The following is a 115,343-nucleotide window of genomic DNA, read 5'->3' as shown; positions in this document are numbered from 1 at the left end:
CGATGTACTGCAGCATGAGATTCCGGAAGATCCTGCAGGCGTGTGGGTCGAAAGTTGGGAAAAACAGATCTAATTCGGACGGGATCGGCAAGCGATCGTCGATCCGATCCGCAAAAAAATGCTTTTCTGGCTCTGAGTTTTGTAAATATTGCTCTTTTTAGCCTGGTTTTAACGCATCCAACTGTGGATAACATAGCTCAATACCCGGTAATAACCGGTGTTTATCCCAATAACAACTTTGGTACTTGCCGGTACCTGTGGATAACATGCCATTTAGATCCCAGCTTATACGGCGCAGGATCACCGATCATTCACAGCTAATGATCCTCTCTAATTAGTTGATCCTTATCAGCAAAAAAGGCTTATCCACAGAGATCGTCGATCCTAATAGAAGATCTAATAAAGAGATCTCTAAATAAAAAAGATCTTCTTTTTAATACACGAAGATCCCGGCGCTTTCGCCATCGTCTAAAGTTGAGTAGAATCCACGCCCTCAGCAACACTCCCTTAATTCGCACAAACCGCGAGGTGCAGTACCATGTTTTATCCAGATCCTTTTGACGTCATCGTAATCGGTGGTGGTCATGCGGGAACGGAAGCCGCGATGGCCGCTGCCCGTATGGGTCAACAAACCCTGTTATTAACCCATAACATCGACACGCTGGGACAAATGTCCTGCAATCCGGCGATCGGCGGCATCGGGAAAGGACATCTGGTAAAAGAAGTGGATGCACTGGGTGGGCTGATGGCCCATGCCATTGACCAGGCCGGTATTCAGTTTAGGATACTAAACGCCAGCAAAGGACCTGCGGTACGGGCGACCCGTGCTCAGGCCGATCGCGTGTTGTACCGGCAGGCTGTTCGCACCGCACTGGAGAATCAGCCTAACCTGATGATCTTCCAGCAGGCGGTCGAGGATCTTATTGTCGAAAACGATCGTGTCGTGGGTGCTGTCACCCAGATGGGTCTGAAGTTCCGTGCCAAAGCCGTTGTACTGACTGTCGGCACGTTCCTCGATGGTAAAATTCATATCGGAATGGATAACTACAGCGGTGGCCGTGCAGGCGATCCGCCGTCGATCTCGTTATCACAGCGTCTGCGTGAGCTGCCTCTGCGTGTCGGACGTCTGAAGACCGGTACACCGCCACGCATTGATGCCCGCACCATTGATTTCAGCGTACTGGCTCCGCAACATGGCGATACGCCAATGCCGGTATTCTCGTTTATGGGCAATGTCAGCCAGCATCCTCAGCAGGTGCCGTGCTACATCACCTACACCAACGAGAAAACCCATGATGTGATCCGCAATAACCTCGATCGCAGCCCGATGTATGCCGGTGTGATCGAAGGCATTGGACCACGTTACTGCCCGTCGATCGAAGACAAGGTGATGCGCTTTGCCGATCGTAACGCACACCAGATCTTCCTTGAGCCGGAAGGCCTGACCAGCAACGAAATCTATCCTAACGGCATTTCTACCAGTCTGCCGTTTGATGTTCAGATGCAGATCGTTCGCTCAATGCAGGGAATGGAAAACGCCAAAATTGTGCGCCCTGGCTATGCCATTGAGTATGATTTCTTCGATCCCCGCGATCTGAAGCCCACGCTGGAAAGCAAATTTATCGAGGGTCTGTTCTTTGCCGGACAGATCAACGGCACCACCGGTTACGAGGAAGCGGCCGCTCAGGGCCTGCTGGCGGGCCTGAACGCCGGTCGTCTCTCTGCGGACAAAGAAACCTGGGCACCGCGTCGTGACCAGGCCTATCTCGGCGTGCTGGTTGATGATCTCTGCACCCTTGGCACCAAAGAGCCGTACCGCATGTTTACCTCACGGGCTGAATATCGTCTGATGCTGCGTGAAGACAATGCCGATCTTCGTCTGACCGCGGCAGGCCGTGAGCTGGGTCTGGTGGACGATGCCCGCTGGGCACGCTTTAACGAGAAGCTGGAAAGTATTGAGCTTGAACGTCAGCGCCTGCGCGATATCTGGGTGCACCCGAAGTCAGAGTGCGTGACAGAGGTCAATACGCTACTGAGCGCCGGCCTGACGAAAGAAGCCAGCGGCGAAGATCTGCTGCGCCGTCCGGAGATGACCTATCAGAATCTGATGACACTTAGCAGCTTTGGTCCGGCGCTGGCCGATCCACAGGCAGCAGAACAGGTTGAGATTCAGGTCAAATACGAAGGGTACATCGTCCGGCAGCAGGAAGAGATCGATCGCCAGTTGCGTAACGAAAACACCCTCCTGCCTGTGGATCTCGATTACCGTCAGGTGAGTGGCCTGTCTAACGAAGTGATCGCCAAACTGAACGATCACAAACCGGGATCGATTGGTCAGGCATCACGGATTTCCGGTATTACGCCGGCCGCCATCTCAATTTTACTTATTTACCTCAAAAAACAGGGCCTGCTGCGCAAAAGCGCCTGACCTGACATTCGGGTCGGGCTTGCCCGACCCTACAGGACCTCTTCGTGATTAATAAACTCTCCGCCCTGCTGAAAAGCGCGCAAATATCCCTGTCCGATCAGCAGAAAGAGCAGCTGGTTGGGTACGTTTCCATGCTGCATAAGTGGAACAAAGCCTACAACCTGACGTCAGTACGCGATCCGGAGCAGATGCTCATCCGCCATATTCTTGACAGCATTGTAGTGGAGCCGCATCTGGTGGGGGAGCGGTTTATCGATGTCGGCACAGGGCCTGGTCTGCCAGGTATCCCGCTGGCCATTGTCCGCCCTCAGGCGCACTTTACGCTGCTAGACAGCCTGGGCAAGCGTGTCCGCTTCCTGAAGCAGGTGCAGCATGAGTTGAAGCTGAGCAATGTTGAGCCGGTACAAAGCCGGGTAGAGGACTTTCCCGCCGAGCCCCCCTTTGATGGCGTGATCAGCCGGGCTTTTGCCTCGCTGACCGATATGGTGAACTGGTGCCACCATCTGCCGGGCAGCCAGGGACGTTTTTATGCCTTGAAAGGCGTTATGCCAGCAGATGAAATCGCCACCTTACCTGCCGGTTTTCGGGTGGAAAATGTCAGTCCGCTACGCGTTCCACAGCTGGAAGGTGAGCGGCATCTGGTGGTAATTGTCCCCAGTCGATGAGTCAGGGTCGTAATGTCTGTGCCCGTCAGCCTGTTTTTTCACCGCTGGCGGGTTTATTTTACGGTAAAACCCCAATTACAGTGGGCCTATGTGCAGATTTAATTCATAGTTAACCACTGAAATTATATGGTTTTTTTGTGTGGAAGAACCCTGAGATTAGTACGAGTATTCCTAATGTGCGGTCCTGGGGATGTTTTTTGTGAAAATTTGCCTGGACGGAGCTGTTACCATCAGGTTAAATCACGGGTCAGTCATTCTCTGACAATCTCTGTTACATTTAACGTTATTTTCACATTTAGTTATCACTTGAGTCATATTTCTTCCGATATTTTAGGGTGAAAATAGTCACCGACGAAAATATCTCTTCCTGATAAATTGGCGTAAGTAACGGCCTGCTTGATGTTAAATATTTGCTACAGATGTCAACAAGACCTTTTAATCAAGATAAGCGTCTGTTTTTACAAATAACGCGACTATCCTTATGAATTTATAGAATTTTTAAATTAGATGTCACTCAGATTCATCCAGATGTCTGTTTAATTGTTCTCCATTACATTACTAATTTGTGATCTTCCGCACGCTTTGCAAGCAAGGAATGTCGCGCATTGCAGGAAAAAGTCGATAAGCTTCCTTTGTCATTGGTTTTGGAAAATAGGTTGCTGGAAAGAAATTTAAATAATTGTTCACCTTTTCTCTACTTATCGATTGAAATCACAGGTGCGCACCGTATAATTTGCACGGTTTTTGCTGCTTGACTCAAAAGAGCAAAGGCAGTTTTATACGACACGCGACATACCCCCATCGGGGCAGGAGAGTTTCAGCGTCATGTCAGTGTCCCTTTACAGAGTGAAATTTGCCCGAACCATCCTGTTGTTACAGTTGGTGACCTTCGTCGTAATCGGTGCGCTGTTTGCCCTTAAAGATCTGACCTGGGGCGTGTCCGCCCTTGCGGGTGGACTGGCAGCCTGGCTGCCAAACGTGTTGTTTATGATTTTTGCCTGGCGTCACCAGGCGGGGCACGAAGTGACGGGGCGGCTTGCCTGGACTTTTGCGTTAGGTGAAGCGCTAAAGGTTCTCGTTACGATTCTCGTGATTATTGTGGCGCTGGGAGTGTTTAAGGCGGCGTTTACGCCGCTGGGACTGGCCTGGTTATCGGTGCTGATTGTGCAAATCGTCGCACCGGCTGTAATTAACAACAAAGGGTAAGAGGCATCATGGCTGCAGGAGAAATCTCTACGCCGCAAGAATACATAGGTCATCATCTGAAAAACCTTCAGCTTGACCTGCGTACCTTCGAGCTAGTGAATCCGCACGACGCTCCGTCGTTCTGGGTATTAAATATCGACTCCATGTTTTTCTCTGTGGTGCTGGGACTGGTGTTCCTGGTGCTGTTTCGCAAAGTGGCGAAATCAGCGACCAGTGGCGTACCAGGTAAATTACAGGCCGCTGTTGAGTTAGTTGTTGGTTTCGTTGACGACAACGTGCGCGACATGTACCACGGTAAAAGCAAACTTATCGCTCCGCTGGCTCTGACGATTTTTGTCTGGGTGTTCCTGATGAACTTCATGGACTTGCTGCCTATCGATTTGCTGCCGTATATCGGTGAGCATTATCTGGGTCTGCCAGCGTTGCGTGTGGTGCCTTCTGCTGACGTGAATGTCACGTTGTCGATGGCCCTTGGCGTATTTATTTTGATTCTGTTCTACAGCATCAAGATGAAAGGCATTGGCGGCTTTACGAAAGAGCTGACTCTGCAACCCTTCAACCACCCTGTGTTTATTCCGATCAACCTGATTCTGGAAGGTGTGAGCCTGCTGTCCAAACCGGTATCCCTGGGTCTGCGACTGTTCGGAAACATGTATGCGGGGGAATTGATTTTTATCCTGATTGCCGGTCTGTTGCCGTGGTGGTCACAGTGGATTCTGAATGTGCCTTGGGCCATTTTCCACATACTGATCATCTCGTTGCAGGCTTTCATTTTCATGGTCTTAACGATTGTCTATCTGTCGATGGCATCTGAAGAACATTGATTTTTTTCTCAACACTACTGCGTTTTAACTGAAACAAACTGGAGACTGTCATGGAAAACCTGAATATGGATCTGCTGTACATGGCTGCCGCTGTGATGATGGGCCTGGCGGCAATCGGTGCTGCGATCGGTATCGGCATCCTCGGAGGCAAATTCCTGGAAGGCGCCGCACGCCAACCGGATCTGATTCCTCTGCTGCGTACGCAGTTCTTTGTTGTAATGGGTCTGGTGGATGCAATCCCGATGATCGCTGTTGGTCTGGGTCTGTACGTGATGTTTGCTGTCGCGTAAAACCGTTTGTTCATCGCTGTGTCAGTATGGCGATGAACGGCTTCTGCCGCTGTTAGTGACAGCGGCAGAAAACGTTAACTTAACAAGAGGCATTGTGCTGTGAACATTAACGCAACAATCCTCGGCCAGGCTATCGCGTTCATCCTGTTTGTAGCGTTCTGCATGAAGTACGTATGGCCGCCGCTTATGGCCGCTATCGAAAAGCGCCAGAAAGAAGTTGCCGAAGGCCTTGCTTCCGCTGAACGTGCCAAGAAAGATTTGGATCTCGCGCAGGCTAATGCGACCGATCAGCTGAAGAAAGCGAAAGAAGACGCTCAGGTCATCATCGAGCAGGCGAACAAACGCCGTGCGCAGATCCTGGACGAAGCGAAAGCTGAGGCTGAGCAGGAACGTAGCAAGATCGTCACTCAGGCGCAGGCAGAAATTGATGCCGAACGCAAACGTGCACGTGAAGAGCTGCGCAAGCAGGTCGCGATGCTGGCTGTTGCCGGCGCCGAGAAAATCATTGAACGTTCCGTGGATGAAGCTGCTAACAGCGACATCGTTGATAAACTGGTCGCTGAACTGTAAGGGAGGGGCTGATGTCTGAATTTACTACCGTAGCTCGCCCCTACGCTAAAGCCGCTTTTGACTTTGCGGTTGAACATCAAAGTATCGATCGCTGGCAGCAAATGCTGGCGTTTGCCGCCGAAGTGGCTGGCAATGAACAGGTATCCGAACTTCTTTCCGGCGCTCTGGCGCCGGAAGCGTTGTCTGGAGCGTTCATCGCAATCTGTGGTGACCAACTCGACGAAGCCGGTCAGAACCTGATTAAGGTGATGGCTGAAAACAAACGTTTGCCGGCGCTTGCCGATGTTTTGGAACAGTTCATCCAACTGCGTGCCGCACATGATGCGACCGCTGAGGTTGAAGTTATCTCTTCCACAGCATTGAGCGACGAACAGCTGACCAAAATCAGCAGCGCGATGGAGAAACGTCTGTCACGCAAAGTTAAGCTGAATTGCAAAATTGATAAGTCTGTAATGGCGGGCGTAATCATCCGAGCGGGTGATATGGTCATTGACGGCAGCGTACGCGGTCGTCTTGAACGCCTCGCAGACGTCTTGCAGTCTTAAGGGGACTGGAGCATATGCAACTGAATTCCACCGAAATCAGCGAACTGATCAAGCAGCGCATTGCTCAGTTCAATGTAGTGAGCGAAGCTCACAACGAAGGTACTATCGTTTCTGTAAGTGACGGTATCATCCGCGTCAACGGCCTGGCCGATGTGATGCAGGGTGAGATGATTGCCCTGCCGGGCAGCCGTTACGCAATCGCACTGAACCTGGAGCGTGACTCTGTAGGTGCAGTGGTGATGGGCCCATACGCTGACCTCGCCGAAGGTATGAAGGTGAAGTGTACTGGCCGTATCCTGGAAGTACCGGTTGGCCGTGGCCTGTTAGGTCGCGTGGTGAACACCCTGGGTGCACCTATCGATGGTAAAGGCGCAATCGACAACGACGGTTTCTCACCGATCGAAGTGATTGCACCTGGCGTTATCGATCGTCAGTCAGTCGACCAGCCTGTACAGACCGGCTACAAATCTGTCGATGCAATGATTCCAATCGGCCGTGGCCAGCGTGAGCTGATCATCGGTGACCGTCAGACCGGTAAAACCGCGATGGCGATCGATGCGATCATCAACCAGCGCGACTCAGGCATCAAATGTGTGTACGTCGCTATCGGTCAGAAAGCCTCTACTATCGCTAACGTGGTACGTAAGCTGGAAGAACACAACGCGCTGGCTAACACCATCGTTGTGGTTGCGACCGCATCAGAGTCTGCTGCACTGCAATACCTGGCACCGTATGCCGGTTGCGCGATGGGCGAATATTTCCGTGACCGTGGTGAAGACGCACTGATCGTATACGATGACCTGTCTAAACAGGCTGTTGCTTACCGTCAGGTTTCTCTGCTGCTGCGTCGTCCACCAGGCCGTGAAGCCTTCCCTGGCGACGTGTTCTACCTCCACTCCCGTCTGCTGGAGCGTGCTTCTCGTGTGAGCGCCGACTATGTTGAGCGTTTCACTAACGGTGAAGTTAAAGGTAAAACCGGTTCACTGACTGCGCTGCCTATCATTGAAACCCAGGCGGGTGACGTTTCTGCGTTTGTTCCAACCAACGTAATTTCGATTACTGATGGTCAGATCTTCCTGGAAACCAACCTGTTTAACTCCGGTATTCGTCCGGCGGTTAACCCGGGTATTTCGGTATCTCGTGTTGGTGGTGCTGCTCAGACCAAGATCATCAAGAAACTGTCCGGTGGTATTCGTACCGCGCTGGCACAGTATCGTGAACTGGCTGCGTTCTCTCAGTTCGCATCCGATCTGGATGAAGCCACCCGCAAACAGTTAAGCCATGGTCAGAAAGTGACCGAGTTGCTGAAACAGAAACAGTATGCGCCGATGTCTGTCGCACAGCAGGGTCTGGTACTGTTTGCTGCTGAACGCGGCTTCCTGAATGACGTCGAACTGGCGAAAATCGGTAGCTTCGAAGCGGCACTGCTGGCATTTGCCGATCGCGATCACGCAGAGCTGATGGCTGATATCAACCAGTCTGGTAACTATAACGGCGAAATCGAAGAGAAGCTGAAAGGCCTCCTCGAAACGTTTAAAGCAACCCAGTCCTGGTAATGTCTGGCGGCCTGTCCTTTCGGGGGCAGGCCGCAAGGCTTTGAGGAGAAGCTTATGGCCGGCGCAAAAGAGATACGTAGTAAGATCGGCAGCGTGCAAAATACGCAGAAGATCACCAAAGCGATGGAAATGGTCGCCGCCTCCAAAATGCGTAAATCGCAAGAACGCATGGCGGCCAGCCGTCCTTATGCAGAGACCATGCGCAAAGTGATTGGTCACATTGCGTTAGGTAATCTGGAATACAAGCACCCATACCTGGAAGAGCGTGACGTTAAACGCGTTGGCTATCTGGTCGTATCTACCGACCGCGGGCTGTGTGGTGGTTTGAACATTAACCTGTTCAAAAAAGTGCTGGCGGATATGAAAGCCTGGGCTGATAAAGGCGTCGAGAGCGATCTGGCGATTATTGGCTCTAAAGGTCTGTCATTCTTCAGTTCTGTCGGTGGCAACATTGTTGCTCAGGTAAACGGTATGGGCGATAAACCTGCCCTGTCTGACCTGATTGGCCCGGTCAAAGTGATGCTGCAAGCTTACGATGAAGGCCGTCTCGACAAGCTGTTCATTGTCAGCAACAAATTTATCAACACCATGTCTCAGTCTCCACAGATCGTACAGCTGCTGCCGTTACCGCCAGCAGATGATGCGGAAGGCGTTGTGAAGAAGAGTACCTGGGATTATCTGTATGAACCCGATCCGAAAGCGCTGCTGGACACATTACTGCGTCGCTACGTCGAGTCTCAGGTTTACCAGGGTGTTGTTGAAAACCTGGCCAGCGAGCAGGCCGCGCGAATGGTGGCGATGAAAGCCGCGACCGATAACGGCGGAAACCTGATCAAAGAGCTGCAGTTGGTATACAACAAGGCTCGTCAGGCCAGCATCACCCAGGAACTTACCGAGATTGTCGGTGGGGCCTCCGCGGTTTAACCAGGTATACCCTGCTGCGTTTCATGCGGGCGGGGTATAAACGAATTAGGTAGAGGATTCAAGATGGCTACTGGAAAGATTGTCCAGGTAATCGGCGCCGTAGTTGACGTCGAATTCCCTCAGGACGCAGTACCACAAGTGTACAGCGCCCTTGAGGTTAAAAATGGTGATGTTCGTCTGGTGCTGGAAGTTCAGCAGCAGCTGGGCGGCGGCGTGGTTCGTACCATCGCCATGGGTTCTTCCGATGGCCTGAAGCGTGGCCTGGAAACGGTTGACCTGAAGCACCCGATCGAAGTACCTGTTGGTGTGGCAACACTGGGCCGTATCATGAACGTGCTGGGTGAGCCAATCGATATGAAAGGCGACATCGGCGAAGAAGAGCGTTGGGCAATTCACCGCGCAGCACCTTCATACGAAGATCAGTCTAACTCTCAGGAACTGCTGGAAACCGGCATCAAGGTTATCGACCTGATGTGTCCGTTTGCCAAAGGCGGTAAAGTGGGACTGTTCGGTGGTGCCGGTGTGGGTAAAACCGTAAACATGATGGAGCTGATCCGTAACATCGCGGCAGAGCACTCAGGTTTCTCGGTATTTGCGGGCGTAGGTGAGCGTACTCGTGAGGGTAACGACTTCTACCACGAAATGACCGACTCCAACGTTATCGATAAAGTGTCCCTGGTCTATGGCCAGATGAATGAGCCACCAGGAAACCGTCTGCGCGTTGCGCTGACCGGCCTGACTATGGCTGAGAAGTTCCGTGACGAAGGTCGTGACGTACTTCTGTTCATCGATAACATCTATCGTTATACCCTGGCTGGTACGGAAGTCTCCGCTCTGCTGGGTCGTATGCCTTCTGCGGTAGGTTATCAGCCAACGCTGGCGGAAGAGATGGGCGTTCTGCAGGAACGTATCACCTCAACCAAAACCGGTTCAATCACTTCTGTACAGGCCGTTTACGTCCCTGCGGATGACTTGACTGACCCGTCACCAGCCACCACCTTTGCGCACCTTGATGCAACCGTGGTACTGAGCCGTCAGATCGCTTCCCTGGGTATCTACCCGGCGGTTGACCCACTGGATTCTACCAGCCGTCAGCTGGATCCACTGGTTGTTGGTCAGGAACACTATGACACTGCACGTGGCGTTCAGTCACTGCTGCAGCGTTATCAGGAACTGAAAGACATCATCGCCATCCTGGGTATGGACGAACTGTCAGAAGAAGACAAACTGGTGGTAGCACGCTCTCGTAAGATGCAGCGCTTCCTGTCCCAGCCGTTCTTCGTGGCAGAAGTCTTCACTGGTTCACCGGGCAAATACGTGTCGCTGAAAGATACCATCCGTGGCTTTAAAGGCATCATGGAAGGTGAATTCGACCATATGCCAGAGCAGGCTTTCTACATGGTGGGTTCTATCGAAGAAGCCGTGGAAAAAGCGAAGAAACTGTAATTCTGGTTTCTCAGGAGGTTAACAATGGCTATGACTTTTCACCTGGACGTTGTCAGCGCAGAACTGCAAATGTTCACAGGCACTGTGCAGAGCATCCAGGTTTCAGGTAGCGAAGGTGAGTTGGGTATTCGCCCAAATCATGCCCCGCTTCTGACCGCCATTAAGCCTGGTATGATTCGCATCGTTAAGCAGCACGGCGACGAAGAGGTGATTTATCTCTCTGGCGGCGTACTGGAAGTGCAGCCTGGTGCGGTCACCGTACTGGCTGACACAGCGATCCGCGGCAGCGATCTTGATGAAGCTCGCGCGCTGGAAGCGAAACGCAAAGCCGAAGAGCATATGAACAGCTCTCACGGTGACGTTGACTTCGCTATGGCGTCTGCGGAACTGGCTAAAGCGATCGCCAAACTGCGTGTGATCGAGTTAACCCGTAAAGCGATGTAATTCAGGTTTAAACAGTAAAATGCCAGTCAGGAAACTGACTGGCATTTTTTTATGCTTCACCTCAGTCACCCGTGGTTGTCAGCTTCCCTGCGATAGACCCGTCGCACACGCCACCATCGCCAGATCCCCTCACCTCCTGAACAGCACCAGACCATGAGGCTACCCATGCAGGAATCTCTCCCCCCCCTTTTTTTTACGCTGCGCATATTCGGTTTAATACTGCAGAACCGGAGCGATGAACTTAAAACGCCCGCTTTTAAACGGCGAAAAAACTGCACTGAGAGGGGCGGTTGAAGATGTTTTTTGCCGAAAAATATGTAGTAATTACACCCTTAAACCGCTTAACTTCGTTTAACTCAGAATTAGTCAGGATGTCTATGTCAAACCGCCCGATGAGCGTGGTGATCCTTGCCGCCGGTAAAGGAACCCGAATGTATTCCGAACTGCCAAAAGTGCTGCACGAGCTGGCAGGCAAACCGATGGTTCAGCACGTGATTGATGCGGCAAAAGCGCTTAATGCGCAGCGCATTAATCTGGTTTATGGCCACGGAGGCGATCTTCTTAAAAGTACACTCAATGATGACTCGCTTAACTGGGTGCTTCAGTCCGAGCAGCTGGGTACCGGTCATGCAATGCAGCAGGCAGCGCCCTGTTTTGCCGATGACGAAGACATTCTGATGCTGTACGGCGATGTGCCGCTGATCTCTGTAGAGACACTGAGCCGTTTACAGATGGCGAAGCCGGAGGGCGGCATTGGCCTGCTGACGGTCATCCTCGATAACCCAACCGGTTACGGGCGCATCATTCGTGAACAGGGTCAGGTCGTGGGCATCGTTGAACATAAGGATGCTACGCCAGAACAGATGCTCATCACTGAGATTAATTCTGGCATCCTGGTGGCCAATGGTGCCGATCTTAAACGCTGGCTCAGTAAGCTGAACAACAATAATGCCCAAGGTGAATATTATATCACCGATATTATTGCCCTTGCCCATCAGGAAGGCCGCCAGATCAATGCGGTGCATCCTTCACGCGTGACGGAAACTGACGGCGTGAACAACCGCCTACAGCTGGCGACGCTGGAGCGTGTTTACCAGGCCGCGCAGGCAGAAAAGTTGCTGCTGGCCGGGGTGATGCTGCGGGATCCGGCACGCTTCGACCTGCGGGGGGAGCTGGTGCATGGCCGTGATGTGATTATCGACACCAATGTCATTATTGAAGGCAACGTGACGCTGGGCGATCGCGTCAGGATCGGCAGCGGTTGCGTGATTAAAAACAGCGTGATTGCTGATGACAGCGTGATCAGCCCTTACAGCGTCATTGAAGATGCGCAGCTGGCTCCGGGCTGTACTGTCGGGCCATTTGCCCGCCTGCGTCCGGGCAGTGAACTGGCCGAAGGGGCGCACGTCGGTAACTTTGTCGAGATGAAAAAGGCCCGACTGGGTAAAGGCTCGAAAGCAGGCCACCTGAGCTATCTCGGTGATGCGGAGATTGGGGCAAACGTCAATATTGGTGCCGGTACCATTACCTGTAATTATGACGGCATCAATAAATCGAAAACGATCATCGGTGATGACGTATTTGTCGGCTCGGATACCCAGCTGATTGCTCCGGTGACCGTGGCGGCGGGAGCCACCATTGCGGCCGGGACGACCATTATGAAAGATGTCCCGTCGGCAGGTCTGGCGTATAACCGTAAAGAGCAGCAACTGAATACCGGCTGGCAGCGCCCGGTTAAGAAAAAGTAAGTTTTCATCAGGTTGAACACGATTTCAGCCGGTAAAAAGGCAGTAAACATAAAAATAATCCCCACTCTACAAGGCTCGGGGAACCGGAATAACGCATTATCTTTCAGGCGGACAGGCGCTGACTGCACCCGTTTATCCAGGCACAGGATTTTCTGTGCTGCAGGGACGTCACGGACGTGCCGCCTGAATGAATGAGCGTATTACCGGAATATTCAGGTCAGAAGACAACGCTGATGCCGCTGAACGGCATCATGTCAGGAAATTAACTATGTGTGGAATTGTTGGTGCTGTAGCGCAGCGTGATATTGCGGAAATCCTGCTTGAAGGGTTGCGTCGTCTGGAGTATCGGGGCTATGACTCTGCGGGGCTTGCCGTGGTTGATCATCAGGGTCATGCCACCCGCCTTCGCCGCCTTGGTAAGGTACAAAACCTTGCTGAAGCAGCAGAGACTACCGCTCTGGTCGGGGGCACGGGTATTGCCCATACCCGCTGGGCTACCCACGGAGAGCCGTCGGAAGCGAATGCGCATCCGCATATCTCTGAGCAGATCATTATCGTGCATAACGGGATTATTGAGAATCACGAACCGCTGCGTGAGCAGCTTGTCAGCCGTGGCTATACCTTTGCCTCTGAAACCGACACCGAAGTGGTGGCGCATCTGGTCCACTGGGAGCAAAAGCAGGGCGGTTCACTGCGTGAGGTTGTGCAGCGCGTGATCCCTGCACTGCGCGGCGCATACGGTATGGTCATTATGGACAGCCGCGATCCGTCGACGGTTGTTGCGGCCCGCTCCGGCAGCCCGCTGGTGATTGGCCGTGGTGTGGGTGAAAACTTTATTGCTTCTGACCAGCTGGCGTTACTGCCGGTTACCCGCCGCTTTGTCTACCTGGAAGAGGGCGACATTGCGGAAATTACCCGCCGTGATGTGAGTATCTTCGACCGCAGCGGTGCGCAGGTGAAGCGGGCAGAGATCGAATCTACTGCTCAGTATGACGCCGGCGATAAAGGCGTTTACCGTCACTACATGCAGAAAGAAATCTACGAGCAGCCGGTCGCCATTAAAAATACCCTGAGCGGTCGCTTCAGCCACGGCGAAGTTGACCTTTCCGAGCTGGGGCCGCAGGCAGATACCCTGCTGGCAAACGTGGAACATATTCAGATCGTTGCCTGTGGCACTTCCTACAATTCCGGTATGGTTTCGCGTTACTGGTTTGAGTCACTGGCCAATGTACCCTGCGATGTCGAGATTGCTTCTGAATTCCGTTATCGCAAATCTGCGGTGCGTAAAAACAGCCTGCTGATCACCCTTTCTCAGTCGGGAGAAACGGCGGACACGCTGGCGGCACTGCGCCTGTCAAAAGAGCTGGGATATCTCGGCTCGCTGGCCATCTGTAACGTCGCTGGTTCCTCACTGGTGCGTGAGTCAGACCTGGCGCTGATGACCAAAGCGGGTACTGAGATTGGCGTCGCCTCCACGAAAGCGTTCACCACCCAGCTGACGGTACTGCTGATGCTGGTGGCCAAAATAGGCCGCCTGAAAGGCGTCGATCCGCAGGTGGAGCATGACATCGTGCACTCCCTGCAGGCGCTGCCAAGCCGCATCGAACAAATGCTGTCGCAGGATGAGCTGATTGCCTCGCTGGCGGAAGATTTCTCTGACAAGCATCATGCGCTGTTCCTGGGCCGTGGCGATCAGTATCCGATCGCGATGGAAGGGGCGCTGAAGCTGAAAGAGATCTCCTACATTCATGCGGAAGCTTACGCAGCCGGTGAACTGAAGCACGGGCCGCTGGCACTGATCGATGCGGATATGCCGGTGATTGTGGTGGCACCGAACAATGAGCTACTGGAAAAACTGAAGTCGAATATTGAAGAAGTGCGTGCCCGTGGCGGCCTGCTGTATGTCTTCGCCGATATTGATGCCGGTTTTACCAACAGCGAAGGCATGCGCATTATCCCTCTGCCGCACGTGGAAGACGTGATAGCACCGATTTTCTACACCGTGCCGTTACAGCTGCTGTCCTATCACGTTGCCCTGATCAAAGGCACCGACGTGGATCAGCCGCGTAACCTGGCGAAATCTGTTACGGTAGAATAATCCGGCATTCCGTACCGCTACCCCGCACAACAGTCCGGCATTACTGTAACAAACAGTATGCCGGACTTTTTTTGTCCAAATATCCCTATTCGCTTTCTTTAAGATGAACACCCACATCTGATTTTAAGGGAAGAGGATGAAAAAGAGTAAAGCCGGAGGGGTTCTGATGGTGCTGTGCGCGGTGACGGCGGGTATCGCTGCTACCGCCAGCGCGGCCTGCCCGGTTCCCCTGACCACCTGCCCGACCCCGCTGGATAAAACCCTGCCCGACGTAAAAAATATGCTCACCTGGACGCCTGACCAGCGTGTTATTGGTTTCCGTAACGACTATCGATCCTATCCGGGGGATATCTTCAGAGCAGGTAAACCCGCACCGTTACCGGTTGCCCGTCAGGATCTCTCCCGCGTCACCTTTACCTTTCGGGGACATCAGTACAGGCTGACGAACTACCTTAAGCGTAACAACGTGACCGGTTTTATGGTGATTAAAAACGGTAAAATCGTCTGGGACTATTATGGCAAAGGCAATACAAAAACCACGCTCTGGACGTCACGCTCTGTCGGTAAATCGGTGGTGTCAACGCTGGTGGGGGTAGCCCTGAAGCAGGGTAAAATTGCCTCGCTGGATGATGAAGCCGGTAAATACAATCCTGCCCTGCGCGGTACGGCCTGGGAGCATGTACCGTTGCGCAGCCTGTTACAGCACACATCAGGGGTGACGTGGAATGAGGACTACACAGACCCGAGCTCTGATTTTGCCCGGCTGACGCAGTGTGAAGCGGGCAAGGACACCTATGCGTGCGTCAGCAAGCTGATATTGGATCCTCAGCGCAAAGCCTGTGCCAGACCTGGCCAGATCTGGTCTTACTCGTCTGGCGGAGCCTGGGTATTAGGTGACACGCTGGAAAAAGCCACTGGTGAAACGCTGGCCCGCTATCTGCAGGACACTATCTGGCAGCCTTACGGCATGGTGAATGATGGTGTCTGGCACAGCTACTTGCCCGGCAAACACGACGTCGGTGCTCACGGGTTTAATGCCACCCTTGAAGACTGGGGCAAGTTTGGGCTGTTCGTCATGAACAAGGGTGTTCTGCCTGATGGTACTAAAACCCTGCCCGATGGCTGGATAAAAGAGGCCACACGCTGGACCCGTGCGCAAAACTCAGTGACGGCCGATTATCCTCACGGCCAGTTCGGTTATCAGTGGTGGAACAGCAGCGTACCGCTGAGCACCAAAAAAGCGAGCCCTGTTGACGGGTTAACCCGCGATAAAGCACTGTCGGCTGAGGGTATTTTTGGTCAGATGATCGCCATCGATCAGCAGCAGAAACTGGTGATTGTTCAGTGGTCGACCTGGCCTCAGGCCGAGCCGGCGGCAAATAAGCAGCCGCTTGAAGCCTCCCTGATGTTTAACGCGATTGCGAATGCGCTGGCAGAAAAGAAGGTTAAGTAGCCTGACGGGAAAAAGAGGTCAGGCATCGGTAAGGCGAAGCCCCGGGCGGGGTGGCCCTTGAGTGTGGCGATGGTCAGGCAGACGGAGATGCTGCCTGACCATCGCTACCCTGTTTTTTTACGCGTAGTGACTTCGGATGCGTAAAAGCCTGGTAAGAAAACTCCCCGTGATAACAGCCCATCCCGGAGCCACCCACGCCGCCAAAAGGCAGATAAGGGGAAGCGGCATGAAGCAGCAGCGCGTTGATCCCGGCATCTCCCGATGGAATGGCGTCAATGATGGCGCGTGCGCGGTCAGTGTCGCGCGAAAAAACATACGCCGCCAGTGGCTGCGGATGGTGCGTATTGATATGCGTCGCAATGTCCTGTTCGCTGTCGAACGTCAGCACAGGGAAGATTGGGCCGAATAGCTCATCCTGCATGGTGCTGTCATCAAAGCTGACGTTATCCACGACCGCAGGGCCAAAAAAGCGCTGTGCTTTATCCGACCTTCCGCGCCAGACGATCTCCCCCTCGCTACGGGCGAGGATGTTTTCCAGGCGCGCATATGCTGCATCAGAGACAATCCTGCCGTTACTGCCCGCTATCCCAAACTGGCCGTTCAGCACCCTGCACAGATGACTGACAATCTGCGGTTTAATCTGCCTGTCGATATACAGATAATCCGGTGCCACACAGGTTTGACCGCTGTTAATCAGCTTGCTGGCGATCAGCTCAGACACCACTAATTCCGGGTTGGCATCTTCCAGCACAATCGCCGGGCATTTACCGCCCAGCTCCAGCAGTACCGGGGTGAGATGCCTGGCGGCGGCGGCCATCACCACTTTCCCCACCGCTGGGCTGCCGGTGAAGAAAATCAGATTAAACGGCAGTGTCAGCAGGAATTCATTTTCCTCTTTTGCCCCCTGGCAGACATGGATGTAGTTCGATGCAAAGGTGCGACTGATGATCTTTTCAATCACGGTGGCGGTGGCCGGTGTGGCTTCAGAGGGCTTAATGATGGCAGTGTTGCCGCCGGCAATGGCACCAATCAGCGGGCAACAGCTGAGCAGTAGCGGGTAGTTAAACGGCCCGATGATATAGTTAACACCATAGCCCTCCCGTGTAATAAAGCTTTCACTGTTGCCCAGAGACGGCGGTGTCGGTACCTTTTTCTCAAGGGCCCATTCATCAAGATGGTCGAGGGCGCAGCTGATTTCATTCATTAGCGGCACGATCTCTGCCTGTTCCACGCCCGTTTCACTGCGGCCGAGATCGGCCCACATCGCCTGGCAGATTGCCTCTTTGTGGGCCAGCAGCGCGCTTTTCAGTTTTCGCAGCTGGTTTTTTTTAAACACATTGTCCCGGGTGATACCGGATAAAAAGAGAGCTTTCTGCTGGTGGAAAATCTCGAGTAATTCCCCTTTTGCTTTCGCATCCATGGCGCCTGCTCCTTTATATCCGGTAGCCTTTATCGACGATCAGCACGGGCTTGATGGTGACGCCGCTGGCGGAGTCCGCTCTTGCCTGATTGATGTCGGCAAAGTCATAGTATTTCACTAACTTCTCAAACGGGAACCACCCACGCTGATGCCACTCAATCAGCTTCGGCACGGAGACCTGAGGAATGGCGTTCCCCATCAGTATCCCGGCCACTCGCCTGCTGGACGCCACCAGGCTGCGCATCGGATTAAAGGTTAGATCGTGACGTGTGACGGCAAGTGGGACCAGCGTGCCGCCCGTCGCCAGCGCATCCAGCGCACTTTTCATCACCGCTGACAGGCCGGTGGTGTCGATGGCGTAATTGACCCCCTTGCCCTGGGTGAGGCTGGCAATAGCGCTGACCACCTCCTCTTTGCTGCTGTTGAGGATATCGGTCGCACCCAGTTCGCGCGCCAGCGACAGGCGGGTATCATGGATATCAATCGCGATGATGTGCCGGCATCCGGCAATTTTCGCCGCCATGATCGCCGCCATGCCAACCGCACCGGTGCCAAAAATCGCAATGTCTGAACCGGGCTGTGGCTTCAGTCCGTTGAATACCGTCGCTGAACCCGTTAACAACCCACAGCCCAGCGGGGCCACCAGACGCAGGTCTGCTGATTTATCCACGACGATCAGGTTATTGAGGCGGGTGTGGGTGTGAGTGGCGAAAGAGGACTGTGAAAACATCGTAGACACCTTGCCGCCGTCGGGCTTCAGCAACACGGCGCTGCCATCGGTACGGAACCCTCCGGCGTTAAGCATTCCCCAGTGCTGGCAGTGAGAGGGCTGGCCCTGACGGCACCGATCGCAGCAACCGCAGTAAGCGTAAGACATCACAACGTGATCGCCCGTCGTTACCCCTTTCACCGAGCGGCCCACCTCCTCAACGATACCGGATCCTTCGTGGCCCAGTACGCCCGGAAAAAAATGTTCTTCATCACCCACGCGTAGCGCTTCGTCGGAATGACAGATCCCGGAGGCGACGACTTTTACCCGCACCTCATCGTCGCGTAAGGCCGTCAGCTCCAGTGGCTCCAGCTGATAGGGGGCATTGACGTGGTTGATGACCGCAGCCGTTATTTTCATGGTGGTTATCTCCTGTCCTGTGGAAGGGCAAAAGTAGCACCGTGGAAAATCAGCGCAGCGGCAGGAAGTGTGATCGCATTAAAAGCCTGTCGCGGGAGCAGGCAGACAATCTTACGATGATGAATATTTCGCTGGGGTGTGTCACAAAAGTGTCATATTTCGTACATTTTACTGTCACCAAACTGTCCTATTTTGCCTCCAGCAGCAATCATAATTATATCCTTCATACTTCAAGCTGCAGGTGCGTTGGCTACATTCGCTCACCCGAATCACTTACAACGGTAAGCGCATCGGGATTCGATCATTTGCCGCCTTCCTGCAACCCGAATTATTTTGGCTATAGACAAACACGGCAACTGGCCTGACTTTTTAATCCCGTGGAGGGAACATGACACTGATGCACAAAACCCTGGCTCAATTCGTCGCAGTAACCCTGTCTCTCAGCGCCGTTTCTGCCATGGCCGCGACCAACCTGACCGGCGCAGGCGGGACCTTCCCGGCACCGGTATACAACAAGTGGGCTGCAGAGTACAACACCGCAACGGGCAGCCAGGTTAACTATCAGGGTATCGGTTCATCCGGCGGCGTTAAGCAAATTATTGCTAAAACTGTAGACTTCGGTGCTTCAGATGCGCCGATGAAAGACGAAGATTTAGAAAAAAATGGCCTGTTCCAGTTTCCGACAGTTATTGGCGGGGTGGTACTGGCGGTTAATATTCCTGGTATCAAATCTGGACAGCTGACCCTGGACGGCAAGACCGTGGGCGATATCTATCTGGGCACCATCAAAAAGTGGAATGACCCGGCGATCGTCAAGCTGAACCCGGGCGTGAAACTGCCGGATTCCAACATCAACGTGGTGCGCCGCGCTGACGGCTCCGGGACGTCATTCGTGTTTACCAGCTACCTGTCCAAAGTGAACAGCGACTGGAGCAGCAAAGTTGGTAAAGGCAGCACCGTGAACTGGCCAACCGGTCTGGGCGGCAAGGGTAACGACGGCGTGGCCGCTTTCGTTCAGCGTCTGCCGGGTTCCATCGGTTACGTTGAGTATGCTTACGCTAAACAGAACAGCCTGGCGTACACCAAGCTGGTGGATGCGGACGGCAAAGCCATTGAGCCTGGCGAGCAGAGCTTTAGCGATGCGGCGAAAGGGGCTGACTGGAGCAAGTCATTTGCTCAGGACCTGACTTTCCAGAAAGGCGACAACGCGTGGCCAATCACCTCCACCACCTATATCCTGGTACACAAAGAGCAGGCTAACGCTGAGAAAGGTGCAGCTGTCCTGAAGTTCTTTGACTGGGCTTACAAAAACGGCGGCAAAACCACCGCGAGCCTGGATTATGCTTCTCTGCCCGATTCAGTGGTCGAGCAGATCCGTAGCGCCTGGAAAAAAGACGTAAAAGACAGCTCTGGCAAAGCCCTGTACTAAGCGATGGCAGTAACGCACCACCGCAGGTGGTGCGTATGACCCCCATGGGCAGGCAAGCCTTGCCCGATACGTATCTGCAGTAACAGACTCGAGAATTCTATGGCTGAAACCAAGCCGGCATTCAAGGCCCCCGGAAAACAGGGTGACATCATCTTCGGCGCACTGGTCAAACTGGCTGCGCTGATTGTGCTGTTGCTGCTCGGCGGCATCATTGTCTCCCTGATCATCTCCTCATGGCCGAGTATCCAGAAATTTGGCTTCTCGTTCCTGTGGAACAAAGAGTGGGATGCCCCTAACGAACAGTTTGGTGCGCTGGTGCCGATTTACGGTACCGTCGTGACCTCCATTATTGCCCTGCTTATCGCAGTCCCGGTGAGCTTCGGTATCGCCCTGTTCCTGACGGAACTGGCCCCGAACTGGCTGCGTCGTCCGCTGGGCGTGGCGATTGAACTGCTGGCTGCGATCCCCAGCATCGTTTACGGCATGTGGGGCCTGTTTATCTTTGCCCCGCTGTTCGCTACCTACTTCCAGCAGCCGGTCGGTGACGTACTGGCTAACGTACCGATTGTCGGCACGCTGTTCTCCGGCCCGGCCTTTGGTATCGGGATTCTGGCCGCCGGGATTATCCTCGCGATCATGATTATCCCTTACATCGCCTCGGTGATGCGCGACGTGTTTGAGCAGACACCGGTCATGATGAAAGAGTCCGCTTACGGCATCGGCTGCACCACCTGGGAAGTGATGTGGCGCGTGGTACTGCCTTTCACCAAGAATGGGGTGATTGGCGGCGTGATGCTGGGCCTGGGCCGTGCGCTGGGTGAAACCATGGCGGTGACCTTTATTATCGGTAACACCTACCAGCTCGACAGCGCATCGCTGTTTATGCCGGGCAACAGTATTACCTCTGCACTGGCCAACGAATTTGCTGAAGCTGAGTCCGGGGTGCATACCGCTGCGCTGATGGAGCTGGGGCTGATCCTGTTTGTGATCACCTTTATTGTGCTGGCCTGTTCGAAACTGATGATCCTGCGCCTGGCGAAAAGTGAAGGAGCACGTTCATGACCACGATGGAATTACAGTCGCGTGATGCGCTGTTAGCCTCACGCCGCAAAATGCAGGCGTGGCGCCGGATGAAAAACCGCATTGCGCTCACCCTGTCATTACTGACAATGGCATTTGGCCTGTTCTGGCTGGTGTGGATCCTGTTTTCAACCGTCACGCGCGGTATTGATGGCATGACGATGTCGCTGTTTACCGAAAATACCCCGCCACCGAATACGGCAGGCGGTGGGCTGGCGAATGCTCTGGCGGGCAGCGGGCTGTTGATCTTCTGGTCAACGGCCGTTGGTACGCCGCTGGGTATTATGGCGGGCATCTATCTGGCCGAATACGGCCGTAAATCCTGGCTGGCTGAAGTCACCCGCTTTATTAACGATATCCTGCTGTCTGCGCCGTCGATTGTGGTGGGGCTGTTTGTTTACACCATCGTGGTAGCACAGATGAAGCACTTCTCCGGCTGGGCCGGGGTGGTTGCTCTTGCACTGTTGCAGATCCCGATAGTCATCCGTACTACAGAAAACATGCTGAGACTGGTTCCGGACAGTCTGCGTGAAGCGGCCTATGCGCTGGGAACGCCGAAGTGGAAGATGATTTCAGCGATCACCCTGAAAGCATCCGTATCGGGCATCCTGACCGGGGTACTGCTGGCGATTGCCCGCATTGCCGGAGAGACCGCTCCCCTGCTGTTTACCTCGCTGTCGAACCAGTTCTGGAGCACCGATATGATGCAGCCGCTGGCGAACCTGCCGGTGACCATCTTTAAATTCGCCATGAGTCCGTTTGCCGAATGGCAGAGTCTGGCCTGGGCGGGCGTGCTGATTATTACGCTGTGCGTACTGTTACTGAACATCCTGGCACGCGTGATCTTCGCCAAGAGCAAACATTAATTGAGCAGCGCGGCGGTAGCGGCGCGGACTGAGTGAGAGAAAAATGATTAATACTTCCGCTAAGATGATTCAGGTTCGTGATTTGAACTTCTATTACGGAAAATTCCATGCGCTGAAAAACATCAATCTGGATATTGCGAAAAACCAGGTGACGGCGTTTATCGGCCCATCAGGCTGCGGTAAATCCACCCTGCTGCGCACCTTTAACAAGATGTTTTCACTTTACCCTGAGCAGCGTGCTGAAGGTGAGATCCTGCTGGATGGTGAAAATATTCTGACCGCCAGCCAGGACATTGCCCTGCTGCGTGCCCGCGTCGGGATGGTTTTCCAGAAGCCGACGCCGTTCCCGATGTCGATTTATGACAATATCGCCTTCGGCGTACGTCTGTTTGAAAAGCTGTCCCGTGCCGATATGGACGAACGCGTCCAGTGGGCGCTGACCAAAGCGGCGCTGTGGACCGAAACCAAAGACAAGCTGCACCAGAGTGGCTACAGTCTTTCCGGTGGTCAGCAGCAGCGTTTGTGCATTGCCCGTGGTATTGCCATTCGCCCTGAGGTGTTGCTGCTGGACGAGCCCTGCTCTGCGCTGGATCCGATTTCAACCGGGCGTATTGAAGAGCTGATTACGGAGCTGAAACAGGATTACACCGTGGTGATCGTGACGCACAATATGCAGCAGGCCGCACGCTGTTCCGATCACACCGCGTTTATGTACCTTGGCGAACTGATAGAATTTAGCGATACCGACACGCTGTTCACCAAGCCGCATCAGAAGCAAACTGAAGATTACATCACCGGCCGCTACGGTTGAGTTGACTGGAGAATACAATGGATAGCTTAAACCTGAATAAACATATCTCCGGCCAGTTTAACGCCGAGCTGGAGCACATCCGCACCCAGGTGATGACCATGGGCGGCATGGTTGAGCAGCAGCTGACGGATGCTATCACTGCGATGCACAACCAGGATGGCGAGCTGGCGAACAAGGTGATCGAAGGTGACCACAAGGTCAATATGATGGAAGTGGAGATTGATGAAGCCTGCGTGCGCATCATCGCCAAGCGTCAGCCGACCGCCAGCGACCTGCGTCTGGTGATGGCGATCATCAAAACCATTTCCGAGCTGGAACGCATTGGCGATGTGGCCGAGAAAATCTGTCGTACCGCGCTGGAAAAATTTACCCAGCAGCACCAGCCGCTGCTGGTGAGCCTGGAGTCTATGGGCCATCACACGATCCAGATGCTGCACGACGTGCTGGACGCGTTCGCCCGTATGGATCTCAATGCAGCAGTGGAAATCTATCGTGAAGATAAGAAGGTTGACCAGGAATATGAGGGCATCGTCCGCCAGCTGATGACCTATATGATGGAAGATCCGCGCACCATCCCCAGCGTGCTGACGGCGCTGTTCTGTGCCCGAGCTATCGAGCGCATCGGCGACCGCTGCCAGAACATCTGCGAGATTATCTTCTACTTCGTCAAAGGCCAGGATTTCCGTCATGTGGGCGGCGACCAGCTGGATAAACTGCTGACCGGGGACGACAGCGGCGAAAATAATCCGGGTTAAGCTCTGCCGAGGCGTGCCGGCTTGCGGCATGCCTTTCCTTCCCTCCTGCCCTGACCCATGAGTTTTTCGTCTGGATACCACGCGCCGTCATACTTATACTTGCGGCCAAATTCTTATGAAAAGGTCAGAAAACCATGTCAGTTTCCCCCCCGGATAAGCGCAGCGTCACGCCAGGAAAGGCGATGGTTGCGGCGGTCAGTGGCTATGCAATGGACGGCTTTGATCTGCTGATACTCGGCTTTATGCTGCCGGCGATCAGCCTGTCTCTGGCGTTAAACCCTTCACAGGCTGGCTCTCTGGTGACCTGGACCTTAATAGGGGCCGTGCTGGGCGGCATCATTTTTGGCCATATCAGCGACCGTTTTGGCCGTATCCGCGTCCTGACCTTCACTATTTTGATGTTTTCCGTCTTTACCGGGCTGTGCGCGGTGGCGCAGGGATACTGGGATCTGCTGGCATACCGTACTCTGGCCGGAATGGGGCTGGGCGGTGAATTCGGTATTGGTATGGCGCTGATTGCCGAGGTCTGGCCTGCTAACAAGCGCAACCGTGCTTCAGCGTGGGTCGGTATGGGCTGGCAGCTGGGCGTGCTGATGGCGGCGTTTATCACCCCACTCCTGCTGGATATTATCGGCTGGCGCGGTATGTTTCTGGTCGGACTGCTGCCTGCGCTGGCATCGTTTGCTATCCGGCGGGGTATGGGGGAGCCGGATACCTTCACCGAACACGTGGACGTCAATCAGGGGCTGTCATTCTCCGCCCGTATTAAGCTGCTGTTTGCGGATGCTGCCACCACAAAAGCCAGCATCGGTATCTTTATCCTCTGTTCCGTGCAGAATTTTGGTTACTACGGCCTGATGATCTGGATGCCCAGTTACCTCTCAACCACGTTTGGCTTCTCCCTGACAAAGTCAGGATTGTGGACGGCGGTGACGGTGGTGGGTATGACCTTCGGTATCTGGCTGTTTGGTCTGCTGGCTGATCGCTTTGCGCGCTGGAAAATCTTCCTGATCTATCAGATGGGGGCGGTCGTCATGGTGGTGGTGTACGCACAGCTGCGTGACCCGACCATCATGCTGTTTACCGGTGCGCTGATGGGGATGTTTGTTAACGGAATGATTGGCGGCTATGGCGCGCTAATCTCTGACACTTATCCGGTGAAAGTCCGCGCTACGGCGCAGAACGTCCTGTTTAACCTGGGGCGTGGCGTGGGTGGCTTTGGTCCGCTGGTGATTGGCCTGCTGGTGAGCCAGTGGTCGTTTGCTGCGGCGATCACCCTGCTGGCGCTGATCTATCTGCTGGATATCGTTGCCACGCTGTTTCTGCTGCCGAAAAAGCAGGGTAACGAAGACGCTCTGGGTGCGATAGGCTGACTGACCGTCGTCCTGTGTGGGAGGACACCGCGCAGGACGACACGGGCAGTATTCACACTTTCCTCCCTTTCTCTGCGAACGCGTTATTTAATGCACCCACCTGTCCTGATGGGGGGGTCTTCCTCCTGCCTGTTTATTTTTTACAAAAAAAAACATGGCAACAAATATGGCGCGTAATTAATTTTTGCGACTCATTATTTTACTTATTACTATTCGTGTGGGTGATCAGGTCGCTTTTATTGATGCTATATCGATAAAATATCGAAAAGTTGTTACCACTTACGCTTTTTAGCCATTTATTGTTGTTTACAGCTTAAAAAAAACTGGTTAACTTTACCCCGCAAGGTGGCGAACTGTTTTTAGCGGAGGCGGATCTGTGCCCGCATCCATACTCAAGTATCGCCATTATTCACCATCACTATTTAAAATATTTTTGTACTCTGTCTTGCCATGATAATGGTCAGGTTGTGGCGGAGCCTGCCTGCTGATATTGATGGGGCAGGATAATGAAGGAACAGGCTGCATGACAGTAAGTGGTTGGTATTTAATTTTTTGTAAGTATGGGCGTATGGAGCAGGCAGAGGATTCGCTGGAAAAAATCGGGATAACCACCTTTTGTCCGATGATGACGCGCGAAAAAAAACGCGCCGGTTCGCAGCGAATCAAAGTCAGTGTTGAGCCGATGTTTCCTCCTTATCTGTTCGTTAAAATTGATGCTGACCTCATCAATACTGCCAGGATAAATGCCTTACCCGGGGTCAGTTATATTGTTAAGTTTGGCCGTGAACCCCGGCCCTTACCGCAAAGCCTGATTGAAGCATTGATGAGAAGAGCCTGTAACCACTCCTTGACTGACGATCAGGTCAACAATGACCATAATCTGATGAAAATGGAAGAAAGGCTGGAAAAAATAAAGGACGGCAACAGCTATGGTTTACTGTCTTTTCTGCATGAAATGATCATGTCAGAAATAAGGCTAAACCGTGTCGAATAATTAAATTTAGCTTTATATTATATCGGTTTGTTAACGCTGCTGATTACTTGTTTTTTTATTCATCTCTTGATGCTTTTATGACGCCGGGTAATAGGGGGTTGATTGATATGAAAATAAAGAAAACACCTGTAGAGCAAAAAAAATGCGAAATGCTACATCAGTTAGCGTTAATTTGTGGCGAGATTGAATCCAGTCGGGGAGAGGGGGGCGGCTTACAGCAGCCTGAGGTCTGGCCTAAAACCCGGGATTTAGCGGACAGCTGCGGAGAGAGTATTTATATTACACGCACCCTGCTTCTCCAGTTGGTTGCCGAGGGGAAAGTGATCAAACACTCTTCCCTGTTGTTGAAGTCACTGCGCTGGTATATCAATAAAAATGACGGGATTGAGTCTTAATCCCGTCCGTGTGCCCTGAAAATACAGGTAAAGGCGTTACGGCCTATACTATTGCCGTCAGCGGGTCAGCTGCCAGCCGCGTGCCTGCCAGAGCCCGGGTAGATCGGCCATATCCTTAAATACCGTTACCAGCGGGTGATCGATATGGGGGTTATGGGCATCCACGCAATAATAGAATACCGGGATCCCGGCCGCGATGCCGGCCTTCGCCCCGGCTTCCGAGTCATCCACCAGTATGCAGTGCTCAATTGCAACGCCCATCTGCCGGGCAGCGTGGTACATCAGCTCCGGCTCCGGCTTCCAGTGTCCGATGTCGTAACCGCTGTAGAGACGATCGCCAAAGTACGCACGCATTCCGGTCAGGCCAAGCGAATGCTCCATTTTGGGGACCGTGCCGTTGGAGACAACACACATCGCTACACCGATCTTGTCCAGTAGCGCTTTAGCTCCGGTGATCGGTTTAAGCTCTAACTCGAACAACCGGGCCACTTCCCGGCGATAGGCTGGCTCAAGGACCTCCACGGGCGTTGTGAGCTGATGCTGCCGGCAGACGTCGGCGATGATGTCATACAGCTTCACGCCTTTATATTTCTCGAACATCTCCTGCAACGACAGCGAAGCGCCAAACTCTGCGAAGGTGTTAACGTACGCCTGCGTACAGAGCATTTCGCTGTCGACCAGTGTGCCGTCACAATCGAAAAAAATACATTCCACTGACATCCTGCTTCCTTATGCGTCCTGATGGGCTGATACCGAATAGTAGCGTGAAGCAGGGGGGCATTTCGATTATTGATCGTACAAACCCTGTTTTTTGCCGTGTGAAGTGTCTTTTCCAGTTAACGGCAGAGATAAGACGGTAAAAACAGCGCAATCGGTTGCGAAAAAACCGGGTGATCAATATCCCAAAATCTGAATTTTGGGGTAGGATAACGGCCGACAACTTTTCTCCGTTCTGGAAACACATAATGACGAATCCCGGTCTGTTACAACGGATTTTTAAATTGCAGGAGCATGGCACCACCGTACGTACTGAGGTGATTGCTGGTTTCACCACTTTCCTGACGATGGTCTATATCGTTTTTGTTAACCCGCAGATCCTGGGCGTGGCTGGCATGGATACCCAGGCCGTCTTTGTGACGACCTGCCTGATTGCCGCCTTTGGCAGTATTTTGATGGGGCTGGTAGCCAATCTGCCGGTTGCCCTGGCGCCGGCGATGGGCCTGAACGCTTTCTTTGCCTTTGTGGTAGTTGGCGCGATGGGCATTTCCTGGCAGATCGGTATGGGTGCTATCTTCTGGGGAGCGGTAGGGCTGCTGCTGCTGACAATTTTCCGCGTGCGCTACTGGATGATCGCCAATATCCCGCTGAGCCTGCGGGTGGGGATCACCGCCGGTATTGGCTTGTTTATCGCCATGATGGGGCTGAAAAATGCAGGCATCATTGTCGCCAATGAAGCGACGCTGGTGTCGGTGGGCAACCTCACCTCTCACAGCGTGCTGCTGGGCGCACTGGGCTTCTTTATTATCGCGATTCTCGCCTCACGCAATATCCATGCTGCGGTGCTGGTGTCGATCGTGGTGACCACCGGTATTGGCTTGGCCATCGGTGACGTGAAGTACACGGGGATCTTTTCTGCGCCTCCGGCGGTGACCTCGGTGCTGGGGCAGGTTAATCTCAAGGATTCACTGAATATTGGCATGGCGGGGATTATCTTCTCCTTTATGCTGGTGAACCTGTTTGACTCCTCCGGGACGCTGATTGGCGTAACGGATAAAGCAGGCCTGACCGATGAGAACGGCAAGTTCCCCCGCATGAAGCAGGCGCTGTACGTCGACAGCATCAGCTCTGTCGCCGGTTCCTTTATCGGCACCTCTTCCGTCACCGCCTATATCGAAAGCTCATCCGGTGTGTCTGTCGGTGGCCGTACGGGATTAATGGCGGTCGTGACGGGCGTACTGTTCCTGCTGGTGATGTTCCTGTCACCGCTGGCAGGCATGGTGCCAGCCTACGCGGCAGCGGGTGCGCTGATTTATGTGGGCGTGCTGATGACCTCCAGCCTGTCGCGCGTGAAATGGGACGACCTGACCGAAGCCGTTCCGGCGTTTGTTACTGCGGCAATGATGCCGTTTAGTTTCTCGATTACGGAAGGGATTGCGCTGGGCTTTATCTCTTACTGTGTGATGAAACTGGGAACCGGCCGCTGGCGTGAAATCAGCCCGTGCGTGGTGGTGGTGGCGTTGCTGTTCGTGCTGAAAATCGCCTTCGTCGACGCGCACTGATGTAACAGGCGGGTGGCAGAAAGGCCACCCGCATCCTCTTCAGGAATAGTTAAGCTGTTTTTCGGTTGGCAGGCTGGTCAGTCGCAGCGTGCGCGGCCCCAGATTTTGGGCGCAGACATTAAAATCGCGCAGCGATTCCCATCCATTATCATGATTATATTCCCACAGCCGCAGCCGGTCGGTGCCTGGCGACAGTGCGCAGGACCAGACCAGTAACGGCTCAACGTCACACAGCGCCTGTATGTCAGGCCAGGTAACCGAACGCAGGCGTCCCGATGCGGGATGTAATCGCAGCGAGTTGATCCCGTCTTCGCCTTCCCCGGTCAGCTTGAGAATGCTCTGGCGCAGCGTCCAGAGTTGAGTGGAGGCTTCAATGGCGTCGTTCTGCGCATTGATCCAGGCCTTTTCCCCTGACGACAGGCATTCAAAATGATGCTCCATCGTCTGGCGACTGTGCGCGCGAATAATTTCCATGTCCAGCCCGGCACGCCCTCCTTCCTCTGCTAACGCTACGCCGACCATATTTCCGGCGTAGGCAAAACTGAAGTCCGGAAGATCCTGATCGGCAAAGCAGGGGCGTCCGCTGGCGCTGGTGATCAGCTCTGGCAGAACAGGCATCCCGTATACACGCTGCATCAGCTCGGCCAGCAGGATACGGGCGGCCAGATAGCGGGCACGACGCTTCTCTGTGAATCTGCTGGCGTACTCTACAATCGGATGTGGAAGTCGGTGTACCCGGGGTCTGGTCTGGGCGAGAGCCCAACGTGCAAAATGACTTGCCATCTGTCGCTCCGTGAAAATGGTCGGATAATCATCACTGCTATTGTAAGAATATTCTTACCTGATTTCACCTGAGATTCCATTCTCAGGGTCATTTTCGGACTATTGTCACTGTTTATGGACAGATTGCTGGTGGATAAGAGCGATCCTGCCGGCGGATTACTTCCCTATACAGAAACTGGAGAAGATACGGCCTAACAGGTCATCGGAACTGAACTCACCGGTGATCTCACTCAGCGACTGCTGTGCCAGACGCAGTTCTTCAGCCAGTAATTCCCCCGCCCACGCACCCAGCAACTGGTCTTTCCCCTGTTGTAAGTGAGTGGCTGCTAACTCCAGCGCCTGCAGATGACGACGACGTGCCAGGAAGCCCCCCTCCATATTACCGGAGAAGCCCATGCTCTGCTTCAGGTGGTCCCGCAGCACATCAATGCCGTCACCGGTCCGGGCTGACAGACGAATAAGTGAGTGACCATTCACTTCCTCAAGACCCAGCACTTCGCCGGTCATATCCGCCTTGTTGCGTACGACGGTAACCGGTAACGCCGCCGGTAAACGGGCCATAAAGTCCGGCCAGATTGCCGCAGGCGCTGTTTCACCGGTGGTGGTACCGTCTACCATAAACAGTACGCGGTCGGCCTGTTCGATCTCATTCCATGCCCGTTCGATGCCGATGCGTTCAACTTCGTCACCGGCTTCCCGTAGCCCTGCTGTATCAATTATATGCAGCGGCATGCCGTCTATATGAATATGCTCACGCAGCACGTCGCGGGTGGTCCCGGCAATATCGGTGACAATCGCTGCTTCACGTCCGGCCAGCGCGTTCAGCAGGCTGGATTTGCCGGCATTAGGGCGTCCGGCAATGACCACTTTCATCCCTTCGCGCAGCAGGCTACCCTGGCGTGCTTCAGCGCGTACGCTATCCAGGTCAGCTATCACCTGATGCAGCAGTGCTTCGATTTTGCCGTCAGAAAGGAAGTCAATCTCCTCGTCCGGGAAGTCGATGGCAGCCTCAACGAAGATCCGCAGGTGAGTAAGTGCTTCCACCAGATGATTAACGCGGGCGGAGAAAACGCCCTGCAGCGAATTGACCGCCGAGCGTGCCGCCTGCTCTGAACTGGCATCGATCAGATCGGCAATGGCCTCTGCCTGGGCCAGGTCCAGCTTGTCATTGAGGAAGGCGCGTTCGGAGAACTCGCCCGGGTTAGCGATACGCAGGCCAGGCAGCGCGACAATACGCTTCAGCAGCAGATCGAGGATCACCGGGCCGCCGTGACCCTGCAGTTCCAGCACGTCTTCACCGGTGAATGAGTTCGGGCCAGGGAACCACAGCGCGATACCCTGGTCGAGCGTGCTGCCGTCAGCGTCGCGGAAAGGCAGGTAGTCGGCGTAGCGTGGCTTTGGCAGTTTGCCCAGTAGCAGCTGTGCGACGTCGGCAGCTTTACTGCCGGAAACACGCAGAATGCCAACGCCGCCGCGGCCCGGAGGCGTCGCCTGTGCGACGATAGTATCGCTATGGCTCATATTGAATTCTCTTTTTGGAATAAAAAAGGCGGTCATGATGACCGCCTTAGTGTAAGCATTGTTCGTTCCGTTAGCACGGGGCGACCCCGACATTGTAGGGGCTGACCTTCTGTTTCGGTCAGCCCGCAACATCAAACGCGTTACGCTTTTTTCTTGTCGCGGCTGTGCAGGCCACGCTTTTCCAGGCCGCGATAAATCAGCTGCTGCTGGAGAATGGTCACCAGGTTACTGACGATGTAGTACAGCACCAGACCTGAAGGGAACCACAGGAAGAACACGGTGAAGATGACCGGCATGAAGGTCATGATCTTCTGCTGCATCGGGTCGGTCACTGTGGTCGGCGACATCTTCTGAATGAAGAACATCGTGATACCCATCAGGATCGGCAGGATGTAATACGGGTCCTGTGCGGCCAGGTCATGGATCCACAGTGCGAACGGCGCATGACGCAGTTCAACGGAGCCCATCAGCATGTAGTACAGGGCCAGGAAGATTGGCATCTGGATAACCAGCGGCAGACAGCCACCCAGCGGATTCACTTTCTCCGCCTTATACAGCGCCATCATCTCCTGACTCATCTTCTGCTTATCGTCGCCTAAACGCTCACGCATCGCCTGGATCTTCGGCTGCAGCATGCGCATTTTCGCCATGGAGGTGTACTGCGCCTTGGTCAGCGGGTACATGATGCCACGAACGATGAAGGTGATAACGATAATCGAGAAGCCCCAGTTACCGATAAAGGTATGCAGGAATTTCAGCAGTTTGAACAGCGGCTGAGAAATAAACCACAGCCAGCCGTAATCCACGGTCAGATCCAGGTGTGGGGCCACGGCCGCCATCTTGTCCTGAATTTCCGGGCCAACCCACAGGGTGGCAGCCAGCTGCTGCTGGGAACCCGGCGCGATGGTCACTGGCGCAGACTTGTAGCCAATGGCGGCAATACCGTTACCCAGATTGCTGGTGTACAGCGTGTTGATGCCTGCTGTCTGTGGTACCCATGCGGTCGCGAAATACTGCTGCAGCATCGCCACCCAACCGTTGTTGGTGGTGGTGCTCAGGTTTTCGTTGTCGCTGATTTTGTCGAATTTGTACTTCTCGTAGTTGGTCTCACTGCTGGAGTAAGCCGCACCACGGAAAGTGTGCAGGGCAAAGTTGCTGCTGCCGGTATCGCGATGCTTCGGCAGGTCAATGGACTGCTTCAGCTGACCGAACATCGACACTTCCAGCGGCTGCTGAGAGGCGTTGTTGATCTGATAATCGACATTAATGGCGTATTCACCGCGCTTCAGCACGAAGGTCTTGGTGTAGGTCGCGCCATTCTCAGCGGTAAAGGTCAGCGGGATACGCAGTTCGCTCTGGCCTTCAGCCAGTTCGAAGTGATCCTGAGCTGCGGTATACAGCGGACGTGCGCCGTTCGCCGGGTTATCCGGGCCATTACGACCGGTCAGGCCGCTCTGCGCCTGATACAGGAAGCCTGGCGTGGTTTCCAACAGCTGGAAAGGCTTGTCAGAACCCAGTGAGTCCGGGTAAGTCAGCAATAACGCCTGGTCAATATCGCCACCGCGAGTATTGATGTTCAAAGACAGGACATCAGTCTTAACGGTGATCGTTTTGCCCTGTCCGCTGGCAGGGACACCCTGATTGGCGGCATCACCGACTGCGCTGTTGGTGTTCTGTGTGGTCTGGGTCTGCAATGGCTGCGGAGCGTGGTCCGTCTGCCAGGCTTGCCAGATCATAAAGGACACGAACAGAAAAGCGATGAGGAAAAGATTGCGTTGCGAATCCATCGTTAATGTTCTCTGGGATCAATGGTTATGTGGCGGCACCGGATCGTCGCCACCCGGGTTTAAGGGGTGGCATTTTAATATGCGTTTCATCGTCAACCAACTCCCTTTTACCACCCCAAACCTGCGCAATGCCTCAATACCGTATTGCGAGCAGGTGGGGTGAAAACGGCAGTGGGGCCCTAACAGCGGACTGATTACGCGTTGATAGACGCGAATCAGCGCGATCAGGACCCGCGAGCCAGGCGACAATGGCGACGCCATAATTTCTCCAACGCTTCCGTCAGTGCCTTATTATCCAGATCGGCAACACCCTTTTTCGCTACGATCACAAAATCCATCGCGGGCAATTCATGCTGACGCAGACGAAAGCTTTCGCGGGTCAATCGCTTGATCCGGTTACGTTCGTGAGCACGTTTAACATGTTTTTTGGCGACGGTAAGACCGATGCGGGGATGCCCCAGCGCGTTCAGGCGGCCGAGAATAGTAATTTGCGGCGTGCCAGCCCGTTGTGGCTGCTGGAAGACGAAAGTGAAATGAGTGGGAGTTAACAAACGTAACTCCCTGGGAAATGCGAGCTTAACCACTCAGCGGTTAGCTTTTATTACTTAGAAACGGTCAGACGAGAACGGCCTTTAGCACGACGACGTGCCAGAACCTGACGACCATTTTTATTTGCCATACGAGCACGGAAACCATGTGAACGGTTGCGCTTCAGTACGGACGGTTGAAAAGTGCGTTTCATGGCGATTTCTACCTAAACTTGGAAAATTTCACTTGGTGACGCGTTATCTGGCCCGAAAAAACGACCGACGCCTCAGTGTGTCTTTAATAAAGAGGCGGGATTGTAATAATTGTACAGTCCAGAGTCAATTTACTTCGCGTGAAAAGCGCGCCTTGATTGCCCGTAGTGACTCACTGTTTCAGCCAAAAGGGCTATGGCGCCACACGCCGGGGCAAGAATTATACGGTGTCCATTAAAAATCGCAAGGATCGCGCAGGATCTTCTTGCGATCCCGTTACATTGAGTTTGCGGCAATAACGTGACGCCGCCATTAAATTTCAACGAATGCAGACGATCCTGAATGCCTTTTGCTCAGGGTGGCGTAAACTTATCCCCGCTGTGGATGCCTGTGGATAAATTGGATCAAAACTGTGTAGAAAGTGAAGATCTCTGCTGCGCTTTACGCTATGATCCGCCCTTCCGCTGACGATCCTCCGGGTCGGATCCTACCCCGCAAGCATGAAAAATGTCGGGGACGGGCGGAGTAACCGCGGATAGCGGTTCGCATGTGTCTCATCGGCATGCGTCAACAATGATGAAATTATCGCTTCAGCGCCTTTTATATCTTATCGAATTTTTTCGAGTGGAGTCCGCCGTGTCACTTACGCTTTGGCAACAGTGTCTTGCCCGCCTGCAGGATGAGCTACCTGCCACAGAATTTAGCATGTGGATACGTCCCTTACAGGCCGAACTGAATGACAATACGCTGGCCTTGTATGCACCAAACCGTTTTGTACTCGATTGGGTTCGGGATAAATACCTGAATAATATCAATGCCCTGCTAAATGATTTTTGCGGGGCAAATGTGCCATTGCTGCGTTTTGAGGTTGGCAGTAAGCCGGTCGCGCAGACCATCAGCCAGCCGGTAATGGCCAGTGCTCATGCCAGCGCACCGGGTATCATCAGCCGTCCTGCCCCGATGCGGCCAAGCTGGGACAACATGCCGGCACCGGCAGAGCTGTCTTATCGCTCGAATGTGAATACCAAGCACAATTTTGACAACTTTGTTGAGGGTAAATCGAACCAGCTGGCGCGTGCGGCGGCACGTCAGGTTGCAGATAACCCCGGCGGCGCTTATAACCCCTTGTTCCTGTATGGCGGTACAGGCCTGGGTAAAACGCACCTGCTGCATGCGGTGGGTAACGGCATTATGGCGCGCAAGCCAAACGCGAAAGTGGTTTATATGCACTCAGAGCGTTTTGTGCAGGACATGGTCAAAGCACTGCAGAATAACGCCATTGAAGAGTTCAAGCGTTACTACCGCTCGGTCGATGCGCTGCTGATCGATGATATTCAGTTCTTTGCCAATAAAGAGCGTTCACAGGAAGAGTTTTTCCACACCTTTAATGCGCTGCTGGAAGGCAATCAGCAGATCATTTTGACCTCGGATCGTTATCCGAAAGAGATCAACGGGGTGGAGGATCGTCTGAAATCACGCTTTGGCTGGGGCCTGACGGTGGCGATCGAGCCGCCGGAGCTGGAAACCCGCGTAGCGATCCTGATGAAGAAAGCCGACGAAAATGACATTCGCCTGCCCGGTGAGGTCGCGTTCTTTATTGCCAAACGACTGCGTTCAAACGTTCGTGAGCTGGAAGGTGCGCTGAATCGCGTGATCGCCAACGCCAACTTTACCGGTCGTGCCATCACCATCGATTTTGTGCGCGAAGCGCTGCGCGATCTGCTGGCATTGCAGGAGAAGCTGGTCACCATTGATAATATCCAGAAGACAGTCGCTGAATATTATAAAATCAAAGTGGCCGATCTGCTGTCGAAGCGACGTTCCCGTTCGGTTGCCCGTCCACGCCAGATGGCGATGGCGATGGCCAAAGAACTGACCAACCACAGTCTGCCGGAAATCGGTGATGCTTTCGGGGGTCGTGACCACACCACGGTGTTACATGCCTGCCGTAAAATCGAGCAGTTGCGTGAAGAGAGTCACGACATTAAAGAAGATTTCTCAAATCTAATCAGAACATTATCTTCCTGACTATGAAATTTATTGTAGAACGTGAGCATTTACTCAAACCCTTACAGCAAGTTAGCAGCCCGTTAGGCGGGCGTCCGACGCTGCCCATTCTTGGTAATCTGCTGCTGCAGGTCACTGAGGGTACGCTGCTGCTGACCGGTACCGATTTAGAAATGGAAATGGTCGCCCGCGTAGCGCTGACCCAGGACCATGAGCCGGGGGCCACCACCGTACCGGCGCGAAAATTCTTTGATATCTGTCGTGGTCTGCCGGAAGGCGCAGAGATCACGGTGATCCTGGACGGTGAGAGGATGCTGGTGCGCTCCGGCCGCAGCCGTTTCTCACTTTCCACGCTGCCCGCCAGCGACTTCCCGAACCTGGACGACTGGCAGAGCGAGGTGGAGTTTACGCTGCCGCAGGCCACGATGAAGCGCCTGATCGAAGCCACGCAGTTCTCGATGGCTCATCAGGACGTGCGCTACTACCTGAACGGTATGCTATTTGAAACCGAAGGCGAAGAGCTGCGTACGGTGGCCACCGACGGCCACCGTCTGGCGGTGTGTTCCATGCCGGTCGGGCAGTCGCTGCCAAGCCATTCGGTGATCGTGCCGCGTAAAGGGGTGATTGAACTGGTACGTCTGCTGGACGGCGGCGATACGCCACTGCAGGTGCAGATTGGCAGCAACAATATCCGTGCCCACGTGGGAGATTTTATCTTCACCTCCAAGCTGGTGGATGGTCGCTTCCCTGATTATCGCCGCGTGTTGCCGAAAAACCCCGACAAAACTCTTGATGCGGGCTGCGACCTGCTGAAGCAGGCCTTTGCCCGTGCAGCGATCCTCTCTAACGAGAAATTCCGTGGTGTTCGCCTTTATATCAGCGAAAATCAGCTGAAGATTACGGCGAATAACCCGGAGCAGGAAGAGGCCGAAGAGATTCTGGATGTCACTTACGGCGGCACCGACCTCGAAATCGGCTTTAACGTCAGCTACGTGCTGGATGTGCTGAACGCGCTGAAGTGCGAGAATGTGCGCCTGCTGCTGACGGACTCGGTATCCAGTGTGCAGATCGAAGATGCGGCCAGTCAAAGCGCAGCCTATGTCGTCATGCCGATGAGATTGTAATTTATCGGGCTAACTTGCTTGCCCTTTTGCGCCCGGGCAGTGCTTGTCATCCTCACGTACTTCGGTACGCTGCGGCGACTGCGCACTGGCCGTATGCAAACTGGCGGCGACGCCGACGGCCTGGATCGGTGTTACAGAGATAACGAGCCGGGCAATTCAACTTCTTTACTCTCTGTGGAACCACTGCATTTATGGCTTTAACCCGCCTGCTTATCAAAGACTTCCGTAATATTGAAAACGCGGACCTTGCGCTGGCCCCCGGATTTAACTTCCTCGTGGGGCCCAACGGCAGCGGTAAAACCAGCGTGCTGGAAGCCATTTATACCCTTGGGCACGGTCGGGCCTTCCGCAGCTTACAGGCGGGCAGGGTGATCCGTCATGAGCAGGACGCTTTTGTGCTTCACGGACGCATCGCCGGGAGTGAGCGCGAAGTGTCAGTCGGCCTGACTAAAAACCGTGCCGGTGACAGTCGCGTGCGGGTGGACGGCAGCGACGGGCATAAGGTGGCCGAGCTGGCGCAGATGCTGCCGATGCAGCTCATTACGCCAGAAGGGTTTACCCTGCTCAACGGTGGGCCCAAATACCGTCGGGCCTATATCGACTGGGGATGTTTTCACAACGAACCCGGTTTTTTCAGCGCCTGGAGCAATCTTAAGCGGCTGCTCAAGCAGCGTAATGCCGCCCTGCGCCAGGTCTCGCGCTACCAGCAAATCCGGGCGTGGGATCAGGAGCTGGCTCCTCTGGCGGAGCAGATAAGCCGCTGGCGGGCGGACTACAGTGCAGCGATTGCGGCAGACATTAATGCCACCTGTGCGCAGTTTCTGCCCGAGTTTCAACTCAGCTTCTCTTTCCAGCGTGGCTGGGATAAAGAGAGCGACTATGCCGAACTGCTCGAACGCAACTTTGAGCGCGATCGTGCACTGACTTACACCGCCAGCGGCCCTCATAAAGCAGATTTCCGCATTCGTGCGGAGGGGACGCCGGTAGAAGATTTGCTGTCACGCGGCCAGTTAAAGCTGCTGATGTGCGCCCTGAGGCTGGCGCAGGGTGAGTTTCTCACCCGACAGAACGGGCGACGTTGCCTGTATCTGATAGATGATTTTGCCTCTGAGCTGGATGAAACGCGCCGCCACCTGCTGGCAGCGCGCTTAAAAGCCACTCAGGCCCAGGTTTTTGTCAGTGCCATTGCACCGGAGCATGTCTTCGATATGACTGACGAAAAGGGCAAGATGTTCAACGTAGAACAAGGTAAAATAGCGGTTCAACCTGAAGATTAAACGAGCGAGAAAAGTTGATGTCGAATTCTTATGACTCCTCCAGTATCAAAGTTCTGAAAGGGCTCGATGCTGTACGCAAACGCCCGGGTATGTATATCGGCGATACGGATGACGGTACCGGTCTGCATCACATGGTATTTGAGGTCGTGGATAACGCCATTGACGAAGCGCTCGCCGGTCACTGTTCCGATATTCTTGTCACTATTCATGCTGATAACTCCGTTTCCGTTGTGGATGATGGCCGTGGTATTCCGACCGGTATTCACGAAGAAGAAGGCATCTCAGCTGCTGAAGTGATCATGACCGTGCTGCACGCCGGCGGTAAGTTCGACGATAACTCTTATAAAGTCTCCGGCGGCCTGCACGGCGTGGGTGTTTCGGTAGTGAACGCCCTGTCGGAAAAACTGGAGCTGACCATTCGTCGCGAAGGGAAGGTTCACCAGCAGACTTACGTCCACGGCGTGCCTCAGGCCCCGCTGAGCGTGAGCGGTGAAACGGATCTGACGGGAACGCGCGTGCGTTTCTGGCCCAGCCACCAGACGTTTACTAACGTCGTGGAGTTTGAGTACGAAATCCTGGCAAAGCGCCTGCGCGAGCTGTCGTTCCTGAACTCCGGTGTGTCAATAAAGCTGGAAGATAAGCGCGACGGTAAAAGCGACCATTACCACTATGAAGGTGGTATCAAGGCGTTTGTTGAGTACCTCAACAAGAACAAAACCCCGATCCACCCGAATGTGTTCTATTTCTCAACCGAGAAAGACGGCATTGGTGTGGAAGTGGCGCTGCAGTGGAACGATGGTTTCCAGGAAAACATCTACTGCTTTACTAACAACATCCCACAGCGGGATGGGGGTACGCACCTCGTTGGTTTCCGTACCGCGATGACCCGTACCCTGAATGCCTACATGGACAAAGAAGGCTACAGCAAGAAAGCCAAAGTCAGCGCCACCGGTGACGACGCGCGTGAAGGCCTGATTGCTGTGGTATCGGTCAAAGTGCCGGATCCGAAATTCTCTTCACAGACCAAAGATAAACTGGTCTCTTCTGAAGTGAAAACCGCCGTAGAACAGCAGATGAACGAGCTGCTGGCAGAATACCTGCTGGAAAACCCGACCGACGCCAAAATCGTCGTGGGTAAAATCATTGATGCAGCGCGCGCACGTGAAGCGGCCCGCCGTGCACGTGAGATGACCCGCCGTAAAGGTGCGCTGGATCTGGCAGGCCTGCCGGGCAAACTGGCGGACTGTCAGGAGCGTGACCCGGCTCTGTCCGAAATCTACCTGGTGGAAGGGGACTCTGCGGGCGGCTCTGCCAAGCAGGGGCGTAACCGTAAAAACCAGGCCATTCTGCCGCTGAAGGGTAAAATCCTCAACGTCGAGAAGGCGCGCTTTGACAAGATGCTTGCGTCCCAGGAAGTGGCCACGCTGATCACCGCGCTGGGCTGCGGTATCGGCCGTGATGAGTACAACCCGGACAAACTGCGTTATCACAGCATCATTATCATGACCGATGCCGACGTGGATGGTTCGCACATCCGTACCCTGCTGCTGACCTTCTTCTACCGTCAGATGCCGGAAATCATTGAGCGTGGTCATGTCTATATTGCCCAGCCACCGCTGTACAAGGTGAAAAAAGGCAAGCAGGAACAGTATATTAAAGATGACGATGCGATGGATCAGTACCAGATCGCCATTGCGCTGGACGGCGCTACGCTGCATGCGAATGCCAGCGCTCCGGCCCTTGGCGGCAAGCCGCTGGAAGATCTGGTGTCCGAGTTCAACAGCACGCGCAAGATGATCAAGCGCATGGAGCGCCGTTATCCGGTGGCCTTGCTGAATGCACTGGTCTACAACCCAACCCTGAGTGAGCTGGCCGCTGAAGCGCCGGTACAGGCCTGGTTGAGTGAGCTGGTGAAGTACCTGAATGATAACGACCAGCACGGCAGCACCTACAGCGGTCTGGTACGCGAAAATCTGGAGCTGCATATCTTTGAGCCGGTACTGCGTATCAAAACCCACGGTGTGGACACGGATTATGCCCTGGACAGCGAGTTTATGCTCGGCGGTGAATACCGTAAGCTCTGCGCTCTGGGTGAGAAGCTGCGAGGCCTGATCGAAGAAGACGCGTTCATCGAACGCGGCGAACGTCGTCAGCCGATCGCCAGCTTTGAGCAGGCGATGGAGTGGCTGGTCAAAGAGTCACGCCGTGGCCTGACCGTTCAGCGTTATAAAGGTCTGGGCGAGATGAACCCGGATCAGCTGTGGGAAACCACCATGGATCCCGACAGCCGTCGTATGCTGCGTGTCACCATCCGTGATGCCGTGGCCGCCGACCAGCTGTTTACCACGCTGATGGGTGATGCGGTAGAACCCCGTCGTGCCTTTATCGAAGAGAACGCCCTGCGCGCGGCGAACATCGATATCTGATCGTGCAGGCAGCGACCTTTTTTACCGGTCGCCCGCCAGCAAAAAGCAGACCTCCGGGTCTGCTTTTTTTTTGTCCTGGGTTTCCTTTCCGCTGGCGTCACGGTGCGTAGCGTGCCGCTCATTTCACTGTCAGGCTGGTCATTCTGAGCTGAATCGCGCTAGCATGGTAACAAACTCTTAGCTAACGAGGATGGTATGGCGATTAAACTGATTGCGATTGATATGGATGGCACGCTGCTTAACCCACAGCATGAAATTTCTCCGCGCGTGAAGCAGGCGATCCAGGCCGCACGTGATAAAGGCGTGGCGGTGGTGCTGGCCACCGGCCGTCCGTTTATCGGCGTACAGCGTTACCTGGCGGAGCTGGGCTTGCAGCAGGAAGGTCAGTACTGCATCAGCAATAACGGTGCGCTGGTGCAGAAAGCAGATAGCGGCGAGTGCATTGCGGAAGTGGCGGTCAGCTTTGACGACTATCTTTACTATGAGCAGATGGCGCGCGATCTCGGCGTGCATTTCCAGGCGCTGACGCAGACCCATCTGTACACCGCGAATAAAGATATCAGCCGCTATACCGTGCATGAAGCCAGCCTGACGGGCATTCCCTTGCGCTACCGCCCGGTAGAAGAGATGGATGCTTCCATGACCTTCCCGAAAATCATGATGATTGATGAGCCGGAGCTGCTGGATGCCGCTATCGTACGTATCCCGGCGGAAGCCCGGAGGCGCAATACCCTGCTGAAAAGCTCACCTTACTTCCTGGAAATCCTTAACAAAGAGGTGAATAAAGGCGCTGGCGTGAAAGCCCTGGCTGACCGTCTGGGACTGCAGCGTGAGGAGGTGATGGCACTGGGCGACCAGGAAAACGATTTGGCTATGCTGGAATTTGCCGGTACAGGGGTGGCGATGGGCAACGGCATTGACTCAGTTAAGGCCATTGCGCAGTTTGTGACCGCGTCTAACGCTGAAGATGGTGTGGCCGTGGCTATCGAGAAGTACGTTCTGTAATTTTTACCCTGCCAGTCAGACGGCGGATACCCTTCATCCGCCGAATGAATTACCCTGAGCAAAACCGCGCAAAGGGTTCTTCCGATGAAAGAAAAACAGCTAACGTTCGCTCCGCGTCATCACCAGTTAACCAATATCAACGTCTGGACCGCCGACAGTCAGTGGCTGGCTTATGATGTGCGTCCCGGCGGAGCGTCTTTTACGGGGCTGACGATTGAACAGGTTAACGCCCACAGCGGCGTGACCGAAGTGCTGTATCAGGCGCGCGACGGTGCCCATGTCGGTGTCGTGACCGTCAGCCCGGACCTGCCTGCCCGTTACGTCTGCATACACGGACCGGAACATCCGGACAGCCAGTGGAAGTATGATTTCCACCACCGTCGCGGGGTGATCATCCAGCACGGGGTCGCGGAAACCCTGGATGCCTGCGATATCACTCCCCCTTATACCGCCGGTGCGCTGCGCGGAGGATCACATGTACACGTTTTCAGCCCGGACGGTACACGCCTGAGTTTTACCTATAACGACCATGTTATGCATGAATGGGATAAGGCCCAGGATTTACGCAATGTGGGGGTGGCCGTGCCGCTACACGCGGTGTGTCCGCCGAAACACCATCCCCGCGAATATGAGGGCAGCCACTACTGTGTGCTGGTCAGCTGCACGACGGCCAGCCCACGGCCGGGCAGCGATGAGATTAACCGGGCTTACGAAGAGGGCTGGGTGGGTCAGCAGGGTTACCAGCGCTCTGATGGCAGCCAACAGCGCTGGGCGCTGGCCTTTATGGGTGACACGCTGTCGGCCAGCGGGGAAAAAGTGACGGAGGTGTTTATCGTTGACCTGCCGGAAAGCAACGCGGCGTTCGCCATCGCGGGCGATGCGCCGCTGGAAGGCAGTGAAACCCGACTGCCGGCCCCGCCCAGAGGCGTGCAACAGCGGCGTCTGACCTTTACCGCAGACCGTCGTTTTCCCGGTCTGGCCGCGACACCGCGACACTGGCTGCGGTGCTCACCGGATGGCAGCGCCATTGCCTTTCTGATGAAGGATGATGCTGGCGTGGTACAGCTGTGGACCGTCTCTCCGCTGGGCGGTGAACCTCACCAGGTCACCCGGGGTGACAGCGATATTCAGTCCGCGTTTAGCTGGCATCCTGACGGGCATCAGCTGGCGTTTGTCATGGACAACAGCATTACTCTCTGTGATGCCAGAAGCGGATCGTTACGACGCATCACCGCGCGCAGCGCAGTTGCCCCGGTGGCCGATGCGGTGGTGTTTTCCCCCGACGGGCGGTCCGTGGCGTATTTGCGTGACTGTGGTGAGTTTAGACAGATATTTACGGCGCAGGTGAATTAGCCACGTCCGGGGCGATGGTCTGCTGCATAATCTCGTTGGTACGGTTCTTCTGTTCGCTGCGGCGGACACGATCGCGTGGCGAGTCAGTATCCCCGGCGCGGTAATAATCGAGTGGCAGCAGCAGCGTATCCAGTACGGCAGAAAAAGGCAGATCAATCAGAGCCAGGGGCTTCATAACCCAGCTGCTGTCTTTGTCCGTCAGAACACTGGCGCTGGCGCGCGTACCGGGATAATAGCCCTCGCCCGCGCCGCTGTGTGACATCATGCTTGAGCAACCGCTGGTGCTGACCAGGGAAACACAGGCAACCAACCCGGCAATATGGCACTTCTTTAAAGCATTCATCTCGATCATCCCTTCAGTCATGGCAAGCCTGGCTGAGACTCATTGCCGGCGTACTGGCCACTCTGTGGTGGCTGGCACGATGGCCCGGCAAACTCATCCCTGAGTGTATGTCATTACGTGCTTTCAGGTAAAAAAATCGTCATTTCCCCCTTGAAAGCATGGTGTTCATCACCATTTTATTTCTACGGTCAGTGAAACCTGTGCCGACAGGGCAGTGTTTTCTGAACCGGCGACCCGTCCATGATGGAGGGCCGTTATCATTGACCTCATCCTCGCTGATAATCAGGAGCTTAAAACATGCGTAATTTCGACCTTGCCCCACTCTACCGTTCTTCCATCGGGTTTGACCGTCTGATCAACCTGCTGGAATCAAGCCAGAGCCAGAGCAACAATAACGGCGGCTATCCTCCGTATAACGTTGAGCTGGTGGGCGAAAACAACTACCGCATTACGATTGCCGTTGCCGGTTTTGCTGAGAATGAGCTGGAGATCACCTCTCACGATAATCTTCTCAGCGTGCGTGGATCGCACCCGGACGAGCAGCAGGAACGCACCTATCTCTATCAGGGGATCGCGGAGCGTAACTTCGAACGCAAATTCCAGTTAGCCGAACACGTCCATGTTCGTGATGCAAAACTGGAAAACGGTTTACTTTATATCGATCTGGAGCGCGTTGTGCCTGAAGCAAATAAACCGCGCCGTATCGAAATCATCAAGTAATCCAGCACGGTAGTCGGGCCGTCAGCAGGCGCTGGCGGCCCCGATCTTACTCGCAATGGGCCCGCTCAACTTCCTCTGCCAGAATCCTGATCCCCTGCTCAATCTTATCGTTGTCCGGCACATAGTTCATACGCATGCACTGATGCGTGTGCGGCCACGCCTGCTCAAGCCCCGGGAAGAAGAAATGCCCCGGCACCATCAGCACGCCCCGTTTTTTCAGCCGCTGATACAGCACTTCAGTGGTGATCGGCAGATCTTTAAACCACAGCCAGAGGAAAATCGCCCCTTCAGGCTTATGGATCAGGCAGCGGTCAGGGGATAAATAACGGCGGATCACCGCAATGGTCTGCGTCACGCGCTGCTGATAAAACGGCTTGATCACCTCTTCCGACAGTCGCAACAAGTCGCCGCGCTGGATCATCTCATTGGCGATGGCAGGCCCAACGCTTCCGGGAGCCAGGCTGATAATACCGTTCATATTACTGACGGCAGAGATCACCTTCTCATCGGCAATAATGATGCCGCAGCGCGCACCCGGCAGGCCAAGCTTTGACAGGCTCATACACAGAATAATATTCGGATTCCACAGCGGGCGTGCCTCGCTGAAGATAATTCCCGGGAAGGGGACGCCGTACGCGTTGTCGATCAGCAGCGGGATATCATGCTGCTGTGCCAGCGCATCCAGCTTGAGCAGTTCATCATCGGTGATCACATTCCCGGTCGGATTGGTCGGCCGCGACACACAGATCAGACCGGTATCCTCACCGATATGCAGATGTTCAAAGTCCACGTGATATTTAAACTGTCCTTCCGGCAGCATCTCAATATTAGGGCGCGTCGAGACAAACAGGTCTTCATCCAGACCGGCATCGGCATAACCCAGATATTCAGGAGCCAGCGGGAACAGAACACGCTTTTTGCTGCCGTCGGCACGGTAGCCGGCATACAGGTTAAACAGATAAAAGAAAGCGCTCTGGCTACCGTTGGTCAGGGCAATATTTTCCGGGGCGATGTCCCAGCCAAGCTGGTCGCGCAGCAGGGCTGACAGGGAATCCAGCAGCGTCGTTTTACCCCGCGGGCCGTCATAGTTGCACAGGGCCTCCGCCAGCTTGCCCTCATCATGCATCTGCTGAAGCAACTGCTGGAAATAGTCGTTCATGGCCGGGATCTGCGCGGGATTGCCACCACCCAGCATCACCGTGCCCGGCGTACGTAAGCCCTGACCCATATCTTCCATCAGGCGTGAAATACCTGTATGGCGCGTAAATTTTTCACCAAATGCCGAAAAGCTCATACCCTGTTAATCGCTTGTTATTTACAACGGGTGTCCACCTTAACGCCAGCACCTGTGTGATGCAATCTTCAGGGGGAGCGATAGCATTTGTTCATGGCGGCGATGTTTTCGCGGCGTCTGCCCATCGGGCCGTGCGTTACTAAGCTGAATCGTTTTAAGACAGTGGCGTTACAGGGTGCCTGTCATCACATCTGTTAATGTATCCGTGATGATTAATGGCAAAATTTAGTGATTTACTGCACGTTTAATAGAGTAAAAATTGCCAATAGGCCAGTCGGTGATGGCAATCACGTTTTTATCCTGCGCTGGTTTGTAGTCTGTCCTCCCATAACGCTTAATCAATTCAGCTAAAGGACAAGAACCATGAAAAAAACACTTCTGGCAGGGGTAGTGATGGCGGTAATTAGCGGTCAGGCGGCGGCGCAAAGCTGGGTGCTGACGGATGCTGAAACCAGTACGGAAAAGGGAAACTGGCAGATGAACAGCCAGCAGCTGAAGCTGGGAGGGGAAAGCTTCAGCATCGAGCAGAAAGTGCTGCACGGCGGCAAACAGGAAGGGTCAAAAGTCCTGACCATTACCAGCAAGAATGGCCTGACCATCAGTCTGAGCCCGACACGCGGTATGGATCTGCTTAAAGTGACCGGACATGGCGTTCGTCTGGGCTGGGATTCGCCAGTGAAGGAAGTGGTTAACCCGGCTAATATCAATCTGGAAAGCCGTAACGGTCTGGGCTGGCTGGAAGGGTTCAATGAGATGATGGTGCGCTGCGGCTTCGAGTGGACCGGCCACCCGGTGACTAAAGACGGCATGATCTACACGCTGCACGGGAAAGCGGGCAACACCCCGGCGTCGAAAGTGGAGGTGATTGTCGATGATAAAGCCCCGCATGAAATCCGCATCCGCGGCCTGTTGAAAGAGACCACCTTCAAAAAAGCGAACCTCGAAACCTGGACCGAGCTGCGCTATGTGCCGGGCTCCGATGCCTTTACCGTTCATGATGTGCTGACCAACCAGGCCGATTATCCGCACGACTACCAGATTATCTATCACAGTAACTTCGGTACGCCGATCCTGGAAAAAGACGCCCGCTTTGTTGCCCCGCTGAAATCCGTTTCACCGTTTAATGACTACGCCAAAAAAGGGCTGGACGGCTGGAACGTTTACGGCGCGCCAACCAAAGACTTCGATGAGATGGTATTTAACCTGACGCCAAAAGCCGACAGCAACGGCAAAACCGTGGCCGCAGTGATCAACAGCAAAGGGGATAAAGGCGCATCGATTGAGTTTGACACCCACCAGCTTCCACTGCTGACCATGTGGAAAAATACCGACACCCTGAAACAGGGCTATGTGACCGGGATTGAGCCTGGTACGAACTATGCCTATCCTGTCACGATCGAGAAAGAGCAGGGGCGCGTGAAACAGCTGCAGGCAGGACAGAGTACCGAATTTACACTGACCTATACGTTGCTGAAGGATGCCAGCGCGGTACAGAAGGTCGAGCAGCGAGTGAAACAGATCCAGGGGGATGACACCGTCGCCATCGACGAAACGCCTATCGCCAAAGAATAATTATCGCCGCCAGGCAGGGGTTGACTGCATTTCCGGTCAACCCGCAACCGCATCTGGCCGATCGTCAAGACGATCGGCCCTGCAGAACGACATCTGCGGTTAACGCGGATTAACGCAGTTCTTTTCTACCCTGCCGTTCAGTGCGGCAATCAGATTATCAACGGCATCTTTCGCCATACCGTAGCGTGTTTCATGGGTCGCGGAGCCAATATGCGGCAACGCCACCACGTTACGCAGCTGCAGCAGTTCAGAGCTGACCGGCAGGGGTTCCTGCTCAAACACATCCAGCCCGGCTGCGTGGATCGTCCCGTCTTTCAGCGCGGCAATCAGCGCCTGCTCGTCCACCACCGGACCGCGTCCGGCGTTAATCAGCACCGCTGTTTTCTTCATTTTCGCCAGCTGGTCACGACCGATCAGGTGGTGTGTCTGTTCAGTCAGCGGCAGGCTGATACAGAGGAAGTCGGATTCGGCCAGCAGCTGGTCGAGGTCGCAGTACTGCGCCTCAAAGCGCTGCTCGGCTTCCGTATGATGTTTACGGGCGTTGTAGAGGATGGGCATGCCAAAGCCAAGATGTGCGCGCTGCGCCAGGGCCAGGCCGATGCGGCCCATGCCGAGGATCCCCAGCTTCTTATGGTGAACATCAATGCCGTACCAGTCAGGAGCAATGCTTTTTTGCCACTCTCCCGCTTTAACGCGCTCCGCCATTTCTACCACCCGGCGGGCAGAACTCAGCACCAGCGCCATCATGGTATCCGCCACGGTCTCGGTCAGCACCGTCGGGGTATGCATCAGCAAAACGCCGCGATCGTTGAGCGCCGCCACGTCGAAATTGTCGTAGCCGACGGAAACGGTCGAGGCAACGCGCAACTCAGGCATATGCTGCAAAAACGCGGCATCCACTTTACCACCGGAGCCCAGAATACCTTTGGCCTGACGAAACGTGTCGGCATGAGCCGCGAGGGTTTCCGGGCTTAAGTCTTTTACCTCTGTCACGCTGAAATGCTCATCCAGACGTGCGCGCAGATCCTCAGGTAACGACTTATACAGCACCACAGAAGGTTTCATATGCTCTTCCTATTTTCATTTATTTCATTAACAGAGTGGCTCGTCTCGCCAACGAAAACCGCCTCTGTAGCAGAGGCGGAAGCCGTTATTTTGAGGAGAGGGCACCATCAGGCAGCGGCGACTGCTTATTCTGCGCTGGCTTTACGATAAGCGTCAGCCAGACGGAGACCAGTAAGGCGCTGCCCATAAAAATATACGACGCGGACGGGCTGCCGGTAGCACCGTTCAGGTAACCCACCACCCAGGAACCGAGGAAGGAGCCCAGCGCCCCCATGGCATTGATCAGCGCCATAGCGCCACCAGCGACGTTGCGCGGCAGCATTTCCGGGATGATGGCAAAGAACGGACCATAGGGGGCATACATTGCCGCCCCGGCAATCACCAGCAACGCGTAGGACAGCCAGAAATTACCCGGCCCCACCAAATATGAGCCTAAAAAGGCCATGGCACCAATCAGCAGTAACGGCCAGACAAACAATTTACGGTTTTGTAACTTATCCGAAGCCCAGGAGACAACAATCATCGCTATCGTGGCGGCCAGATAAGGTACGGCCGACAGCCAGCCCGCTTCCACCATGCCCATCTGCGTGCCGTTACGCAGAATGGAGGGCAGCCACAGCACGAAGCCGTATACGCCGATGCTCCAGGTAAAATACTGGGCGCACAGGATAATGACGTTTCGTGACTTAAAGGCTTCGGCATAGTTACGAACGGCTTTCAGGTTCTCTTGCTCTTTCTGTAACTGCGCCTGCAGAGCGGCTTTTTCCGCATCGCTCAGCCATTTGGCCTGCGCCGGTTTATCCTGCACCAGGAACCACCACGCTACCGCCCAGATTACCGCCGGGAATCCTTCAATAATGAACATTTCACGCCAGCCAAAGGCGTTGATCAGGTAACCGGACACCACTGACATCCACAGGACGGTCACCGGGTTACCGAGGATCAGGAAGGTGTTGGCGCGCGAACGTTCCGATTTGGTAAACCAGTTGCTGATGTAGATCAGCATCGCCGGCATCACCGCGGCCTCCACCACGCCGAGCGTAAAGCGGATGGCGGCCAGCATCGGAATATTACTGACCATCCCGGTCAGCGTGGCGCAGATACCCCATAAAATCAGGCACCAGAACACCAGCTTTTTAACGCTGCGGCGCTCGGCGTAGATCGCCCCCGGGATCTGGAAGAAGAAGTAGCCGAGAAAGAACAGGGCGCCCAGCAGCGAAGAGACGCCTTTGGTGATACCGAGGTCTTCGTTGATCCCGGCGGCAGAGGCGAAGCTGAAGTTAGCACGGTCAAGGTACGCCAGGCTGTAGGTGATAAACACGATGGGCATGATGTACCACCAGCGTTTAGGCGCGATTGTCTGATTTTTCATAAGTCTGATCCTCGGTGGCCGCATTCTTTAGTAGGGGTCGATGCGGTTTGTTTTTTTTCCGGGTCGTGACGGCGTCAGAAGTCACCCAGCGCAGCGCGCGTCGGTAATCCTTCGCTGTCACCGATCGCCTGAATGGCCAGTGAACCAATTTTGTTACCGCGCAGTATCGCTGCCGGTAGCGTTTTGCCTTCCAGTAAGGCGCTGATAACGCCGACGGCAAAGCCATCACCGGCACCGACGGTGTCCACGACATGATCCGTTCTGATCGCCGCCACCTGGCCGCTGTCGCCGTCAGCCGTTTTGTACCAGGCTCCGTCACTGCCGGTTTTAATCACTACGGCTTTCACACCCATCGCCAGGTAAAAATCGGCAATGGCTTCCGGCTGCGTATAACCGGTCAGGATCTGGCCCTCTTTGATGCCCGGCAGCACCCAGTCGGCATACTGCGCCAGACCGTTCAGCTGCCTGACCATTTCCGCTTCGCCGGACCACAGTACCGGACGCAGATTCGGGTCGAAGGAGAGGGTTTTTCCCGCCTTTTTCATCGCCTGCGCGGCCTGCTGCAACAGCGCAAGCGAACTGTCGGAGAGCGCCGCCGCTACACCACTCAGGTGCAGGTGACGGGCCGAAGCGAAATATTCCGGATTAAAATCCTCACCGGAAAGGTGACTGGCGGCTGAGCCCTTGCGGAAATACTCCACCTGCGGATCGGAGCCATCGTCGACTTTCGATTTCAGCTGAAAGCCGGTCGGGTAACGGGTATCAACTGTCACCTGACGGCGATCCACGCCCTCCTGATCCAGCTGCTGACAGGTAAATCGCCCGAAGGAGTCATCACCGATGCGGCTGACCCAGCCGACATTCAGGCCCAGGCGTGCCAGGCCAATGGCGACATTCAGCTCAGCCCCGGCGATGCGCTTGCTGAACCGGCCGGCACTGGCAAGATCGCCGCACTCTGCGGCCACGAACATCGCCATCGCTTCGCCGATGGTGACCACATCCAGGGGGCGGGTAGTTGCAATACTCATGATCTACTCCTCACGCAGCAGGTCGACATAGTGGCGGGTCACCGCCACCAGGTCCGGGCCTTCCAGCGGAAATTCAATAGCACGCGGAACATCAGCGGGCAGCAGGGCCAGCGTGTCACGCCACAGATTATCAGCCTCATCCAGCGCCACGGCGCGCCAGCCTTCACCCTGTGGCACGGCGGCTTTCACATGGATATAGCTGACATAACGATTCAGGCGCGTAGCGGCCTCCAGCGGTTTATCGCCCACCCACAGCCAGTTGCCCATATCAAAGGTCATACCGTTGCAGGTGCGGCTTTCTCCGCAGGCGTGGAAAAAGCGATCGAGCGCGGCCAGTTTCCCGCAATCGGTCTGATCGTTTTCCACCACCAGATGCACTTTTTTCCCGGCGAGCTTACTGCGCAACGCCTGGCAGGGAAAACGCGGGTCATAATGTCCCAGCGAATATTTTATTAACTGGGCATTAAGTTGTTCCGCTTCGGCAAAGTGCTGGTCGAGACGGGGATTAAGCGAACCATCGGCCATAAACAATGCTTCCGGTACGGAATAGAACGCCACCAGCCCGACGTGACGGATAGCCTCCGCCATAACGGGCAGCGAGGCGAGCTCATGATCGGTCATCAGCTCACGCCGGATTTCCACGCCGTCCGCCCCCGCCGCGGCAATAACCGGCAGCAGCGCCTGCTGGCCACCCATGGCGTTAATCTGCTGTTGCCCGTAGGCAGCGGTGACGACGATGATTTCTCTTTTCATACATCCTTCCTGCATTTTTGTTCTATTAAAACCGTAGATGGAACCGGTTCCAAAAGATAGCAACAGAAGTGGAATTTATGATCGCGCTCACGATGTGCACAATTTATGGCCGGGAAAGGTCTTAAAAATAGGGGGGGGGAAAGGCTGTCACCGACGGGGTAAGAAAAGCCTGCCGCCGTTTGTGACAGGGTTGAAAATATTACGGTGCGAGCTTCTGCGTTGATCCGCGCACGATCAGTTCACCACGAAAAACCTGCTCATGCCGGGGCTGTTCATCTCCGGCGATGCGTTTCACTACCTGCTCCAGCGCGGCATAGCCTATCTGCCAGGTGGGCTGCTTCAGCGTGGTGATACCGACGCCGGCCAGCTCCGCCCACTCCAGTTCGTCAAAGCCCAGCAGGCCAATCTGCTCACCCCAGTTCAGATTCAGGCGGCGCAGCGCGCGGGCAACCTGTAGCGTCAGCGCCCCATTCACCACCATCACGGCGCAGGGTGTGCCGCGATGGCGCTGGTAAAAGTCACTCAGTACCGCATCCAGCCGCGTGGGATCGCCAAGGGCAATCTCGGCCTGTTCAGCCGCCAGCTCAGGCTGCTGCGCCATACGCTGGCGAAAGCTGTGGACGCGCTCCAGCCGGGTGTTGACCAGCCCGAGTGGTTCGCTGATAAATAACAGCGATCGGTAACCCTGTTCAAGCAGGTGCTCTGTGGCCAGGACGGCGGCGGCATGGTTATCCAGTCCGACCACGTCACACTCAAACTCGGGAATTTTCCGGTCAATCAGCGTCATCGGCAGCAGCGACTGCTGAAGCTGGTTCAGCGCCTCCTCACGCATGCCAACTGCATTGACCACAATGCCTTCCACCTGATAGCTGTTGAGCAGGTTGAGATAATGTTTTTCGAGGTCAACTTCGTTATTGGTATTACACATCAGCAGGGTAAAGCCGTGAGCGCGGCAGGCGGCTTCAATGCCGCTTAACACATTGACGGAATAGGGGTTGGTGATATCGGCAATGATCAGACCAATCAGCTTGGTGCGCCCGCGCTTCAGGCCGCGTGCCATCTGGCTGGGGCGATAATTGAGCGCGGCGATGGCCTGCTCAATACGCGTTTTCAGGTCGACGGAAAGGGCATTCAGCTCGCCGTTCAGGTAGCGTGACACGCTGGTCTTCCCGGTGCTCGCGGCTTTCGCAACATCGCTGATGGTGGCTTTGGCGGCCTTACGGTTCATGGTGTTCCCTGATGGTGAAGATGGCGCGAGACTACCACAACTTATCCGCGACGGCAGCATCAGGGCAGTTTTAGCACCGGCTGCCACAGCACCTGCAGCGTGGCAACATCCTGGCCTTCAATCAGTTTCATGACCATACTGGCAACCTGCTGACCGACGTCGGGTCGCGTGGCCTGATCAATACTGGCGACCGGATCGGAGACCACCGAATCGGCGGGCAGGCCGTCATAGACCACCAGCACAATCTGCTGTGGACCGGTAAGGCGGCCCGCCTCACGTAGCGCAATCGCCGCGCCGTCACCGAGCATGTTGCAGTCGGTGACGATGACCTGTGGCTGCGGGTGCTGTGCCAGCATCTGCCGGGTCAGGCGGTAGCCTTCCCGACGGGTGGGTTCCACCTGCCAGCAGGCATCATTGGCCAGTCCATGTTGCGCCAGCGCCTCAATAAACCCCTGCCGCCGCTGCTCTACGAAGGTCTGATCGTAATGGCTGCCCAGCCAGGCAAAGCGCTGCATACCGCAACCGGCATAATGGTTGACCGCCAGCGCCGGGCCGGCCTGGTTATCAAAATCGAACCAGGCATAAGGTCTGTCCAGTTCGCTACGCCCCAGCGCCAGGAAAGGAAAGCCCAGTCGCTGGAGCGTGATCAGACGACTGTCCTGGCGCGCGGTATGCGCCACGATCAAGGCATCCACACAGTGTGTGCGCAGCATTCGCTGCATTCCGCGATGGTCGTCATGGGTTTCATCGGCGATGATCAGCAGGTCGATATCTGACCGCGCAAGCGATTGCGCGGTGGCACCCATCATTTCGACGAAGCTGATATCGTTAAACGGCAGAGGTGTGACAGGAAACAGCAGACCCACGGCATTGGTACGCCCGGTTTTCAGACGCCGCGCCACTGCATTGGGGCGGTATCCAATGCGTCTGGCTTCCTGTTGAATACGCAGGCGGGTTTCCTGTGCCACGTCATCATAGCCATTCAGGGCACGACTAACGGTGGTGACGGAGACCCCAAGGGCGCTGGCAATGGCTTTAAGTGACATATTTACAGGGGGTGATCAATTTCTGCGCAGGTTAGCATAAAACAGACATGCTCACTATGACGCATCAACGTTATTCGAAAAAACAGGAATAATCGCCCCGGCACAGACAGGCCGGGGCGGGCGTGTTACAGCGGGCTGAGGGTGATCTCAACGCGACGATTCTGCGCTTTGCCTTCTGCAGTGCTGTTAGAGGCAATAGGGTTATCCGGGCCCATACCACTGGTGCGAACGCGGCTGGCCGCGACACCCTGGGTAATCAGCGCACTGCCCACACCGTCTGCACGCTGCTGTGAAAGCGTCATATTCAGCTGACGGCTGCCGCTGCTGTCGGTGTAACCGACAACGTTAACTGCCGTTTTTGGATACTCTTTCAGCACCATGGCCACGCCGGTGAGGGTATTGGCACCTGCCGGTTTCAGCGTGCTGCTGCTGCTGTCAAAGGTGACGTTATTCGGCATGTTCAGCACGATATTATCGCCATTTCGCGTCACGCTGACGCCCGTGCCTTTCATTTTGTCACGCAGCTTCGCTTCCTGCACATCCATGTAATACCCGGCACCTCCGCCCAGTGCGGCACCGGCAGCCGCACCAATCAGTGCGCCTTTACCCCGGTCTTTTTTGGAGGAGGAGAGCATCCCCACCCCTGCGCCCAGCGCTGCGCCAATACCCGCGCCAATGCCGGATTTGCCTGCTTCGCTCTCTCCGGTGTAAGGGTTCGTGGTACAACCTGCCACGCTCAGGGTGCCGCACAGCACCAGAGCCAGTGTGATGACGCGTTTTTTCATTGGGGGTTCCTTCTCATTGCAGCATCTGGACAACGTTGCCCATAAATGCGGCCATTATGCCGCTGAAATGTGGAGGAAATACCCAGGCTTATTCTCATTTTTGTAAGCGAAAGCTACTTCTTATTATCGGGATGGCAAAAGCATGCCGTCGTGTGTTCGCTGATCAGCCCACAGGCCTGCATAAACGAGTAACAGGTTGTGGAGCCGACAAATTTGAAACCGCGCTTTTTGAGCGCTTTTGACAGGGCATCGGAGGTGACGCTGGTGGTTGGCGCGGTCCGGTAATCCGTGAAACGGCTGACCTGCGTCTGATGTTCAACGAAGTTCCAGATAAAGGTGTTAAACGGTTCGCCGCCGGCTTCCATCGCCAGCAGAGCGCGGGCATTGGCTATAATAGCGGCAATTTTCCCCCGGTGACGGATGATCCCGCTGTCCTGCATCAGACGTTCGATATCCTCTTCCTGCATGGCGGCGACGGCCCGGACATCAAAATGATGAAAAAGACGGCGGTAGTTTTCGCGTTTTTTTAAGACCGTTAACCACGACAGTCCGGCAACCTGACCTTCCAGGCAGATCATTTCAAACAGCGCTCTGCTGTCCGTCAGCGGAACGCCCCACTCTTCATCATGGTAGGCAATATAGAGAGGATCCTGTGAAACCCAGCCGCAGCGTTGCATCGTCAATGTTCCTTATCCGAAAGGGATCTCATGGTAGCGTTAAACCCATCCTCTGCGCCAGTGGCCGGGATTGGCGCTAGCGGAACATATCCGCATCGCGCAGCAAATGCGCATTACCGTGACGGCGGGTGAAGCCACAGCGGTCAAAATACTCCAGGATCTGCACCGCCAGCTTGCGTCCGATGCCGAGCTGGTCACGAAAATCACCGGCGGTAGTACTCTGCTGCTGTGCGGCGCGCTGACGGATGATAGTGGCAAAGCACATAAGACGGTCATGGCTGTAATACCGGTCTTTCACAATGGCGGTGATCTCGCCGCTCTGCGCTGCCTTGCGTAACACCTGGCGCATCAGCTCTTCTTCAGCGCCCTGCTGTATCGCCAGGTCGCGCACCCACCAGGCGTCGGTGGTAAACCGCGGTTGTACCTGTGACCAGATCGCTTTCTCCCGGTCATCAAAACGAATGGAAAAGTCGGGCAGATGCAGCCAGCCGCGGTTGTTGATCAGTTGCTGACGGTCCCGCAGCCGGTCGATGAAGGCAAACACCAGCGATTCCGGCAGCGAGGGTAATGCTATGCGCCGCAGGCGGTCGCGGCCAATACCCGGCCGGTCGTCATGATCGTTGTGGTAGTTTCCCAGCGCGACCAGCAGGGCGTTTTGCCACTCTCTGGCCATCTCCTGAGTGCACAGATAGCCGCCTTCAGCGGCAGGCATCACCTCCGTCAGCACAGAAGACAGGGCCCCGCCGGTCATTTGCAGCAGCCACTCCAGCTCTGCCAGGGTACGGGGGCGCTGCTGCAGCAGCAGCAGCACTTTTTCAGCGGCATGGTGCGCGCGTTCCCGCTGCTGCAGCCACGCAATGAATGCCGGCTGACGCCTGCCGCGTTTTGGTGGCGTCAGCAACAGCACTCTTGCCGCCCCCAGCGTCTCACGCGCACTGATGTCACGCAGGATCAGCCGGTCTTCATCCGTCAGCCACAGCGGTTTATCGAGGTGTAATTCGGCCAGGTTATCCTGCAGTAATGCGATGCGGCCGGTAACATGGCTGGCCGCGTGATGCAGATGCAGCGTCTGCCCCTGGCGCAATGGCTGGCGTAGCGTCAGGGCGACCATGGCCCGATCGCACGGCTGCGCGGGTGGTTCGGTCAGCAGCCAGTCGCCCCGGCCGATCTCATCCTTTTCAACACCGCCGCTGAGGTTCAACGCAATGCGCTGGCCGGAGTGGGCGTGCTCCGTCGGCTGATTTTGCGCGTGCAGGTTGCGCACCCGCACCCGCTTGTTCATGCCCGTCAGCCACAGCGAGTCCCCGGTACGCACATCCCCGGACAGCGCGGTACCGGTGACCACCAACCCCGCGCCTTTGACGTTGAACACACGGTCGATAGCCAGGCGAAAGGTGCGGCCGGTTTCGGCCCGTCGTGGGGGGAGGTGGCGCAGGTGGTCGCTCAGTTCGGCAATGCCCGCGCCACTCTGCGTGCTGGTGGTGAACAGGCTGAGGGTTTCCCAGCCCGACTGGAGCGTCAGCTCGCGGATATGCTGCGCGACGGTGTCGCACCGAGCCGCATCCACGCTGTCACATTTGGTCACGGCGACGGTTAGCGAGGGCTGCCCGCTGAGCTGCAGGATCGCCAGGTGTTCCCGGGTTTGCGGCATAATTCCGTCATCGGCGGCCACCACCAGCAGGGCGTGATCGATACCGCCGATGCCGCTCACCATATTATTGAGAAATTTCTCGTGGCCGGGGACGTCAATAAAGCCGATTGTCCCACCGTCGGCTCGCGGCAGCCAGGCGTAGCCGAGGTCGATGCTCATTCCCCGGGCTTTTTCTTCCGGCAAGCGGTCAGTGTTAGCGCCGGTAACAGCCTGAAGCAGCGCGGTTTTTCCATGATCGACATGGCCCGCCGTGGCAATAATCATTGCGTCATCATCCTGATAAAGAGGGTGTCATCTTCCAGTGCCCGCAGGTCGAACCACAGACTGCCGTTATAAATACGCCCGATCACCGGCACATCTCCCGCCCGCAGTCGGGTAGCCAGCGCCATCAGCGTCCTGCCGCTGCCGTCCAGAGGGGTCAGTGTCAGGGCAACGGAGGGGAGCCGTTCAACCGGCAGAGAACCGCTGCCAATTTGAGACTGGCACTCTGCGGTACTGACCCTGAACCTCCCCGCCAGCGCCGCCGCCAGCGGAGGTAACAGCCGCTGGGCCTGTAGGGCAATGTCGGACGGTGGGCGGGTCAGTAGCCTCAGCGTGGGAAGCCGGGTCACTAACTGTTCCGGGTGAAGATAAAGCTGTAACGTCGCTTCCAGCGCGGCCAGCGTCATCTTATCCACCCGCAGCGCCCGTTTCAGCGGGTGCTGCTGCAGGCGGTCAATCAGCGCTTTTTTGCCGACAATAATTCCCGCCTGTGGCCCACCGAGCAGTTTGTCCCCGGAGAAGCTGACCAGGCTGACGCCGGCGGCAATCAGCTGCCGGGGCATTGGCTCCTTCGGCAGGCCGTAGTGGCTGAGGTCAATGAGCGAACCGCTGCCCAGATCGCTGATGACCGGCAGGTTAAGCTCGTCGCCCAGCGCCACCAGTTCGGCCTCGCTCACCGCTTTGGTAAAACCCTGTACCTGATAGTTGCTGGTGTGTACCTTCATCAGTAGCGCGGTCTGTGCCGTCACGGCGGCGCGGTAGTCCTTCACATGGGTTCGGTTGGTGGTGCCGACTTCGCGCAGCATACAGCCTGCCTGGGTCATGACATCGGGGATGCGGAATGACCCACCTATTTCCACCAGCTCGCCGCGTGAAACCACCGCCTCTTTTCCCGCCGCCAGCGCCGCCAGCATCAGCAGGACCGCCGCCGCATTATTATTGACGATGCAGGCGTCTTCTGCACCGGTCAGTCGGCAGAGCAGATCGGCCAGCGCCCGGTCTCGGTGGCCGCGCCCCGCCTCATCCAGTGCGTACTCCAGGGTGACCGGCTGGCGCATCACCCGGGTGACGGCGGTCACGGCAGACTCTGCCAGCAGCGCCCGGCCGAGATTAGTATGCAGAAGGGTGCCGCTCAGGTTCAGCACCGGTAACAGCCCGCTTCGCCGCGTTTTTTCAAGGTGCTGGTCCGCATGGTGTGCCCAGTCAGCGCACCAGTCGGGGAGATGCTGATGCTGACGGATATGCTCTCTCGCCTGTTTTTGTAACTCACGGAGCAACGTGACCACCTGCTCATGGCCCCAGCGTTCACTCAGGGCCTGAAACTCTGCCTGGCGCAGCAGGCGGTCAATGGAGGGAAGTTGGCTGAACAGTGTCTTCATTAAGGGGCTCAGTTAGCGGGCGGTTCCGTACGGGCAAAGCTGTCACGCTGGAACAGGGTGGTAGCCAGTGCGACCAGCGTGGGCCGGTTCACATGCCAGGCTGGCGCCACGCGGCGATAATTGAGGTAACCCAACGTGCAGGCGGTGGCAATATCGGCCAATGTGATCTGCGGGCCGTTAAGCCATTTTCCCTGCACGGCGGCCGCTTCAAGTGCATCCAGCCCGCGCTGAATTTTATCGCGCTGGCGCAGCATTTCACTGGCAGACTGCTGGTCCGGCGCTTTCTGCTGTTCGCGAACGATCAGCAGTGCGGCATCGCAGACGCCATCCGCCAGCGTTTCCAGCTGGCGGACTGCAAGCTGTGCGTGCGGGTCAACGGGCAGAAAGGCCGGATCGATATGCTGGAGCTCCAGCCAGGCGGCGATAATCGACGAGTTATACCAGACCTCTCTGTCATCACTGATCAGCGCAGGAACCTTGCCCAGCGGGGTGTAGTCCTTCACATGGCTGCCTTCATGCCACGGTGATTCGTTGATGAACTCGAAGGTCATGCCTTTTTCCAGCAGCATCACTGAAATTTTACGCACATACGGACTGGTGTAATTACCGATTAGCTTCATCGTCTAGTCTCCCGGGAATAAAAATGGATTGAGACTGCTGCGGGCGAAACCTTCCTGCTCCATGCGTGCATCAAGAATTAATGAGGCGAGATCGTCAGCCACTGGTTCGACCGCCGGGTCCTTTTCCTGATAGAGCATCTTCAGGTAGGTGCCGCAGTCACCGCAGCTTTCGGCCTTGATGGCTGCCGTTTCATTATCCAGCGACCAGTAGTGAAGATCCTGGGTCTGTTCGCAGTTACTGCATTTGGCGCGAACCACATGCCATTCGCTTTCACACAGGTTGCAGTGCAGATAACGCAGCCCGTCTTTGTGGTTGCCCATATGGATCACGCTGGACACCGGTACGCTGGCACAGACCGGGCAGAACTGACGCTGTTCACCGGCTTCCGCCCGGGCTTTCCCGGGGATCAGCGCGGCCATCTGCGCCCAGTACAGGGATAATGCCGCCCAGATAAACGGGGATTTATCGCTGCTGACCTGGGCGAAATCACTGGCAAACAGCGCACTGGCCATGGCTTCCAGCTCGGCAGAGGAGGCTTTTTCCAGGTTCTCCAGCACCGCCAGCGCCTGGCCGGTCATTTCGGGTTTAAGTTCAGCGATCAGAGAGTGCAGCAGGCGCTGCCAGTGGTCGTCGCGCGGCAGGGTGCTGATATCCAGCGGCGGTTTGCCGAGGCGGGCGCTCTCTTCCAGCCGTGTGCGCAGATCTTTCTCTAACGGATGGTCATAGAGTACGATCTCCTGAGCCGTGGCAATCACCGCTGCAAAGCGCAGATAATCACCCAGCGGATTTTTGTCTGCCAGCTGACGTAAACGGGCGGCGCGGCGGCTGTATAGCTGCTTCAACCTGGGGAAAAGTAACGGCGGAATGCTCTCCGCCGTTGCCGTGTCGCTTTTCTCCAGCCGGTCCTGCGGGATAATGCGAATAGTCATCAGGGGCCTTTTTCCTGTTGTTTTTGCTGGTTTTGCTGCTCTCGCACGCTACGATACCAGCGCGGGTGATGCTTTTTAGCCCAGGTCGCGGTGACCCAGCCTTCCACCATCGCCGTTATCGTGCCTTTGATCCAGAGTGCGGCGTAGACGTGTACCATAATCACCACAATCAGAACCACCGCAGCTACCGAATGCACCACCAGCGCACCCCGTATCAGAGGGATGCTGAAGACCGGTGCAAAGTAAGGACGCCAGATCACAACGCCGCTGGCCAGTAGCAGAATTAAGCTGATGATAGCCGCCCAGAATACGCACTTCTGACCGAAATTATAGCGTCCGGTGTCGCCGGCTTCCTCGTTTTGGACAATTTTATGAATATTTTTTGCCCAGACCAGGTCCTGCCTGTCGATGAGATTGTGCCGCCAGTAGCGGAAAAACATCAGCAGGAAGGCCGCAAACATCACCACACCGGCAAACGGATGCAGGATGCGCGCCAGCTGCGGCGTACCGAGGATATGCATCAGCCAGTTCAATGAAGGGAAGAAAAACCCCAGTCCGCTGACGGCCGCCAGGATAAAGCAGAGAACAACCAGCCAGTGATTAAGACGTTCAGGTGCGCTGTAGCGCTGTATACGCTGATGGGGTTTCATTGATCATCCTCCTGATGTTCATCCTCTTCCTCTTCGGCCCGGTTCGGGCCGACCCCGACATAGTGGAATACCGAAGCAGCAAAGGTGGCGGCAAAGCCAAATGCAGCCAGCGGTTTCCAGATGCCTTTCCAGAAGGTAACGGCCGGGCTGATGGACGGATCTTGCGGCAATCCGTGATACAGCGTCGGCCGGTCGGCATGATGCAGCACATACATGACGTGTGTGCCGCCCACGCCTTGCGGATCGTACAGGCCGGCGTGGTCATAGCCGCGCCCTTTCAGCTCTCCGACGCGCTCTGCCGCCACCTGCTTCATTGCCTCTTTGCTGCCGAAGTGAATCGCACCGGTGGGACAGGTTTTCACGCAGGCTGGTTCCTGACCAACGTTAACCCGGTCGACGCACAGGGTACATTTGTACACCCGATTATCCTGCGGGTTAAGACGCGGCACGTTGAACGGGCAGCCGGCAATGCAGTACCCGCAGCCGATACACTGCTCTGACTGGAAGTCGACGATGCCGTTGGCATACTGAATAATTGCGCCCTCTGACGGGCAGGCTTTCAGACAGCCTGGATCGGCACAATGCATACAGCCATCCTTGCGGATCAGCCACTCCAGCCGACCGTTCTCCTCCACCTCGGAGAAGCGCATCACGGTCCAGGATTTGGCGGTCAGATCGGCGGGGTTGTCATACACCCCGACGTTAGTCCCGACCTCATCGCGGATGTCGTTCCATTCGGAACAGGCCACCTGGCAGGCTTTACAGCCGATGCAGGTGGTCACGTCGATCAGTTTGGCCACCTCCTGCTGGTGGTCGCGGGCCTGCGGGGGAGGTGTCAGGCTGTTGGTTGCCGAACGGCGAATAATGTCCTGAGATTGATAAGCCATCGTTTACACCTTCTCCACGTTAACCAGGAACGCCTTGAACTCTGGCGTCTGCGTATTGGCATCACCGACGAAAGGCGTTAGCGTATTAGCGAGGAAGCCCTTCTTCGCCGCGCCGAGGAAGCCCCAGTGGATCGGAATGCCAATGGTATCGACCGGTTTACCATTCACGGTCAGCGTCTGCAGGCGTTTGGTCACCACCGCTTTCGCTTTGATGTAGCCGCGATTCGAACTGACCTTCACCGTATCGCCGTGCCCGATGCCCAGCCTGCCCGCCAGCGCTTCCCCGATTTCAATAAACTGTTCCGGCTGGGCGATGGCGTTCAGCCGCGCGTGCTTGGTCCAGTAATGGAAATGCTCGGTCAGCCGGTAGGTGGTGCCGACATACGGGAACTGCGGTGCCTGTCCCATGTTATTAAGATCGTCGGTGAACACCCGTGCTGCCGGATTGGAGATCACCGACGGATGCAGCGGGTTAGTGCCAATCGGCGTTTCAAACGGCTCGTAATGCTCCGGGAACGGCCCTTCCGCCATTTTATCCAGCGCAAACAGTCGCCCCATGCCTTCAGGCTGCATGATGAATGGCCCGGCATCGCTGCCCGGTGGCGCAGTACCATAGTCGGGAATATCCTGACCGGCCCATTTTGCGCCGTCCCAGTGCAGCAGCTGGCGTTTCGGATCCCAGGGGTTACCCTGCGGGTCGGCAGAGGCGCGATTGTAGAGAATGCGGCGGTTCAGCGGCCACGCCCAGCTCCAGGCAGGGGTATTCCCCAGCCCGGAAGGATCGCTGTTATCGCGTCGGGCCATCTGATTGCCTTCCGGAGTCCAGCTTCCGGCGAAGATCCAGCAGCCGCTGGCGGTGCTGCCATCGCTGCGCAGCTGGGCAAAGCTGCTCAGCTGCTGGCCTTTTTTCACCAGAATTTCGCCCTGATCGTCCCGCAGGTCATTCAGAGCCCGGCCGTTACTTTCCCTCGCCACTTCTTCCGATGCCGGCGCATCAGGTGTCTGATAATCCCAGCTCATGTTCAGCACCGCCTCTGGTAGCGCACCGCCCTCCCGGGCATACAGCTCGCGCAGGCGGAGGTAGATGCCGGCCAGAATCTCGCCGTCATTTCGCGCTTCACCCGGTCCGTCAGCTCCTTTCCAGTGCCACTGCAGCCAGCGCGCCGAGTTGACAATGGAGCCGTTCTCTTCCGCAAAGCAGGTGGACGGCAGACGGAAGACTTCCGTGCCGATTTGTGACGGATCGGCGCGGTTGAACTCGCCGTGGTTTTCCCAGAAACTCGCCGTTTCGGTGGTGAGCGGATCGATAGTGACGAGGAATTTCAGCTTCGCCAGCGACTCCGCTACCTTTTGCTTGTGTGGGAATGACGCCAGCGGGTTAAAGCCCTGGCAGAGGTAGCCGTTGACCTCGCCCCGGTGCATCATGTCGAAATACTGCAGCACGTCGTAGCCTTTGTCCCACTTCGGCAGCCAGTCGAATCCCCAGCTGTTTTCCGGCCGGGCGTGGTCGCCATAGAACGCCTTCATCATGCTGATAAAGAACTTCGGATAGTTGCTCCAGTAGTTGACCTGGCCGGGCAGCAGCGCTTTTGGCGTGTTGGCAGCAAGATAGTGCTCAAGATCGGCCTGTTTTTCGGAGGGCAGCGTCATGTAGCCCGGCAGGCTCTGCGACAGCAGGCCAAGATCGGTCAGCCCCTGGATATTGGAGTGGCCGCGTAGCGCGTTAATGCCGCCGCCCGCCATGCCCATATTGCCCAGCAGCAGCTGGATCATCGCCATAGTGCGGATGTTCTGTGCCCCCACGGAGTGCTGCGTCCAGCCAAGTGCGTAGAGGAACGAGGCTGTCCGGTCCGGTGCGCTGGTGTCGGCCAGCAGTTCACAGACGTGCAGGAAATCCTTTTGCGGGGTACCACAGATATTTTCCACCACTTCCGCGGTGTAGCGGCTGACGTGGTGTGACAGCAGGTTATAGACACAGCGTGGGTGGGCGAGCGTGGGGTCGCGTAGGGCAAAGCCCTGCTCATCCAGCTCATAGTGCCAGCTGGTTTTATCGTAGCTGCGCGTTTCAGGGTCATAGCCACTGAACAGGCCGTCATCGAAGCTGAAATCTTCCCGCACGATCAGGCTGGCATTAGTGTAAGCCGAAACGTACTGGTGCTGAATTTTGCCTTTTTCAAGCAGATAGCGCAGCACGCCAGACAGGAAGGTAATGTCAGTGCCGGAACGAATGGGCGTATAAAAATCCGCCACCGATGCCGTACGCGTAAAGCGCGGATCGATAACGATCAGTTTCGCGTTGTTATGGATTTTGGCTTCCATCGCCCAGCGGAATCCTACCGGATGCGCTTCAGCGGCGTTGCCCCCCATGACGACGACCAGATTCGCATTGCGGATGTCGACCCAGTGATTGGTCATCGCACCGCGACCGAACGTTGGAGCAAGACTTGCTACCGTCGGTCCGTGTCAGACGCGTGCCTGGTTGTCGACGGCAAGCATGCCGAGCGACCGGGTCATTTTCTGGGTTAAGTAGCCAGTTTCATTACTGGAAGCCGAGGCGCAGAGCATCCCGGTAGTGAGCCAGCGATTGACGGTCACGCCCTCTTTATTCTGTGCTACAAAGTGCGCGTCGCGGTCATCCTTCATCAGCCTGGCGATGCGGTTAAAGGCATCATCCCAGCTGATACGCTGCCATTTATCGCTTCCGGCAGCGCGATATTCCGGGTACTGCAGGCGGCTTTCGCTGTGAATAAAGTCGAGCAGCCCGGCCCCTTTCGGACACAGCGCCCCGCGGCTTACCGGATGGTCCGGGTCCCCTTCAATATGGAAAATGCGCTCTTTCACATTTTTTGCCCCATCACCCATGCTGTACATCAGCAGGCCGCAGCCAACCGAGCAGTAGGTACAGGTATTGCGGGTTTCACGGGCACGTAACAGCTTGTACTGGCGGCTTTCTGCCAGTGCAACGCCGGGGGTAAAGCCGAGAGCGGCGGCAGTGGTCCCTGCCATCCCTCCGGCACAAATTTTAAAGAATCGTCTTCTGCTGACTTTCATCACGTCATTCCTGGTTCGACAGTGGTCAATTATTTTGCTCCGCTCAAATGAGAGGTTCACAATAAGCGCAGGTGCTTTTTAGCGTTTACGATGTGAAATAATACCACAGGATTATTGTGGTTGATGAGGCGAGTGGGATTCATTGAGCGACGAACAGCACAAAACAGAGGACAGCCTGCCCCCAGCCGCTGGCTTACGCCAGATTGCGGTCTGGCAGCGCGATGCGCTGGACGCCCCCCGGCCGGACTGGCTGGCAGAAGAGGTGCCGGTGGCACTGGTGTACAACGGTATCTCGCATGTGGTGATGATGGCGACGCCGAAAGACCTGGAGGCGTTTGCCACGGGCTTCTCTCTGTCGGAAGGCATTATTGCCTCACCCGCGGATATTTTCGGGATTGATGTGGTGCCGGGGTGTCAGGGGATTGAGGTGCAGGTTGAACTGTCGAGCCGCCGCTTTATGGCTCTCAAAGAGCAGCGCCGGGCGATGGCCGGACGGACCGGCTGCGGCGTCTGCGGCGTGGAGCAACTGGCTGAGATCGGTAAACCGGTTCAGCCGCTGCCGTTTACGCAGCGCTTTGATTTCAGCCAGCTCGACAGCGCGCTGCGTCAGCTGAAAGATTTCCAGCCGGTGGGTCAGCTTACCGGCTGCACTCATGCCGCCGCATGGGTCACGCCGGCGGGACGTCTTAGTCTGGGCTGTGAGGATGTGGGCCGCCATGTGGCGCTGGATAAGCTACTGGGGCTGCGCAGCATGGCACCGGCCGCACCCGGCGCGGTGCTGGTCTCCAGCCGGGCCAGCTATGAGATGGTGCAGAAGTCCGCGATGTGCGGCGTGGAGATCCTGTTTGCCGTGTCTGCCGCTACGCAACTGGCGGTGGAGGTCGCCGAACGCTGCAACCTGACGCTGGTAGGCTTCAGTAAGCCGGGGCGCGCCACGATCTATACGCATCCGCAGCGGCTGGTGTAATATTAAGCAACTTGGCACAGTGAGGATGTGACTTATGCGACAGCCCTATCGTCTGAAGAGCATAACGCTCAGGGATATTGGTGTTTTTGAACATACGCATTTTGATTTTCCACCGATCGAAAGTGTAGAAAAGGATGCTGCAAAAGCGGAGATTCATATTTTTACCGGGCCGAATGGCTGCGGGAAAAGCACTATTTTGTATGCAATGGCGGCGACATTTGAGATGGCTGAGGATAAGTCGCTAATCTTTAAACGTTTTCGCAATAATAAAAGTACCGTTGATTTCAGTTTTCTGCATGAGCACGGGCGTTATAGCGTCGAAAATTCATCACCTCTTGATCGGACAAGTGACGGGTTGTACCCCCTTAAGCTTTTGGGACAAAGTTCATTTTGGAGCAGCGATTCTGACAGCGTTTTTAAAACTTATTATGGGCGCTTTGATAAAAATAATCGTCTGAAAGAGTCTGTGTTTCCGTTTGCTGCTTTTGCCTATGCGGGCAATCGCTCTCCGCAGGGTGAATTCAATGTCAAGGCCATACAAAATATCACCGACTCACCGTTTGAAGACGCCCTCTCCTTTGATAAAACGGTACGCCCAGACATTCTGGCGCAGTGGATTGCTAATAATCGTACCAAAGCGGCACTGGCGCAGGCAGATAACGATAGTGAGGACGTTAAACGTTATAATTCGGCTTTGCTGGCAATCAGTGATTTTATCCAGGATGTGTGCCAACTCAACGTCAACTTTCGTCTGAAGCGGATGCCGCTTGAAGTGATTGTGGATGTAGACGATATTGCGGTGTCATTTGATGCCCTGCCCGAAGGCCTGAAGTCCATTATCTCCTGGGTAGCTGACCTGGCGCTGCGGCTGGAAGATATTCCCTTCGTTGAGCAGCGCGATATTTTCTCTCAGCCCATTATTCTGTTCCTGGATGAAATCGATATCCATCTTCATCCTAAATGGCAGCGCCGTATCCTGCCTGCTGTCCAGAAACTGCTGCCTAATGCTCAGGTCTTTGTCTCCACGCATTCGCCGTTTGTCGTCGGTTCCGTTGAGGATGCCTGGGTCTATCGTCTGCCTGACCCACAACGCACCGTGTGTCTTGACCCGTCGATGCCTGAAATCATTATCCCGGAGGCCTCTGCAGCGGGGAAAAGCGTTCAGCTTATTCTTGAGGAAGTCTTCGATGTCAGCGAGCAGTTTGATGTGGAAACCGAAGGAATGCTGAACGACTTTTACCATGTCCGTGACGCGTATCTTAAGCACCCTGTTGACGATAGCGCACTGATGACTCTTGCTGATAACATTCGTCAGCGTGGGGAAGAGCTGGAACTGATTATCGAAATGGAACTGCGCCAGATCGCACGCCGCATTAAAGGATAGGGATCATCAGGGATGAGAAAACTGATACGTATTGCGCAGCCACCTTGTCTGGCTGCCAGATTTATGGAATGGACCGATCGCTATATGACCGCTCGTGAAGTGAATGCGGCGACGGCTTTTAGCTGGTATTCCAGGGCCTGTTATCAGGATGTGCGAACGGCATTGCTCGCCATGACGCAGCATCATTGTGCGTTCTGCGACGGATTCGTCGGGACAGAAGGGCGCGAAACGGTAGAACATTTTCGCCCGAAGAGCACTTACCCGCAAGAGGCTTTCCTGTGGCGTAATTTATTCCCCTGTTGCGACGTATGCCAGAGTGCCAAGTTGGAACGTTATGATAATCTGCTGCTTAAGCCTGATGAAGAAAACTATCAGTTTGAACATTTTTTTATTTGTAATTATGGCACCGGATAATTACAGCCTGCGCCGGAAATCAGCGCTGCGGATCAGGGGCGGGCAGAAAAAACCATTGAGTTTTATGGACTGAATCTACCATTAAGGAAACAGGCCAGAGTCAGGGAACTCAAAAAATTTCTTGCCGTGGGCAATGATATACATATTGATGAATTCCCTTACCGCTATTTCCTTGCTATCTAAGCCAGCACCACCTGCGGCAACACTGCTTTCAGCGCGTCAAATGCTGCAAGGCTTTCCGCGCCGCTGTCGGTCACCAGCGTGCTGATCTGTTGCAGGCTGGCATAGCTGATGCGGCTGGTTTGACCGAGTTTGGTGTGGTCGGCCAGTACGATCAGCCGTCCGGCCTGCTCGCGCATGGTGCGGGCGATCGCCGCTTCGTGCGGCTGAAAACTGCTGGCACCCTGCCTGGCGTCCAGCGCCACCGGGGACAACAGCGCCACATCGGCGCGATAGCGGTGAATTTCGCCCACCGTCAGCTCACCACGCGTCTCCTTCGCTCCGGCCAGCATGTTGCCGCCCAGCAGGATCACCTGATTGTTCAGCGCCTCGTGTTCTTCCGCTGCGCACAGCGTTAATGCGGCGTTGAGACTATTGGTGATAATCGTCAGGCCGGACATCGAGCGTAACTCTTCCGCCAGCATGGTGGTGGTGCTGCCCGCATCAAGAAATACTGTCTGACCGGACTGCAGCAGCTGCGCCGCCGCGCGGGCGATGGCGAGTTTCTCTTTTGCCATCACGGCGCTGCGCACCGTCAGCGGGGGCTCCGGCATAGTACCCGGTGCCATCAGACCACCGTGTACACGGCGTGCCAGGCCCTGGGCTTCCAGCTCAATAATGTCGCGGCGCGCGGTCTCCCGTGAGATCCCCAGTTCTTTTATGATCCGCTCGGTACTGACCTGACCCAGCGTACTGAGTAGCGCACGAATGCGGTGTAAGCGTGTTTCCTGCAGCATGATCCCAATCCCCTGACTCTCTCTGCGGTATAGCCTAACCGACTCTGTGCCACTGTGCCTGTGTATTTTGTTGTACTTGTGTGTTTTGTTGCATTTAGTCGAAAAATTGCCATGATGAGCATCAGACATGGCTGACTGCCACCGGGCAACCCTCAATTTAGCAACGGGAGTGATCATGGCTACACGTTCAACCATCATGGATACCAACAGTTTCCGCGCCGAGCATGCCGACGGCCTGAGCGCTGATGTGCGCAAGCTGACCGACAAGCGCAGCAGGGTGCTGGGCGAGTCTTATCGTCTCTTCTATCGCAAGCCGGTACATCTGGTGCGCGGTCAGGGCCAGTATCTGTGGGATGCTGCCGGGGATAAATATCTTGATGTATATAACAACGTTGCCAGCATTGGCCACTGCCATCCTGCGGTGACGGATGCGGTATACCGGCAGATGCAGCAGCTGAACACCCATACCCGTTACCTGCATGAAGCGATCCTCAACTACTCGGAACAGCTGTTAGCCACTACACCGGCTGAGATCGACCGTGCCATGTATATGTGCACCGGTTCAGAGGCCAATGACCTGGCGATCCGCGTGGCGCGCGCCTTCAGCGGCGGGACCGGGATTATCGTCACCCGGGAGTCCTATCACGGCACCAGCGACCTGACCTCGGGCGTGTCTCCGGCGCTGGGCAGCGGACAGCCGCTGGCCGCGACCACCCGTCTGGTGTCACCGCCGGACCGTTACCGCGTTGATGCCCCCGATCTCGGAGCCTGGTTTGCCGCTGAAATTCAGCAGCAGATCGATGATATGGCCGCACATGGCATCAAGTTTGCCGGTTTCCTTGCGGATTCGATCTTCTCCTCCGACGGCGTACTGCCCGGACCAAAAGGTTTCCTTCGCCAGGCGATCGACGTGGTGCATAAGAATGGCGGCATCTTTATTGCCGATGAAGTGCAGCCGGGCTTTGCCCGGACGGGGGAGGCGTTCTGGGGCTTTGCCCGCCACGGCGTGGTACCGGATGTGATCACGACCGGCAAGCCAATGGGCAACGGCATCCCGGTTTCCGGCCTGCTGGCAAAAAGCAACGTGCTGGCCGCCTTCAGCGATGATATTCCGTACTTCAACACCTTCGGCGGGAATCCGGTGGCGATGGCCGCCGCGCAGGCGGTACTGGACGTGATTAACGCTGAGGGGCTACAGGAACACAGCCGTGTGGTGGGGGCGAAACTGCTGGCGGAACTGTCGACGCTGAAAGAGAAATATGCGTGCGTGGGTGATGTGCGCGGGGCCGGTCTGTTTATCGGGTTCGAACTGGTGAAAGATAAATCCAGTAAAATCCCGGATAAGCAGCTGGCGCTGGATGTCACCGAGATGCTGCGCGAAAATCACGTACTGACCTCCGTGGCAGGTCCGCATGGCAACGTGCTGAAACTGCGCCCGCCGCTGGCGTTTCAGGAGAGTGATATCGACTGGCTGGTGGGGGCACTGGACAAATCACTGGCGGCGCTGGGGCGTTAACATGACGGGCCGATCGGAAAAAAGGATGGCCCCTGCTGGTCGTTTCATTCCGCGATGAAGTGAATAATCCCTTAGATCATTTAGTTGTAACCTGAAAGGGATTGGATATAACCACCCGTTCCTGCCGGGCTTGCTGTATAACCTTATCAACGTCGGGGCATTGATAACCCTTTTCCCGATCATTTATTTAACTATAATGATCCGACTGCTTACGCGGTGCTGAACAGCGAGCGCCGCCCATAATCTGAATGGAGACGATGAACATGAGTTATTCACTGCCATCCCTGCCTTATGCGTATGACGCACTGGAACCGCATTTTGACAAGCAGACCATGGAAATTCACCACACTAAGCACCATCAGGCTTATGTGAACAACGCCAACGCTGCGCTGGAAGGCACTGAGTTTGCCAACCTGCCGGTGGAAGAACTGATCGCAAAACTGGATCAGCTGCCTGCGGACAAAAAAGGCCCACTGCGTAACAACGCGGGCGGTCATGCTAACCACAGCTTCTTCTGGAAAGGCCTGAAAACCGGCACCTCTCTGGGCGGCGACCTGAAAGCAGCCATCGAGAAAGATTTCGGCAGCGTTGATGCGTTCAAAGCAGAATTCGAAAAAGCGGCCACGACCCGTTTCGGTTCTGGCTGGGCGTGGCTGGTTAAAAAAGGCGACAAGCTGGCGGTTGTCTCAACCGCAAACCAGGACAGCCCGCTGATGGGCGAAGCGATTTCTGGCGCATCCGGTACTCCGATCATCGGCCTGGACGTGTGGGAACACGCCTACTACCTGAAATACCAGAACAAACGCCCTGACTACATTAAGGCGTTCTGGGACGTGGTTAACTGGGATGTGGCTGCCGAGAACTTTAAAGCGGCTAAGTAATCCTCAGCGGGCGGGCAGACCCTAAAAGAGGTCTGCCCCTGCAAACCGCCCCTGTTCTGATAAACCGGCGACCTGTTCGCCGGTTTTTTTATGCCCGTGCGGCAGCAGACCTTTCTGACAGGCAGCATAACTGTCTTATATCTGGCTGTAACTCCTCTCTTTTCGACTGGTTATCTTCCTGAGGCCAGCGCTTCCCCCTGTAGTGTCTGGACATCTGGATGGCTAATATTATTATGTGTTAGCTTATACCCTTTCGGTCGTTGCCTGCCGTGACAATCCATTAAAAAATGCAGCGCACCCCTTTATTTATTGAGCCTGAGAAAACACGCCCATGACCGCGATAAATCGCCTTGAAATGCGCCAGATCTCCATCGCTTTTGGCGGTTTTGCGGCGCTTAAGTCCGTTGACCTGACGCTGGACGGGCATTCCATTCATGCCCTTACCGGTGCCAACGGTGCCGGAAAATCGACGCTAATGGCGGTACTGTCGGGCGCTTACGATCATTACAGCGGCGAGATCCTGCTGGACGGTCAGCCAGTGAGTATCCGTTCCCCGCGCGATGCCAAACAGCTGGGGATTCACCTGGTACAACAGGAAGTCGATGTGGCGCTGGTCGCCGGCCTGACGGTGGCAGAAAACATCATGCTGGATCGGCTGGCGGAAGGGGGACAGCTCTATCGCTGGGGCGAAATGCGCCGTCAGGCGCGGGCACTGCTGGCGCAGCTGGATGTGCAGATAGACGTCAGGCGCAAAGTGGAGCAATGCACGCTGGCGGAAAAACAGCAGATTTTGCTGGCCCGAGCTCTGTCACATCACTGTCGTTTTCTGATCCTTGATGAGCCCACTGCGCCGCTGGACCAGCATGAAAGTGAAAAGCTGTTTGCTGTGGTTCGTCAGCTGCAGGGGCAGGGTATTGGCGTGGTGTTTATTTCACACCGCATTAATGAGCTGAGTGCAATTTGCGACCGGCTGACCGTCCTGCGCGACGGTGAACTGATTGAAAGCGGCCCGATGCAGGGGCTGAGTGGTGAACAGATCGTCGAGAAGATGCTCGGGCACCAGCTTGATGATATCTATCCCCCGCCGCGTCCACCGTTCAGTGAGGAGACGCTGCTGCATATTGCCGGACTGCATGATGAACATCTGCTGAAAGATATCACCCTGACGCTGCATAAGGGCGAGATCCTCGGGATTGCCGGACTGGCCGGTGCGGGAAAAACCGAACTGTGCAAAGCGCTGTTCGGTGCCAGTAAAAGCCGGGTTCAACAGGGCGAACTGCACGGTAAACCGTGGAAGCCGTCATCGCCTCATGCGGCAGTCGACAACCGTATGGCGCTGATCCCGGAGGAGCGCCGCAAAGAAGGCATCTTTATTGACGAGTCCGTGGTGATGAATCTCAGCGTGACGGCCGATAACAGCTTTTCGCGCTGGAGTCTGTTTGGCCATCGTCAGGCATGGCGCTGGGCAGAAGAGGTCATCGGTAAACTGGGTATCCGCACCACCGGTCCCCGGCAGAGACTGCGCCGCCTGTCGGGAGGAAATCAGCAAAAGGTGGCGATTGGTAAATGGCTGCGTAACAACGCTGACGTACTGATTTTTGATGAACCGACCAAAGGCGTGGATATCAAGGCCAAAACTGACCTGTTCGATCTGATCGACGGGCTGGCCCGCCAGGGAAAAGGGGTGATTTATGCCTCCGGCGAATTTTCTGAACTGGTTGGCCTGTGTGACCGTATCTGCGTGCTGTGGGACGGACGCATTGTGGCGGAAATGGCGGCCAGTGACGTTGATGAAGAGACACTTTTATTATATTCCACCGGAGGAACGCCTGCGTGAGCAGCAAAGAAATTTCCCTGAAGGCGGCACCGACCGTCAGACACCAGCTGTTTGATTTTCTCTATAAGTGGGGAATGTTGCTGACGGTCGTCGCGCTGATCGCTGGCTTTGGCCTGGCCTCGGACAGCTTCCTTGAACCGACCAATATCATCAATATTTTGCGCTCCATTGCCATTGTCACTGTCATTGCCATTGGCGTGTCGATCTCGCTGACGATCGGTGGTTTTGACCTGTCAGTGGGCTCTACAGCTTCGCTGGCGAACTCGCTGGTGATCTCGCTGTTCGTCTGGTACGGCTTCGGTCCGACCCAGGCTATCGCTCTGACGCTGCTGCTTTGTACGCTGGTCGGGTTGTTTAACGCCTTTATGATCGTCGTCCTGAAAATCCCTGACATGCTGGCGACCCTTGCCAGCCTGTTTGTGGTGCAGGGCGTGGCGATGACCTACAGCTTTGGCGGCTCAATTACCGAAAATATGGTTCTGCCGAGCGGAGATATGGCGGAAGGCACAATCCCCGCAGTGTTCTCACTGCTCGGCCAGGTGCCGATTATTGTCATCGTGATGCTCGCGGTGACGGTGGTGGCACAGTTGCTGCTGTCGCTGACCAAGCATGGCCGCCGGATGTATGCCATTGGCGGTAACCCGGAAGCGGCGAGGCTGTCGGGCATCCGCACCACGCGCTATCGCGTGCTGGCTTACGTGATCTCTGCGCTGCTGGCGGGGCTGGGCGGTATTCTGCTGGCGTCGCGTATTGGTTCTTCACAGGTAAACGCCGGTGGCGGGTATTTGATGGATGCGGTGGCAGCGGCCTGGATTGGCTTGTCGCTGGCGGGAGCGGGAAAACCCAACGCGCTGGGCACACTGCTGGGTGCCGTGATCCTGGGGGTATTACAAAATGGCCTGGTGATGTTGTCCGTACCGTATTACGCGATGGACATTATTAAAGGCCTGGTGCTGGCGGTGGCGCTGGCAATAACTTACGTTCAGCGCCGTGAGGCGTAACTTTTCAGACAGGGTAATTATAATGAAAAAAATCACCACATCGCTGCTGGCTCTGAGCCTGCTGACGACAGTACCTGCTTTTGCTGCGGACACAGACGTGCCGGCGGCTATTGCCAACCATGAAGGCCCGGTACGAATTGCGGTGATCCGCAATCTCGGGTCTGACGATAACACCACACAGTTTGTGGCCGGTGCCATTCAGGAAGGACGCAAGCTGGGCTTTAAAGTCAGTACCTTCCTCAGCAACGGTGACGATGCGCGTTTCCAGGATTTTGTTAATCAGGCCATCAGCCAGAAATATGATGGCATCATCCTGTCACACGGCAAAGATCCCTACGCTACCGATCTGGTGAAACGTATTACCGACGCCGGTATTAAAGTCTCGGTGTTCGATACGCCGGTGAATAAAACGATTGAGGGGGTGACCGTGACCGCGCAGGACGATGCGTCTCTGGCGCAGCTCTCGCTCGATCAGCTGGTGAAGGACACCCACGGTAAAGCCAATATCGTCAAGCTTTGGGTCGCGGGTTTCCCTGCTATGGAGCGCCGCCAGGTAGTGTATGAGAAAGTCCTGAAAGCGAATCCGGGCATCCATCAGCTGGAATCCATCGGCGCGGTTTCCTCTGACGTGCAGGGGGATACGGCGAATAAGATCGGCGCTATCCTGGCGAAATACCCGAAAGGCAAGATTGATGCCATCTGGGGCTCATGGGATGCCTTTGCTCAGGGCGCGTATAAGGCCCTGCAGGAAAATGGTCGTACCGAGATTAAGCTGTACAGCATCGACGTGTCCAACCAGGATCTGCAGCTGATGCATGAGAAAAACAGCCCGTGGAAACAGACCGTGGCTGTCGACAGCAAGCTGATTGGGGCGACTAATATGCGTCTGGTGGCGAACAAGATTGGGGGTGAAAGCACTCCGGCTACCTATCAGTTTACCGCCTCTGCCATCTCGCAGGCGCAGCTGGCCGCGCAGAGCGGGGCCGTAAACGTGGCTAATCTGAATAAAATCATTCCGGGCTGGGGCACGTCCAGTGACTTCGTGGCACCGTGGTTTGCTACCCTGGAAGCGAAGTACGCGAAGAAGTAGGGACCTCCGCATCTGACGAAAGCGAACGGCCTGCCCCTATCCCTGGCAGGCCGTTTATTGTCTGCTCATCGTGCAAGACAGACATACAGCGGCGTGGTGCCTTCGGAGACCAGCAGTGCATTGTCGCTGAACTGCGTGAGCCTGAGGATAAAGGCATTACTCGTTATGAGCGCATGATAGAACACCGTGTCAGGGGCGGTATCAATATCTCTGACGATGGTGCTGGCGTAATCCACCTCCATAACGTGATTTTCCGGATGATAGCGCGAGTTCATCATCAGCGTCCTGCTGAGCGTAAAACGCCCTTCCCCCGTGATGAGCTGCCCGGTGAACCCGATGGCAAGGCGCTTACTGCCAAGCGTTGTCAGACTCACACTTCCCTCCATGATGACCCTCGAATCCGGTTTTTCCAGATCAAAATGCACATTGCCTTTGCAGGAAATAGTCAGCTGAGGCTTATCTAAATCCGTTTTACCCCGGGTTAAGCTGATGAAATAAAAGAATATTAAAAAAAGGATAGCTCCACTGGTCAGAAGAATATTTTTCATATTTTTTATTGTTGCTGAAAGTAATTTTCACAGTGCGTAAGTTTTTGGTGACTGCTCTGATAACACTGGGTGATAAAAATGACCTTCTGATCGAAATCTTTTCGCGGAAAGAAATTTACAAACTTAAAGTGGATAGTACTGTGACGTCTGCGACAGTCTATTTTCTGTTCTTTGATAAATAACGTTAATGACTTTATTTTTTCTTCTCTAAAGCTGTGCGGCTCTTCTGATAAGTCAATTATCTGGCACGTACCGATAAAATCTGCTTTTCTCATTTTTGCACTGAACGGATAATTTTTTACCGTAAAGAAGAGTAAAATAAAGAAGACGGCTACCAGACAGGCTAACAAACTTCTTTTAATGGTGAGTGTTAAGTTTTTTCTCCGTTGCAGTAGTGAGAAAATAATGTTAATTATTTTACTGAAACGAATAATAACATTATTGTTTCGTGCAGGTTCCCTCCGGGTAAGCGAAATCTCTGCCTCCAGACGAAACCCCTTTTTAGGGACGGTAATGATAATGTTTTCATTAATACCAAGCTGCGAAAATGTTTTTCTCAGAAAGCTTATATGATTGCTTAAATTACTTCCTGACGGCCGTAGTCCGTGATCTTCCCAGACTGATTTGAGTAAGTCTTCACGTGTTATAGTTTTACCTGAACGTGTAATCAATTCAGTTAAAAGTCTCGAGCTCGGCCTGGGCAGTTGCACCGTGGAATCGTGATTATCTATCAGTTTCAGTAATCCATTAACTGTATCGAAATGGATGATCTGATTAATAAAATAGTCCATTTTAATTTTTCATTAAGATTCCATTGTTTGCCTTTTGATTATCTTAATCCTGAGCTTCTCTGTCAATGGTTGCAGGATGAGCAGATGTGTAGGCTGTTATTGCTCGCTCATGTTTACTTTTTATTATTAATTTCAAGATAAGATTAATTGTTACAGGGATAACACTTAACACTAGTCGTGAAGGATTCACATTTTAGTTTTTTAAGCTGTTTATGTGTTTATTAATAGCATTTAATATTGCAATTATTTAATAATTGATATTAAGTTTTGTTTTTGGCCTGTGCGTACTATCATGGCGTTGCTTTGATTTTGCAGAACTTTTTTTTATGCTTTAAAACGGCAGGAGCCGGACATACCTAAAGGAGAAAGATGATGAGTAAATTCATGAAGAAGAGCGTTCAACGGAAAGCCGTTGTGGATAAAGTGATTACAGCCCTGAATGACTTTTTTGAAGAAAATAGTACGGCAAACTCTTCTTCATCGGTATCAGCCACCACCAGAGACGTTGCTAACCGGTCTGAATTAAGCATTTATAATGCCAGGCATATATTGATTAAGCTGGAAAAAGAGGGTGTTATCACCTCTGTGAAGAAAGAAAAAAGTAAAGGTCTTTTTTGGAATAAAACAGAAAATTTTAGATTGTGATGAGGTTGTGCTTACTGTCGGCGTACCCTTTTTCAGGGTACGCCTTTTTTAAGACCGGGTTCATCGTTAATACCTTCCCCGGGTTTTAGATATCTCGCCGGAACCAGTTGCGCATAAGGGCTATTTCACACTCTTTCCTGGTGGATAGGATTCTGCAATCCTGAGGTTGTAAACCATGGTGGCATTAGGGGGGATCTTCGGTGGCAGTCCCCGGTCCTTGTAGGCCAGCTCAGGCGGAACGACTATAGTGATAGACCCATGGTTTTTCAGTTTGCTTAATGCTTCACTAAAGACGGGAGGATAATCGGCCAGCGGCTGAGTCAGCACCATTCCGCTGGTATCCATATCGGTAATAACATCCCCGTTTGTCAGACTCTCTTTGACCACGACGTCCAGCGCGGCATTTTTCGGCAGGGGAGTATCCCCGATATAACTAATGTTGTACCAGAATCCGGAAGGTGACTTGTGCGTGCCTTTCATTTTGGTAAAGCGCTGCAAATACGCTTTTGTTGCTTTATCTAAGTTGGTTGTCAGTGATTTCTGATCTTTTTCAACACGACTGCTGACTTCTTTTAATGTTTTCCTTAACACGTCAGTGGACAGTTTTGCCTGCCCCTTGAAAGCATCCACTATTCCTGCAAGGACGATAGTCTGATCGCTCGACGTGCCCCAGTTCCGATTTTCTACCTGCATCTGCAAAATTTCATCCCCGAGAGACATACCGATAGCATAAGCCTCGCGGGACTCTTTTTTATTCAGTTTTTCCGGGGTGAGAGCGGGCAGCGAATTTTCGGGCTTCACCTCTTTCTGCTGTTTTTCGCTCGCGGCGAGTTTCGCTAGTGCATCGTCCAGTTTCGCCTGTAGCGCAGCCAGTTTTTCCGCTTGCATCTGCTCTAGCGCTTTTTGTTTGTCTTTGTCGACCGCCGCAACCGTGACCGGTGCATCAGGTTTTGCTGCACCATAGAGATCGATTTGATCCAGTTTTGACTGAAGTGACTTCGCGACCAGCTGGCTCTCTGCCAACTGCTCAGGCGTCGGCCGGGTGGTGAGCTGCGCCTGCAGTTTCACTTTATCACTCTCCAGCGCGGTTTTAGACTGTTGCGCATCGTTGAGCTGTTGTTTTAATTGCTCTAACTGCTGCTGAAGTGCCACCTGCTGTGCATCGGCAGCCGAACGGTCTCCGGCTATCTTTTTCAGTAGCTGCTGTTTTTCATCAGCAAATGTCTGCTGATCGCCCGTATTTTTTGCCGTCAGCGCTTGCAGTGAAGACTGTAGGGAATCTCTTTCTTCGGTGGCACTATCGACTGCTTTACTCCGGGCGGACAGACGCTCTTCAAGCGTCGCAATCTGCTGCTGCAGTGCAGCTTCGCGCGCGCTGGCGGTGCTGGTTTTGCTGTCGCTGAGGGTCTTCAGTTGGTCACGCAGGGAGGTTTCTGTGAGCCGGGCTTCCTGAAGCTTCGTTTTCAGTGCCTGCAGCTGCTGGGTTTCTTCAGCAAACGTCTGCTGTTCAACGGCACGTTTCGCGGTCAGGGCCTGGAGTGAGGACTGCAGGCGATCCCTTTCTGCGGTGGCATTCTCAGCCTCTTTACCGCGTGCGGACAGACGCTCTTCAAGCGTCGCAATCTGCTGCTGCAGTGCAGCTTCGCGCGCGCTGGCGGTGCTGGTTTTGCTGTCGCTGAGGGTCTTCAGTTGGTCACGCAGGGAGGTTTCTGTGAGCCGGGCTTCCTGAAGCTTCGTTTTCAGTGCCTGCAGCTGCTGGGTTTCTTCAGCAAACGTCTGCTGTTCAACGGCACGTTTCGCGGTCAGGGCCTGGAGTGAGGACTGCAGGCGATCCCTTTCTGCGGTGGCATTCTCAGCCTCTTTACCGCGTGCGGACAGGCGCTCTTCAAGCGCCGCAATCTGCTGTTGCAGTGCAGCTTGCGCCTCGGCGGTACTGGTTTTGCTGTCGCTGAGAGTTTTGAGCTGGTCACGCAGGGCGGTTTCCGTGAGTCGGGCTTCCTGAAGCTTCGTTTTCAGTGCCTGCAGCTGCTGGGTTTCTTCAGCAAACGTCTGCTGTTCAGCGGCACGTTTCGCGGTCAGGGCCTGGAGTGAGGACTGCAGGCGATCCCTTTCTGCGGTGGCGTTCTCAGCCTCTTTACCGCGTGCGGACAGGCGCTCTTCAAGCGTCGCAATCTGCTGGTGATACTGCTCAATCTGTTGCTGAAGCCCCGCATCCCGCACTTCACTGTTGCTGGCGGTCTTAAGCTGGTCACGCAGGCCAGTCTCTACCTGCTGCGCGTCATGCAGCTGTTTTTTTAACACCGTCAGCTTATCTCTCAGGGCGCTTTCCCCTGGCGTGAGGCTAAAGATCTGGCGTAAATTGCTCACCATATCCAGCATGGCTTGCTGATCAGCCGGATTGAAATGCGATGCTTTTTCAACAGCACCCGGCTGAGGCTGTTTTAAGGTAGCAGCAGCCTGTTGTAAGGCTGCAATCTGTTTTTCCAGCTGGGTAATCGCTGTATTTTTTTGCGAGATTTTCTGTTCCTGCTCTGTGAGCACCTGCTTCAGTGTCGTCAGCCGTCGGTTATCGTGCTGGGGAGCAGGTTGCTGAACGATGTGAGGGCGAGGTCGTGGCTTCACCGTGTTTTCATGCTCGATCGCGGGGAGTGGCAGTGGGCGTACCGCAGGGGTAGACGGTGGCTTTTGTTCCGCATAGGTAGTCGCAAATTGTAGGACAGCGGGTTCTTCCGCCTCTGCGGCACGGGCATGGTGAGAGGTGGCCACAAGGCAAGCCACCAGTAGGGTAGCGGCTGATAAGGCAAATGGCAGAGGGTATTTATCGGTCATTGATGTGCTTCACCTTTACTGGTCAGGCTGTCCATCAGGGTTTGTGCAATTCGGGCACAGAGCTGATTCGCACGGTAGTGATAAAGCGAATCCACCGTGTCCTGAGTATTAGGATCGACACTTTTACGCAGCCCGTTATATTGCGCTGCGCTTTTCATCAGATAGTCGAATGAGCCATGAAATTTGGTGTACTCCGGTTCGCTCATGACCTGCAGTGCTTCAAGCTGCGCCTGGCAGGTTTTCAGTTTTTCGCTGTCCTGAATGTACTTGGCACTGTGCACTGTCTGCGTGGCACCAGTGGGACGAGCCAGTTTTGACGTTCCCTGGCAGCCTGAGAGTAAAAAAACCGACAGTATGGCGATCCCATTTATGGTTCGGGTTAATGAAATCCTGCAGTTTGTAATCATGAGTCACTCTGAATTAGTCGCTTAACAAATGATGATTGACCGTAACAGGCGAAGCCATACTGTCGGACAGGACAAATGGCACCCTGTCACACTTAATGAAATGGTTCACTTTTACGCAGAGAATCACACCAGCCTTCCTGAATTAACCAGTAATTGAGTTCTGCAGGGCGAACCATATTGAGCTTGGACATAATGTTTCGCTTATGCGCACTGACCGTTTTTTCACTGATATGAAGAAAACGCGCCACACCACCGTTACTGATACCCCGTGCCAGATAGCGGAGAATCTCCGTTTCACGCCTTGTCAGGTTATTGGTAATACGATTTGAACAGGGTTGGACCAGGATATTGCGTAAGCTCTGGAGCTGCTCCCTCTGCTTATTGATGACAGATAAGACGCTGTTAACGGCTTGATCGCGGTAAAGCGTGGCATAGTGATGAATGCTGTGCACTTTCGTTTCGCTTGGGTCATCTTTCGTCTCGCTGTCTTTGATGATAAAAATGCACAGCGGCCGCATGGACATGCGTCGATTCAGATAATGGATATTGGCAACGGATAAGGAATCCTCCGCCAGGAAAAGCATCTTTGCCCGGCTGTTAAAAACACAGTCGGTAAAGTCAGTGTGAATTCCTTGGTTGGAAAAATCTGCAGAAAGACATTTCGCTAATCCATCGGCGTAGAAGCGATTGGCGTCATTGATGACAATGGTGATGTTATTCTTTCTCATGATTCATTACCTGAAGTTATCCTTAACCAGAGACGCTATTATCTCGCTTGAAGAGCGCCTCTACGTGACTCCTGAACAGCTTGACTGTGATACATTATATTGAAAAAGTAACATTAACGATATCTATGTTCTATTGGTTGTCTTATTGCGATATTTAAGTCTCATTTATACGGTTTTTTCGGGTCGATAAATCGCAATTTAAAATTAATGGCTTTTTTTCGACACTTAATGTCGGTGTAATGATTGTGGCTAGAATAATATTTAAAAGTGTCAGCGGTTGTAATGTTATTTGACTGGTTCAGGCAAAGGAATGAAGATGAGAAAAGGGAGCGTTAACGCGTCATGCTGTTTTTTCCAGGTAAGGAAGAGTCTGATAAAACGATATTAAGTATTTTTCTTTGGCGGAGTTTGATGTAAATAGAATGGCGGGAAAGGGTGTTTTTGTAATAAAAAACAGGATGCGACGATCCTGTTTTTTTGTCATTTCGTGGGATCAGAACGCCTTTTTTGCGTAGCCGGTCATCTCTTTCAGACCCATCTCACGGCCCAGGGCGGTAGTGGGATGAACCACAATGATACCGCGCACGCTTTTCTTCAGGGCACCCATATTAGCCTGCTCTTTCTTGGTGATCGGGCGGCTGAAAGGCAGACCCTGCAACTGCTGTGCTTCTTTACTCAGTTTCTCAGCCCGGACGCCGCGCAGACGTTCGATTTCGGCTTCTAACTTATCTTTTTCTTTCAGCAGCTCACCGAGCTTTTCGCTCTCGCCTGATGCCAGCAGTACCGGCTCTTTATGATTAAGGGCATCCAGCTTGTCGCTGAGCTCTTTAATTTCTGACTTGACCTGTTCTTTCATCACGATTGACCATTAAATTGATTCATTACTGCAAAGGATACACGAAAGCGGAGCAAAGAGGGAAAAGGGCGGGTTACTTTTTGAAAGCCTGCTTCAGACTGATGCGCGAGATCAGCGCCGTTAAGGACAGGACCATCGTGGAGCGCACGACCTGCTGATAACGCTGCTGTTGCATGGCCCGCAGCCCGGCATCGTCGCGGGCAAAATCAGGGCGCGGCGGCAGGCCGGTGACGCAGTGCAGTTCGCCAAACGGTCCCAGGATTTCGTCATCAGTGAAACGGTACTCATTGCCGTCGTGATTCAGCTCTTCGCGCAGCGCCATCAGCAGCTCACCGTCTTCGTATTCACTGCGGTTAATCATCCCTAAGCCGTAGATCAGCTTCAGCCGCACCGACAGCTCACCCAGCGGCCCATCGCCAAACAGAAGCGGCTCTACGGCGTATTTAACGGCGTAGTCGTCTTTACGGAACACCTGAACCACCAAGATGTTTACCGCCTCTGCCAGCAGTTCAACGGCGGCGATCAGAAAGCTTCTTACCGATCGTCCGGCATTCAGGCGTTCGAGCACCCGATTTTCAAAAGCCTGTGGTTGTTCCATGAGTGCCTGCATATCATTCTTATGGCGTAAAAACGCCCGCGCGGGCACAGCAGCGGTGCCGTGCCCTGATTTTTCGTCCGTGAGGAGCGCTTGCGCCGTCATTATGCCATAGCGTTCCAGGCCTTCACTACTGCCTTCACCACATCGCTGTCGCTGTCCAGGCCGGAGATGCTGGCCAGCGTGGTGGCAACGTCCTGTTTTGCCAGCAGGTCAGCGAGCTCTTGTGCCTGCGGATCCTGATCGCTGCGATAGTGCAGCGCGGCCGCAATTCCGCTGACCAGATGGTCGTGTGGCAGCTGGTATTCCAGTGCGCCGAGCAGCGGCTTAATCAGACGGTCACCTGCGCTTAGCTTACGCAGCGGCTGGCGGCCAACGCGCTCTACGTCATCTTTCAGGTACGGGTTTTCGAAGCGGCTGAGGATTTTCTGGATGTAAGCCGCGTGCTTCACAGCATCAAAACCATAACGCTCAATCAGCACTGCACCGCTTTCTTCCATTGCACCCTGCACCACGGCCCGGATTTTCTCATCCAGAATGGCATCGCGAATGGTCTGATGGCCGGCCAGCTGCCCCAGATAAGCCGCGATAGCGTGACCGGTATTAAGGGTAAACAGTTTACGCTCAACGAAGGCCATCAGGTTGTCGGTCAGTTCCATACCCGGGATGGCGGGCAGGTCACCTTTGAACTGGGTTTTATCGACAATCCACTCGCTGAAGGTTTCCACGGTCACTTCCAGTGGGTCGCTGTTGCCCGCTGCAGACGGCGGCACAATACGGTCAACGGCAGAGTCAACGAAGCCAATATGGGCTTCCACCCAGGCGTGATATTCGGCGGGGAGAGCGTTCAGCACGTGGCCTTTCAGCTGCGTGGTGCCGCGCACCATATTTTCACAGGCAATAATGTTCAGCGGACGGGTATTAGCGCTATCACTGCGTTTGGCCAGCCCTTTGGCAATGCTGGCAGCAATGCGCTCCAGGATCTGTGGGCCAACCGCCGTGGTAACGATATCAACCTCTGCTACCAGGGCGACGATGTCATCGCTGGTGCTGTTTACGGCATTCACGCCTTTAACGATTTCGACCTGCGCCTGCTCCCCCACCACGTGCACCGGGTACTCACCGCGAGCGTTAAGCGCGTCCAGAATGTTCTGGTTCACGTCGGCGAAAGTCAGTTGAAAACCGGCATCGGCCAGCAGTTTGCCAATAAAGCCACGGCCGATATTACCGGCGCCAAAATGTAATGCTTTCATAATTATTCCCGTATCAATGAGATCAAGGTCGGGCATGTCCCGACCAAAAAAGGGCCGGGCATGCCCAGCCCTACACAGAGGTGCGTTCGTTAAACCGGCTTACGCGCGGGGTTTACCGGACAGAAGGTCAAGCACTTCCTGCACATCGGTGGTGGTCGCCAGGCGGGCGATGACGCTGTCGTCGTCCAGTGCATTGGTCAGGCTGGTGATCACCTGAATGTGTTCGTTGTTACGTGCAGCAATACCAATCACCAGGCGAGCGATATCCTCCGGCTCCTCGCCGAAGTGAACCCCGGCCGGGTACTGGCAGAACACCACGCCGGTTTTCAGCACACGGTCTTTCGCTTCCACGGTGCCGTGCGGTACGGCGATAGACTCGCCAAGATAGGTCGGCGTCAGCTTTTCACGTTCCAGCATGGCTTCAACGTATTCCGGCTCCACGTAGCCACCTTTCACCAGCTGTTCACCGGCAAAGCGGATAGCCTGTTCTTTATCGGCAGCCTGATTACCGAGGAAGATATTGGCGGCGCTCAGTTTGAACAGATGGTCCTGACCATCATCAAAGCTGTCGCTCAGGGCGCTGCTGACTTTCTCGCGGTGACCTGCGCTGCGTCCTGCTTCCACCAGGCGGGCCGTCAGGTCGTTATACAGGCCGCTATCGAGGAAGTTGGTCAGCGAAATATGCTGGGCGTGAGGAGCCTGGCGCATCGCCCGCTCCGTCAGGTCACGGTGGGTGATCACCAAGTCAACATCGCCTGGCAGACTGTTAATGGCCGTATTTGTTACGGAAATCAGCGTCAGACCCGCATCGTTAACCTTCTTACGCAGTACACCGGCACCCATGGCGCTGGAGCCCATTCCTGCATCGCAGGCGACGATGATTTTGCGCACGTGGCTCAGGTCGCCGTGCAGGCCATCAGCTGCGGCAGCAGGTGCCCCCGACTGACCTTTAGACTGAGCTTTCATTTCCTGCACGCGGCGGGAAGCGGCTTCGATATCGTCATCTTCTTTCACTTTGCTGGTTTTCAGCAGAATGGCCGAGACGACGAAGGAGACGGCAAAGGCAGCAAAGATCGCGGCGATGTTCGCGAAGTAAGCCCCTTTTGGTGTCATGGCCAGTACCGCAAGGATAGATCCCGGAGAGGCTGGCGAGACCAGGCCACCGTTCAGCAGCGTCAGGGTAAAGACACCGGTCATCCCACCGAGGATAACCGCCAGAATCAGGCGCGGATTCATCAGCACGTACGGGAAGTAAATTTCGTGAATACCGCCGAGGAAATGGATAATCGCAGCACCACCGGCAGACTGTTTGGCATTGCCACGGCCGAAGAACATATAAGCCATCAGTACGCCCATACCCGGGCCCGGGTTCGCTTCGATCAGGAAGAAGATCGACTTACCGGCTTCACTGGCCTGCTGAATACCCAGCGGCGAGAAGATGCCGTGGTTGATCGCATTATTCAGGAACAGGATTTTGGCCGGTTCCACAAAGATAGAGGTCAGCGGCAGCAGGTTGTTCTGCACCATCAGATTCACGCCAGCTGCGAGAATATGGGACAGGCCTTCCACCAGAGGACCGATCGCCAGGAATGCAAGGATAGCCAACAGCATGCCGATGATACCGGCAGAGAAGTTGTTCACCAGCATTTCAAAGCCGCTTTTGATCTTACCGTCAACCAGGCGGTCGAAGGTTTTGATCGCCCAGCCGCCCAGCGGGCCGGCAATCATCGAGCCGAGGAACATCGGCATATCAGCCCCGACAATCACGCCCATGGTGGTGATTGCCCCCACCACACCGCCGCGATCGCCGCCCACCAGACGGCCACCGGTATAACCAATCAGTAACGGCAGCAGGTAAGTGATCATCGGACCAACCAGCTTCGCCATGGTTTCGTTTGGCAGCCACCCGGTTGGAATAAACAGCGCGGTGATAATACCCCAGGCGATAAACGCGCCGATATTTGGCATTACCATGTTGCTCAGAAAACGACCAAAGTTTTGAACTTTGATCTTGATATCTGATGAGGACATATAAAACACCCCTTATGAGTACGCGCCGACAAATAAGAGAGCGCGTTGATTTTTGTTTTAGACCTGACAGTGGGAAGCCATCAGTATCACTGTATGCAGGCGGACTCTATCACGCGAATTTGACGCTGCGTAGGTGTCGGAATATTTGTGATCCATATCACGGTTTGTGGGCGGTTAAAGGGGGGTGGTGAGTGATGTAGATCACAAATATTCAGGCATCATCAAAATAACGCTGAAAAAATAGCCGGGTAAGCTCATGTTTTGTGATTTAAATCACCTTTTCATTTTGTTGATTTGTTCTGTTTTTGTGATGTAAATCACAAGTTATTTTCAGCGTAAAAACGTCAGATCACACTTTCCGCGATGGACTTTCACTTTCCTTATCCTGCTACTCACTCAACGTCGGTAGGGAAGGAAAACACTGTAAAGCGAACAAATAAGCGTTTGTCTTAAGTTATGGATTTAATACGATTATATTACCAGCGCTATTCCATTAGTCTTAGCTCACCGAACAGACTGATCGGTAAAGGATTCCATCTAAAATACAAGGGAAAGTTATGACTATTCGTGAATTAAATAGAGAAGAAGTTGCTACTGTCAGCGGTGCACGTTTAAGCGGCGAAAGCTTTTTCCAGTCCCTGAAAGGCGTTGAGCAAATGGCAAAGCTGTATGCTGCCGTAACTCCGGAATATGCGGGTAAAGACTGGCGTTATATTGCTGCCGTTGAGCCTGGCCTGAACGCCGGTATGAGCCAGCTGATTGATATGTTTGGCTGCAATGGTAAACAAAGCCTGGCTAACTGGGCGCGTGATTACGCCTAAGTTACGTTCGCGAGGGAAGGGCCACTTTGTGGCCCTTTTTTAATTCTGTCCGGTCTTAGCGACTGGCGTTCAGTACGCTTTGCGCCTGGGTCAGTGCCCTGGCATTAGCGCTGAGATTACTCATCAGTGCATTATATTGTGTGGCCTGAGCCTGGCTCGGGAACTGGATCGCCGAGCCGTTAAAGCTGACGTTCGCCCCCTGCTGCTGCAGGAAGTCCCCGGTCTGAACGGCATCCTGGCTCAGTGCCTGAAGCGCAGGCAGAAGCGGTGCCAGAGTGGTCGCCGGCTGCGTCACGACAGTGGTGTAGACGTTGTCATAGACCGTTTTCAGGTCTGATGGCTGCTTCAGTGCTGCCTTGCTGCTGTCGGCCTGGGTTTTTGCTGCCTGAATTTGCTGAGTCAGCACGCCCAGCGAGCCGCTTGCCTGACGCAGTGCATCACGGCGCGTCAGATAATCCTGCGGCGTGCGGATCGCCGACAGTTCATCCACGACGGGTTTGAGCCCGGAATCCACCGCGCGGTTTACCTGCTGTGAGAAACCAAAAAGAATGGCGTAGTCGCTGACGTAGGGGCCGAATTTCTGCTTCTGGTCTTCACTCAGGCTTGGCAGATGCTCACCGCTGCGCATCACGGTGTTTTGCAGGAAATCGATAAACGCTTTGCGCTGATCGGCTTCATTGTCGCCACAGCCGGTAAGCTGTAACACCATGAATAGCGCCATAAAAGGCACCAGCAGACGGGTCCAGATGCGTGATGATCCTGTCATCATAAGAAATTAACTCCTGTTAACAAAGACTTATTGGTTTTATTCAAACAACAAATGTTGCGTAAAGAATAGTCGAAATCAGTTTTGATGGATAGCGATGTCTGTGTAACTTATTTTTTCGTTGTTTTTCCCGGCCAGGTTTTCAGCAAGTTGAAAAAATAAACAAAAAATATGATCCAGATCTCTCAAAATGATCTAATACTTATGATCCTGGCTTTCCCCTGTGCTGCCCCAAAAAGCGTCCCAGTGGCTGTTGTATGCCAGCATTGAGAATCTGGATATAAGGTTCTTTCCCTCTGGTTGTTCACGTTTAGTGAGTTTTTGAGGAGTGCTTATGGAGACTAAAGATCCGATGTCTGAACTGCTTTCCAGCCTGGAGCAGATTGTTCTGACCCGTAATGTGATGCATACCCTGCCAGCCATGAAAAGTGAAGTGGCACCCCCTGAGCCAAAAAGAGTTCGGGAAATTACTGGTATGCAGATTGCTGAGTTTGCCCAGGCACTGGGTGTCAGTGTTTCTTCGGTGAAAAGCTGGGAAGCGAAACGCACCAAGCCGTCCGGTAGCGCGCAGAAGTTAATGCAGTTGATCCACTCGAATCCGTGCATCAGCAGACAACTGCTGGGCTGACAGAAAAAACCCGCCAACGGCGGGTTTTGTATTTTCGCGGGCAATCAATGATTTCCTGGCTTTCCTGTCAGTGATACAGCGGCACATCACCTTTCAGTTTCCGCTCCTCCTGCAAACGATCGCAATGTTAATGACGGACGCCGATGTTGCGGTCCGCCCGTCAAAACATCACCTCACTGCAGCAGAGAGATATCCGCCACCTGCAGGAACAGCTCGCGCAGTTTCGCCAGCAGCGTCAGTCGGTTGATACGGATTTCTTTCTCCTCGGCATTGACCATCACACGCTCGAAGAAGTTATCCACCGCTTCACGCAGCTGCGCCAGTTCAATCAGCGCATCCTGGTAGCGTCCTTCCGCGAAGAACGGCTGCAGTTTGCTGCTCAGTGCCGACACATAGGTCGCCAGCTTGATCTCTTCATTCTCTTTCAGCAGTGACGCCTGCACGCTGTCGTTCAACGGCTCGGTGGCTTTAGCGAGAATATTCGAGACGCGCTTGTTGGCGGCCGCCAGGCTGGCTGCCTGCTCCAGCGTACGGAAGTGCGATACCGCCTTCATCCGCGCATCGAAGTCTGCCGGGCGCGTCGGACGACGGGCCAGCACGGCCTGAATGGTGTCGACGCTGTGGCCCTCTTCCTGATACCAGGTACGGAAACGGCCGAGCATAAAGTCGATGACTTCATCAACGGCTTTAGCGTTAGACAGTTTGCTACCATACAGGCGCACGGCTTCTTCGGTCAGAGTTTGCAGATCCAGCGGCAGGTTCTTCTCAACGATAATACGCAGCACGCCCAGTGCGGCACGGCGCAGGGCAAACGGATCTTTATCGCCTTTCGGGTGCTGACCAATACCGAAGATCCCCGCGAGGGTATCCATTTTGTCAGCAATCGCCAGCGCACAGGCCACCGGGTTGGACGGCAGCTGATCGCCGGCGAAGCGCGGCTGATACTGCTCGTTCAGCGCTACGGCGACGTCTTCTGCTTCGCCATCGTGACGCGCGTAGTGCATGCCCATCACGCCCTGGGTGTCGGTGAACTCGAACACCATATTGGTCATCAGGTCACACTTCGACAGCAGGCCCGCACGGGTAGCGTGATTCACATCTGCACCAATCTGCGCGGCAATCCAGCCTGCCAGCGCCTGAATACGGTCGGTCTTGTCACGTAGGGTACCCAGTTCTTTCTGGAACAGCACGGTTTCCAGACGCGGCAGGTTATCTTCCAGACGGCGCTTACGGTCACTGTTGAAGAAGAACTCGGCGTCGGCGAGGCGTGGGCGGACCACTTTCTCGTTGCCGGAGATAATCTGCTGTGGATCTTTTGACTCAATATTGGTGACGAAGATAAAGTTCGGCAGCAGGTTGCCCGCTTTGTCGTACACCGGGAAGTATTTCTGGTCGCCCTTCATGGTGTACACCAGCGCTTCGGCCGGCACCGCGAGGAACTTCTCCTCAAACTTCGCCGTCAGCACCACCGGCCACTCCACCAGGGCGGTCACTTCTTCCAGCAGGCTCTCGCTCAGGTCAGCCATGCCACCAATCTTCGCGGCGGCTTCTTCGGCCCCCGCTTTGATCAGCGCCTTACGCACTTCGAAGTCCGGCTGCACTTTGCCGCGCTCAACCATAATCTGCGGATACTGGTCAGCGCTGTCGATAGTGAACTCAGGTTCACCCATAAAACGGTGGCCGCGAAGGGTGCGCGCTGAATCAATACCGAGGATTTTCGCCGGGATCAGCTCATCGCCCAGCAGCAGCGTCACGGTGTGTACCGGGCGCACGAACTGCACCTCGGACGCGCCCCAGCGCATCAGTTTCGGGATCGGCAGTTTCGCCAGCGAGGTGGCGATCATCGCCGGCAGCAGGACCTGGGCGCTTTCGCCGGTCACCTGGGCGCGATACAGCAGCCACTCGCCTTTGTCGGTGCTCAGGCGCTCGGCCTGGTCAACGGTGATGCCACAGCCACGGGCCCAGCCTTCAGCGGCTTTGCTCGGCACGCCGTTAGCATCAAACGCGGCCTGAATGGCCGGGCCACGTTTTTCGACTTCGCGATCGGGCTGTGCAGCGGCCAGGTTCGCCACTTTCAGCGCCAGGCGGCGCGGGGCAGCAAACCAGCTGACTTCGCCGTGGGCCAGGCCAGCGGTGTCCAGCTCAGCGGTAAAATTAGCCGCAAAGGATTCCGCCAGGCTGCGCAGGGCTTTTGGTGGCAGCTCTTCGGTGCCGATCTCCACCAGGAAGGTTTTTTCAGTCATGGCTGCCTCTTATTTCTTGTTATTGCACATCGGGAAGCCCAGTGCCTCGCGGGAGGCATAGTAGGCTTCAGCCACGGCTTTCGTCAGGGTGCGGATGCGCAGAATGTAGCGCTGACGCTCGGTGACGGAGATCGCTTTACGCGCGTCCAGTAGGTTAAAGCTGTGTGCGGCCTTCAGAATACGTTCGTAGGCAGGCAGCGGCAGCGGTTTTTCCAGCGCCAGCAGGCTCTGCGCTTCTTTCTCGTACTGCTCGAAGCAGGTAAACAGGAAGTCGACGTCAGCGTATTCGAAGTTGTAGGTAGACTGCTCCACTTCGTTCTGGTGGAACACGTCGCCGTAGGTGGTTTTACCCAGCGGGCCGTCGCTCCACACCAGATCGTAGACGCTGTCCACGCCCTGAATGTACATCGCCAGTCGCTCGAGACCGTAAGTGATCTCGCCGGTCACCGGCTTACACTCCAGGCCGCCAACCTGCTGGAAGTAGGTGAACTGCGTCACTTCCATACCGTTCAGCCATACTTCCCAGCCCAGGCCCCAGGCTCCCAGGGTTGGGTTTTCCCAGTTATCTTCCACAAAGCGGATATCATGGATGGTCGGGTCCATGCCCAGCTCTTTCAGGGAACCGAGGTACAGCTCCTGAATGTTGTCCGGGGACGGCTTGATGATCACCTGGAACTGGTAGTAGTGCTGCAGGCGGTTCGGGTTTTCCCCGTAGCGGCCATCGGTCGGACGGCGCGACGGCTGCACGTAGGCAACGGCGGTCGGCTCCGGGCCCAGCGCACGCAGGCAGGTCATAGGATGGGACGTACCCGCGCCGACTTCCATATCCAGCGGTTGGATAATGGTGCAGCCCTGGCGAGCCCAGTAATCCTGTAAGGTCAGGATCAGCCCCTGAAAGGTCTTGGTATCAAACTTTGGCATGTTGATTTCGCACGCGATACGAGTCGTTATAAAAAGTGGGCGTCAGTATACCCTTTGACCGGCGCTATTACCAAAATGCCGTGATCATTCCCCGGGGAAATTTTTGTCGCCCGCGCCACATAATCCCTTCATCCTGGTCTGAATTTTCGTTCATCAGGTTGTTGAAGCGCATGGACCTGGCTACCCTCAGTTTCGCTATACATAGGAAGTGGCGAGAAAATGAGGATGAAATGTCGCAAAAGATTGGATGGATAGAGAATTTACGTGCCGTGGCCTGCCTGATGGTGATTATGATCCACACCACCACCTGGTATGTCACTACCGGGCTGTCAGTGGGCGAACACAGCTGGGATCTCTCCAACCTGTTGAACTCTGCCTCCCGTGTCTGTGTGCCCATCTTCTTTATGATTTCCGGTTATTTATTCTTTGGCGAACGCAGCGCGCAAGGGCGGCATTTTCTGCGCATCGTGCTGTGCCTGCTGTTCTACAGCACGGTGGCACTGCTCTATATCACCCTGCTGACGCCGATCAACGAAGCGATGTCGGTGAAGCACCTGCTGCAAAAACCGGTGTTCTACCACCTGTGGTTCTTCTTTGCGATCATCGTCATCTATATGCTGTCACCGCTGATTCAGGTGAAGCCGGTGCGGGCGCGCTACCTGGCGGTGGTGACGCTGGTGCTGGCGCTGCTGGCCAACCCCAATACCATCGACAGCTCGGTGGCCCGCTTCCACTGGCTGCCGATCAACCTGTATATCAACGGGGACACCATCTATTACCTGCTGTACGCGCTGTTTGGCCGGGCGATTGGCATGATGGAGACGCAGAAGCGCGGCGTGTCCTGGCTGGCCGGGGGCGTGTTTGCTGCCTGCGTGCTGATGATCGCCTTTGGCACTAAGCGGCAGTTCGCCATCAATGGGGCGTTTGCCGATACCTGGTATCTGTACTGCGGCCCGGCGGTATTTTTCGCCGCCGTCAGCCTGCTGGTGCTGTTTAAAAACACCCTGAACGACCGCGTGAATCCGTTTTTCGCGCTGATTTCCCGCTGCTCCCTGCCGATCTACGGCTTTCACGCGCTGTTTATCCACTATATGCGCACCCATGACCTGGACAACACCGACCATCCGCTGATCGACATCCCGCTGATTTTCGGCATTACCCTGGGCGGCAGCCTGCTGCTGGCGCTGGGCCTGCAGAAGCTGGATAAGCGCCGCCTGGTCAGCTGACCTTTTCCTGCGCGTCTTTCGCCACCTTCAGCGGGCGCAGCCGACGGATGCGCGGGTTAAGGATCACCTTCGGCATGCGCACCAGCCTGCGGCGGTTCGGGTTACGCACCGGGCGCTCGTGCCACAGCTTGAGCATAATCACCGTTAGCGCCAGCAGCGCGGTAATGCCGTTGGCCGCCATTACCGGCACGTCGTGCATACGGTGGCCATACCACGTCCAGCAGGCAACCCCGAAGAACAGCGCCGCCCACATTCCCAGCGACAGGCCGCTGGTGTCCTTATTCTTCACGATATGCAGCACCTGCAGGCAGAACGAGCCGGTGGTCACCCAGGCCGCCAGCGTGCCCAGCCAGACCGGCCACGGAGAAAGAAAAATAATCGACAACAGTGCCAGCGCGACGGTGGTGGCCACAATGAGCAGGTTCTTCATAACGTTTGTGCCTCGTGTCAGTAAGCAGTGGGATTACGCTTTTTTATAGCTAAATCGGTTTAGCTTTTGATGTAAAAAAAAGCGCAATGTTACAGGTAACACTAGCACAGGCGTTGAGCGAATTGAAATCGGGCAGGGTGCTCCCTGGTGAAAGTGAGCAGAGCGGCCTTTTTCTGACGACGATTATTTCAGGGTGTTATCCCCCTTCCTTTTTCACCCCTCCCAGCGCTGTAATGCCCGGCGCAGCTGGCGCGAGGAGGAGAACCCGGCCGACAGCGCGGCGCGTTCATTGCCTTCGCCCTGCTGCAGGCGCTGCTGGGCAATCGTCAGCCGCAGCTGTTCATGATAGTCACGTACGCTGATGCCGAGATGCTGACGGAACAGCCGCGTCAGATGGCGCGCGCTGACGTGGACTCTGGCGGCAATCTCCTCCAGCGGCCACTCCTGCTCCGGCTGCAGGGTCAGCAGATCCTGCGCGCGGTGAATGGCGGGGTGAATGTGGTTGCGGTAGCGCAGCCAGGGAGACAGCTGCGGATCTTCCCCCGAACGGCGAAAATAGACCACCATTTCCCGCGCCACATCCATCGCCGTCTGCGCGCCGCACAGGCGGTTAATCAGATGCAGCGACAGGTCGATACCGGCGGTAATGCCCGCGCTGGTCCAGATGCCGCGATCTTCGACGAAGATGCGGTTTTCTTTCACAATCGCCCCCGGTTCGGCTTTTTTCAGCCGATCTATTACCTCATGATGCGTAGTGCACTGTACGCCGTTCATCAGCCCGGCTTTCGCCGCCAGCAGGGAGCCAGAGCAGATGCACACCAGCGACACGTCACCGGCATGAATGGCGGGCTGAATGCGCATCAGCCAGTGACGCGCGGCCACCGCCTGCGGCGTGTCGAACCACACTTTAGAGTCGCTGACGCCCGGGAGCACCAGCAGGCTCCCGGCTGGCAGGGATTCCGGCAATGGCTCAATGCGGCTGATGTACATCTCGGTGGAGGTGAGCACGGATTCATCCGGGCCGATATAGCGCAGCGAAAACGCCCCTGCTGCCAGCTTCAGCGTTTCCGCCGGACCAGTGAGATCCAGCGTCATCACACCGGGCAGGGTTACAAACCACACCGGGATCGTCATATTATGCAAGCTCCTGCAGGCAGCCCTCAGCGGTGCGGATATCGGCAAAACGATGGATCAGCACGCTTTCGGTACGGTGGCGTAAGTCGGCAATGCTCAGGGTAATCCCATCATGGGTGATTGGGAAGGTCAGCGTTGCCTCGGTGACATAGGTCACGCGATAGCCGAAGTCCGACGCCACGCGGGCGGTGGTTTCACAGCACTGCTCAGAGCGCAGGCCGCTGATAATCACATGCTTCACCCTGTTCTGTTCCAGCCACTGTTGCAGGCCCGATTCGGTCAGGGCGTTATGGACTTTTTTGCGGAAGCTGGCGACCGGCTCATGGGTCAGAAACGGCAGACGCACCACCAGACCGGATCCCGGCGCAAAGGCTCCTTCGCTTTCGACATGGAACACATCCACCACCGGGATCCCCTTCGCCTGACAGCCCGCCACCAGGGTGCTTAATGCTTTTTCGAATGCCGGGGTTTCTGGCGTTTCCTTGTAGCCACGCTCATAGAAGGATTGCTGGGCATCAATCACTAACAGTACGGTATCGGTCATTTCTGGACTCCTGCTGGATGGGATTAACGCTATGATGGACGGGATAAGGCAGGGAAAGAAGGCCAAAAACGGACAGCTTACTGTCGGTGTGGGACATGGGGACGATTTCGGTAAAACCCGGAGTTTATTTGTGGTCATTGGCAATGGTATACTCAGCCCCTCTTCAAAAGGGAAGATCGTCGTCTCCGGTGAGGCGGCTGGACTTCAAATCCAGTTGGGGCCGCCAGCGGTCCCGGGCAGGTTCGACTCCTGTGATCTTCCGCCATTCGATATCTCTCAAACTCTCCTGAATTCAACTAAAACCCCGTTTATACTGGCTTCAAGCCATGATTCTGTCTACAGAGTTCAACCGAACTCAACCCACATCAAGTGATACTTGGGGGTCCTTTAGGGGGTTTAAAAAAGTATGCTATTTTCTGGCACCCCCGTAGGCACGTTGTTACCCCTTTTTATCTGGTTTGGCAGCACCTCGCTTGAGGCCACTGCCCATATCTATCAATGGAGATGCTATGCCACTAACGGACATAAAAGTGAAAACGGCCAAGCCGATGGAGAAAGCCTACAAGTTGGCTGACGGCGGTGGCATGTATCTGCTGGTCAAACCCAATGGCTCAAGTACTGGCGTTTGAAGTACCGGTTTGCTGGTAAAGAGAAGATGCTTTCTATCGGCGTGTATCCCGATGTCTCATTGGCTGATGCGCGAGAGAAAAGAAAGGAAGCACGCAAAAAGTTAGCCTCTGGTGGCGATCCAGGTGAAGTGAAGAAGGCTGAAAAGCCGTCGCAAAAGCTTTCTATCGCGAACACCTTCGAAGCTATCGCACGCGAGTGGCATCAGCATAAGGCCGACCGTAGGTCGTTACGCTACCGTGAGGAAATTATCGATACCTTCGAGAAAGACATTTTCCCTCATATCGGCAAACGTCCTATTGCTGAAATCAAGCCGATGGAGTTGCTGGAAACGTTACGACGGATGGAGAAACGTGGGGCATTGGAGAAAATGCGTAAGGTACGGCAGCGCTGCGGGGAGGTTTTCCGCTACGCCATTGTTATCGGGCGTGCTGAGTACAATCCGGCCCCCGATTTGGCAACAGCATTGGCTACACCGAAAAAGACGAATTTCCCTTTCCTTAGCGTTGAAGAGTTACCGCACTTCCTCAGAGATCTCGCTGGGTACACCGGCAGCATCATCACCAAAACCGCAACGCAAATCATCATGCTGACAGCGGTCCGTACACAAGAGTTACGTTTTGCTCGTTGGCAGGATATCGACTTCGAGAAACGGCTTTGGGAGATCCCTCCTGAAGTGATGAAGATGAAGCGGCCTCACATCGTTCCGTTGTCTGAGTAGGTAGTGAATTTGTTCTTGTCACTGAAACCTATCACAGGTGCATACCCATTGGTGTTCATTGGGCGAAATGACCGGACGAAGCCGATTTCAAAGGAAAATGTTAACCAGGTGATTGAGTTGCTTGGGTACAAGGGAAGGCTGACGGGCCACGGATTTCGCCACACGATGAGCACGATTTTGCATGAGCGAGGTTATAACTCGGCTTGGATTGAGACCCAGCTTGCTCACGTTGATAAGAACGCAATTCGTGGAGCCTACAACCATGCGCAGTATCTGGACGGCAGGCGGGAGATGATGCAGTGGTATGCGGATTACATGAAGAGTTTGGGTGTAGGGCTTGAGAAATAATACAGACATAAAGATGTCTATACTTTATGGGATTTCAATGCTGCTCGTAAAATTTATTTATGTTAGTAAGCTAACAGTGCCTGTAGATATATTGATGCCCTCAGCCTGTAGGAACTAATGCTGGCAAGGCGTTGGGAGCGTAGAAAATAATAGGGTGTAAATACTCTTAATTTATAATTGTCCTTGAACGAAACCGATGACTAAAAATACAACCAATAAAGATTTGCATGTGGTGCGGTAGAATGGTATATAAGCCTTATAAATACGCGTGTTGTTGCGTATTTATAAGGCTGGATGCTTGGATTTACATAATCTGGTGGTACAGTGAAGAGGGTTGTAGTAGGTGAGGTCGTTACCGGTTCCCCCTACCAAAGTGCTTTCCAATAGATGCGACTTTAATTTTTTTTCGACCGGTAGGTTCGTGGAATTTAAGAGCAAAATAAATTCTAACGAGGTTAACTGATTGTAGTCTTCTCCCACTATCATCCCAATTTATTTTTAAGTGATATTCACAATTGACTAGCTCATTTCCTTCCGCATCATCGATAGGAAAACTAAACATTGGTTTATTTGAGCCTTGTCGAGTGCAGGCTAATTGTTTACCAATATTAGATGTATAAGAAGAAATGAAATTAAGATCCTCCTGGTTTTTATTAGGATCTTTTGAAATGAAATGATAACATTGATTTAATGCATTCAGTGAATCAGATATAATGAATTTATAATCTTGATATGTTCCTTGAATAATAGAGTCTAAAGTATCTTTTATATCTTTATGGAATACAATGTTATCATAGTTATCTTTAGACCAATTTATAAATTCCTCCTTGTTTTTATTATTTTCTGCGATAAACATTGAGTTTTTTTTCAGTGTATCTTTCCAATTGCTGGTATGTATGTCAATACTTTTCCCAGGCCATGGAATACCATCAATAGTTAGCGGATAGAGTCTAGGGAATGTTTTTGGTATTACGCCAGAAAGTGAGTCCTCATAAAAAGAACTTGCTATGTTTGATTTTACATTAGAAATGGCTTTTTCAAACATATCATAATAATGAGTAAATATGGATAAATCTTCCTGAGCTATTTGAAATATTATTTCTTCAAGAGATAGAACATCAGAAGGTGATTTATAATCTAAAAAATCCTTAGCACATTCTACATGTATATTTCTAGAGTAACTATAATCGCTAACAATACTTTTTAGCGTGTCTGTCAATGCAACAATATCATCAAAAGTATTATTAACGGATAAAGAGCTACACGTATATCGCGTGATATAAATGCGAGAGGCTATAAATTTCTTCATTTATTAACCCCGAAATCTCTCACATTTATATTCTTGATTTCTTCACCTTTAATTAAAGTCTTTAGATCGTAAGCTTGTTGGTCAAAAAAACCTTCTGGCCACTTAGAGAGTTCTCCTTTATCACCAACATCTATTTCATCAACATTACTCTGGCTATTATTATTAGAGGAGACGTAATAAACTTTAAAATCTCCTTTTTCATATTCATTATTTAAGCGAGCAACAACTCGCAATCCATTCAGCAAATGATCACTATGAGTTTCAATTATTACTTGAACTCCAGATAGGGCCGTGAGAGCAATTAATCGCCCTAGGAAACTTTGGCCTCTTGGGTGAAGATGAGCCTCTGGATTTTCTATTATGACTAACCCTCCCGGTTTGGTTACTAAGAGTGCTATAACAACGCTTAAAGCATAGCTTAATCCAAAACCCATATTTAAAGGAAGAGTTTTACCGGAACCAAAAGCTTGAAATTGAGCATGACTTATGCCAGCTTCTTTTACTATGTCTGATTCTATTATAAAACCAGGTGATATCTCAGACATCCAGTAGTTAATATTTCTTCGAATTGAAGAGTTCTTATCTGCCTCTGGGTGAGTTCGTACATCTCCTTCAGAAAGCCTGATTCCTGTTTCATCTAAACTCGAATAAACCTCATATGAATATTGCCCCTTGGAACCTAGCCAATTAATAATTGATTCTGTTCTATTTATATTAAAATAACTACGTGGGCCATATCTTTCTGCCTCAATAAACTGGAATCCATTATTTATAAAATAATTTGTTGATATGCTTTGCAAAGCTTTAACATTAGAAGTTTTGAACGTGAGATGATTTTTAAGTTCGACTTGTTCATTAAAGCTATCAAATCCCCAAGAAAAAGTATGGTTCGTCCTATTTTTGATGTCTATTTCAATTCTAAGACTTTCATCACCATCGTTTGCATGGCGAGAAAAAATGTCAGCCGAAGAGCCCAATGTAACTAAATCGCCATTGATTGTTGCACTTTTTGAAAACTTGCTCTGAAAAGGAATAGCAATAGCCTGAATAGCTGTACTTTTCCCAACTGAGTTGTTCCCACAAAAAACCGTAAGTTTACCAAAATTGAATATTTGTTCTTTATAGCATTTGAAGTTTTTTATATTCAATTGCGTAATCATTTCTGTGCCTCCACCATTTCTATAATTTCAAGCTCGCAACCAGTAGTCATTTTTATTATATTTATAATGGATTCGAATCGATAAAGGATTGTAACACGTTTTCCTGTAGAGTTAGAAAGAGCATAATGAAGGCCGCGATTAGCATCAATATATGATTGGCTTAACCACTCAGAAAAATCTCCAGAGTCATCGTTGATTGCATTATATAATGCATCTTTAAATACTTCTTTTTTAGATCTGATTTGATTTTTTTGTTCATCAGATGCATTAGAAAAAAGGGAAACAAAGACTTCAAATAGAGGTTTACTAATTGGATCTTTTTTGCTGGAGTTTCTAACTTTTTTAAAAGCGTCTTTACCAAAAACTTCTTGGCAAAATTTCAAACCTAGTTCGAAATTTTTAGTTAAATCAGTAAGTTTTTGAGATTCAGAAATATAGGAGATAATATTTTCTTTGCTAACTTTATTTGTATTTTGGTTGTTAATCCACTGCATTGTTTTTGTTAGAAAATCGTCGTATCTGTTATTTCTATACTCCTTATAACCGTGAATCATAAATGCTAAGGCACCTAGGCATAGCTCTAAGTCTTTTTGCCTTTTAGTATTAACAGTATCAGTCGTTGCAGAAACAAAAATTTTGCTGGAAGCAAGGAATTTTAAATAAAAAACGCTAGATCCGAAGTTGATTGCAGACCTAATTTCTTGATCACTAAGCTTCACACCATAGGTATTGATTCTATGGAATAACTCTGTGATAAATTTGTTGGATCTTGGATCTTCAATATCAATTACATATGCCGTTATCTCAAACTCTCTAATTGCTCTAATATAATTCCTATTAAAATCTTTGAACATTAAACCATTAGCATCAAAAACTGAAGAATTTTTTTCAAGCTTTAACGTAAATTTATTTTGCATGAAATCTTGGACAGTTGTCAGTCGCTGCAAACCGTCAATAACAACCCAATTATCATTTTTTCTCTCCCCGAAATAAAATATTGGCAGAGGGAGTTCCATAAGAATAGATTCGATCAGCTTTGATTTTTTATCATCGCTCCATATGCGATCTTTACGCTGATAATCAGGTTGGATCTCAATCTCATCATACAATAGACGTTCGTATAAAAGTGCAAAGCTTGGTGTTTGCCTACGTATATTCGGTACACTCATGAAGTTTTGTAGCTCATCAGTTTCTTCACTGTCGTCATTAGACATTGAAGAGTCTGAGTTGTCGTTACCTTCATCAATACCTGTAATATATGACATGTCTACTAAATCAGCCATATCAAAATCTTCACTTTCTGCAGCTTCTGAGAGACGCTCGATATTTGAATAATTTTCTTTTATATCTAATTGTAGAGTTGTGGAATTAATAATTTTCGAAATAGAGTCAAAGTCAGAGAGAAGCTCTCGTATTTTTGTATCAGCTATTAATCCGGGTGACATTTTATGAATCTTGTCAATTTCTTTATGTAGTAACGAAATATTATTAACAAGGTCATGTGAGAAACTTTTAAACTGAAGATTTTTAAGATTTGAGATTACTTTTCGTACATTGCGCTGCTCTGAAGTAGACAGTTCTTCTAAAGTTGCATATGGGCGTGTTTCTTCGTTACGTAATACGAGGTATATTGAATTTTCATATTTAAAATGATTTATAAATGGTAAATTTGCGAAGATTGTTTCTATTTGAGTTTGACTGGTTTTAGATAGTTTAAGTACTTGTTCAACAGCACAATACCCAGTTCTTGTTAGTTCGTTAAAAACAGACTCCAACTCTTTAAATGTTCTAGCTGATAGTCTTTTTTGACCATCAGCTTGAATGAAGCATTTTTTAGCAATATGGTCTATGCAGGTAATAATTAATGTCTTATTGCTTTCAAAAAATGATTCTAGTGGTAATTCTATTAGTTTGTTGATTTTTTGAATAACATCATCAAATTCCATGATTAACCACACTATGCTAATTTAAACGGTAATTATATCATGATGTTAATTATTTTTCCACATGAGTTGACTTTTGCATTATTATATATTTTCTAAGTAATCCAAAACAGATTTAGCAATAGCTTCTGAAAGTAAAAACGGTACTCCATTTCCAATAGTTTTAAACATATTAGTTAGTGACATGGATGAAGGGAGTTCAAATTCTTTTGGTAAAGATTGAATTGATAAAGCTTCTGACGCACTTAGCCTACGATCTTGATAAGGATGTAAATGTACCTCATTGTTTCCATAAGCGGTTGTAGGTGAATATCTCCATCGATGCAACCTCTTAAATGATTTTCCACTAGAATCACCTTCTTGTATAGTTTTAAATTTTACAATCCCTTTTCTAGGCTGAAAATAATGACATGAGTTGGGATGATTAAGAACATCATTTTTATTAAACCAATATTCAACAGTTAATTGTAAATATTCACTAAGCTCATTTGGTGGTGCTTTTACTGAACCTGCGCTATAAATTTCTTTTTGTGGCCATAGCTCTTTGGAAGGAATATCGTTCCTATTGAATATAGCGTACTTCTGCCAAAGAAACTCATTGTGAATATTATTTCTTTGTTTTTTATTTAATAGTTTATTTTTAATACCAAACAGAATTATTCTGTCTCTATCTTGTGGCGCTCCATACTCAAGGCTATTAGCAAGAAAGTCAGTTAAAATATATCCGCTTTTTTCAAGCAATAATTTAATATCATTATAGAACACTCTGTGCTTCTCAGTTTTCCATAAACCTTTGACATTTTCAAATAAGAAAAAATCAGGCTTATATCTAATAATTAAATCTATGTACTCCTTAGTTAGTCGGCCATTATCACCTTGATGTCCCCTGTTTTTTCCTCCATTTGAGAAGTCAGGACATGGCGGTCCCCCAATGAAACCCACAAGGCTTTCAGTTTTAGATTTCTTTACCAATTCTTTAAGTTTATTTTTATGCTCTCCATTGATGTATTTTTCTATACTCTCTAAGTGATGGCCATAAACTGGAGTAGGCAGCTGCATTACTTTCCTGGAATGAATATAGGCATCAAAGAAAGGCTTGTGTAGCTCGTTCATAAATCTAATATCGAACCCTGACTTTTCAAATCCAAGATCTAAAAAACCAGCGCCAGAAAAAAATGAAAATACAATAGGTTTATTATCTTTCTTTAACATTTCAAAACTCAACATTTATCCCAACATGACATTATAAATCGTATTTGACTATGATGATACAAAATTCATGAAAAACCAACAAAGTGCAACTTATTGATATTGTTGGGTTTATTTGAATATTAAACTCTGCATTTGCATCTGATTGTTAGCTTGGTAGTGTTTGTGTAAGAGAAAACAACCAAAAATGGTTGATTAATGTTCTATCTATACGATTAAATGTAAAGTGTATTTTACCATAATTCCCTTGTAGTTATTGAATCTGCCTTTGGCCCATAAATATTTTTTTGCTAGTTTAGGCTTTCGGTTGGTATGTTATCTTAGATGCCAGATTAATATTCAAGGTGAATTCACTAGCGGTGCGGTATGTTGTGCTTTTGCTTGTCTTGTTGACATTATTATATCGAATGCATACATGTGTCTATCAAGTATTTTATTGTTCTTATATTTGCGCTCCGGGTTATGTTAGATCATGGCGTCTTTGCGAATGGAGAATCTTTAGCTATCTCAGATAACTGTTCGGGCATGTTTTTTCATCCAATGCTGGAGTGTTGCAATGCGGGTTTTTCCCCATATTGACACTTCAAATTATCAGTTGTTTTATTTGGTTTGCTTGATATTAGGTGTCTTGGATTTCCTGTGGTAAAATTAGAATTTATCAGCAAAAATCCTAAATAGATACGGATAGTAGCACATTGATTACTAACGCCCTGTGATTATTAACTCATTTCTAGAGCTTTTTACCACTCCAGTTCCTGCTATTGTGCAGTAGGCTACTTTTAATATTCCGTGGGACCTATCTACTAAAAAGTAGCCTACTAAGGCTGGCGGTATTGGTCTTTGTGTGGTTGCCCAATCTACGTTGATTTCGCGTGAGTTCTCCGATTGTGCGGATAATCTTGTCGACATTGCTAATAACGTAGGATGGGTAGATAAAAAAGCTGATGACTGAGAATCAGGTACCAATGGCCGTGCGAGTGACACCACCATGAAGAGTAACCCGTGGACGGCAGTTAACCTTGATGGTGCCATGTGTAAAGGCTGTATCGGTTGCTTTGTTAGCCCACACGAAAGCTTCCCCTGGTGCTAAGCGGCTCAAGTCTTCTGGTTCCAAGTGTCTCAGGGCGGTATTGGCTTTCTGGATATGCTTCAGCCATGCAGGGGAGTTGAATCGGTGAAGATAAAGTTGTGTCGACAGCTCTATCAGCGCCACGGGAACTGACGGCGGGTCCTGTGAAGCCACCAGAATACTGGTAGCCTTATGGCGCATCTCGCGAACAACCTCTATCAAGCCTGCCACCAAGCCATCATTACCGATGTACTTGTGAGCTTCATCGAATACAACCAGCTTGCTGAAGGTTTCACCCTGCCAAGTGGCTTCAGCAAATATCTGCAGCATCACGACAAACAGACCCAACGCCTCGGCCTTCTCAATGTACTCGTCACGCAGGTCGACAATAATCAGCCTCCCTGGTCGCAACAGTGTCTGCAGGCGCTGCATGTCATCAATGTATTCACTGGCAAAATCCAGGCGCTGAAGTGCCATTTTTTTCTTCTGTGCGCCAAGGTCGGATTTGCTCACGGCTTCGCGTAAGGTTTCAAATGTGAGTTCACCTCGCCGTGTACGCATCAGGCCGTTGATTTGGCGAACATACAGGCTTGGGTTGCCCACCGTACCCATTAAAAATTTCCAGTGTGATGCATTGAGTTCAGCAGCAGAAAACGCGATAGGAAGAACGGGAATGTCTGGATGCTCTGCCTGTCGCTGTGCCACCTTGCTTGCAGGTGTCAGAATCAATACATCTTTCAGTGCCTGTGGTGTCGTCTTGTATTGCTCTCGTAGCAGTGAAATATCCTCCGCTACTGAGTTTGCCTGCCTCATAGATGTAAATTCGGGCGCATAGTCTTGTGTTGTGCTGTAGTGGAAGATAACTCCTGCACGTGGGGCGGGCAGAGTATTGATATTGTCGATACTGTGTAGTGGTATAGTAAATTTGGCCACCTGAATAGAGGTGATATCATCACCTCATAGTCAAAACAGGTGACATTATGACCGGACGTAACAGACGCAATTTTTGCCCCGAGTTTCGCCTCGAAGCTGCCCGGCTTGTACTCGATCAGCACTACACCGTTGCCGCCGCTGCCACTGCGATGAATGTCGGAAAATCCACGATGGACAAATTGGTTCGACAACTGAAAGATGAGCGAGCGGGAAAATCACCCATAGCTTCACCCATGACATCTGAGCAGATTGAGATACGTGAGCTAAAGAAAAGACTTCAACGCGTTGAAATGGAAAGAGATATATTAAAAAAGGCTACCGCGCTCTTGATGTCACACTCCCTGAACAGTTCTCATTAGTTGAGAAACTCAGGGCGAGGTTTCCCGTTGCCGTTATGTGCAATGTGTTTGGGGTTCATCGCAGCAGCTATAAATACTGGCGGCAACCAAAAAAGCCTGATGCCACGCGAGTGACATTACTCAGTCTTGTTCGTGAAAGTTATCGCGAAAGTAACGGCTCCGTAGGCGCACGTAATATTGCCGCGATGGTCACGAACAAAGGTGTAAAACTTAGCCGCTGGCGGGCAACAAAGCTAATGAAAGAGCTTTGTCTCATCAGTTGTCAGCAGCCTGGCCATAGGTATAAGAAGGCGTCTAAGGAACACGTTGAGATCCCCAATTATCTGGAACGCCAGTTTGCTGTAACCGAGCCTAATCAGGTCTGGTGCGGTGATGTGACTTATATCTGGACGGGTAAACGCTGGGCTTATTTGGCCGTAGTGCTTTATCTGTTTTCCCGTAAACCGGTTGGCTGGGCTATGTCATTTTTCCCGGATTCTGCACTGACAGCTAAAGCGCTGTCCATGGCCTGGGAAGCGCGAGGAAAGCCGGCTAATTTACTGTATCACTCGGATCAAGGCAGCCACTCTACCAGCAGGAATTTCAGACAATTACTGTGGAGATATCAGATAAAGCAAAGCCTGAGTCGCCGGGGAAATTGCTGGGTTAACAGCCCAATGGAACGGTTCTTCAGAAGCCTGAAAACAGAGTGGGTACCGGATAATGGCTACGCAAATTTTAGCCAAGCCAGCGCGGCAATAACGAATTACATCACAGGATATTACAGCCAGCTCAGACCCCATCAATATAATGGTGGTTTGACGCCGAATGAATTAGAAAGATTGTTCTGGAAAAACTCTAAAGCCGTGGCCAGTTTTTGTTGACCACTACAGTTGCGGGACGTAAATCGCAGAGTATTCGTCAAAATTACCTTAAACCTATGGTTGATGCAAAGCAGATCAGATTAGCATTCCCTAATAAACCTAACTATCCGAAGCAGGGATATACTCGTGTTTAATAATTTCTTTGCGGCTGATTGGGGTTTTTACATTTTCAGGGTAAAATAATTCACCCCGTTCTGTTCAACGTCACTGATTTCGTTATGATTTTCAATCGGTATTGTTATAAGTAAAAATCTCCTTCCATTATTTCCCATTCTGGAATTCTCCTCGCATTTTATTTCCTCTGTTACAGCGATTTATCATTCTTTTTTCGCTATTTTAGGGTGAGTCATCAGTGTGTTTTTATACAGGAAGGTTTTTATGAATCGCGGTGTTAACGGGCGGCAACCCGTTAACACCGCTGACCACAACAACTAACAGGACTAGTTATCATGGCTAAATACGATTGTAAGTCAGAACCCGTTATTTCCAAAATCCAGCGAAAGTTGAAAGTGGGCTATATCAGCATTCGGCATGAGGATGCCAAAACCGGGTTAACGCATCATTATTCGCGCAGCCCGTCGCTGAATCTCAAGGGGCTGTGGCTGGAGGCGTGTGGTTTTCCCACCGATACGTCCGTCACGGTGCGGGTGATGCCGGGCTGCCTGGTGATCGCCGCAAACCCGCCGCCCGTTACGCCTGCCCGTCAACTGCTGGCCCGCAGCGAAGCGCTGCCGGAAGCCGCCCTGAAGGAGCTGCACACGGTGATGGAGGCACTGCTGATCCGCGAAGGGCTGGGCAAGGTAACGGTTTAAAAACCAAAGTGGCTTCGGTATTAAGGGGAGGGGGGATAGTGAGGTCAGCCGACCCCATCCCCTCAACCATTCTTGCCCGCTGTGGGTCTGGAAACAGCCACACCGGGGGCAGTGGGTGAAGGAGGAAGGGCTGGTTGCAGCAGGCTGCCGGCCAGGGAAGGCCGGCCGCCAGGCCACAGGGACGTGTTTATGCCGTTGCAGCAAGCAGTCCTTCCTCCGGAAACCGGGTATCGTGCTTCCCGCGATAGCGCCCTGGTTATTTTTCTGGGGATACCTCAGGGGCCGACCCGACGATACCTGTTCCGGTAAAAACGGCGTATCGGTCACCCCTTGCATCTTCCCGGCACTGGCCTAAAATTTCCCTCTCTTTAGCGCAAGGAACATCGGATGTCACAGTACTGGTGGAAGGATCTGCACGACCGCAATCAGGCCTGGCTGGGGCTGGCATTACACAGCCAGAAGCCGCTGACGTCGCCCATTCTGGAAATGCACAGCGGGCATCATGGCCGCATGGCGCTGTCGCTGCGCGGTGTGCCGCTGTTCTGGGCCTCGATGCTGAAGGATCACTCCGGCCTGTGGCTGGTGTTCAACACTGAACATCCCGATCCGCAGGCCGTCTTCCCACCCATTACCTCACCGGCGCTGGAGTCCATTCGGCGTACCGGGCCGGAGGCGTGGATCGGTGAATGGTGCCGTTACTTTGCCCGCTATCTGCTGACGGCGGATGTTCCGCTGCTGCCGGCGGGCCGCTGGCTGCTTCGCCCGATGCTGCCCGCCGTTCCCACTGCGCCTTACGCGCTGCAGCGACAGCCCGCGCTGAAGGACTGGCGTTTTCACGCGCCAGCGCAGAGCGGCAATATCGGTTTTAGCTGGTCACTGTTTGGCAACGACATTCCGGATATGACAGCCCCGGTTCGCGTTTCACAGGTGGACTGGTGGTGGAACGGTACCCCGCTGCTGGCGCGCTATGCCATTCAGCCCGACGCCGGGCGTCTGAAGTGGTGGCGCAAAAAAGTCCGGGAAGGGACGCTGCCGCCGGTGCTGGTACGCTTTTTTGCCGGGCTGGGTTCGTTCGTGATTCTGGACGGGCATTACCGCTTACAGGCCGCTATCGAAGAGGGCATTCCGCCATTGTTCCTGGTGCTCAGTGAGCTGGGGGAAAGAACCTTCCCGTCCAACCCGGAACATCAGGCGAAGATCGTGGCTGCGCTGGCAGCACAGCAGCAAAAGAACTCCGCCAGCAGTATCGACGGCATGAATCAGACGCTGATCAACCTGTATGACAATGCGGAGATTTACGCTCCGGGCCAGAGCCGGGCCGTGCTGGGTGAGGGGGAACGCTGGGCGCGGGAGGTGACGGCATATCTGCGCAGGTATGGGGAAGACGCCGTGCTGGAGAAAATAAAGCGCCGTAGCGCGTAACGTTTCGGCGTCTTCTACCGCACCGCGGAAATAAGGCTGGCAGGGCTGCCCGCCTGTTCTTTAATCAAATACCCCGTTAATCACCGCCGTCACTAAGGCGGTACTCAGCGCAATCAGCACCAGATTGTCACCGACAATCTTCCACTCATAGCCCGGATAATAGGGCAGCTGGTCGAGCATTGAGGCGGGAACGGCTTTTTTCGCAATGCCCGGCGGCAGCGGCTTGCCGCGCGCCAGGTTTTTTGCAATGCCGGGGGGCAGGGACCGGTAGCCGGTCAGGCCATAGTTCAGCGCCAGGTGGCGTGCGGCATCAAAGCTGATATCGTCACTGACCCGATCCGGCTTACCGTGATTTTTACGGTGTGAGGGACCGCCCTCATTTTTGCCCGGCTTGTCTTTCTGGCTGTGGCCGTGCTTGCCATTGCCGTTACCCTTTCCATTCCCGTTACCCGGATCCGCCAGCGCCGGTGTGGCAAGCAGTGAACAGGAAATAATAGCGGCTAAAACAGCCGTTATACTGCGGCGTCTGAACATGATCGTTTCCCCAGTGGTTTTATCTTAATAATATTAGGACAGGCGCGCGTAAATCACCCTATCCTGTCGTCTGATTTTCACTGCGCAGCGCCCGTGTCTTATTCCATCTCTTCAGATTTTGATCATGTTGACCAGCATGGCCACCCACAGCAGAAAGCCTGACAGGAAGTAGCCATAGAGAAATTTATTGCCCGCCGGGAACTGATAAGGCCCCTCAATGCCCGCCTTTCTTGCTTTTAACAGCAGCAGAGGAGGAAGAAGCACACTCCAGATCACCAGCGCAATCCCGGCATAGGCCAGCGCCGGGATAAAGCCATCAGGGGTAATGATGCACAACAGTGCAGGGGGCAGATAGGTCATCGCTGCGGCAGGAAAGGACGATGTTATCCCTAAAAAGGAACCTAACAGGTCATGAAGATAGTCAAAAAGACCGAGGGAGGCGGACAGTAAAGACGAGGTCACGGCAAAAAAAGCAAAGAACAACAGAATGCCGTTAATGTAATGGCTCAGTTCATTTTGGCTCAGGGCGGTCATAAAGACATTGATATTGCCCCCCTGGTCTTTGATGGCGGCAAATGCCCCGCGATCGAGGATGCCCATCGTCATGCCCAGCCAGTAGATATAAATGAGTGCGGAAATCCCCACGCCGAAGCACAGGGACTTAACCACGAATTTGTGTTCCTTCCCGCCATACATTTTGATTAATGAGGGGATGCTGCCATGAAATCCGAATGAAATGATACAGACAGGGAGCGTTAATAATATTGCGGAAAAGCTGCCGAACGCCGGGCTGGTTAATACCAGCTCCGGGGAGATGCGATGCAAATGTCCTGCCGTTGCCATAAAAAAGGCGGTGAATTTAGCGGCAATAAAAAAGGAGATGATGTGGGCAGAGAACTGCCCGCCCTTGCAAACCACGGCGGAGACAAACAGGGTGATCAGCATGACGGAAAGCACCGGATAGCGTTTCCCCGTCAGGTCAGATTGCAGGGTGGAAAAGACCGCAGAGGCCCCGGAAAGATACGCATAGGTCACCAGGTAGAGCACAAACACCAGGCTCAGTCCAACGATGAAATTGACCTTTCTGCCGAGCAGTTTTTTTGTAAACGTATGGAAGCTCGAACCCTGCGGAAATCTCATGTTCACATCGACCAGCATCAAACCCGACGCGAGCATAAATAATGCGGAGAGCAGGAGAAAAACAACGCCTTTGGTAAACCACAGTGCTTCTAACGCGATCGGCAGCGCAAACATTCCGCCTCCGACAATGGTTGCAACGACCAGGACGGTGCCGTGAAACGCGCTGTTACTGTACTTCTGCATCGCTATACACCATAAAAAATCCCGGCAGGCCCGGGTTAACATTGCCTCTCAGCGTCAGGCTTTGGAGAAACCGTAAAACCTGTCGCGCCCCTCCTGTACGGATGGGGCCGACAGGGCACGCCGTAGAATAGCATGGCTTTCTCACATAATTGAAAGGCAGCCAGTGGGGATAATGAGAAGCCCGGCATCACAGCAGGGTGCTCAACTCATCCCGCAGATCGCCCTGGCGGAGCCAGTTCAGCAGCTCTGTGTTGCGTTTAAACCCTAATTTTTTCATGGCTGACCCTTTGTGGGCGCTGATGGTTTTGACACTCAACCTGAGCTCTGCAGCAATCTGGCCCGGAGACTGGGCCTGGCGCATCGCCAGCAGAACTTGCTTTTCCCGTAGCGTCAGCGTCAGTGCACAGCGCGGACACGCCCAGGGCTGGGCAGCAGGCGTGTCATGCTTCATGATACGTTCAACCTCGTTTAACAGCGTCCCGGTGCTTATCAGGCGATTAATTACACTTTTTTCGCTCAGGCAGGGGACAAGCCGCTGGCGGTAGCCCGGCGGAACGGGCTCCTGGATGGTGATCAGAGACTGGTAGTGAGCGGGTTGTCTGTGGCAGTACTGCGCAGTCTGGTTCAGATTTTGTTGCTGGAACACGAGGTCGGCTTTCCAGTAATACTGGGCGGGTAAAAACGCCGTCGTACAGCCCATTCTGATGAAGTAGGGTCCCAGTAGGGCTTCCAGCCCCTGGGAAAAATACTGGTCATTATCCAGAATGACGATATCGATATGTGATTTCATAGCGTGGTGTGCCCATCACTGCTGGCGGGGGAAAACCGTGCGTCGCGTGGGAACAGGCGTTCTGCCTCCTGACGATATCGCTCCGCCAGCGCAGGCTTTTCTTCGTGGCGAAAAATGAGCAGCAGGTTGGCATAGACATTTTTATCAATGCGGTGGCTCAGATAGCCCTGAGCCCAGTCGGCGTACTGATGCAGTTGCTGTTCATCGCGAGTGTGATTAAACGCCAGCAGCCCGGCCAGCTGGCGATCAAAACTCAGACGGTCGCGATGTATCCAGCTTGTCCAGGCGGGCAGCGCCTCAACCGGTTGCATATCCTGCAGGCCGCCGCGTTCTGCGCGGGTTAAGGTCAGCCCGCTGTATCCCCCCCCGATCATCATCGCCAGCGCTGACAGAGACAGCGCCAGCATCGGATATTTCCAGCATTGCAGTCTGTTCTCTCGCCACAGACGCGGACTGACCAGCCGGTCCAGCATCGCCAGTAACAGTAAGAACACCAGCCAGTGCAGTGTGGAGAGATAAAACGGGTATTCAGTCTGCGTGTGCAGCGTCACAGGCAGCAGCGCCAGGCAGAGCGCTATTGCTTCGCCTGCCGTCGACTTACGACAGGCAAAGGCCCGCTGGTCACGCTGGAGCGCGCGCGCGATCAGCTTTATACCGCTCCAAAGCAGTAGCAGGATGCCCAGAAGGGCAATAACCCCTCCCTCCACCCACCATAGCAGCAGCTCATTATGGGGATGACGGGCGATCTCTGTCACGACAATGGGGGGATCCTGATCAATGCGAAAATGCTGAAAGCTGTATTCAAAGCCACCGTAGCCCCAGCCTGTCAGCGGTTTATCGGCAATCATCGTCAGCGTGTCGCGCAGCATGGTATACCGCGCGTGGTTAGAACGTTCGTGGCTGGTATACGCCAGCGCATCGCTTAGCCCGCTGCCCAATTTCATCACGGCTACCGCGACAGCAATGCCAGATGTCGCTAACAACGCAGCCACCACTATTCGCTGCGGAAAACGGCGGCCAAAAAAGAGGATAAACAGCCCCAGTACCAGGAGTGCGGCGAGCCAGCCCGTTCGCGACTGTAACCAGGTCAGCACCATGGGCATGACCAGCAGCGCCAGTGCGATGGCCCGTAGTCGCCAGCGCTCCATGCGCGCAGAAGCAAGACGGAATCCCGGCAGCAGAAAGGCCGCCAACGCTAACGCCAGGCCGGTAGCGATAAAGCTGGCCACGACATTAGGCTGTTGAAAAATGCCCAGCGCGCGATGCTCACTGACCGGCACCCAGCTTTGGGCAACAGAGGGCGCAAAGAGCTGCAGCATGACAATCAGCGCCTGACCGGCGGCGGCCAGCAGGATCAGGTAGAGCACCCCATGGCGCTGGCGTTCCGTCAGGTGCATCTGCAGCCAGGTAAAATAGAAGCCTGCCCCGGCGAATAATCCTGCCAACCGCCACAGGGCGGTACTCTGCCACTCTGCCCGGGTAAAGAGAGCCGGAAGCGCCATGAGCAGGCAGGCGGCCAGAATCAGGCGACAGGTCGGCGTGATCGTTATGCGGCGCTGCGGTGCGTTATACCAGCAGACGGCGATCAGCAGTGCTGCCGCCCCGCTGAACAGCAGGTTAAACGGCAGTGCCAGCCCCACCCCGCCGGGGTTGGGAAGATAAATAATGCTGGGGATAAACAGCAGACTCAGGCAGAAGAAAACAACGCGATTGGCTATCACGATAATGACCATTAATAAATAAAAGGTTAATGAAGTATGGCGTTATGACTAACGTCATTGTTTACGATAAATATTGCACCGCTGATTTCAGGAATTACCGGTAATTAATATTCAGAACAAGGCTTTTACTGGCGGCGCCCGGCACGAAAAATATCAAGGTCACGCCCAGTTGATCTCCTGCGCCGCATGGCTGGCTTTTCGTTCTGTTTATCGGGAGCTTATTCATTAACTGAATAAATACGCCATACCGTAAAGCGCCTCAGCGTATTTATCCGCTGCCAGGGTTTTTCAGAAAAATGATAAAAGTGCGTTATTTTCAGGCGCTCACCATTTACGCTTAATCTCAACAGGCGCACGCAATCAGTCATGAGATCGGGTTACACGGACAGTGATGATGGCGATCGGCAACTTAAGAAAATTCTAACCTCACGCCCATTAAAAAACGATATAATCTGTATAATTGTAAGAAATTAGGATAAAACTCCAGATGTTGGCATATAAGCCTTAATTAAAAGATAGTTAAACCAGTTCGTTAAAGGTTAAAAGCCATTCCGCCTTTGTAATTTTAATAAAACTCCGGCCCGTCGCGTAAAAAGACCTGCTGACGGCGACGGGCCTGATGCCCGGCAAAATCCAGCCACATGTTAACTGCGCGGTTGAGCTTTCGATAAAATCTGACGGTATCTCAGAGAGGGTCTATATAGACAATCGTCCAGCCCGTGTACTAGCCCGAGGAGACGTCGCTGCTGTCACTAAGCTTGCTCTCGATCGTCACAGTAGACAAACCGGCCGGCAGCTCTTTTCGCGCACCATCGAGTACCTCTAATTCGGCCGTCAGACCAGGTGCCAGATTCAATCTTTTCTAGTCAAATCATATAGATACTGTCGCCGGTGCCGTGCAGTTGATTGTGAGAGCCCCACGAGCTGTGTGACCACTGATACCCTCCGGCGGCAAGGGACCATGGCTTAAGGGCAGGGATGGGGTGTCAAACCTGCAATAGACTGGATTTGCTGGGGGCTTACTGCAAAAGCTCATGGGGCCGTGAGAGGTCTTCGATATAGGCGAATCAACGCTTGCATACATCGGGCACCCAACGTTTCCCTGATCGCTGCTTTGAAATGATGTGCGTTGACCACATTTTGCATAAGCGAGTTTTGCTGCTTCGGCATGGGTGAGAGAGGGATCGACCTGGGCTTCACAGACCACCCCATCGGTAGGGCTCCCCCAGAAGGCCTCATGAAATATGCCGTAAAAGTTGCGCCCCGTGGGTTTGTCAAACTCCGGGCCCGCTATTTCAACCAACTGCTGTTCAATATATACAGTTGATGTAAAGGGATCGCAGTACGGGCAGTGGATTTTGTACCCGGTGGTGGTTATGACGGGAAAATTGTGAGCCAACGCACTAGACACGTGTATCGTTGACACAAAGGTGGATAAAAAAAGATTATTACGCGTAGCATATTCAGATCATCATTCCATCATTCATTTTAGAACCTATCACCCGGCAAGAGTGAAGTCATACCCGGTATCCGCTTTGCCCATCATGTTCACCATGCTTCGGACGTTGTCAAAAGCATACAGGCGGCGATTATTGCGCGAAAGGGACCCGGCGCAGCGGTGTTGCCCGCCAGCATACGCTCATTAATAGAGCCGCGCCGCCGTAGACCAGCAGATTAAACGGCAGCGCCAATCCAATACCGCCGGGGTTGGGGATATATATCGTTAGATGTCGATAACAATCAGTTTCTGGAAATAAATAAAAAGAAATAGGCTTTCTTACCGTGAAGCCCGCTATTCCCAAAGTTTATGGGTCAATGTGATGCCAGTGTGCCCCGTACTACGGGAGTTTACGCCACGGATAGGGCGAAGCGAAAAAATTTACTGTCATAGCTGGCAGCTTTGTATTTGCAGAAATGCGTTTAAATGACGGTATGGTGAGGGCATAACGCCAAACGCCCGTGGAGATGACGAACTTGCGTGGGCCGTCCCGCCGGTGGTTTGCGGTCGTCATAGATACTCTACCGTATAAACAAAGGCTGCAGAATAGAAGCCAGGTTTAGGGCTATTCACGGTTGCACCCACAGTGAGATCAACATAACTAGGGGCACCGTCGCCGGTTATATGGAGAGCTCGTTCGGGTGCCGAGGCCCACAGTTCAAGACCAGGAACAGGACTGCTTGTGGAGGGCCCAACGACAGATACACGGATATCCGTCTCCCCGCCGCCGGAGCACGTAACGGCCGAACGTACGGCACGTGTGGTGTTCTCGGTGAGTTCGCCGAGATCGACGATCGGTGGCGCGTCGATGACACATACGAGAGGAGTGGAAATGCTGCCCTCTGAGCTGTAAACCAGGTGGAATGAATTGGATTCACATATGCGAATATTTATTGCAACGCCGGATGGTTGATCCCCATAGCGATTTGACGCTTGTGGGATTGCCACGTTGCTGAACAGTGAGGCAGCGAAGGAGGTGACTGCGTCCGACAGGATGCCGGGACCCTTTTGTGGGATGCACTTCTTAGCGGATTTTTCGAATAGACGGGTCTTCCCGTTGTTTGTCACAAATATCATTGCGCATGAGGTGTCATTGTTGGGGCAAACTCCGCCGTAGCCCGCATAGGTGTCACCGCCGAATAGACGGAGGGAGCGGATGGTGGCCTGGCGGGGAGCCGGCGAGTCGGCGAATACATCTGCATATGCGGGATTGGGTTGGTATCGATCGGGCAGGCGTGACAGGTCGTACGCGAGAGCATCGTTACACAGGAGGCTGACGCAGAGAATCACCGGGGTGAGGGCTTTTGAAGATTTGGTCATGTAGTAGAACTCGCATAATTTCATTCATCCGACAGAGCGAAAATCAGCAAATATCATCCATTGGATGACCCCGCATACGCTCTGCCCATAATGTCCACCGTGCAGATTAAACGGCAGCGCCAATCCAATACCGCCGGGGTTGGGGATACATGGTCCTTGTAGTGGAAGTCCCGCCCCGCGCGTTCGCATCAAGGCTTCGCCGCGCTGGGGCTCGGATGCCTGTGAGCGATGTCGTACGCTGGATGGAGGTAGCCCCCTGATAGGACAAGCCTGACCGCATGCAGTTATGAAACAGAATCATACGTCACTGCAGTTCAGCGGTTACGACCGCAGACGCTGTGTACGTCCCCGGAGCGGCAGACCCAGGGACGGTCGTTGCTCTCAAGGTCGCATCAAGGGACTGATTCTTCTTGGCCTGCACACGATACACGTTCGATCCGCCGCCCTGGCTCTCTGCAAAGCTCATGCGTACAACCCCTCCCGGCGCGTAGGGGACGTCCGCGGAGCCATCCCGCCCCCCGACCTTGACAGTCACTCCCGTGTCCACGTTGCATTTGATAGTCAAAATGGACCCGCCTGTGCGGATCTCATCCGGGCCCACAGGCCCCAGGTCGATGTTGGCAGCTTTAAGACTGCATGAAGGTCGGGGTGGCAGACCGGTCCATTTCGTGATGCGAACAGTCACCCGATAGTTCCCGTTCGTGTCGCCATACACGGATATGGTGAACTTGGTCGTCAGCCCTTGCTCAGGACGAGAGATCATGGTGAAGCCCTTACCCCGTCCACCGTAATCACGGTGCGTAAGGTCGGTGATAGTATTAGATAGGCTGGACCACGCATCATCTTCGTCATACGGTACAAAGCCATTGTGGGAGTAGCAGTCTTCATAGACGGAAGTTATCATGTTCCCGTACCCGGTATCGATCATCCTACGGTCGATGCAGTCAACAGGAAGTGTACCAGTCGACCCCGTGGTAATTTGATCATCCCATTGAACATCTTTGAGGTATGCCCTCTGGTTTGCCTCGTCCCACACTCCCACGGCGGTTACGTCTCCACAGGAGGCGCCGAATGATGCGCCCAGCAGGAGCACGAAGGTCAGTCCTTGTCGCAGAGTGTGGATGGTTCCTTTGCGTGTCATGTTCGTTAATTCCGAAGCAACAGATCATAAGATCTAAGAATTATTGGGCGTTTAAGCCGTTTCGTCAGTACTACGCACTGGCTTCAACATACGCTCTGCCCATAATGTCCACCGTGCCTCGTACGTTCGCACTCGTTCCGCAGTTTCTGTCGATGACAGCCCCTGTCGGCGAGCCTGCTCGTAAAGCCGCGCGCGTCGTGCACGGTGGTATTCTTTGCAGTTGCCGATACAGCCGGTCGTCCTGCTGCGCCCAGTGAAAGCGCAAATGCCAGATGTCGGCATTGGGCGGGGCATGGCGGTTTGCCATGCCGCTGCACTGTTATTCATATTCCAGGCTAAAGGTCACTACCGCACTGAACGGCCCGCGCTCAATGCTTTTATGCTTCAGCGCGTCCGGTTCACCCTGCACATAGGCCTGTGCCGCCAGGGTGTTGGCCCCGCTCACCAGTGCCTGCGCCTTGCCTTGCTGGTTAATGGGCAACGGTTCGCCCTGCGCAGTTTCCATACCGATGGCGATGCCGCTGGCCTGGCTGGCACCGCTAAGCGCCAGCAACCCCGGCAGCGCGGTGCTTTCATTACCGCTGAAGGTCACCCTGACCGTTTTACCCAGGCTGAGATCGCACTGCGCCAGATGCAGCCTGAACGCCTGGCCGGGGGTGCGGGTGTTCAGATACAGGTACTTGTCGATTACCGTGTCAAAATCCAGCACCACCGTTTCATCGCCCGGCGGGATCAC

At 53.6% G+C, this 115,343-nt stretch carries 99 protein-coding genes, 1 tRNA gene and 2 pseudogenes (1 of these 102 running past the window's edge); 50 read left to right on the top strand and 52 right to left on the bottom strand.

Features of this window, described 5'->3' with window-relative positions:
• From mioC to IFU29_RS18810, 15 genes are all read left to right on the top strand, one after another.
• Nucleotides 1–73: the final stretch of an FMN-binding protein MioC gene (gene mioC, locus IFU29_RS18880; protein WP_191935264.1), read on the top strand. The gene continues 368 nt to the left of window position 1, outside the view; the window shows 73 of its 441 coding nt (coding positions 369–441); the start codon falls outside the window, past its left edge; it ends in the stop codon at nt 71–73.
• A gap of 465 nt (nt 74–538) precedes the next feature.
• Complete coding sequence (gene mnmG / locus IFU29_RS18875) at nt 539–2,428, top strand: tRNA uridine-5-carboxymethylaminomethyl(34) synthesis enzyme MnmG (protein WP_118665135.1); 1,890 nt, start codon at nt 539–541, stop codon at nt 2,426–2,428.
• A gap of 44 nt (nt 2,429–2,472) precedes the next feature.
• Nucleotides 2,473–3,093 carry a 16S rRNA (guanine(527)-N(7))-methyltransferase RsmG gene (rsmG, locus tag IFU29_RS18870; RefSeq protein ID WP_191935263.1) on the top strand — a complete coding sequence of 207 codons (621 nt, stop codon included), beginning with the start codon at nt 2,473–2,475 and terminating at the stop codon, nt 3,091–3,093.
• Nucleotides 3,094–3,918: 825 nt separating this feature from the next.
• Nucleotides 3,919–4,299, top strand: a complete 381-nt coding sequence (gene atpI, locus IFU29_RS18865; protein WP_062744108.1) for a F0F1 ATP synthase subunit I — start codon at nt 3,919–3,921, stop codon at nt 4,297–4,299.
• An 8-nt stretch (nt 4,300–4,307) separates the two neighbouring features.
• On the top strand, nt 4,308–5,123 hold the full coding sequence (gene atpB, locus IFU29_RS18860; RefSeq protein ID WP_062744107.1) for a F0F1 ATP synthase subunit A: 816 nt from the start codon (nt 4,308–4,310) through the stop codon (nt 5,121–5,123).
• A gap of 50 nt (nt 5,124–5,173) precedes the next feature.
• On the top strand, nt 5,174–5,413 hold the full coding sequence (gene atpE, locus IFU29_RS18855; RefSeq protein WP_003849523.1) for a F0F1 ATP synthase subunit C: 240 nt from the start codon (nt 5,174–5,176) through the stop codon (nt 5,411–5,413).
• A gap of 99 nt (nt 5,414–5,512) precedes the next feature.
• Nucleotides 5,513–5,983, top strand: a complete 471-nt coding sequence (atpF, locus tag IFU29_RS18850; protein WP_062744106.1) for a F0F1 ATP synthase subunit B — start codon at nt 5,513–5,515, stop codon at nt 5,981–5,983.
• An 11-nt stretch (nt 5,984–5,994) separates the two neighbouring features.
• Nucleotides 5,995–6,528, top strand: a complete 534-nt coding sequence (gene atpH / locus IFU29_RS18845; RefSeq protein WP_191935262.1) for a F0F1 ATP synthase subunit delta — start codon at nt 5,995–5,997, stop codon at nt 6,526–6,528.
• 14 nt (nt 6,529–6,542) lie between these two features.
• Nucleotides 6,543–8,084 (top strand): F0F1 ATP synthase subunit alpha, encoded by a 1,542-nt coding sequence (gene atpA / locus IFU29_RS18840; protein WP_062744104.1) that lies wholly within the window; start codon nt 6,543–6,545, stop codon nt 8,082–8,084.
• A gap of 54 nt (nt 8,085–8,138) precedes the next feature.
• Nucleotides 8,139–9,008 (top strand): F0F1 ATP synthase subunit gamma, encoded by an 870-nt coding sequence (atpG, locus tag IFU29_RS18835; RefSeq protein WP_062744103.1) that lies wholly within the window; start codon nt 8,139–8,141, stop codon nt 9,006–9,008.
• A gap of 63 nt (nt 9,009–9,071) precedes the next feature.
• A complete protein-coding gene (gene atpD, locus IFU29_RS18830) occupies nt 9,072–10,454 on the top strand; it encodes a F0F1 ATP synthase subunit beta (RefSeq protein WP_062744102.1) in 1,383 nt (460 codons plus the stop codon).
• Between the two features lie 24 nt (nt 10,455–10,478).
• A complete protein-coding gene (locus IFU29_RS18825) occupies nt 10,479–10,898 on the top strand; it encodes a F0F1 ATP synthase subunit epsilon (protein ID WP_062744101.1) in 420 nt (139 codons plus the stop codon).
• 377 nt (nt 10,899–11,275) lie between these two features.
• A complete protein-coding gene (glmU, locus tag IFU29_RS18820) occupies nt 11,276–12,646 on the top strand; it encodes a bifunctional UDP-N-acetylglucosamine diphosphorylase/glucosamine-1-phosphate N-acetyltransferase GlmU (RefSeq protein WP_191935285.1) in 1,371 nt (456 codons plus the stop codon).
• A gap of 268 nt (nt 12,647–12,914) precedes the next feature.
• Nucleotides 12,915–14,744 carry a glutamine--fructose-6-phosphate transaminase (isomerizing) gene (gene glmS / locus IFU29_RS18815; RefSeq protein ID WP_191935261.1) on the top strand — a complete coding sequence of 610 codons (1,830 nt, stop codon included), beginning with the start codon at nt 12,915–12,917 and terminating at the stop codon, nt 14,742–14,744.
• Between the two features lie 136 nt (nt 14,745–14,880).
• The gene (locus IFU29_RS18810) at nt 14,881–16,197 is read left to right on the top strand and encodes a serine hydrolase domain-containing protein (RefSeq protein ID WP_191935260.1); all 1,317 of its coding nucleotides are present in this window, start codon (nt 14,881–14,883) and stop codon (nt 16,195–16,197) included.
• A gap of 73 nt (nt 16,198–16,270) precedes the next feature.
• Here IFU29_RS18810 and mdlD read toward each other — a convergent pair whose 3' ends face one another.
• Nucleotides 16,271–17,617 (bottom strand): NAD(P)-dependent benzaldehyde dehydrogenase MdlD, encoded by a 1,347-nt coding sequence (mdlD, locus tag IFU29_RS18805; RefSeq protein WP_191935259.1) that lies wholly within the window; start codon nt 17,615–17,617, stop codon nt 16,271–16,273.
• A gap of 13 nt (nt 17,618–17,630) precedes the next feature.
• Nucleotides 17,631–18,746, bottom strand: a complete 1,116-nt coding sequence (locus IFU29_RS18800; protein WP_191935258.1) for an NAD(P)-dependent alcohol dehydrogenase — start codon at nt 18,744–18,746, stop codon at nt 17,631–17,633.
• 388 nt (nt 18,747–19,134) lie between these two features.
• On the opposite strand from IFU29_RS18800, the gene pstS reads away from it, so the two are divergent.
• The 8 genes from pstS (at nt 19,135) to IFU29_RS18760 (ending at nt 26,449) form a co-directional block, all read left to right on the top strand.
• Nucleotides 19,135–20,175, top strand: coding sequence for a phosphate ABC transporter substrate-binding protein PstS (gene pstS, locus IFU29_RS18795; protein ID WP_191935257.1), 1,041 nt, complete (start codon nt 19,135–19,137; stop codon nt 20,173–20,175).
• Between the two features lie 99 nt (nt 20,176–20,274).
• On the top strand, nt 20,275–21,237 hold the full coding sequence (pstC, locus tag IFU29_RS18790) for a phosphate ABC transporter permease PstC (RefSeq protein WP_062744094.1): 963 nt from the start codon (nt 20,275–20,277) through the stop codon (nt 21,235–21,237).
• A complete protein-coding gene (pstA, locus tag IFU29_RS18785) occupies nt 21,234–22,121 on the top strand; it encodes a phosphate ABC transporter permease PstA (RefSeq protein ID WP_191935256.1) in 888 nt (295 codons plus the stop codon). The genes pstC and pstA overlap by 4 nt, the downstream gene beginning before the upstream one ends.
• 43 nt (nt 22,122–22,164) lie before the next feature.
• Nucleotides 22,165–22,932, top strand: coding sequence for a phosphate ABC transporter ATP-binding protein PstB (gene pstB, locus IFU29_RS18780; RefSeq protein WP_062744092.1), 768 nt, complete (start codon nt 22,165–22,167; stop codon nt 22,930–22,932).
• 17 nt (nt 22,933–22,949) lie between these two features.
• A complete protein-coding gene (phoU, locus tag IFU29_RS18775; RefSeq protein ID WP_062744091.1) occupies nt 22,950–23,687 on the top strand; it encodes a phosphate signaling complex protein PhoU in 738 nt (245 codons plus the stop codon).
• Nucleotides 23,688–23,821: 134 nt separating this feature from the next.
• The gene (locus IFU29_RS18770) at nt 23,822–25,060 is read left to right on the top strand and encodes an MFS transporter (protein ID WP_191935255.1); all 1,239 of its coding nucleotides are present in this window, start codon (nt 23,822–23,824) and stop codon (nt 25,058–25,060) included.
• Nucleotides 25,061–25,583: 523 nt separating this feature from the next.
• Entirely contained in the window at nt 25,584–26,054 is a 471-nt protein-coding gene (locus IFU29_RS18765; protein ID WP_191935254.1) for a transcriptional activator RfaH, read from the top strand.
• 77 nt (nt 26,055–26,131) lie between these two features.
• Nucleotides 26,132–26,449, top strand: coding sequence for a FaeA/PapI family transcriptional regulator (locus IFU29_RS18760; protein ID WP_244633747.1), 318 nt, complete (start codon nt 26,132–26,134; stop codon nt 26,447–26,449).
• Between the two features lie 57 nt (nt 26,450–26,506).
• Here the strand turns inward: IFU29_RS18760 and yieH are convergent, their stop codons facing one another.
• Nucleotides 26,507–27,169, bottom strand: coding sequence for a 6-phosphogluconate phosphatase (gene yieH, locus IFU29_RS18755; RefSeq protein ID WP_191935253.1), 663 nt, complete (start codon nt 27,167–27,169; stop codon nt 26,507–26,509).
• 245 nt (nt 27,170–27,414) lie between these two features.
• Here yieH and IFU29_RS18750 point away from each other — a divergent pair, with 245 nt between their 5' ends.
• On the top strand, nt 27,415–28,728 hold the full coding sequence (locus IFU29_RS18750) for an NCS2 family permease (RefSeq protein ID WP_062744086.1): 1,314 nt from the start codon (nt 27,415–27,417) through the stop codon (nt 28,726–28,728).
• 39 nt (nt 28,729–28,767) lie between these two features.
• Here the strand turns inward: IFU29_RS18750 and IFU29_RS18745 are convergent, their stop codons facing one another.
• From IFU29_RS18745 to rpmH, 6 genes and pseudogenes are all read right to left on the bottom strand, one after another.
• Nucleotides 28,768–29,511, bottom strand: coding sequence for a 4'-phosphopantetheinyl transferase family protein (locus tag IFU29_RS18745; RefSeq protein ID WP_191935252.1), 744 nt, complete (start codon nt 29,509–29,511; stop codon nt 28,768–28,770).
• 156 nt (nt 29,512–29,667) lie between these two features.
• Nucleotides 29,668–31,032, bottom strand: a complete 1,365-nt coding sequence (gene mnmE, locus IFU29_RS18740) for a tRNA uridine-5-carboxymethylaminomethyl(34) synthesis GTPase MnmE (RefSeq protein ID WP_191935251.1) — start codon at nt 31,030–31,032, stop codon at nt 29,668–29,670.
• Between the two features lie 140 nt (nt 31,033–31,172).
• Nucleotides 31,173–32,819 carry a membrane protein insertase YidC gene (gene yidC / locus IFU29_RS18735; protein ID WP_191935250.1) on the bottom strand — a complete coding sequence of 549 codons (1,647 nt, stop codon included), beginning with the start codon at nt 32,817–32,819 and terminating at the stop codon, nt 31,173–31,175.
• 2 nt (nt 32,820–32,821) lie between these two features.
• Nucleotides 32,822–33,080: pseudogene (gene yidD, locus IFU29_RS18730) on the bottom strand (membrane protein insertion efficiency factor YidD).
• Nucleotides 33,044–33,403 carry a ribonuclease P protein component gene (gene rnpA, locus IFU29_RS18725; protein WP_062744083.1) on the bottom strand — a complete coding sequence of 120 codons (360 nt, stop codon included), beginning with the start codon at nt 33,401–33,403 and terminating at the stop codon, nt 33,044–33,046. Before rnpA ends, yidD begins: the two are co-directional and overlap by 37 nt.
• Before the next feature lie 17 nt (nt 33,404–33,420).
• Nucleotides 33,421–33,561 carry a 50S ribosomal protein L34 gene (gene rpmH, locus IFU29_RS18720; protein WP_003023858.1) on the bottom strand — a complete coding sequence of 47 codons (141 nt, stop codon included), beginning with the start codon at nt 33,559–33,561 and terminating at the stop codon, nt 33,421–33,423.
• Between the two features lie 634 nt (nt 33,562–34,195).
• On the opposite strand from rpmH, the gene dnaA reads away from it, so the two are divergent.
• From dnaA to IFU29_RS18690, 6 genes are all read left to right on the top strand, one after another.
• Nucleotides 34,196–35,587, top strand: a complete 1,392-nt coding sequence (gene dnaA / locus IFU29_RS18715; protein ID WP_191935248.1) for a chromosomal replication initiator protein DnaA — start codon at nt 34,196–34,198, stop codon at nt 35,585–35,587.
• A gap of 2 nt (nt 35,588–35,589) precedes the next feature.
• Nucleotides 35,590–36,690 (top strand): DNA polymerase III subunit beta, encoded by a 1,101-nt coding sequence (dnaN, locus tag IFU29_RS18710; RefSeq protein ID WP_062744082.1) that lies wholly within the window; start codon nt 35,590–35,592, stop codon nt 36,688–36,690.
• 191 nt (nt 36,691–36,881) lie between these two features.
• Nucleotides 36,882–37,967 (top strand): DNA replication/repair protein RecF, encoded by a 1,086-nt coding sequence (recF, locus tag IFU29_RS18705; RefSeq protein ID WP_191935247.1) that lies wholly within the window; start codon nt 36,882–36,884, stop codon nt 37,965–37,967.
• Nucleotides 37,968–37,984: 17 nt separating this feature from the next.
• Nucleotides 37,985–40,393 (top strand): DNA topoisomerase (ATP-hydrolyzing) subunit B, encoded by a 2,409-nt coding sequence (gene gyrB, locus IFU29_RS18700; protein ID WP_191935246.1) that lies wholly within the window; start codon nt 37,985–37,987, stop codon nt 40,391–40,393.
• Nucleotides 40,394–40,588: 195 nt separating this feature from the next.
• Nucleotides 40,589–41,398, top strand: a complete 810-nt coding sequence (gene yidA / locus IFU29_RS18695) for a sugar-phosphatase (RefSeq protein ID WP_191935245.1) — start codon at nt 40,589–40,591, stop codon at nt 41,396–41,398.
• Between the two features lie 84 nt (nt 41,399–41,482).
• Nucleotides 41,483–42,751: a DUF3748 domain-containing protein gene (locus IFU29_RS18690; protein ID WP_191935244.1), complete on the top strand. Its 1,269-nt coding sequence runs from the start codon at nt 41,483–41,485 to the stop codon at nt 42,749–42,751.
• Here the strand turns inward: IFU29_RS18690 and IFU29_RS18685 are convergent.
• Entirely contained in the window at nt 42,732–43,094 is a 363-nt protein-coding gene (locus IFU29_RS18685; RefSeq protein WP_191935243.1) for a YceK/YidQ family lipoprotein, read from the bottom strand. The two genes, IFU29_RS18690 and IFU29_RS18685, sit on opposite strands and share 20 nt — an antisense overlap.
• A 297-nt stretch (nt 43,095–43,391) precedes the next feature.
• On the opposite strand from IFU29_RS18685, the gene ibpA reads away from it, so the two are divergent.
• Entirely contained in the window at nt 43,392–43,814 is a 423-nt protein-coding gene (ibpA, locus tag IFU29_RS18680; protein ID WP_062744073.1) for a small heat shock chaperone IbpA, read from the top strand.
• 46 nt (nt 43,815–43,860) lie between these two features.
• Here ibpA and IFU29_RS18675 read toward each other — a convergent pair whose 3' ends face one another.
• Nucleotides 43,861–45,108 (bottom strand): valine--pyruvate transaminase, encoded by a 1,248-nt coding sequence (locus IFU29_RS18675; RefSeq protein WP_191935242.1) that lies wholly within the window; start codon nt 45,106–45,108, stop codon nt 43,861–43,863.
• Between the two features lie 363 nt (nt 45,109–45,471).
• On the opposite strand from IFU29_RS18675, the gene IFU29_RS18670 reads away from it, so the two are divergent.
• Nucleotides 45,472–46,680, top strand: coding sequence for an aldose 1-epimerase family protein (locus IFU29_RS18670; protein WP_191935241.1), 1,209 nt, complete (start codon nt 45,472–45,474; stop codon nt 46,678–46,680).
• A gap of 99 nt (nt 46,681–46,779) precedes the next feature.
• On the opposite strand, the gene ghrB is transcribed toward IFU29_RS18670, so the two are convergent.
• The 15 genes from ghrB to fdnG all read right to left on the bottom strand — a co-directional run bounded on the left by ghrB (nt 46,780) and on the right by fdnG (nt 64,063).
• A complete protein-coding gene (ghrB, locus tag IFU29_RS18665) occupies nt 46,780–47,745 on the bottom strand; it encodes a glyoxylate/hydroxypyruvate reductase GhrB (RefSeq protein WP_191935240.1) in 966 nt (321 codons plus the stop codon).
• 85 nt (nt 47,746–47,830) lie between these two features.
• The gene (locus IFU29_RS18660; RefSeq protein WP_062744069.1) at nt 47,831–49,117 is read right to left on the bottom strand and encodes an MFS transporter; all 1,287 of its coding nucleotides are present in this window, start codon (nt 49,115–49,117) and stop codon (nt 47,831–47,833) included.
• A 74-nt stretch (nt 49,118–49,191) separates the two neighbouring features.
• A complete protein-coding gene (locus tag IFU29_RS18655; RefSeq protein WP_191935239.1) occupies nt 49,192–50,145 on the bottom strand; it encodes a sugar kinase in 954 nt (317 codons plus the stop codon).
• 3 nt (nt 50,146–50,148) lie between these two features.
• Complete coding sequence (locus tag IFU29_RS18650; RefSeq protein ID WP_191935238.1) at nt 50,149–50,898, bottom strand: sugar phosphate isomerase/epimerase family protein; 750 nt, start codon at nt 50,896–50,898, stop codon at nt 50,149–50,151.
• Between the two features lie 199 nt (nt 50,899–51,097).
• On the bottom strand, nt 51,098–52,126 hold the full coding sequence (locus IFU29_RS18645; RefSeq protein WP_191935237.1) for a LacI family DNA-binding transcriptional regulator: 1,029 nt from the start codon (nt 52,124–52,126) through the stop codon (nt 51,098–51,100).
• A gap of 59 nt (nt 52,127–52,185) precedes the next feature.
• Entirely contained in the window at nt 52,186–53,172 is a 987-nt protein-coding gene (locus tag IFU29_RS18640) for a LacI family DNA-binding transcriptional regulator (RefSeq protein ID WP_191935236.1), read from the bottom strand.
• Between the two features lie 125 nt (nt 53,173–53,297).
• The gene (locus IFU29_RS18635) at nt 53,298–53,957 is read right to left on the bottom strand and encodes an OmpA family lipoprotein (protein WP_191935235.1); all 660 of its coding nucleotides are present in this window, start codon (nt 53,955–53,957) and stop codon (nt 53,298–53,300) included.
• A gap of 113 nt (nt 53,958–54,070) precedes the next feature.
• Nucleotides 54,071–54,634, bottom strand: a complete 564-nt coding sequence (locus IFU29_RS18630) for a DNA-3-methyladenine glycosylase I (RefSeq protein WP_191935234.1) — start codon at nt 54,632–54,634, stop codon at nt 54,071–54,073.
• Between the two features lie 76 nt (nt 54,635–54,710).
• The gene (gene selB, locus IFU29_RS18625; protein ID WP_191935233.1) at nt 54,711–56,549 is read right to left on the bottom strand and encodes a selenocysteine-specific translation elongation factor; all 1,839 of its coding nucleotides are present in this window, start codon (nt 56,547–56,549) and stop codon (nt 54,711–54,713) included.
• Nucleotides 56,546–57,937, bottom strand: coding sequence for an L-seryl-tRNA(Sec) selenium transferase (gene selA, locus IFU29_RS18620; RefSeq protein ID WP_191935283.1), 1,392 nt, complete (start codon nt 57,935–57,937; stop codon nt 56,546–56,548). Before selA ends, selB begins: the two co-directional genes overlap by 4 nt.
• A complete protein-coding gene (locus IFU29_RS18615; RefSeq protein ID WP_191935232.1) occupies nt 57,934–58,545 on the bottom strand; it encodes a glutathione S-transferase in 612 nt (203 codons plus the stop codon). Before IFU29_RS18615 ends, selA begins: the two co-directional genes overlap by 4 nt.
• A gap of 3 nt (nt 58,546–58,548) precedes the next feature.
• A complete protein-coding gene (gene fdhE / locus IFU29_RS18610; protein ID WP_191935231.1) occupies nt 58,549–59,475 on the bottom strand; it encodes a formate dehydrogenase accessory protein FdhE in 927 nt (308 codons plus the stop codon).
• Entirely contained in the window at nt 59,475–60,125 is a 651-nt protein-coding gene (fdoI, locus tag IFU29_RS18605; protein ID WP_191935230.1) for a formate dehydrogenase cytochrome b556 subunit, read from the bottom strand. Before fdoI ends, fdhE begins: the two co-directional genes overlap by 1 nt.
• Nucleotides 60,122–61,012: a formate dehydrogenase subunit beta gene (gene fdxH / locus IFU29_RS18600; RefSeq protein WP_191935229.1), complete on the bottom strand. Its 891-nt coding sequence runs from the start codon at nt 61,010–61,012 to the stop codon at nt 60,122–60,124. The genes fdoI and fdxH overlap by 4 nt, the downstream gene beginning before the upstream one ends.
• A gap of 3 nt (nt 61,013–61,015) precedes the next feature.
• Entirely contained in the window at nt 61,016–64,063 is a 3,048-nt protein-coding gene (gene fdnG / locus IFU29_RS18595; RefSeq protein ID WP_191935228.1) for a formate dehydrogenase-N subunit alpha, read from the bottom strand.
• 175 nt (nt 64,064–64,238) lie between these two features.
• Here fdnG and fdhD point away from each other — a divergent pair, with 175 nt between their 5' ends.
• From fdhD to IFU29_RS18580, 3 genes are read left to right on the top strand one after another with little or no spacing between them, the layout of a single operon-like run.
• Complete coding sequence (fdhD, locus tag IFU29_RS18590; RefSeq protein ID WP_244633749.1) at nt 64,239–65,030, top strand: formate dehydrogenase accessory sulfurtransferase FdhD; 792 nt, start codon at nt 64,239–64,241, stop codon at nt 65,028–65,030.
• Nucleotides 65,031–65,064: 34 nt separating this feature from the next.
• On the top strand, nt 65,065–66,414 hold the full coding sequence (locus IFU29_RS18585) for an AAA family ATPase (protein ID WP_191935226.1): 1,350 nt from the start codon (nt 65,065–65,067) through the stop codon (nt 66,412–66,414).
• Nucleotides 66,415–66,426: 12 nt separating this feature from the next.
• A complete protein-coding gene (locus IFU29_RS18580) occupies nt 66,427–66,828 on the top strand; it encodes a hypothetical protein (protein WP_191935225.1) in 402 nt (133 codons plus the stop codon).
• Nucleotides 66,829–67,007: 179 nt separating this feature from the next.
• Here IFU29_RS18580 and IFU29_RS18575 read toward each other — a convergent pair whose 3' ends face one another.
• Entirely contained in the window at nt 67,008–67,784 is a 777-nt protein-coding gene (locus tag IFU29_RS18575) for a DeoR/GlpR family DNA-binding transcription regulator (protein ID WP_191935224.1), read from the bottom strand.
• A 175-nt stretch (nt 67,785–67,959) separates the two neighbouring features.
• Between IFU29_RS18575 and IFU29_RS18570 the strand changes: the two genes are divergently transcribed.
• The 5 genes from IFU29_RS18570 to IFU29_RS18550 all read left to right on the top strand — a co-directional run bounded on the left by IFU29_RS18570 (nt 67,960) and on the right by IFU29_RS18550 (nt 74,109).
• The gene (locus tag IFU29_RS18570) at nt 67,960–69,300 is read left to right on the top strand and encodes an aspartate aminotransferase family protein (protein ID WP_191935223.1); all 1,341 of its coding nucleotides are present in this window, start codon (nt 67,960–67,962) and stop codon (nt 69,298–69,300) included.
• Between the two features lie 263 nt (nt 69,301–69,563).
• The gene (sodA, locus tag IFU29_RS18565) at nt 69,564–70,181 is read left to right on the top strand and encodes a superoxide dismutase [Mn] (RefSeq protein ID WP_062744050.1); all 618 of its coding nucleotides are present in this window, start codon (nt 69,564–69,566) and stop codon (nt 70,179–70,181) included.
• A 331-nt stretch (nt 70,182–70,512) separates the two neighbouring features.
• Nucleotides 70,513–72,018, top strand: coding sequence for a sugar ABC transporter ATP-binding protein (locus IFU29_RS18560; protein WP_191935222.1), 1,506 nt, complete (start codon nt 70,513–70,515; stop codon nt 72,016–72,018).
• Complete coding sequence (locus IFU29_RS18555; protein WP_191935221.1) at nt 72,015–73,019, top strand: ABC transporter permease; 1,005 nt, start codon at nt 72,015–72,017, stop codon at nt 73,017–73,019. Before IFU29_RS18560 ends, IFU29_RS18555 begins: the two co-directional genes overlap by 4 nt.
• 22 nt (nt 73,020–73,041) lie before the next feature.
• Nucleotides 73,042–74,109, top strand: a complete 1,068-nt coding sequence (locus IFU29_RS18550) for a sugar ABC transporter substrate-binding protein (RefSeq protein ID WP_191935220.1) — start codon at nt 73,042–73,044, stop codon at nt 74,107–74,109.
• Between the two features lie 65 nt (nt 74,110–74,174).
• Here IFU29_RS18550 and IFU29_RS18545 read toward each other — a convergent pair whose 3' ends face one another.
• Both IFU29_RS18545 and IFU29_RS18540 read right to left on the bottom strand, forming a co-directional pair.
• Nucleotides 74,175–74,483 carry a hypothetical protein gene (locus IFU29_RS18545; RefSeq protein ID WP_191935219.1) on the bottom strand — a complete coding sequence of 103 codons (309 nt, stop codon included), beginning with the start codon at nt 74,481–74,483 and terminating at the stop codon, nt 74,175–74,177.
• 179 nt (nt 74,484–74,662) lie between these two features.
• The gene (locus IFU29_RS18540; RefSeq protein ID WP_191935218.1) at nt 74,663–75,448 is read right to left on the bottom strand and encodes a winged helix-turn-helix domain-containing protein; all 786 of its coding nucleotides are present in this window, start codon (nt 75,446–75,448) and stop codon (nt 74,663–74,665) included.
• A gap of 369 nt (nt 75,449–75,817) precedes the next feature.
• On the opposite strand from IFU29_RS18540, the gene IFU29_RS18535 reads away from it, so the two are divergent.
• Nucleotides 75,818–76,093, top strand: a complete 276-nt coding sequence (locus IFU29_RS18535) for a FaeA/PapI family transcriptional regulator (RefSeq protein ID WP_244633746.1) — start codon at nt 75,818–75,820, stop codon at nt 76,091–76,093.
• Nucleotides 76,094–76,213: 120 nt separating this feature from the next.
• Here IFU29_RS18535 and IFU29_RS18530 read toward each other — a convergent pair whose 3' ends face one another.
• The 7 genes from IFU29_RS18530 to IFU29_RS18500 form a co-directional block, all read right to left on the bottom strand.
• Entirely contained in the window at nt 76,214–78,922 is a 2,709-nt protein-coding gene (locus tag IFU29_RS18530) for an FKBP-type peptidyl-prolyl cis-trans isomerase N-terminal domain-containing protein (RefSeq protein WP_191935217.1), read from the bottom strand.
• Nucleotides 78,919–79,203 (bottom strand): hypothetical protein, encoded by a 285-nt coding sequence (locus IFU29_RS18525; RefSeq protein ID WP_191935216.1) that lies wholly within the window; start codon nt 79,201–79,203, stop codon nt 78,919–78,921. The genes IFU29_RS18530 and IFU29_RS18525 overlap by 4 nt, the downstream gene beginning before the upstream one ends.
• Nucleotides 79,204–79,421: 218 nt before the next feature.
• Complete coding sequence (locus tag IFU29_RS18520) at nt 79,422–80,057, bottom strand: response regulator transcription factor (protein WP_191935215.1); 636 nt, start codon at nt 80,055–80,057, stop codon at nt 79,422–79,424.
• A gap of 493 nt (nt 80,058–80,550) precedes the next feature.
• On the bottom strand, nt 80,551–80,913 hold the full coding sequence (locus IFU29_RS18515; protein ID WP_191935214.1) for a YibL family ribosome-associated protein: 363 nt from the start codon (nt 80,911–80,913) through the stop codon (nt 80,551–80,553).
• A 73-nt stretch (nt 80,914–80,986) separates the two neighbouring features.
• Entirely contained in the window at nt 80,987–81,523 is a 537-nt protein-coding gene (gene mtlR / locus IFU29_RS18510; RefSeq protein ID WP_244633745.1) for a mannitol operon repressor MtlR, read from the bottom strand.
• Between the two features lie 89 nt (nt 81,524–81,612).
• The gene (mtlD, locus tag IFU29_RS18505) at nt 81,613–82,761 is read right to left on the bottom strand and encodes a mannitol-1-phosphate 5-dehydrogenase (protein ID WP_191935212.1); all 1,149 of its coding nucleotides are present in this window, start codon (nt 82,759–82,761) and stop codon (nt 81,613–81,615) included.
• A gap of 99 nt (nt 82,762–82,860) precedes the next feature.
• The gene (locus IFU29_RS18500) at nt 82,861–84,792 is read right to left on the bottom strand and encodes a PTS mannitol transporter subunit IICBA (RefSeq protein ID WP_191935211.1); all 1,932 of its coding nucleotides are present in this window, start codon (nt 84,790–84,792) and stop codon (nt 82,861–82,863) included.
• 557 nt (nt 84,793–85,349) lie between these two features.
• Between IFU29_RS18500 and IFU29_RS18495 the strand changes: the two genes are divergently transcribed.
• A complete protein-coding gene (locus IFU29_RS18495; RefSeq protein ID WP_191935210.1) occupies nt 85,350–85,613 on the top strand; it encodes a hypothetical protein in 264 nt (87 codons plus the stop codon).
• Between the two features lie 55 nt (nt 85,614–85,668).
• Here the strand turns inward: IFU29_RS18495 and IFU29_RS18490 are convergent, their stop codons facing one another.
• On the bottom strand, nt 85,669–86,382 hold the full coding sequence (locus IFU29_RS18490) for a DUF3053 domain-containing protein (protein WP_191935209.1): 714 nt from the start codon (nt 86,380–86,382) through the stop codon (nt 85,669–85,671).
• Nucleotides 86,383–86,713: 331 nt separating this feature from the next.
• Here IFU29_RS18490 and IFU29_RS18485 point away from each other — a divergent pair, with 331 nt between their 5' ends.
• Nucleotides 86,714–87,007, top strand: coding sequence for an HTH-type transcriptional regulator (locus tag IFU29_RS18485; RefSeq protein WP_191935208.1), 294 nt, complete (start codon nt 86,714–86,716; stop codon nt 87,005–87,007).
• A gap of 173 nt (nt 87,008–87,180) precedes the next feature.
• On the opposite strand, the gene glyS is transcribed toward IFU29_RS18485, so the two are convergent.
• Both glyS and glyQ read right to left on the bottom strand, forming a co-directional pair.
• Nucleotides 87,181–89,250 (bottom strand): glycine--tRNA ligase subunit beta, encoded by a 2,070-nt coding sequence (glyS, locus tag IFU29_RS18480; protein WP_191935207.1) that lies wholly within the window; start codon nt 89,248–89,250, stop codon nt 87,181–87,183.
• 9 nt (nt 89,251–89,259) lie between these two features.
• Entirely contained in the window at nt 89,260–90,171 is a 912-nt protein-coding gene (glyQ, locus tag IFU29_RS18475) for a glycine--tRNA ligase subunit alpha (protein ID WP_154753307.1), read from the bottom strand.
• A 230-nt stretch (nt 90,172–90,401) separates the two neighbouring features.
• Here glyQ and IFU29_RS18470 point away from each other — a divergent pair, with 230 nt between their 5' ends.
• On the top strand, nt 90,402–91,397 hold the full coding sequence (locus IFU29_RS18470) for an acyltransferase (RefSeq protein ID WP_191935206.1): 996 nt from the start codon (nt 90,402–90,404) through the stop codon (nt 91,395–91,397).
• On the opposite strand, the gene IFU29_RS18465 is transcribed toward IFU29_RS18470, so the two are convergent.
• The 3 genes from IFU29_RS18465 to IFU29_RS18455 all read right to left on the bottom strand — a co-directional run bounded on the left by IFU29_RS18465 (nt 91,390) and on the right by IFU29_RS18455 (nt 93,505).
• A complete protein-coding gene (locus IFU29_RS18465) occupies nt 91,390–91,827 on the bottom strand; it encodes a SemiSWEET family sugar transporter (protein ID WP_244633744.1) in 438 nt (145 codons plus the stop codon). The genes IFU29_RS18470 and IFU29_RS18465 overlap by 8 nt on opposite strands.
• 213 nt (nt 91,828–92,040) lie before the next feature.
• Entirely contained in the window at nt 92,041–92,961 is a 921-nt protein-coding gene (locus tag IFU29_RS18460; RefSeq protein WP_191935205.1) for a GlxA family transcriptional regulator, read from the bottom strand.
• 1 nt (nt 92,962) lies between these two features.
• The gene (locus tag IFU29_RS18455) at nt 92,963–93,505 is read right to left on the bottom strand and encodes an isochorismatase family protein (RefSeq protein ID WP_191935204.1); all 543 of its coding nucleotides are present in this window, start codon (nt 93,503–93,505) and stop codon (nt 92,963–92,965) included.
• A 170-nt stretch (nt 93,506–93,675) separates the two neighbouring features.
• On the opposite strand from IFU29_RS18455, the gene IFU29_RS18450 reads away from it, so the two are divergent.
• Nucleotides 93,676–93,770: transfer RNA gene (locus tag IFU29_RS18450), tRNA-Sec, on the top strand.
• A 244-nt stretch (nt 93,771–94,014) separates the two neighbouring features.
• Nucleotides 94,015–95,201: pseudogene (locus IFU29_RS18445) on the top strand (tyrosine-type recombinase/integrase).
• Nucleotides 95,202–95,553: 352 nt separating this feature from the next.
• On the opposite strand, the gene IFU29_RS18440 reads toward IFU29_RS18445, so the two are convergent.
• From IFU29_RS18440 to IFU29_RS18420, 5 genes are all read right to left on the bottom strand, one after another.
• Complete coding sequence (locus IFU29_RS18440) at nt 95,554–96,510, bottom strand: hypothetical protein (protein WP_191935203.1); 957 nt, start codon at nt 96,508–96,510, stop codon at nt 95,554–95,556.
• Nucleotides 96,507–97,670 carry a DUF3696 domain-containing protein gene (locus IFU29_RS18435; RefSeq protein WP_191935202.1) on the bottom strand — a complete coding sequence of 388 codons (1,164 nt, stop codon included), beginning with the start codon at nt 97,668–97,670 and terminating at the stop codon, nt 96,507–96,509. The genes IFU29_RS18440 and IFU29_RS18435 overlap by 4 nt, the downstream gene beginning before the upstream one ends.
• Nucleotides 97,667–99,616, bottom strand: coding sequence for a DUF262 domain-containing protein (locus IFU29_RS18430; protein ID WP_191935201.1), 1,950 nt, complete (start codon nt 99,614–99,616; stop codon nt 97,667–97,669). The genes IFU29_RS18435 and IFU29_RS18430 overlap by 4 nt, the downstream gene beginning before the upstream one ends.
• Nucleotides 99,617–99,697: 81 nt before the next feature.
• Nucleotides 99,698–100,825: a DNA cytosine methyltransferase gene (locus IFU29_RS18425; protein ID WP_198424999.1), complete on the bottom strand. Its 1,128-nt coding sequence runs from the start codon at nt 100,823–100,825 to the stop codon at nt 99,698–99,700.
• A 952-nt stretch (nt 100,826–101,777) separates the two neighbouring features.
• On the bottom strand, nt 101,778–102,704 hold the full coding sequence (locus tag IFU29_RS18420; protein WP_191935199.1) for an ATP-binding protein: 927 nt from the start codon (nt 102,702–102,704) through the stop codon (nt 101,778–101,780).
• Between the two features lie 167 nt (nt 102,705–102,871).
• Between IFU29_RS18420 and IFU29_RS18415 the strand changes: the two genes are divergently transcribed.
• The 4 genes from IFU29_RS18415 to IFU29_RS18405 all read left to right on the top strand — a co-directional run bounded on the left by IFU29_RS18415 (nt 102,872) and on the right by IFU29_RS18405 (nt 106,280).
• Nucleotides 102,872–104,046 (top strand): IS3 family transposase gene (locus tag IFU29_RS18415; protein WP_191935198.1). Its coding sequence is split into 2 segments (ribosomal slippage): nt 102,872–103,130 and nt 103,130–104,046, totalling 1,176 coding nucleotides; the frame shifts between segments, so codons are not numbered across the junction.
• Nucleotides 104,040–104,180 carry a Fic family protein gene (locus IFU29_RS22725; protein ID WP_342214490.1) on the top strand — a complete coding sequence of 47 codons (141 nt, stop codon included), beginning with the start codon at nt 104,040–104,042 and terminating at the stop codon, nt 104,178–104,180. The genes IFU29_RS18415 and IFU29_RS22725 overlap by 7 nt, the downstream gene beginning before the upstream one ends.
• Nucleotides 104,181–104,495: 315 nt before the next feature.
• Entirely contained in the window at nt 104,496–104,858 is a 363-nt protein-coding gene (locus IFU29_RS18410; protein ID WP_191935197.1) for a SymE family type I addiction module toxin, read from the top strand.
• A gap of 387 nt (nt 104,859–105,245) precedes the next feature.
• Nucleotides 105,246–106,280 carry a hypothetical protein gene (locus tag IFU29_RS18405; protein WP_191935196.1) on the top strand — a complete coding sequence of 345 codons (1,035 nt, stop codon included), beginning with the start codon at nt 105,246–105,248 and terminating at the stop codon, nt 106,278–106,280.
• A gap of 60 nt (nt 106,281–106,340) precedes the next feature.
• Here the strand turns inward: IFU29_RS18405 and IFU29_RS18400 are convergent, their stop codons facing one another.
• The 5 genes from IFU29_RS18400 to IFU29_RS18380 form a co-directional block, all read right to left on the bottom strand.
• Nucleotides 106,341–106,814, bottom strand: a complete 474-nt coding sequence (locus tag IFU29_RS18400) for an anti-virulence regulator CigR family protein (protein WP_191935195.1) — start codon at nt 106,812–106,814, stop codon at nt 106,341–106,343.
• A gap of 111 nt (nt 106,815–106,925) precedes the next feature.
• Nucleotides 106,926–108,137, bottom strand: coding sequence for an aromatic amino acid transport family protein (locus IFU29_RS18395; protein WP_191935194.1), 1,212 nt, complete (start codon nt 108,135–108,137; stop codon nt 106,926–106,928).
• Between the two features lie 187 nt (nt 108,138–108,324).
• Nucleotides 108,325–108,927, bottom strand: a complete 603-nt coding sequence (locus IFU29_RS18390; protein ID WP_191935193.1) for a helix-turn-helix transcriptional regulator — start codon at nt 108,925–108,927, stop codon at nt 108,325–108,327.
• On the bottom strand, nt 108,924–110,648 hold the full coding sequence (locus tag IFU29_RS18385; RefSeq protein ID WP_342214489.1) for a PglL family O-oligosaccharyltransferase: 1,725 nt from the start codon (nt 110,646–110,648) through the stop codon (nt 108,924–108,926). Before IFU29_RS18385 ends, IFU29_RS18390 begins: the two co-directional genes overlap by 4 nt.
• Before the next feature lie 4,278 nt (nt 110,649–114,926).
• The coding region (locus IFU29_RS18380; RefSeq protein WP_191935191.1) for a fimbrial protein at nt 114,927–115,343 on the bottom strand (417 nt) is incomplete at its 5' end.

Origin of the sequence: Erwinia persicina, from assembly GCF_014838825.1 — a bacterium.
Taxonomy (GTDB): domain Bacteria; phylum Pseudomonadota; class Gammaproteobacteria; order Enterobacterales; family Enterobacteriaceae; genus Erwinia; species Erwinia persicina_A.
This window is presented reverse-complemented; position numbering and strand designations above follow the sequence as displayed.

What these genes read in the sequence shown, in the direction of transcription:
- mnmG (WP_118665135.1), top strand. Translation starts at nt 539, where the DNA reads ATGTTTTATCCAGATCCTTTTGACGTCATCGTAATCGGTGGTGGTCAT.
- atpI (WP_062744108.1), top strand. Translation starts at nt 3,919, where the DNA reads ATGTCAGTGTCCCTTTACAGAGTGAAATTTGCCCGAACCATCCTGTTG.
- atpB (WP_062744107.1), top strand. Translation starts at nt 4,308, where the DNA reads ATGGCTGCAGGAGAAATCTCTACGCCGCAAGAATACATAGGTCATCAT.
- atpE (WP_003849523.1), top strand. Translation starts at nt 5,174, where the DNA reads ATGGAAAACCTGAATATGGATCTGCTGTACATGGCTGCCGCTGTGATG.
- atpH (WP_191935262.1), top strand. Translation starts at nt 5,995, where the DNA reads ATGTCTGAATTTACTACCGTAGCTCGCCCCTACGCTAAAGCCGCTTTT.
- atpA (WP_062744104.1), top strand. Translation starts at nt 6,543, where the DNA reads ATGCAACTGAATTCCACCGAAATCAGCGAACTGATCAAGCAGCGCATT.
- atpG (WP_062744103.1), top strand. Translation starts at nt 8,139, where the DNA reads ATGGCCGGCGCAAAAGAGATACGTAGTAAGATCGGCAGCGTGCAAAAT.
- atpD (WP_062744102.1), top strand. Translation starts at nt 9,072, where the DNA reads ATGGCTACTGGAAAGATTGTCCAGGTAATCGGCGCCGTAGTTGACGTC.
- IFU29_RS18825 (WP_062744101.1), top strand. Translation starts at nt 10,479, where the DNA reads ATGGCTATGACTTTTCACCTGGACGTTGTCAGCGCAGAACTGCAAATG.
- glmU (WP_191935285.1), top strand. Translation starts at nt 11,276, where the DNA reads ATGTCAAACCGCCCGATGAGCGTGGTGATCCTTGCCGCCGGTAAAGGA.
- glmS (WP_191935261.1), top strand. Translation starts at nt 12,915, where the DNA reads ATGTGTGGAATTGTTGGTGCTGTAGCGCAGCGTGATATTGCGGAAATC.
- IFU29_RS18810 (WP_191935260.1), top strand. Translation starts at nt 14,881, where the DNA reads ATGAAAAAGAGTAAAGCCGGAGGGGTTCTGATGGTGCTGTGCGCGGTG.
- mdlD (WP_191935259.1), bottom strand. Translation starts at nt 17,617, where the DNA reads ATGGATGCGAAAGCAAAAGGGGAATTACTCGAGATTTTCCACCAGCAG.
- IFU29_RS18800 (WP_191935258.1), bottom strand. Translation starts at nt 18,746, where the DNA reads ATGAAAATAACGGCTGCGGTCATCAACCACGTCAATGCCCCCTATCAG.
- pstS (WP_191935257.1), top strand. Translation starts at nt 19,135, where the DNA reads ATGACACTGATGCACAAAACCCTGGCTCAATTCGTCGCAGTAACCCTG.
- pstC (WP_062744094.1), top strand. Translation starts at nt 20,275, where the DNA reads ATGGCTGAAACCAAGCCGGCATTCAAGGCCCCCGGAAAACAGGGTGAC.
- pstA (WP_191935256.1), top strand. Translation starts at nt 21,234, where the DNA reads ATGACCACGATGGAATTACAGTCGCGTGATGCGCTGTTAGCCTCACGC.
- pstB (WP_062744092.1), top strand. Translation starts at nt 22,165, where the DNA reads ATGATTAATACTTCCGCTAAGATGATTCAGGTTCGTGATTTGAACTTC.
- phoU (WP_062744091.1), top strand. Translation starts at nt 22,950, where the DNA reads ATGGATAGCTTAAACCTGAATAAACATATCTCCGGCCAGTTTAACGCC.
- IFU29_RS18770 (WP_191935255.1), top strand. Translation starts at nt 23,822, where the DNA reads ATGTCAGTTTCCCCCCCGGATAAGCGCAGCGTCACGCCAGGAAAGGCG.
- IFU29_RS18765 (WP_191935254.1), top strand. Translation starts at nt 25,584, where the DNA reads ATGACAGTAAGTGGTTGGTATTTAATTTTTTGTAAGTATGGGCGTATG.
- IFU29_RS18760 (WP_244633747.1), top strand. Translation starts at nt 26,132, where the DNA reads ATGACGCCGGGTAATAGGGGGTTGATTGATATGAAAATAAAGAAAACA.
- yieH (WP_191935253.1), bottom strand. Translation starts at nt 27,169, where the DNA reads ATGTCAGTGGAATGTATTTTTTTCGATTGTGACGGCACACTGGTCGAC.
- IFU29_RS18750 (WP_062744086.1), top strand. Translation starts at nt 27,415, where the DNA reads ATGACGAATCCCGGTCTGTTACAACGGATTTTTAAATTGCAGGAGCAT.
- IFU29_RS18745 (WP_191935252.1), bottom strand. Translation starts at nt 29,511, where the DNA reads ATGGCAAGTCATTTTGCACGTTGGGCTCTCGCCCAGACCAGACCCCGG.
- mnmE (WP_191935251.1), bottom strand. Translation starts at nt 31,032, where the DNA reads ATGAGCCATAGCGATACTATCGTCGCACAGGCGACGCCTCCGGGCCGC.
- yidC (WP_191935250.1), bottom strand. Translation starts at nt 32,819, where the DNA reads ATGGATTCGCAACGCAATCTTTTCCTCATCGCTTTTCTGTTCGTGTCC.
- rpmH (WP_003023858.1), bottom strand. Translation starts at nt 33,561, where the DNA reads ATGAAACGCACTTTTCAACCGTCCGTACTGAAGCGCAACCGTTCACAT.
- dnaN (WP_062744082.1), top strand. Translation starts at nt 35,590, where the DNA reads ATGAAATTTATTGTAGAACGTGAGCATTTACTCAAACCCTTACAGCAA.
- recF (WP_191935247.1), top strand. Translation starts at nt 36,882, where the DNA reads ATGGCTTTAACCCGCCTGCTTATCAAAGACTTCCGTAATATTGAAAAC.
- gyrB (WP_191935246.1), top strand. Translation starts at nt 37,985, where the DNA reads ATGTCGAATTCTTATGACTCCTCCAGTATCAAAGTTCTGAAAGGGCTC.
- yidA (WP_191935245.1), top strand. Translation starts at nt 40,589, where the DNA reads ATGGCGATTAAACTGATTGCGATTGATATGGATGGCACGCTGCTTAAC.
- IFU29_RS18690 (WP_191935244.1), top strand. Translation starts at nt 41,483, where the DNA reads ATGAAAGAAAAACAGCTAACGTTCGCTCCGCGTCATCACCAGTTAACC.
- IFU29_RS18685 (WP_191935243.1), bottom strand. Translation starts at nt 43,094, where the DNA reads ATGAATGCTTTAAAGAAGTGCCATATTGCCGGGTTGGTTGCCTGTGTT.
- ibpA (WP_062744073.1), top strand. Translation starts at nt 43,392, where the DNA reads ATGCGTAATTTCGACCTTGCCCCACTCTACCGTTCTTCCATCGGGTTT.
- IFU29_RS18675 (WP_191935242.1), bottom strand. Translation starts at nt 45,108, where the DNA reads ATGAGCTTTTCGGCATTTGGTGAAAAATTTACGCGCCATACAGGTATT.
- IFU29_RS18670 (WP_191935241.1), top strand. Translation starts at nt 45,472, where the DNA reads ATGAAAAAAACACTTCTGGCAGGGGTAGTGATGGCGGTAATTAGCGGT.
- ghrB (WP_191935240.1), bottom strand. Translation starts at nt 47,745, where the DNA reads ATGAAACCTTCTGTGGTGCTGTATAAGTCGTTACCTGAGGATCTGCGC.
- IFU29_RS18660 (WP_062744069.1), bottom strand. Translation starts at nt 49,117, where the DNA reads ATGAAAAATCAGACAATCGCGCCTAAACGCTGGTGGTACATCATGCCC.
- IFU29_RS18655 (WP_191935239.1), bottom strand. Translation starts at nt 50,145, where the DNA reads ATGAGTATTGCAACTACCCGCCCCCTGGATGTGGTCACCATCGGCGAA.
- IFU29_RS18650 (WP_191935238.1), bottom strand. Translation starts at nt 50,898, where the DNA reads ATGAAAAGAGAAATCATCGTCGTCACCGCTGCCTACGGGCAACAGCAG.
- IFU29_RS18645 (WP_191935237.1), bottom strand. Translation starts at nt 52,126, where the DNA reads ATGAACCGTAAGGCCGCCAAAGCCACCATCAGCGATGTTGCGAAAGCC.
- IFU29_RS18640 (WP_191935236.1), bottom strand. Translation starts at nt 53,172, where the DNA reads ATGTCACTTAAAGCCATTGCCAGCGCCCTTGGGGTCTCCGTCACCACC.
- IFU29_RS18635 (WP_191935235.1), bottom strand. Translation starts at nt 53,957, where the DNA reads ATGAAAAAACGCGTCATCACACTGGCTCTGGTGCTGTGCGGCACCCTG.
- IFU29_RS18630 (WP_191935234.1), bottom strand. Translation starts at nt 54,634, where the DNA reads ATGCAACGCTGCGGCTGGGTTTCACAGGATCCTCTCTATATTGCCTAC.
- selB (WP_191935233.1), bottom strand. Translation starts at nt 56,549, where the DNA reads ATGATTATTGCCACGGCGGGCCATGTCGATCATGGAAAAACCGCGCTG.
- IFU29_RS18615 (WP_191935232.1), bottom strand. Translation starts at nt 58,545, where the DNA reads ATGAAGCTAATCGGTAATTACACCAGTCCGTATGTGCGTAAAATTTCA.
- fdhE (WP_191935231.1), bottom strand. Translation starts at nt 59,475, where the DNA reads ATGACTATTCGCATTATCCCGCAGGACCGGCTGGAGAAAAGCGACACG.
- fdoI (WP_191935230.1), bottom strand. Translation starts at nt 60,125, where the DNA reads ATGAAACCCCATCAGCGTATACAGCGCTACAGCGCACCTGAACGTCTT.
- fdxH (WP_191935229.1), bottom strand. Translation starts at nt 61,012, where the DNA reads ATGGCTTATCAATCTCAGGACATTATTCGCCGTTCGGCAACCAACAGC.
- IFU29_RS18585 (WP_191935226.1), top strand. Translation starts at nt 65,065, where the DNA reads ATGCGACAGCCCTATCGTCTGAAGAGCATAACGCTCAGGGATATTGGT.
- IFU29_RS18580 (WP_191935225.1), top strand. Translation starts at nt 66,427, where the DNA reads ATGAGAAAACTGATACGTATTGCGCAGCCACCTTGTCTGGCTGCCAGA.
- IFU29_RS18575 (WP_191935224.1), bottom strand. Translation starts at nt 67,784, where the DNA reads ATGCTGCAGGAAACACGCTTACACCGCATTCGTGCGCTACTCAGTACG.
- IFU29_RS18570 (WP_191935223.1), top strand. Translation starts at nt 67,960, where the DNA reads ATGGCTACACGTTCAACCATCATGGATACCAACAGTTTCCGCGCCGAG.
- sodA (WP_062744050.1), top strand. Translation starts at nt 69,564, where the DNA reads ATGAGTTATTCACTGCCATCCCTGCCTTATGCGTATGACGCACTGGAA.
- IFU29_RS18560 (WP_191935222.1), top strand. Translation starts at nt 70,513, where the DNA reads ATGACCGCGATAAATCGCCTTGAAATGCGCCAGATCTCCATCGCTTTT.
- IFU29_RS18550 (WP_191935220.1), top strand. Translation starts at nt 73,042, where the DNA reads ATGAAAAAAATCACCACATCGCTGCTGGCTCTGAGCCTGCTGACGACA.
- IFU29_RS18540 (WP_191935218.1), bottom strand. Translation starts at nt 75,448, where the DNA reads ATGGACTATTTTATTAATCAGATCATCCATTTCGATACAGTTAATGGA.
- IFU29_RS18535 (WP_244633746.1), top strand. Translation starts at nt 75,818, where the DNA reads ATGATGAGTAAATTCATGAAGAAGAGCGTTCAACGGAAAGCCGTTGTG.
- IFU29_RS18530 (WP_191935217.1), bottom strand. Translation starts at nt 78,922, where the DNA reads ATGACCGATAAATACCCTCTGCCATTTGCCTTATCAGCCGCTACCCTA.
- IFU29_RS18520 (WP_191935215.1), bottom strand. Translation starts at nt 80,057, where the DNA reads ATGAGAAAGAATAACATCACCATTGTCATCAATGACGCCAATCGCTTC.
- IFU29_RS18515 (WP_191935214.1), bottom strand. Translation starts at nt 80,913, where the DNA reads ATGAAAGAACAGGTCAAGTCAGAAATTAAAGAGCTCAGCGACAAGCTG.
- mtlR (WP_244633745.1), bottom strand. Translation starts at nt 81,523, where the DNA reads ATGCAGGCACTCATGGAACAACCACAGGCTTTTGAAAATCGGGTGCTC.
- mtlD (WP_191935212.1), bottom strand. Translation starts at nt 82,761, where the DNA reads ATGAAAGCATTACATTTTGGCGCCGGTAATATCGGCCGTGGCTTTATT.
- IFU29_RS18500 (WP_191935211.1), bottom strand. Translation starts at nt 84,792, where the DNA reads ATGTCCTCATCAGATATCAAGATCAAAGTTCAAAACTTTGGTCGTTTT.
- IFU29_RS18495 (WP_191935210.1), top strand. Translation starts at nt 85,350, where the DNA reads ATGACTATTCGTGAATTAAATAGAGAAGAAGTTGCTACTGTCAGCGGT.
- IFU29_RS18490 (WP_191935209.1), bottom strand. Translation starts at nt 86,382, where the DNA reads ATGATGACAGGATCATCACGCATCTGGACCCGTCTGCTGGTGCCTTTT.
- IFU29_RS18485 (WP_191935208.1), top strand. Translation starts at nt 86,714, where the DNA reads ATGGAGACTAAAGATCCGATGTCTGAACTGCTTTCCAGCCTGGAGCAG.
- glyS (WP_191935207.1), bottom strand. Translation starts at nt 89,250, where the DNA reads ATGACTGAAAAAACCTTCCTGGTGGAGATCGGCACCGAAGAGCTGCCA.
- glyQ (WP_154753307.1), bottom strand. Translation starts at nt 90,171, where the DNA reads ATGCCAAAGTTTGATACCAAGACCTTTCAGGGGCTGATCCTGACCTTA.
- IFU29_RS18470 (WP_191935206.1), top strand. Translation starts at nt 90,402, where the DNA reads ATGTCGCAAAAGATTGGATGGATAGAGAATTTACGTGCCGTGGCCTGC.
- IFU29_RS18465 (WP_244633744.1), bottom strand. Translation starts at nt 91,827, where the DNA reads ATGAAGAACCTGCTCATTGTGGCCACCACCGTCGCGCTGGCACTGTTG.
- IFU29_RS18460 (WP_191935205.1), bottom strand. Translation starts at nt 92,961, where the DNA reads ATGACGATCCCGGTGTGGTTTGTAACCCTGCCCGGTGTGATGACGCTG.
- IFU29_RS18455 (WP_191935204.1), bottom strand. Translation starts at nt 93,505, where the DNA reads ATGACCGATACCGTACTGTTAGTGATTGATGCCCAGCAATCCTTCTAT.
- IFU29_RS18440 (WP_191935203.1), bottom strand. Translation starts at nt 96,510, where the DNA reads ATGAAGAAATTTATAGCCTCTCGCATTTATATCACGCGATATACGTGT.
- IFU29_RS18435 (WP_191935202.1), bottom strand. Translation starts at nt 97,670, where the DNA reads ATGATTACGCAATTGAATATAAAAAACTTCAAATGCTATAAAGAACAA.
- IFU29_RS18430 (WP_191935201.1), bottom strand. Translation starts at nt 99,616, where the DNA reads ATGGAATTTGATGATGTTATTCAAAAAATCAACAAACTAATAGAATTA.
- IFU29_RS18425 (WP_198424999.1), bottom strand. Translation starts at nt 100,825, where the DNA reads ATGTTAAAGAAAGATAATAAACCTATTGTATTTTCATTTTTTTCTGGC.
- IFU29_RS18420 (WP_191935199.1), bottom strand. Translation starts at nt 102,704, where the DNA reads ATGAGGCAGGCAAACTCAGTAGCGGAGGATATTTCACTGCTACGAGAG.
- IFU29_RS18410 (WP_191935197.1), top strand. Translation starts at nt 104,496, where the DNA reads ATGGCTAAATACGATTGTAAGTCAGAACCCGTTATTTCCAAAATCCAG.
- IFU29_RS18405 (WP_191935196.1), top strand. Translation starts at nt 105,246, where the DNA reads ATGTCACAGTACTGGTGGAAGGATCTGCACGACCGCAATCAGGCCTGG.
- IFU29_RS18400 (WP_191935195.1), bottom strand. Translation starts at nt 106,814, where the DNA reads ATGTTCAGACGCCGCAGTATAACGGCTGTTTTAGCCGCTATTATTTCC.
- IFU29_RS18395 (WP_191935194.1), bottom strand. Translation starts at nt 108,137, where the DNA reads ATGCAGAAGTACAGTAACAGCGCGTTTCACGGCACCGTCCTGGTCGTT.
- IFU29_RS18390 (WP_191935193.1), bottom strand. Translation starts at nt 108,927, where the DNA reads ATGAAATCACATATCGATATCGTCATTCTGGATAATGACCAGTATTTT.